This window comes from Kribbella sp. NPDC005582 (genome assembly GCF_040605415.1).
In the GTDB taxonomy this organism is placed as follows: Bacteria; Actinomycetota; Actinomycetes; order Propionibacteriales; family Kribbellaceae; genus Kribbella.
Genome location: NZ_JBEXCU010000001.1, coordinates 1509420 through 1620634, shown reverse-complemented (window position 1 = coordinate 1620634; position 111215 = coordinate 1509420). Strand labels below are relative to the sequence as shown.

The following is a 111215-nucleotide window of genomic DNA, read 5'->3' as shown; positions in this document are numbered from 1 at the left end:
CGCCGCGCGCGGCCATCTGCCCGCCGGACTCCTCACCGACGCCGATCACGAGCCGGTCCTTGACCTTGGCCAGTGCATCGAAGTCGGGCTGGTACGACGTCGTCCCGCGGATGTTCTGGCCGAGCAGCACATCGTCGCGGGTACCGTCGTCCTCCGCCGACATGCCGAACATCGCCGGATCCGGCGCGGGCCGGTCGGTGTAGTCGGCCGGGAACTCGCCCTCGAAGCCGACGAGCGCGATGAACTTCGCCATCCCGGCGCCGTGGCCGTCGCGCTGGTAGGTCTCGTAGACGTCGTCAGTCGCGGCCCGCGCGGCTTCGCTGTCCGGAAGGAGATCGACCAGCGGTGGCTCGTGCGCGACCAGGGTGTTGACGAGGTCGGGGCGGTTGGCCAGAAGAGCAAGCGCGTTCACCGCGCCACCGCTGCTCGCGAAGATGTCGACCGGGCCGACGTCCAGCGTCTCGATCAGTACGGCGAGGTCGCCGGCGTGGATCATCGGGTTCAGCTCGCCGGTGTCGGTGCGCACGCTGCGCTCGACGCCGCGGGGGTCGTAGGTGACCACGGTCCGCTCCGGGAAGTGCGACGCCAGCGTCGGGAAGCCGCTCGCACCCATCGGGCAGCCGATCACCAGCAACACCGGTTGGTCGCGCTCGGCGAGCTCACCGCGGACGTCGTACGTGAGGGTGACGTTGGGGATGTTGATCGTGCTCGTGACCGGATCCGTCATGGCTGGAGCCTACTCATCCTGGACCTGCACGGCACTACCCTCGAAGCCCATGCGGAGAAAACTTCTGGCGACGATCGCGGCCGTCGCGCTGACCATCACCGCCTCCGGTACGGCGCAGGCCGCCGTACCGAATTATGGCGAGTACTCGCTGATGTTCGAGAAGTCGGCCGGACAGTACTGGGCCGGTGGAACCGCGGCCGGCCAGTGGGCCTGGACCCCGTTGAGCGCCACCGAGTCCGACATCTCGTGGGGCGACCCCAAGACCTGGCCGCCGAAGTCCGCCGAACACTTCATCCGCTCCGGCGACTGGGTCCTCCTCGACGGCTACAACGACGGCGCCGGTCGCCCGCTCACCCAGATCCAGCGCGTCACCTCGGAGCAGCTCGGCGACGCCAACTGCAACAACCTGCAGCCCATCCCGTCCGCCGAAGGCCGCCAGCACTACGTCAAGTGGAGCATCCCCAGCACCGGCTACTGCCTCGACGCCACCGGCACCATCAAACCCCCGAACAACTCCACCACCGTCAACTTCCGCCACCTGCAGAAGTGGTCACCCCCGCACCCCTGCTCCAACCCCTACTTCACCGCCCAAACCTGCATCACCCAGTTCGAGCAATGGTGGGACGACAACAACCACTCCTACTCCCTCCAACTCTCCCGAACCCTCGAACTCGCCAAAGGCCAAGGCATGGCCTTCACCAACCACACCACGGTCCCCGTGTCGTGGAACGCCGACGCCCGCTACTACTGGCACTACTAACCAGTGAAGTACGCCCTGCTGCTCTTCGTCGCCACGGTCATCAGCGCCCAGCTACTGATGTTCTCCAGCCGCCGCAAACCACTCGCCACCCGCTTCCGTGACCTCAGCGAGGGCGGCGATGTGACGACGATCGGCGGGGCAGCATTCCTGATGTGCGGCTCAGTCGGTGCTGTGGGCGGTCACCTCCTGGGATCACCCGCTTCGGTGCCGCCGCCGGCATGGCCGTCGCCCTCGTCGGCACCGCGATCGCGGTGATCTGGGCCCACCGTCGTCCGCAACCACCACCGCGCCACCGCGACGACGACACCGTCGGCAAGGACACGTAGAAGTCAGCGAGTGAAGGCCGGCGCACGCTCACGCGAAGGCGCCCGGGGGCCGCGAGCGGCACTACTACGTGTCGCTCCCGACGCGACAACGGTCCTCCCGCCTCGGCCGCAGCCCGCCCCACGTCGGCCGGCGGCTCGGCACTACGTCCTGTCGCTCGGCGCGTTGTTCGGTGCGAAGAGCTCCAGCTGGATGTTGTCCTGGTCGCGGAAGACGAGCACCGAGGCGTACGGCTCGTCGGCGATCGGCGACTGGGTCAACGGCTTGTCGGCGGTGTCCGCGCGGACCACACCATGAGCCTCCAAGTGCTCCTGCCACTGCTCGAGATCGGAGCGGGTGCCGACGGTGAAACCGGCATGGTCGAGCCCGGTCGCCGTCTCGGCGCTGAGCCGTCCGTTGTTGGTGTCGTGCCGGTGCAGCGCGATCATCAACCGGTGGTCCGCGTCCGCGAGGATCCGCCCCACCCCTCCGCGGTGCGGAATGTCCATCACCGGATGAACGTCGAAGACCTCCCCGTACCACCGGACGCTGGCCTCCAGATCGGTCACGGTGAGGGCCAGATGGTGGAGCGTGGGCTGGGTGACTGTGGACATGTTTCCCCCTTCAGGTTCTTGCTTCCCCGGACGCGTAGCGCGCGAGGAACATCTCGGTCGCGTCCGCGACGAGCCGGGTCCACCGGTCGCCACCAGGCTCGTTGGAGACCTGCTGGTCGACCAGACCGGTCGTCAGGGCGGTCCAGATGTCGAGGTGCCGCTGATCGTGCACGCCGTTGCGTGCGAGGAGCTCGCGAGTGTTCTCCAGTGCACTGATCGCGAGCTCATAGGACTCCGGTGACGGCGTGAAGCCGGGCACGGACCGCTGGAAGAGCAACTGGTACCGCGGTACGTCGTCGACGCAGAACCTGACAAAGGCTTCTGCCTCGGTCAGTAGGTCCCGGGTCGGATCATCGGTTACCGGCAGGCCGGCCTTCAGGTCGACGAACGCCTGCGCGGCCTCGGCGAACATCGCGTCGAAGATGGCGTTCTTCGACTCGAAGTACGCGTAGACCGTCGGCGTAGTGATCCCGGCCCGGCGAGCGAGCTCCCGCAGCGACAAAGCCGCCAGCCCGTCCTCCCGCACCAACCCCCACGCAGCCCTCAGTACCGAAGCCCGGGCACTCTCCCGCCGGGCCTCGCGCCAGTCACCAGAACCCTTTAACACAGTCAGCATTATTTGCACGCTGTTAAAATCTTGTCAACGGTTCGGACGCCTTGAACATGACCCGGCCTCAGTGGCGCGGCGTCTCGCGGTTGCGATGCGGATCTCCACCCAAGCCGGGACGCGTTTTATTTGTGCCTGTCCCCCGAGATCAGTCGTGCGGCGATAAGGCCTATGCGGCTACCGATCACGATGGTGATCGGTACCGCCAGCAGGACGATGGTCATCAGGAAGAGGACGACCGAGAGGTTGTCGGTCAGCCCTTCTCCACGGATGAGCAGGATGACGAAGGCGATGATTCCGACGGCAGCGCAGACCACCGTGAAGACTGTTTCCCAGGGCTTGAGTTTCATCAGTTGTCGTCAATCCTCGTCAGTGCGTGAACGGCCCACTTTGTCGCCGATCTCGTACCCAACCCCGCCACGCACGAAAAACCCGACGACGGCACCGGGGATGCCACCGGCGTAGCCCACCCTGGCACCGGATGCCGTACCGGCCGTGCCGACGATGAGACCGCCGATGTTCCCGCCCACATGCGCGGCAGCGCTGGATGGAAGCGCGGTAGCGCGCAAACGGGGGCGGGCGTAGCTGGCGCGGGGGAATAGCAACAGCCGCCCGGGACGACCCCGGGCGGCTGTTGGTGGGTTACTTCTTGACTGCCTTGTTGTAGGCGTCGATCTGGGGCTTGACGGACTCGGCGGCGGCCTTCATGGCTGCGGCCGGGTCGGTGCCGAGGACTGCTTTTTCGAGGCCGTCTTCGGCGGCTTTGCGGGCCTGCGGCATGACGCCGAGGATGCAGCCGGAGGAGGCGTTGGTGGGCTTGGTGTTGTGGAGCTGGGTGATGGCGGTGGTGAACTGCGGGTACTGCGCCACCCAGGCCTTGTCGGCCGGGAGGTCGAGGGCCTTGGAGTTGATCGGGAAGTAGCCGGTGCCGGTGTGCCAGGCGGCCTGCTGCTCGGGGGAGGAGGCGAACTTCACGAACTCCCAGGAGGCGCGCTTCTCGGCGTCGGAGTGGCCGGGGCCGTCGATCCAGAGGGAGGCGCCGCCGATGATCGGGCCGCCGGTGTCGGAGGCGCTCAGGTGCGGGAAGGGGGCGGTCATCACGGTGAACTTGCCCTTGGCCGCGTCGATGTAGCCGCGCAGTGAGCCGGTGGACTCCAGGTGCATGGCCGACGTACCGGACTTGAAGACCGCCTGGGCGTCGTCGGTCTTCTTACCGGTGTTCGGCATCAGGCCCTGCTTGACCATCTCCTGGTACCAGGTGGCGATCTTGACGCCCTGCTCGCCGTCGAAGTCGACCTTCGAGGCGAGGTCCTTGCGGCCGTTGTCGTTGTCGCAGTACGTCGTTCCGGACTGCGCGATCAGCTGCTCGACGAACCACCCGTAGATGGCGGCGTTGAAGCCGTACTGAGTGGTCTTGCCACCCTGCTTGATGGTGAGCTTCTTGGCCGCGGCCATGATCTCGTCGAGGTTGGCCGGCGGCTTGGCCGGGTCGAGGCCGGCCTTCACGAAGGCTTCCTTGTTGATGTACAGCAAGGGCATCGACGTGTTGAACGGCATCGAGTTCAGCTTGCCGTCGATCGAGTAGTAGTTCGCGATGTTCGGCTCGATCGAGTCCAGCGTGTAGCCGTCCTTGTCGGCGAACTTCTGGATCGCGACGGTCTGCTTGGAGTCGATCATGAACCGCGACCCGATGTCGTAGATCTGGACCAGCGAGGGCGTGTTGCCCTGCTGCACCGAGGTCTTGTACTTCGTGATCGTGTCGTCGTAGTCACCCTGGTAGACCGCGGTGACCTCGATCTTGCCCTTGTTGGCCGCGTTGAAGGCCGCGACCAGCTTGTCGATCGCCGCGCCGTTGGCGCCCTTCATCCCGTGCCAGAAGGTGACCTTCGTGACGCCGGTCGCCTTGTCGAGCGCGCTCGCGTCGGGCGCGTCCACCGATCCGGCGGAATCGCCGCCGGAGTCGCTGCCGCCACAGCCGGCCACGACCAGCGCCAGCGCGGCCAGGACCGACAACGCGGACGTCGTACGTCGGATAGAACGCATCACAGTCACCTCTCTCAAGAACATCAACGGATCGCGCCCGCGGTCAGCCCGCGGACGATGAAGCGCTGGCCGAAGATCACGATGGCCAGGGTGGGCAGGATGGAGAGCGTGACGCCGGCCAGGATGAGTCCTGGGTCGGCCGCCTCCGCGTCGTTCAGCTGGCTGATCCCGATCTGCAACGTACGGCGGGATGCCGAGTCGCCGATCAGCAACGGCCAGAAGAACTGGTTCCAGGCGGACAGGAAGACGTACAGCCCGACCGCCATCAGCGCCGGCTTGTTCAGCGGCATCAGGATCCGGGTCAGGAACCGCCAGTGCCCGGCGCCGTCGATCGTCGCCGCGTCCCGCAGCTCCAGCGGGAACTGCAGGAACGACTGCCGGAGCAGGAACACCCCGAACGCGTTCGCCAGGAACGGCAGCACCAGCGCCAGCATCGTTCCGGCGTACGACGCGGTCAGCCGCTCGCCGCCGATCGACCAGCCGGTGATGGTCAGGTAGTTCGGCAGCACGATCGATTCCCACGGCACCATCAGCGTGGCCAGGAACAGCCCGAACAGCACGGTCCGGCCCCACATCTTCATGAAGACGAACGCGTACGCCGCGAGCACGCTGGTGATGAGTTGGGACAGCGTGATGACCGAGGTCTGCAGGATCGAGTTCACGTACTGCTGGCCGATCGGCGTACCGGAGTGCGTGGCGCCCTCGTAGTTGCCGGTGAAGATCCCGTGCGGGAACAGATCCGGCGGGTACGACGAGATCTGGCCGGGTGACATCACCGAGCCCGCGATCACGTAGTACACGGGGAAGATCACCAGCAGCGCGGCCCCGATCAGGACCAGATAGGTGATGACGCGTGCAGGCTTCACTTGTAGTGCACCCGCCTCTCGAGGACACCGAACTGGATCGCCGTACAGATCAGCAGGATGATCAGCAGCACGATCGCCTGCGCCGACGCGGCGCCGAAATCGCTGGCGTTGTTCGCGAAGGCGGTGTGGTAGATCGAGTAGACCAGCGTCTTGGTCGACTGCTCCGGCCCGCCCTCAGGGGTAAGGATCTTGATCTGGCCGAAGCCCTGCAGGGACTGGATCGTCGAGATGACGACCAGGAAGAACAGCTGCGGCCCGAGCATCGGGATGGTGATGAACCGGGCGGCCCGGAAACCGCCGGCGCCGTCCAGGGTGGCCGCCTCGTTGATCTCGTCGGGGATCGCGCCGATCCCGGCCGACAGCACCAGCACGTTGTAGCCGATGCTCATCCAGACCGTGGTGATCGCGACGCTGATCAGCGCCCAGGACGGATCGGTCAGCCAGCCGATCCGGTCCACGCCGAACTTGCCGAGCATGCCGTTGGCCAGCCCGATCGCCGGGTTGTAGATGGTGGCGAAGATGACCGACGCGCTGGCCACCGAGAAGGCGAACGGCAGCGCGAACGCGGTCCGGAAGATCCGGATGCCCTTGATGTGCTGCTCGAGCAGCAGTACGACGATCAGGGCGCCGAGGACCCCGGGGATCACGGTCAGCAGCACGAAGGCCAGCGTCACCCAGAGGATGTGCCGGAACTCGGCCGAGCCGAGCATGTCGCGGTAGTGCTGCAACCCGACGAACGCGTCGGGCCGGCCGAAGAGGTCGGAGCCGTGCAGTGACAACGAGACCGACTTGCCGAGCGGCCAGACGATGAACAGCGCGAACACGACCACGCAGGGGGCGAGCATCAGCCAGGACAGCAGCGAGGCCGGTGTCGGCCGCCGCCCGGATGCGGTTTGGGTAGTCAAGCGTTTACCTCCAGTCAGAGCGCAGTCTTACACCGCCCGGGGCCGGAACGACCAGGGCACGCTAAGCTGAGCGCCCGTGAAGGTCTTGGTGATCGGTTCGGGTGGCCGCGAGCACGCACTGGTCTGGGCGCTGGCCCAGGACCCGGAGGTCGAGCAGGTGGTGGCGGCCCCGGGCAACCCTGGCATCGCCGTGTTGCATCCGGCGTACGACGGGCAAACGATTGTTTGCTGTCCGGTCAACATCTCTGACCACGACGCCGTGGTCGCGCTGGCGACCGAGATGGGCGCCGATCTGGCCGTCGTCGGGCCGGAGGCGCCGCTGGTCGCCGGGCTGGCCGATCCGCTCCGCGCGGCCGGGATCGCGGTCTTCGGGCCGTCCAAGGACGCCGCTCAGCTCGAGGGGTCGAAGGCGTTCGCCAAGGACGTGATGGCCGCGGCGAGTGTGCCGACCGGCCGCGCCTACGTCTGTACGACGCCCGAGCAGGCCGCCGAGGCGATCGACGCGTTCGGGCCGCCGTACGTGGTGAAGGACGACGGGCTCGCCGCCGGCAAGGGCGTCGTGGTGACGTCGGACCGCGACGAGGCGCTCGCGCACGCGGCCGGCTGTGAGCAGGTGCTGATCGAGGAGTTCCTGGACGGTCCCGAGGTGTCGCTGTTCGCGATCACCGACGGCACGACCGTGCTGCCGATGCAGCCCGCACAGGACTTCAAGCGGCTCGGCGACAACGACGAAGGCCCGAACACCGGTGGCATGGGCGCCTACACTCCGTTGCCCTGGGCACCGGACGGATTGGTTGCCGAGATCACCGACAAGGTGCTGCAGCCGACCGTCGACGAGATGCGCCGCCGCGGTACGCCGTTCAGCGGCCTCCTGTACGCCGGTCTCGCGCTCACCTCGCGCGGTCTGCGCGTGATCGAGTTCAACTGCCGCTTCGGCGACCCGGAAACCCAAGCCCTGCTGCCGATGCTGAAGACCCCGCTCGGCGGCCTGCTGCACGCCGCGGCCACCGGCAAGCTCGGCGACTACGACAAGCTGAGCTGGAAGAACGGCTCCGCGGTCGCCGTCGTGGTCGCGGCCAAGAAGTACCCGGCCAGCCCGCGCAGCGGCGACACGATCTCCGGCGTCGACCAGGCCGAGGGCGACGACGTCCGCGTCTTCCACGCCGGTACGGCGCTCGACGGCGACGAGCTCGTCACGTCGGGCGGCCGCGTGCTCGCGGTCAGTGCCACCGGCAAGGATCTCGACGAGGCCCGCCAGCGCGCCTACGCCGCCGTCGGCCAGATCCGGATCAAGGGCTCCCAGCACCGCACCGACATCGCGCTGAAGGCCGCCCGCGGCGAGATCACCGTCTGACCTACGGCCCGTAGATGATGCCGGGCGTCGGCCCGATCGTCCCGTCGAAGGTGTTGTCGCGGATCGGGTGGACCTTCGCGTACTTCGGGGTGTCCGGCAACGGATGCTCGAAGATGTCGCGCAACCGCGCGTCCTCGATCCCCTCGACGCCGAGCACGGCCACCCGCCGTACGCCGGTCGCGGGCTGCTCGCGCAGTTCGCGATGCAACGGGCTGAACCGCGGCAGCACGCGCGGCCGGCTGACGCCCTGTGTGGACAGAGCGGCATCGAGCGTCTTGATCGCCGGTTTGGCGGCCAGCCGGGCGACGAACTCGTCGACCGGCAGACCCGACTCGGGCAGCAAGTCGAGCGCGGCGGTCTCGATCCGCAGCGCCGCCGAACCCTCGGCCGCGGTCAGCGGCGCTTCGCCTTCCTTCACCCGCTGCCGCTTGCAGGCGACCTCCAGCTGACCGGCAGTCACCATCGTGACGAACATGGTCAGCGCTACCCGCTCGGCGCCGCCGAGAACCCAGGCGGCCTCGTAGTCCGTGAGCCTCTTCATGACACCAGAGTGACTCTGAGTGAGGGTCATACTCTGATGGAACCGGTCAGGCCGCTCGGGGGTGTCAGCGGGTATGAGGACGGCAGAGCTCGACCAGCTGCGGGAGTTCTACGCCGCGCACCAGCCCCGGTTGGTCGGGGTGATCACGCTCCTGACCGGGTCGCGAGCCGAGGCCGAGGACATCGTCCAAGAGGCGTTCGTCCGGCTCGTGCCGCGCTGGCGAAAGGTCTCCCGGTACGACGCGCCAGAGGCGTGGGTGCGCCTGGTCGCGGTCCGGCTGGCCGCCAACCGGCATCGCGACGGAGGCCGGTTCACCCAGCTGTTCCACCGGCTGGCGCCCACGCCGGCCCCGGATCCGGCCGACCAGTACGGCGGCGATCTCGAACGAGCACTGGTCGCGTTGCCGATGCCGGCCCGGCAAGCCGTCGTCCTCCACTACGTCTGCGATCTGAGCGTCGCCCAGGTCGCCGAGGTGCTCGGCATCGCGGAAGGCACGGTCAAGTCGCGCCTGTCCCGAGCCCGGGAGACCTTGTCCGCATCCCTGTTGCTGAGGAGTGACGACCATGCCTGACCTGCAGGAACAACTCCGCGCGCTGGCCGACCGCCGGGCCGACGAAGCGGTCGGCGACTTCGAGAGTGTCGTGTCCACGGCCCGCAGCCGCACACATCGCCGTACGGCGGGTTGGTCGGCGGCGCTCGCGGTCGCGGTCGTGGCGGTGGTCGGCAGCCAGGTGGTGAGCCGGCCCGACGTCGTACCGGCCGCCCCGCCACCGGCTCAACAGTTGGTGCTCACCCCGGCGACCGTCGCTCCGAAGCAGCGGTTCACCGCGACCCTCCCCGACGGCATCAGCCGCGGCGTGATGTTCGGAATGCATCCGGTCATCAAGTCACCGCACGGGTTTGCGCTGCGCGGCCAGGCGCCGGGGGTCACCATCGGGCCGGCTTCCTGGAAGACGACGGAAGGCACGCTGAGCACCGGATTGGTCATTCCGGCCTATCAGGGGCCTGGACCCTTCGTCCTGGTGGTGCCCGACGAGGCCGGGCCGGGACAGTATCGGGTCTGCAGTGGTGAGCTCTGTGGTCTGCTGACCGTGCGGTAGTGGGGTTCTGGGAGAATGGGGGCGTGTCGAGCCCTGTGAAGCCCCGGATCCCGAACGTTCTCGCCTCGCGGTACGCCAGTCTGTCGATGGCCCGGTTGTGGTCGCCGGAGCACAAGATCGTGCTCGAGCGGCAGCTGTGGCTCGCCGTACTGAAAGCACAGAAGGAGCTCGGCGTCGACGTGCCGGACGGGGTGGTCGAGGACTACGAGCGGGTCGTGGACCAGGTCGACCTGGAGTCGATCGCGGCCCGGGAGCGGGTCACGCGGCACGACGTGAAGGCGCGGATCGAGGAGTTCAGCGCACTCGCCGGGCACGAGCACATCCACAAGGGCATGACGAGCCGGGACCTCACCGAGAACGTCGAGCAGCTGCAGATCCGGGCCGGGCTCGAGCTCGTCCGGGACCGCGCGGTCGCGACGGCGGTCCGGCTCGGGCAGCTGGCGGCCGATCACGCGGCGCTGGTGCTGACCGGGCGCTCGCACAACGTGGCCGCGCAGGCGACCACGCTCGGCAAGCGGTTCGCGTCCGCGGCCGACGAGCTGCTGGCGGCGATCGCCCGGCTCGAGGAGCTGATCGAGCGGTACCCGCTGCGCGGCATCAAAGGCCCGGTCGGCACGTCGCAGGACATGCTCGACCTGTTCGGCGGGGACCCGGCCAAGCTGGACAAGCTGGAGAGCGACATCGCCCAGCACCTCGGCTTCGGCAAGACGCTGACCAGCGTCGGTCAGGTCTACCCGCGGTCGCTGGACTACGACGTCGTCTCCGCGCTGGTGCAGCTCGCCGCCGGCCCGTCGAGCCTGGCCACCACGATCCGGCTGATGGCCGGGCACGAGCTGGTCACCGAGGGCTTCAAGGAGGGCCAGGTCGGCTCGTCGGCGATGCCGCACAAGATGAACACCCGGTCCTGTGAGCGGGTCAACGGCCTGGCCGTGATCCTGCGCGGCTACGCCTCGATGGCCGGTGAGCTGGCCGGCAACCAGTGGAACGAGGGCGATGTCTTCTGCTCCGTCGTACGGCGGGTTGCCCTGCCGGACGCGTTCTTCGCGCTGGACGGTCTGTTCGAGACGTTCCTGACCGTGCTCGACGAGTTCGGCGTCTACCCGGCGGTGGTGAGCCGTGAGCTCGAGCGGTACCTGCCGTTCCTGACGACGACCAAGGTCCTGATGGCCGCGGTGAAGAACGGTGTCGGCCGCGAGACCGCCCACGAGGTCATCAAGGAGCACGCGGTCGCGACGGCGCTGGATCTGCGCAAGGGCCTGGCGGCCAACGACCTGTTCCACCGCCTCGGCGCGGACGGCCGGCTCGGCCTCACCGAGGAGCAGATCGTCGGCATCGTCGGCGAGCCGCTCTCCTTCACCGGCGCGGCCGTCGCCCAGGTCGGCGCGGTCGTCGCCCAGATCGACGAGCTCGCCAAGCGCCACCCCGAGGCCGCCGCCTACACCCCGGGTGACATCCTCTAGTTCGTGTTCGCACCGCTTACCTGGGCCCTGGTCGGGCTGTCCCTCGCCGCGATGGCCTATGCCATCGTGCTGGCGGCCCGCGACAAGCGGATCAACTGGTCGCTGCTGACCGTGCTCGGGGTGGTCGAGGTCGGTCTGCTGGCGCAGCTCGTGGTCGGCATCGTGCAGCTGGTTGGCACGGACCGCGACGTCTCCGGTCCGTTCTTCGTCGGCTATCTGATCGGCTCGCTGCTGGTCCTGCCGGTCGGCGCCCTCTGGGCACTCGCCGAAAGCAGCCGCTGGGGTGCGGGAGCACTAGCCGTCGCCTGCTTTGTGGTGCCAGTGCTGGAGCTCCGCCTGCACGAGATCTGGGTCGCATGAGCACGCCCGGGTCGGGCGCGGCCCCCTCCCACTCGGATCCGGGTGCCACTCGGCGCGGGCCGGGGCGCGTCCTCGTCCTCGTCTACGGGATCTTCGCGCTGGCCGCGACTGCCCGCGCCGGCGTGCAGATCGCGATCCAGTTCTCGGATGCGCCGATCGCGTATCTGCTCTCGGCGCTGGCCGCGGTGATCTACTGCGCGGCGACCTTCGCGCTGGCCAAGGCGACCCGGCTCTCCCGGCGGGTGGCGACGATCGCGATCGCCATCGAGCTGATCGGCGTACTCGGGGTCGGCGCGTTCAGTTACGCCGTACCGGAGGATTTCCCGGATGCGACGGTGTGGTCGCACTTCGGGCAGGGGTACGGGTTCGTGCCGCTGGTGCTGCCGGTTCTCGGGCTGCTCTGGCTACGCCGTACTCGGTAGCAACGCGAACCGGAGTGCACGCAGGATGAAGCCCGGCCGGGCGAGCGCGGTCGGGTGGTCGAGCATCGTGGTGACGCGGTTGAACTGCACGTTCAGGTCGCTGTCCTTGGCGGTTGCGGCGAAGATCAAGCTGGAGAACCACTTCGTCAGCCGATAGCCGCGCGGGTACGGCCCGTCCACGTGGGGGAGTGCCAGGTCGGCCAGGGTCGAGAGCTGCCAGGCGACGTCGACGACCACGCTGACGTCGTCGAAGTACGCGCGGGCCGGCTGCGTCAGATCCGGGTTCGTGGACAGGTACGCCGACAGGCACGAGGCATGCAGTGTCGCCGACGTCATGCCTTGCCCGTAGAGCGGATTGAAGGACGCGACCGCGTCACCGGCCACGATCAGGCCGGCCGGGATGCGCTCCAGTTCGTGGTAGTCGCGGCGCCGGCTGTCGGCCTGGTGGTACGTCTGCACCTCGCCGATCAGTTCGCCGTACTCGGCGATCCGCGCGAACTCGGTCGGGTAGTCCGTGCGGCAGCGCTTCCGGAAGTCCTCGATGTCGCGGGTCGGCCGATCGTCGGCGTACCCGGCGACCAGCACCAGCCAGCGGTCGCCCTCCACGGTGAGGATGCCGCCCTGGCGCAGTGGCCGGCCGCTGCCGGGCTGGTTCTGCGAGAGCGAGACACCGATCTCGGAGATCTTCGGGTCGCGCCGGAACAGCGCGCTGGCGTAGTTGAGCTTGATCGGCATCCGGTACATCGGCGGCTGCGGCCAGCCGGCCTGGCCGAGCCAGTCGCTGAGCCGGCTGGAGCGGCCGGTCGCGTCGACGACCAGATCGGCGGGCACGGTGACGATGTCGGTGCCGTCAGGCTGATAGCGAGCGGCGGTGACTCGCCCGTCGACGATCTCGATCCCGTCGGCCCGGCCGTGCACGAGCCGCACGTTGCCGATCTCGAGCGTCCGGCGGCGGACCATCGCCTCCAGGAACGGCCGGGTGGTGATCAGAGGTTCGCCGAGCGCTCCCGGCGGCAGCGGCGGGCGGAGCTCGCCGTTGATGTAGGTCAGGCTCTGTTCCGGGGGTGGGGCGACAGCGCCGGCCGCCAGGGCCTCCGCGGAGAAACCGGGGAACCATCGATCGAGCTGTGCATGTCCGGCCGGCAGCAGTGCGTGCACCTGACTTCCCTGCGGTACGCCGGGCCGCGGCTCGGTGGAGTCGCCGGTCGTGTCCCGCTCGACGATCAGCACCTCGTCGGCGTGGTCGCTGAGCACCCGCGCGGCCATCAGGCCGGCCATGCTCGCGCCCAGGACCACCGCACGCTCCATCAGGATCTTCGGTTTCGCCGGTCGCTCCACACCCGTGATCCGGGCGAAGCGCTGTGCGGCGGAGTCGACCATGGTGCCCCCCAGGCAGAAATGGAAGTTGCTGCCACTTTAGGGTGCCGGTCGGCATCCTGCCCGGCCCCGCATGTCGCGACTCCCAGCCAACTCCCAGCCGTGCGCAGGGACCGGCACAGGTTGCCCGGACAGGCTCGAAGACATGCAGACACCAGGTCATCCCAGTGCTTCGCGACGGGTCGAGATCGTCGTCCCGGTCAAGAACGAGGAACACGACCTCGGCCCGAACATCCGGCGGTTGCGGGAGTTCCTCGACACCGCCTTCCCGTATCCGGCCGAGGTCTGCATCGCCGACAACGGCAGCACGGACGCGACGTACGAGATCGCTGCGCTGCTGGCGGTCGAGCTGCCCGGGGTCCGGGTCGTCCGGCTTCAACAGCCGGGTCGCGGTCGCGCGCTCAAGCAGGTCTGGTCGGAGTCGACGGCCGACGTGCTCGCCTATATGGACGTGGATCTGTCCACCAACCTGAACGCCTTGCTGCCGCTGGTCGCGCCGCTGATCGCCGGGCACAGTGATGTTGCCATCGGCACCCGGTTGTCGAACGGGTCGCGGGTGGTCCGGCGACCGAAGCGGGAGTTCATCAGCCGCTCGTACAACTTGTTGCTGAGAGCAACTCTCAGTACGCACTTCTCCGATGCGCAGTGCGGTTTCAAGGCGATCCGCGCGGAGGTGGCCCGCGAGCTACTGCCGTACGTCGAGGACACCAATTGGTTCTTCGACACCGAACTGCTGGTGCTGGCCGAACGGGCCGGGCTGCGGATCCACGAGGTCCCGGTCGACTGGATCGACGACCTGGACTCGCGGGTCGCGATCGCCAAGACGGTCGGCGAGGACCTGCGGGGGATCGCGCGACTCGCTCGGAGCCGGGTCGACCTCGAGCCGATCAGAGCGACGTACGGGCGGCCGCGGGTGCTCGATCCACGGACGGCGCTGGCTGCGCGCGTACTGCGGTTCTGCGCGATCGGCGTACTGAGCACGGCGGCGTACGCGCTGCTGTATCTCGTGCTCCGGCAAGGGATGCCGGCGCAGGTCGCCAACCTGCTCGCGCTGCTCGTCACCGCGATCGGCAACACCGCACTCAACCGCCGGATCACCTTCGGCGTCCGCGGAGTCGAGGGCCGATGGCGGCATCAGTTGCGCGGTCTCGTCACCTTCGGGATCGGCTGGAGCCTGACCGCCTGCGCCTTGTGGCTCTTGCACACAGCGGTTTCCGCGCCGCACCAAGTGGTCGAGGTGACGGTGCTGACCGTCGCCAACCTGGCCGCGACCATCGTCCGCTTCAGCCTCTTCCAGGCCTGGGTCTTCGACGACGACGCACCCACCCTGCCCTCCTTCGAACCTCAGGAGCAATTGACATGGCGACACTGACCGAATCCAGACCGCGAGTGATCACCAGGCCACTTACGCTGAGCCGCGACAAGGCCCTGTACGGCGGCCTGCTGATCCTCACCGCGATCGCGTACCTCTGGGGACTGTCGAAGAACGGCTACGCCAATGAGTACTACGCGGCCGCTGTTCAGGCTGGTTCGACGAGCTGGAAGGCCTGGTTCTTCGGGGCGTTCGACTCGGCGAGTTTCATCACCGTCGACAAGACGCCGGGCGCACTGTGGGTGATGGGACTCTCCGGGCGGATCTTCGGCTTCAGCAGTTGGAGCATGCTGGTTCCCGAGGCCTTGATGGGTGTCGCGAGCGTCGGCTTCGTCTACGTCTCGGTACGGCGCTGGTTCTCGGCCAATGCCGGATTGCTGGCCGGCGGGATTCTCGCGCTGACGCCGGTCGCCGTACTGATGTTCCGGTTCAACAACCCGGATGCGCTGCTGATCATGCTGCTGTGTGCCGGGGCGTGGGCGGTCACTCGGGCGATCGACTCCGAGAAGCACGCGGCGCGCTGGATGCTGCTGGCCGGTGCTCTGGTCGGCTTCGGGTTCCTGGCGAAGATGTTGCAGGCGTTCTTGATCCTGCCCGCCTTCGGGCTGGCGTATCTGGTGGCTGGCCGGTCCGCGCTCGGGAAGCGGATCGTGCACAGCGGACTCGCGCTGGTCGCGATGATCGTGAGCGCTGGTTGGTGGATCGCGATCGTGGAGCTGGTACCTGCGTCGGCGCGGCCGTACATCGGTGGGTCATCGACGAACAGCATTCTGGAGTTGACCCTTGGCTACAACGGTCTTGGGCGGCTGAACGGGAACGAGACTGGGTCGGTCGGTGGTGGAGCGGGCAATCCCGGGTGGGGTGGCGCGACCGGATTGCAGCGGCTGTTCGGTGGTGAGTTCGCTTCGCAGATCGCTTGGTTGCTACCAGCGGCGCTGCTGGCGATCGTCGTACTGGTTGTTGCTGCGGGTAAGGCGCCGCGGACGGATCGGACTCGGGCGTTCGCGATTCTGTGGGGCGGCTGGCTGGTAGTCACCGGGCTGGTTTTCAGCTATATGCAAGGGATTATCCACAGTTACTACATGATCGCGCTGGCGCCGGCGATCGGTGCTGTGATCGGTGCGGCGATGTCGGTGCTCTGGCGGCGCCGGGCGGAATGGTTGCCACGAGCAACGCTCGCTGGCGGGATCTTGCTGACCGCGGGATGGAGCTTCGCGCTGCTGAACGAGACGCCGGCGTGGAATCCGTGGTTGCGCTGGGTGGTGCTGGTGACCGGGGTGATCGCGGTGGGTGCGCTGCTGGTGGTGCCGGAGCTTGGGTTGGGCCGAGCGGTTGGCCGGCGGGTGGGGTTGTTCACGGCGACGTTGCTCGCGGTGACGGCGTTGGCCGGGCCGACGGCGTACTCGGTGAGCACGATCGCAACTGCTCACGCCGGTGCTCTGCCTTCAGCCGGGCCGGCGGGTGTCGGCGGTATGCGCGGGATGGGTGGCCGCGGCGGACCGGGTGGGCAGATGCCGCCAGGTGGCCAGATGCCGCCCGGCGGCACGACCGGCCAGAACGGACCCGGAGCGGCGGGAGGGGCGACGGGGGCCCGTGGCGGTGGCGGCGGCTTCCTGGGCGGTGCCGGCACCAGCAACGTGTCGAGCGAACTGGTGACACTGCTGCAGCAAGGCGCCAAGGGCTACACCTGGGCCGCCGCTGCAGTCACCGCGAACGGCGCTGCGCCCCTGCAGATCGCCTCCGAGGTACCGATCATGGCGATCGGTGGGTTCAACGGGACCGACCCCGCACCGAGCTTGGCGGAGTTCAAAGAGTTGGTTGCTCAGGGCAAGGTGCACTACTTCGTGGGCAGCAATGGTCGTGGCTTCGGCGGTGGTCGCAATGGGATCTCGTCCGAGATCTCCACCTGGGTATCCGAAAACTTCCAGGCTCAAACGGTCGGCACCTCCACTGTGTACGACCTCACCAGGAGTAATTGAAGGCAAGGGGTGGTGTGACCGGTGCGGAGTGGGGTAAGCATCGTGGGGTGGAATGGTCGAACGTCACCTGGTTCCTGACCGCGCTCGGTGCGGTCGTCGTGCTGTTGACGCGCGTCAGGCTCGGAGGTGCCGTTGTCGACGGCACCGGCCGGGCCAGTGGGGCAGTCGGATATTCGGCTGCCCTGCTCCGCATTCACACCGTCGCGGGCGTGCTCACGCTGCTGGTGTGGATCGTTGCCCTCGTCACCGGTCGCCGCGCGATCGCGCTGATCGGTCTGGCCGGCTGGTGGCTGCTGGCCGTGGTGGGATTGTTGCTCCTGGCCCGTTGGCTACCGAGCGGCGGCAAGCATTCGGAGGATGCCCATGGCGACGCCTGGGGATCGGGTGCCGGTCTCTCGCTCCTCGGCCACGTCGGCGTACTGCTCGGGTCCGGCTACTTCACCTGGGTGACGCTCACCGGCCGCCTCTGACCAACCCATCCAGCACCGCGGCGACAGCACGCCGTACGCCGTCCTCGAACTCCGCCTCGCTCAGCGTCGACCCGGCTCCCGCGACACGGTCGTACAGAAGACCGTCCAGCATCGCCGCCAGCGGCCACGCGGCGCGCTCCGGATCCGGTACGCCGAGCTGTCCGAGCAGCTGACCGAGCATCTCGCGCAACTGCCGTCCGCCCGCGTCGATCGCGGCTCGCAGCTCCGGCTGACGACTCGCCTCCAGCGAGAGCTCGTACCGCGCGATCAGATCGGCCGGCCGCTCCGCAGCCAGCCCGACGACCATCGCGACCACCAGTTCGGCCGGAGCGAGCTTGGTCTGCGCCGGTGCCACCGTGTCCACGTCGCGCGCCAGCATCCGGTTCACGCACGCGGCGAGCAGCGCGCTGCGGGTCCGCAGGTAGTACGACGTGGAGCCCGGCGGTAGCCCGGCTTCGCCGTCGACGGCCCGGTGGGTGAGTCCGCGGAGCCCGCGGGTGGCGACCAGCCGGATCGCGGCGTCGGCAATGGCATCCCGGCGGTCCGCCCCCAGAGGTGGCTGCTTCGTCACGCCGTCAGTCTCGCACTTCCCAGCCATCCTCTACAGATGTAGAGTCCTCCTCATGGGAACAGCGATCATGGTGGGGGCGGGGATCGGCGGGGTGACCGCGGCGGTCGCGTTGCAGCGGTGTGGCTGGGAGGTCACCGTGCTGGAGCGCGCCGACGCGCTGGGTGAGGTCGGCGCCGGAATCTCGGTCTGGCCGGGGGCGGCTGCCGTACTGGCGGAGTTCGGAGTCAAGGGCGTCGAGCAGGCAGCTGCTCTGTCCGGTCCGATGGGGCTGCGGAAGCCGAGCGGTCGCTGGCTGGTCGGCGCGGCTGATCTGGGGGTCGAGCTGCCGGTGATGATCCACCGGGCGCAGTTGCATGAGCTCATCACCGATCAGTTCGGTCCTGCGGTGACAGTCCGGACCGGGTATCCGGTGGAGACGGTGACGCAGGACGAGACCGGTGTGCTGGTCAACGGTGAGCTCCGGGCCGACCTGGTCGTGGCGGCCGACGGACTCCGCAGTGCCATCCGTGCGGCGCTCTACCCGCAGTACGCCGGACCGCAGTACTCCGGCTACACGGCGTACCGGGGTGTCTCGGAGGCACAGGTGGAGAGCGGCGGCGAGACGTGGGGACCAGCGCAGCGCTTCGGCGTCGCACGGCTCGTCGACGGGCGCACGTACTGGTACGCGACCGCCAATCAGCCGGCCGGCCAGAGTGGTGATCTGGCTGAGGTCATCCGCCGGTACGGCGACTGGCACGACCCGATCCCGACTGTCCTGGCCGCAACCGAGACAGCCCTGCACAACGACATCTACGACCTACCGCTGCCACTGGTCCCGTTCGCGGCCGGCCGGATCGCCCTGCTCGGCGACGCAGCCCATGCCATGACGCCGAACATGGGCCGCGGTGCCTGCACGGCTATCGAGGACGCTGGCGCTCTGGCTCGCCACCTCAGCTCCGCGCCCGACCCGGTCACCGCACTGACCCGGTACGACGCCGAGCGGCGTCCCGCCGCGACCAAGCTGGTCAAGCGGTCCCGGCAGATCGGTCGGGTCGGTCAGCTCGACAACCCGCTCGCGATCGGGGCACGCGACGTACTGGTGTGGGCTGGGTCCAGCGTGGCTCGGGGAGCGGCAGCACTCCGGCGGAAGGGCTAGTGGAACAATCGGGGCGTGACCACACCTCCGCAGGCTCCTGAGATCCCCGGTGCGAAGCACATCCACTCCGGCAAGGTCCGCGACCTGTACGAGCTGGAGTCCGGCGAGCTGCTGATGGTGGCCAGCGACCGGCAGAGTGCCTTCGACTGGATCCTGAGCACGCCGATCCCGGACAAGGGCAAGGTGCTCACAGCGATGAGCCTGTGGTGGTTCGAGCAGCTCGGGGTGCCGAACCACATCATCTCCACCGACGTACCGGCCGAGGTGGCCGGTCGTGCGGTGATCTGCGAGAAGCTGGAGATGTTCCCGGTCGAGTGCGTCGCGCGCGGCTACCTGACCGGCTCCGGACTGCTGGACTACCAGGCGACCGGCGGGGTCTGCGGGATCCCGCTGCCTGCCGGTTTGGTCGAGGCGTCGCGGCTGGACGAGGCGATCTTCACCCCGGCCACCAAGGCCGAGCTCGGCGAGCACGACGAGAACGTCTCGTACGACGCGGTCGTGGCGACCGTCGGCGCGGAGACGGCCGCAGTACTGCGGACGGCCACGCTGGACATCTACACGCGAGCCCGGGCGATGGCCGAGGAGCGCGGGATCATCCTGGCCGACACCAAGTTCGAGTTCGGCGCCCGCCCGGACGGCACGATCGTGCTGGCCGACGAGGTGCTCACCCCGGACTCCAGCCGGTTCTGGCCGGCCGACCAGTGGGAGCCGGGCCGGCTGCAGCCGTCGTACGACAAGCAGATCATCCGGGACTGGCTGCAGTACGAGTCCGGCTGGGACCGACACTCCGGTGAGGCGCCGCCGCCGCTGACCGACGAGGTTGTCGAGCGCACCCGCTCGGCGTACATCGGGGCCTACGAGCAGCTGACCGGCCGCACCTTCACGGCCTAGAACAGCCCGACACCGAGCGCCAGCAGGACGAAGCGGGCGCCGCGGCCGACCAGCACGGACAGGCCGAAGGTGACCACGCCCATCCGGGACGCGCCGCCGATCAGGGCGACGCCGTACAGGGGTGGGATGCCGACGGAGGCGCTCAGCAGGGTGACCGGGACGCCCCAGCGGCGGTCGCTCATCGCATCGAGCAGGCGCTTGCTGACATCGCGGTTCCACTGCACGAACCGGCCCCAGCGGGTGTCCAGGTCGACCGGCTTCGGCTCCTTGGACTTCCGCGCCGCGTAGCCCGGGCGGTAGCGGACGGCGAGGAACATCGCGACCTTGCCGATCGTCTGGCCGACCGACACCCCGATCGCCGCCACCACCGGATCGAGTGCCCCGGAGACTCCGGCGCCGAGGACATAGGCCTCGGCGTTCAGCACCGGGATGATGGCGGACCCGATTCCGAAGCCCACCGCCAGCAACAGTTGCCACGCCCACATGCCCCCGAGGTTATGCGCTGTTGCCTGAGCAATCACGAACATTTCAGGCCCGTGGAGCGGCGGGCGTCCGGCCCCGGAGGATCGCGACCAGCCGGTACGACGAGGCCACCTTGACCACGCAGGCGGCGATCGCGATCGAGTACGGCAGCCACTGCCAGCCGGTCTGGTGGGCGACGACCAGCGAGATCACCACCGCCGCGGTGTTGACCGCCTTGGCCGGCTTCGACCAGTTCCAGCGGTAGATCGGGGCGTCGACCTTGTAGAAGTAGTTCGGGCTGAGTGTTCCTCGCCACAGCAGGAACGCCAGCGACAGCATGGTGTCCAGTACGCCGAACTGGACCAGGAAGATCGCCAGCGGCCCGATGGTGCTCGGGAAGGACGCCATGAAGGCGGTCGCCAGCAGGAACGAGCAGGCCCGGTCGCAGACGATGTCGAACACCGCACCGCCCTCGGACTCCTCGTTGCGATACCGGGCGACCGCACCGTCGGCCATGTCGCCCAGCCAGTACGCCGCGTACCCGACGACCAGCCAGGTGAGGTCATGAGTGCGGAACGCGATCGCTGCGATCACCATGGCGATCACCGTGCGGACCAGTGTGATGCGGTTCGGTACGCCGAGCAGCAGTGCCGGCCGGACCGAGAGCGGAACAGGAATGGCGGCCATCATGCAGCCCTCAGATTCTCGGGATCGAGTGCATCCCGCAGTTGGTTACGCAACAGGAAGCCGGCCAGTACGCCGCCGGCCAGGCCGAACAGGCAGCTGCCGACGATCACGGCGAAGGTGGCCAGCACGGTGATCCGGTCGAAGGTCGCGAGCGGGACCCCGACCACGCGCTCCAGGCCGAGGAGCATGCCGACCGCGGCGCCACCGGCCAGGGCCGGGGTGCCGACGGTAGCGATCTGGCGAGTGATCATGCGCCGCAGGAACCGGGCATCGACACCCAGTGCGGTCAGCGACGCCAGTTGACGGCGTTGGTCGACGAGCTGATCGGCGACACCGACGATCAGTGCGCCCATCGCGACTCCGACCACCATGAGCAGGCCGACGATCGCCATGGCGTAGCCGGTCACGAAGAAGTCCATCTGCTCCTCCAGGCCCGGCGATACCGCGATGGCGACCAGACCGTGGATCAGGAGACCGATCAGAAAGCCGCAGCAGCCGAGCAGGGTGCTCATCCGGGCGGCGGATCGGGCGTCGGCGGTCAGCCAGGCGCTGGTCAGCAGGTTGACCGGATTGCCGGACTGGGCGAGGAGGCGGCCGGCGGTCCGGAACCAGAGCCGGTTGAGGTGGAGCATGGCGAACGCCAGCCCGACCACGAGCGCTGTCGTCGCGACATAGCCGATGAAAGGCGCCGTGAGCAGGGCGACCACGATCAGCACCGCCCCGATGGCGACGCCGCTCCGGCGCGGTGTGCCGTCCGGCTGCTCCGACCGTGGCTGGGGGTTGTCCTCGTGCAGCAGCTCACCGATCAGGGCGCCGGTCGCGGTCGTCACCACGACGACCGCCGGCCAGACGACGAGGTCGACGGGGTTCGCACCCGGCAGGACCTGCGCTATCCGCGGCAGGAGACCCAGGAGCAAGCTGAGCAGCAGATAGAGGGGCCCCGCGAGCAGACCGCCGGCCAACCCCGCCATACCCGCGTCTGTCACGGACAACCGACGTACCTGCTTGTTGGAGGCGCCGGCCAGCCGCAGTGCGGTCATCCGCCGTTCGCGGGCGGCAGTGCCGAGCCGGAGCGCCTGAACGGCAAGCCCTCCGGTCAGTGTGGCCAGGATGACGAGGATCGCGACCAGGCCGGAGCGCAGGCCGGCCTCGGCGATGTAGTTGCTGTAGACCGATTTGTCGAGGTCGCCCTGCCCGAATCCGAGCCGGGCGACCCGGAAAGCCCCGAGCAGCAGCGCCCCGCTGAGTCCCAGTGCTCCGACGCTCAGCCGGACCCGGCTGCGGTCCGCGGGTGTCCGCGACCGGGCCAGTAGCAACAGTGTCTCGACTCTCATCAGAGAGCCACTTCGTGCTGGACGAGACCGTCGCGCAGGCGGATCTCGCGGTTGGCGGCAGCAGCCACCAGGTTGTCGTGGGTGACCATGACCAGCGCGGCACCGCGGTACCGGGCGGTCTGGACCAGGACGTCGAGTAGTTCCTTGCCGGCCCGGCTGTCCAGACTGCCGGTGGGCTCGTCCGCCAGGACCACCGACGGTCCGGTGACCAGAGCGCGAGCGATCGCGGCGCGCTGCGTCTGACCACCCGACAGCTCAGCCGGTACGGCGTCCGCCTCGTCCTCGATGCCCACTTGCGTCAACCACTCGCGTGCGTTCCCATGGGCCTCGGAGCGGGAGTGACCGGCGAGCAGTAGCGGCAGCGCGACGTTGTCGATCAGCGGCAGGTCCGGAACCAGCTGGCCGAACTGCAGCACCACACCGATCTTGGTGCGCCGCAGCTCGGCCCGCTTGTCCGGTGACAGTGTCGCCAGGTCTTGGCCGTCCAGCCGGACCGAACCGGCTTCGGGGTGCAGGATTCCGGCCGCGCAATGCAGCAGAGTGGACTTGCCGCAGCCACTGGCACCGGTGATGGCCACGATCTCGCCGGCCTTGACCTGCAGCGAGACTCCGCGCAGTGCCGTGTTGCGTCGGTACGTGTACGCGACATCGGTCAGCTCTAGAGCGTTCATGAGGTCTCCTGCTCGGAGATGCGGTCGAGGGCACTGTCGAGCCAGCGCAGATCGGCATCGAGGTGGGCGACGATGTAGTCGCGGACGATGGTGGAGGTCGGATCCGGCCCGGTCGGGGTCTCCTGCAGTTCGCGGATGCGGCGCAGGTGACTGGCACGCTGCCGGGCCAGGAAGACCGCGGCGTCGCCGCCGGTGCGGACGGCCGCCACGAGCTTGCGCAGTACTTCGTCAGCGCTGCCCCAGGCCGGCGGGACCGGATCGACGAGCCAGTCGGCCAGGTGCTTGCGGCCCTTGTCGGTGAGCGCGTAGACAGTCCGGTCCGGACCGCCGCCGGAGGTCTTCTCGACCACCTCGACCAGCTCGTCCCGCTCCAGCCGGCCGAGCGTTGTGTACACCTGCCCGAACGCCAGCGGCCGCCCGTCCGGGAACCAGCTGTCGTGGCCGCGCTTCACGTCGTACCCGTGCGCGGGGCCTGCGGAGAGCAGGCCGAGGACGAGTTCAGCGGTTGCCATGACAGCGACTATACACCGCGTGTATGTACTGAGTGAATAGTCGCGAATGCGGGAATCCGGCGGCCGGTCGGTAGGATTCAGGCGTCACCCCGGAACGAGACCTGGAGTAGTCAGTGGCTCGCGTTGTCGTCGACGTCATGCTCAAGCCCGAGATCCTCGACCCGCAGGGCAAGGCGGTGCACGGCGCGTTCGGCCGGCTCGGCTTCGACGGCGTGGCCGATGTCCGGCAGGGAAAGCGGTTCGAGATCACCCTGGACGGTGAGGCGACCGAGGAACGGGTCGCCGAGATCCGCAAGGCCGCCGACACCCTGCTGGCGAACTCCGTGATCGAGGACTTCACCCTCCACGTCGAGGACGCCCAGTGAAGGTCGGGGTCGTCACCTTCCCCGGCTCGCTGGACGACGTCGACGCTCGCCGCGCGGCCGCGGTGGCCGGTGCCGAGGCGGTCGCGCTCTGGCACGGCGACGCCGACCTGCACGGGGTCGACGCGGTCGTCCTGCCCGGCGGCTTCTCGTACGGCGACTACCTGCGCGCCGGCGCCATCTCCCGGTTCGCACCGGTGATGGAGACCATCATCAAGAAGGCCGGCGAGGGCCTCCCGGTGCTCGGGATCTGCAACGGCTTCCAGGTGCTGTGCGAGTCGCACCTGCTGCCCGGCGCGCTGATCAAGAACCACCACCGCAAGTTCATCTGCAAGGACCAGACGCTGCGGATCGAGAACAACCGCACCGCCTGGACCAGCGACTACGACGCGAACCACGAGATCACCATCGTGCTGAAGAACCAGGACGGTTCGTTCGTCGCCGACGAGGCGACGCTGGACCGCCTCGAGGGCGAGGGCCGCGTGGTCGCCCGCTACCTCGGCAACCCGAACGGCTCGTACCGCGACATCGCCGGCATCACCAACGAGCGCGGCAACGTGGTCGGCCTGATGCCGCACCCCGAGCACGCCGTCGAGACACTCACCGGACCGACCACGGACGGCCTGGGCTTCTTCACCTCGGTGCTGAAGGCCGTCGTCGCCTCCTGATGGGACACTCCAGGCTGCGGCGCTTCCTGTGCCGCAGTCTCTTCGCCGCCACCGCCGTCGTACTCCTCGGCGCCGGTACGGCGAACGCCCAGCCCGCCGATCTGCCGGCCAAGGTCGTCGTGATCGGCGTACCGGGCCTGACCTGGTCCGACGTCCAGGCGTCTCCCGAGCTGACCGCCCTGGTGAACCAGTCGCACGTCGGCTCCATCACGGTGAAGACGGCCGGGCCGCACACGTGCCCGGTCGACGGCTGGCTGACCATCAGCGCCGGCACCCGCGCCTGGGGCAGCGTCCTCGATGCGTCGTGTGAAGCCCCCACCGTTGAGGGCGGCGCGGTGCGCGGGTGGCAGACGTACATCGACCGCCAGTCCGAGCACCACACCGGAGCGGTCCTGGGCCGGCTCGGCGACAACCAGCCGCAGCTCTGTGGGTTCGGACCGGGGGCAGCGATCGCAGTGGCTCGGGCGAACGGCACTGTCGGCGACCACTGGTTCCCGACCTTCGATCCGGCGAAGCTCGCGGGCACCACCTGTGACGACGCGATCGTCGATGCCGGTGCGCTGCCACCGCGGGAAGGCCGCGAGGAGGCCCGGCGGAAGGCGGCCGAGCTCGTCACCCAGGCCCGTGCGACCGGTAGCTCGGTGCTGCTCGTCGGCGTCAGCCAGGAGCTCGCCAATGCGCATCAGGAACCGCTGGTGGCGATGCAGTTCCGGCCGAGCGGCGAGCCGCGCTGGTTGACCAGCGACTCGACGCGACGGCCCGGGCTGATCCAGCTCACCGACATCACCGCGACCGTGCTCGAGGGTCAGCACCTGGTTGACCCGACACTCACGCCGTCTGTTAACGCTCCTCTTGACGGCAATGAGGTCCGCGTCACCGGGGACCGGCACACCGATGCTGCCGCGGTGATCGAAGACCGGCTGGACACCAATCAGCGGTTCGAGCAGCCGCGGCCGATGCTGGTCGCGGTGTCGATGACGATCCTGGCGGCCGAGTTGCTGGGGCTGGCATGGTTCTGGTTCAGGCGGACCCCGCGCTCGCGCCGTGCGTTCGCTTTCACGCTGCTCACCCAGGGTGGCTTCTTCATCGCGGTGTTCCTGTCCACGGCGACAGTGTGGTGGCGCTGGCCGTCACCTGGTTTCTCCTTGTACTGCGTGGTTCTGGGCATCAGTGCGCTCTTCGCAGCCGTCACTCAGCTCCTCCTGAAGCGCTATGCGTTCCTAGGCATCGCACTGGCGGCGTACGTGATCCTGCTCGTGGACGGCGTGCTCGGTACGCCGTTGCAGTTCGGCAGCATGTTCACCGACGGACCGGTGATCGGTGGCCGGTTCTACGGCTTCGGGAACTCGACGTTCGCCACACTGGCCGTCGCAGCACTCGTCGTTGCCGGTTGGGCCGCGCAGAAGCTGATCGACAAGAGCAGGGTGCAGGCAGCCCTTGCTGTGCTCGCGATTGGCGGCGCCGCGATCGTTGTGGACGGCAGGCCGGGCTGGGGAACCGATTTCGGCGGCATTATCGCGCTGACCCCGGCAGTGCTGCTGATGGCTTGGCTGACCTGGCGCGGCAGCATCACATTGCGCGCACTGATCGGTGTGGGCGTGGCCGGCGTACTGGCCGTGTCAGCCGTCGCCTTCCTCGACTTCCTGCGTCCCGCGGACCAGCGCAGTCACTTCGGTGCGTTCGTCGCGCGGTTGCTCGACGGTGACGTCAGTGACGTGCTGATCCGCAAGCTGCAGATGGCCGTCGCGTTCTTCAACGGTCCGGCCGGCTGGGCGATGCTCGTCGCGGTGGTGCTCGCCATGCTGGCGACTGTGCTCCCCGAGCGCGTCCCGTTCGCGGCGTACCGGTCCTTCTACACCAGTCTGCCGATGATCCGGCCGACTCTGCTGGCGCTGTCGACCTGTGGTCTGGTCGGCATGCTCCTGAACGACGCCGGGGTCGCACTGCCCGCGATCATGACCGGCTTCGCCGTACCACTGCTGGTGGCGCATCTGATCACCACCGGGCAGCCCAGTACCGTTCCACCTGAGTCCCACCTAGTGCAGGAGTCCAAAAGTGTCGACTGACACCGTCACCAACGCCGAGAGCACCCCGGACGTCGAGCAGCCGTGGGCGGAGCTCGGCCTGAAGCCGGACGAGTACGAGCGGATCCGCGACATCCTGGGCCGGCGCCCGACCAGCTGTGAGCTGGCGATGTACTCGGTGATGTGGAGCGAGCACTGCTCGTACAAGTCGTCCAAGGTGCAACTCAAGCGGTTCGGCGAGATTCCGCAGGAGACCCCGGCCGGCAAGATGCTGGCCGGTATCGGCGAGAACGCCGGCGTGATCGACATCGGCGAGGGCTACGCGGTCACGTTCAAGGTCGAGTCGCACAACCACCCGTCGTACGTCGAGCCCTACCAGGGCGCGGCCACCGGGGTCGGCGGCATCGTCCGCGACATCATCGCGATGGGCGCCCGCCCGGTCGCGGTGATGGACCCGCTGCGGTTCGGTCCGCTGGACGCCCCGGACACCAAGCGCGTGCTGCCGGGCGTCGTGTCCGGGATCGGCGGCTACGGCAACAGCCTCGGCCTGCCGAACATCGGCGGCGAGGTCGTGTTCGACCCGACCTACATCGGCAACCCGCTGGTGAACGCGCTGTGTGTCGGCGTGATGCGGCACGAGGACCTGCACCTGGCCAACGCGACCGGCGTCGGCAACCAGATGATCCTGTACGGCGCCAAGACCGGCGGCGACGGAATCGGCGGCGTCTCGATCCTGGCCAGCGAGACCTTCGCGGACGGCGGCCCGACCAAGCGGCCCGCGGTCCAGGTCGGCGACCCGTTCATGGAGAAGCTGCTGATCGAGTGCACGCTCGAGCTCTTCCAGGCGCACGTGGTCGAGGGCATCCAGGACCTCGGTGGTGCGGGGCTGTCCTGCGCCACCTCGGAGCTGGCCAGCGCCGGTGACGGTGGGATGCGGATCGAGCTGGACAAGGTGCCGCTGCGGGACGCGTCGCTGTCGCCGGAAGAGATCCTGATGAGCGAGTCGCAGGAGCGGATGATGGCGTGCGTCACGCCGGAGAACGTCGAGGCCTTCCTGAAGATCTGCGCCAAGTGGGACGTCCAGGCCGACGTGATCGGTGAGGTCACCGACACCAACCGCCTCGAGATCGACTGGCACGGTGAGCGCGTGGTCGACGTACCGCCGCGCAGCGTCGCGCACGACGGCCCGGTCTACAACCGGCCGTTCGCGCGGCCGGACTGGCAGGACGACCTGCAGGCCGACGGCGCCGAGAAGTTGCCGCGCGCAACGACTCCGGCCGAGCTGCGGGACACCCTGCTGAAGCTGGTCGCCTCGCCGAACCTGTGCGACAAGTCGTGGGTCACCGACCAGTACGACCGGTACGTGCTCGGCAATTCGGTGCTCGCACAGCCCGAGGACAGCGGCATGATCCGGGTCGACGAGACCAGCGGCCTGGGCGTCGCGGTCTCCACCGACTGCAACGGCCGGTTCGCCAAGCTGGACCCGTACACGGGCGCCAAGCTCGCGCTCGCCGAGTCCTTCCGCAACGTCGCCACCACCGGCGCCCGCCCGGTCGCGGTCACCGACTGCCTGAACTTCGGCTCGCCGGAGGACCCGGCCGTGATGTGGCAGTTCACCGAGGCGATCCGCGGCCTGGTCGAAGGCTGCAAGGAGCTCGGGATTCCGGTCACCGGCGGCAACGTGTCGTTCTACAACCAGACCGGTGACGTGGCGATCCTGCCGACGCCGGTGATCGGCGTACTGGGTGTCATCGACGACGTCACCCGGCGGACGCCGATCGGCTTCACCGGCGAGATGGAGGGCCACCAGCTCTACCTGCTCGGTGAGACCGCCGAGGAGCTGTCCGGCTCGGAGTGGGCGCACGTCGTCCACAGTCACCTCGGTGGCCGCCCGCCGGCCGTCGACCTGGCCGCCGAGCAGCAGCTCGCGGACATCCTGATCAACGCGTCCCGCGACGGCCTGATCGACGCGGCGCACGACGTCAGCGACGGCGGCGTCGCCCAGACCCTGGTCGAGTCCGCCCTCCGCGGTGGCGTCGGCGCACGGGTGTGGGCGCCGGACAACCTGGACCCGTTCCTGTTCCTGTTCGCGGAGTCGGCCGGTCGTGCGGTCGTCGCCGTACCGCGCACTGAAGAGGTCCGGTTCACCGACATGTGCACCGCGCGCCGCTTCCCGCACACCAAGATCGGCGTCATCACCGGCGACACCCTCGACGTGCAGGACCAGTTCGAGATCCCGCTCACCGAGCTCCGCGAAGCCTGGACCGCCACCCTCCCCGCAGCTCTCAGCTGAGGCGGCGCTCCCGCCATCTGGCACACTCGAAGGAAGCGAGGTGAGGCAGATGGCGGAGCGGCGTCCGGTGAATCCGGCCGACCTGATGGGCAAGGCTGCGGCGGCCGGTCAGGAGGCCCGCGTGGTCGCGGCCCGGCGCAAGCTGGCGAACATCCGGCTGACCGACGAGGAACGCCGGATCTGTACCGACGAGCTGGCCGAGCAGTTCGCTGTCGGCCGGCTCGACGAGCTGGAACTGCATCGTCGGGTGGACCTGCTGAACGACGCGGTGACGCATGCGGATCTGCAGCCGATCTTCAAGAATCTGCCGGCGCCGTCGATGTACCAGCCGCGGCCCAAGCAGGCCGGGCGCTGGCGCTGGGCGGTGTTCGCGGGTGCGGTCTGGACGGCGGTGCCGTTCGTCCTGGTCGGGCTGATCTTCCTGGTCTTCGGCCGGGAGATCGCCGCCGCGGTCTTCGGCGTACCGGCCTTGCTCTGGACGCTCGTCGCCTACCGCTGGGCGTCCCAGTCGCGGCGCGACAAGCCTCGACGCTAGGCGCCCAGGGTGGACTCTCGCGGCACGAGCTGCGCCGGGAGTTCCAGTACGCCGTGATGCGGCGTACCGGCGATCGCGTCCAGCAGCAGGTGAGCGGCTCGGCGGCCGAGCTCCTCGAGGCGGAGATCCACTGAGGTGAGTGGCGGCCGGCTGGCCAGCGCCATCACCGGCCAGTTGTCGTAGCCGGTCACAGCGATCTCACCCGGTACGGCGCGCCCCAGCTCGCGCAGGCGGTCGCAGACCCCGCGGGCGATCTGGTCGCTGCCGCAGGTGATGGCGTCGACGTCAGGATGCGCACGCAGGATGAGGTCTGTCGCCTGCCGCCCCCACTGCTCACTCCACTCGCCGAACAGCGGCTCGCCCACGAACGGCTCGCCCGCCGACGGCTCGCTCGTGCGCGTGGAGCTTGCGGGGCCGCGCTTCGGCTCGCCCTCAGGCGCGCTCATCACGTGTGCGCGTTCCACGGCGGACCGGTGATCCGCGGGACCGGTCACGTGGGCGATCCGGCTCCGCCCCAGCGCCCGCAGGTGGGTGATCACGGCGGCGGCACCAGCTGCGTCGTCCACGATCACCGAAGCGTCCTCCGGATCGGTGGACGCAGCTAACGCATAGACGACCGGCAGCGGTACGTCGATCGGCGGCCGCGGCTCGGTCCGACGGCCGGTCACCACGATGCCGTCGACGCCACGGGCGACCAGTGACCGCAGATAGCTCTGCTCACGTAGCGGATCGTCGCGGGTGTCGCACAGAACGGTCGCCAGCTCGCCGGCACTGAGCACGTCCTCGACGCCGCGCATGATCGGGATGCTGAACCGCCCGGAGCTGTCCGTAGTCAGCAGTGCGACCGTGAACGTGCGACCGGACGACAGTGCCCGCCCGCGCACGTCCGGCGTGAAGCCGAGCTGAGCCGCGGCACGCCGCACCCGCTCTCGGGTGTCCTGGCTGAGCTGGCCGGTGTTGTTGAGCGCCTTCGACGCCGTCCCGGCCGAGACTCCGGCGAGCGCCGCGACATCCGTGATCCGTACCGCCGGGCGCTTCATGGTGCTACTTTAGCAGCGACGGAAAACGTGTGCCGTTTTTCCGCCGCAGGTGTGATCGCCCGCCCTCGAATCACCCGAAAGCAGGACTGCCATGACCTTTCCGAGAGGACTTCCTCGCCGTGATTTCCTCGGTGTCACCCTGGCCGCGGCGGCAGCCGTGAGCGCCGTCGAACCGTCCACCGCCGAAGCCGCCCGCCCACTCGGCCCACCGGCCGGCCGTGGCGGCCACTACGTTCCCCAGCGAGCGCCGCTGCGCCCCGTGCCGTTCCAGAAACTGCCACCCGGCGCGATCGAGCCCCGCGGCTGGCTGGCCCAGCAACTGCAGCTCCAGGTCGACGGCCTCTGCGGCCGGTACGACGAGATCTCCGACTTCCTCGTGTACGACACGAACGGTTGGGTCGACCGCTCCAAGGACGCGTGGGAGGAATTGCCGTACTGGCTCCGCGGCTTCGGCGATCTCGGCTATGTCACCGGAGACACCGGCGTACTGACGAGAGCGCAGCGCTGGATCGACGGCATCATCCGAACGCAGGCAGCAGATGGCTGGTTCGGTCCGGACCGGTTGCGGACGTCCTTGGAGGGCGGACCGGACTTCTGGCCGGGCATGCCGTTGCTGGCGGCGATCCGGTCTTGGTACGAGTACTCCGGCGACGAGCGCGTCATTCCGTTCATGACGAAGTACCTGCGGTTCCAGAACACGCAGCCGCCCGAGGTGTTCAACCGGTCGTGGGGTGCGTTCCGCTGGGGCGACAACATCGACAGTGCCTATTGGCTCTACAACCGCACGGGTGAGTCATGGCTGCTCGACCTGGTGTCCAAGATGCACTCTGGCTCGGCGGACTACGTGAACGGCATTCCGACCTGGCACAACGTCAACCTGGCCCAGGGCTTCCGGGAGCCCTTGCAGTACTGGCTTTTGTCGGGTGACGAGCAGCACCGGGCGGCGACGTACCGGAACTATGCGACGGTGATGGGGCAGTACGGTCAGTTCCCGGGCGGTGGGTTCGCCGGGGACGAGAACTCTCGGCCGGGCTTCGGTGATCCGCGGCAGGGGTTCGAGACGTGCGGGATCGTCGAGCTGATGCACAGTTTCGAGATGCTGTCGCGCTTCACCGGTGAAACCGTGTGGGCGGACCGGTGCGAGGAGCTGGCGTTCAACTCACTCACTGCGTCGTACGACCCGAAGCAGCAGGTGATGCACTACATCACCTGTGCGAACAGTGTGGAGCTCGACGACACCATCAAGCACGGGCAGTTCCAGAACGGCTTTGCCATGCTGGCTTACAAGTACGGCATCCACCAGTACCGGTGTTGTCCGCACAACTACGGCATGGGCTGGCCGTACTACGCGCAGGAGCTGTGGCTCGCCACTACCGACAACGGACTGGCCGCGTCGCTCTACGCGGCCAGCAAGGTGACGGCGAAGGTGGGCGGCGGCGAGACCGTCAGCATCGTGCAGGACACCGACTACCCGTTCGGTGACACGATCAACCTCACTGTGCAGGGCAACTCGCGCTTCCCCTTGTACCTAAGGGTTCCTGGCTGGGCAGAAGGCTACTCCGTGTCGGTCAACGGTGAACGGGCCCGTGTGCGTGCTGAGGGCGGCTGGGTCAAGCTCGACCGAGCATGGCGGTCCGGCGACCGCGTGAAGCTCGTGCTGCCGATGTACGTGCGCACTCGGCGCTGGGCGGAAAACCATGACTCGGTCTCGGTCGACCGTGGCCCGCTGACCTACTCGCTGGCGATCAGCGAGCGCTACGAGCGCATCGGCGGTACGACGGAGTGGCCCGAGCTCGCAGTGCACCCGGACTCCCCGTGGAACTACGGTCTGGCGCCAGATGCCGGTTTCACCGTCGTACGGCGTACTCCCGCGCCCGGAGCGGACCCGTTCACGACAGCCGGTGTGCCGCTGGCGCTCACCACCAAGGCTCGCCGCATCCCGCAGTGGGAGACCGACAGCGAGAACGTGGTCGGCCTGCTCCAGCAGAGCCCCGCAAAGACCGCAGAGCGCCTGGAGACAGTCACCCTGATCCCCATGGGTGCGGCACGTCTCCGCATCACCGCCTTTCCGCAAGCCACCACCACTGGCACCGCGTGGAAGCGCCGTACGCGCATCACTGCCTCGCATGTCTTCGACGGCGACTCCCTAGAGGCCCCCGACGACGGCCGACTACCGTCCTCCTCCGCAGACACCTCCATCCCGCGCTTCACCTGGTGGGACCGCCGCGGCACAACGGAGTGGATCCAGTACGACCTGCGCGAGGTTCGCGAGCTGCGCCAGGTGTCGGCGTACTGGTTCGACGACACTGGCTTCGGCCAGTGCCGAGTCCCCGCCTCCTGGCAAGTCCTCTGGCTAGACGGCGCCACCTGGCGCCCAGTCGCCAACCCCACGCCGTACGACGTAGCCCCCAACCGCCTCAACACCACCACCTTCACCCCCGTACGCGCGCAGTGCGTCCGAGTCGAGGCGGTACTGCGCCCGACGTACTCGGGAGGGTTGCTGCATTTGGCATTCGAGTAGGGCAGCGCCAGGCCCTCGTCTTGCGAGAGGATGAGGGCCTGGGGCTACGAGGGGGTAGTAGGGGTGGGGAACTCTGCGCTGGAGTTTGCGGTGTTGTCGCATCTGGAGGGGGCGGAGCTCGTTCTGGCTGAGCTCGCCAGGCGGTCTGGGATGGCTGAGTCGGCTGTACAGGCGGTGCTCGATCCGCTGGTTGCGCGGGGGTTTGTGGCGCGCGAGCTGCAGGGGGCCGAGCCGCCGACCTTCCGGTTGACGATGACCGGGGTGAAGCGGCTGAGGAGTCATCGCGGGTACTCCGAGGCTCGGGCTGTGCAGGAGTGGCGTGGCGAGCCGCGGGAAGTGCCGCAGGTGCCGAAGAAGGAACCGCTGTTCACGTGGACCTGGGCCGGGGAGACGCCGCCGCCACGGCCCGGCAATCCGGCGCTGGAGCAGGCGCTGGTCGAGCAGTTGGAGCACACTGCGCTGACTCATGCGGAGCTGGTACGGCGAACCGGTGCGCCGGCGAACGACGTACAGGCGGCACTCGACAAGCTGATCGACGAAACCTTCGTGATTCGCGTGGAACAGGACGACCGGGCGATCGAGTACGACTTGACCGAAGGCGGGATGGGGCGCCTGAAGCTGGTCCGGGAGCTCGCCGAGTCGCCGATGACGGTGCTGGGCAAAGTCCTGGGCGCCGCGGCCACCCAGGCGGTGCGCGGACACAGCGACCTAGCCCCCGTGGTTCGTGCGTCGAGAGAGCAGGTGAGTGAGGGGAAGCCGACACCGGGGCGGCGGTCAGGGGCGGCAGGCTGCACGTCGATCGTGTCGGTGTTCTTCGGGCTGATCGGGTTGGCGCTGGTCACCGGCCACAAGGACGTGGACGATGTGGTGTTCGGCTTGGTGCTCATCGTCGGAGCGGTGGTGTGGAACTACCTGGTCTGGTCCTGGGCTCGGCGCAGGGTGAATTAGCCTGTGGGCGTGGAGCCTGTGTTGCGGTTGGCGGTGCCGGAGGACAGCGCTGCGGTGGCGGCGTTGGGACGTGCTTCGGTGCTGGAGCTGTTTCCGGCGTTCCATAGCGCTGCTGAGACGGCCAGTGCGGCGAAGCACATCACCACACTGGATCCGGTGCTGATCGACGACGGCACGTACTACGTGCACGAGGTCGACGGCGAGATCGTGGCGTGCGGTGGCTGGAGCCGGCGTAACAAGCTCTTCAACGCCAGTACGGCGGGAGCCGACGAGCGACTGCTGGACCCGGTGACCGAGCCGGCCCGCATCCGCGCAATGTTCGTGCGCAAAGACTGGACCCGCCGCGGACTGGCGCGAGCGATCCTGACCGCATGCACGGAGGCCGCCCGCGCAGAAGGCTTCACCCGGCTGGCGCTGATGGCGACCCTGCCCGGAGTGCCGCTGTACAAGGCTTTCGGCTTCGTCGAGGTGGCGCCGGCCGAGTTGCTGATGCCGGACGGCGTGACGCTCGCCGGCGTCGCCATGGAGAGACCGATCGAGGAGACAGACCTATGACTGCTGGCACCACCGTCACCGCCCCCGACGGCACCGAGGTCGTCCTCGGTGAGATCGGGACCCGCGTGCTGCTCAAGAACTCCCGCGTCCGCGTCTGGGAGGTAGCGCTGGCGCCCGGTGAGGCGCAGGCCTGGCACCTGCACCACAATCCGTACGTCGTGCTCTGCCTCTCCACGTCTCCGTGTCACATGGACTGGCTCGACGGCAGCGCCGCACGCGAGCTGAGCGAGACGGTGGGCGGTTCGGTCTACCGGCCGGTGTCTCCGGTCCACATGCTCACCAACGACGGTGACGCGCCGTACCTGAACCGGCTGATCGAGCTGCTCGACCTGGGCGAGGAAGCGTCCGGTGAGCCGTACGCCGACGCCGGTACCGCCGAGGCAGGCTTCGACCAGGTCGGTGAGGTCCCGGCGAAGGTGGTCGTCGACGAGGACGACGTACGGGTGCAACACGTGACGCCGGACGCGGGGGAGTCCTACACCTGGCACACCGGCGCCTACCCGGCGCTGGTGGTCGACCTGGACCTGGCGAACCCGGACCTGACGTACCTCGAGCCTGGCGAGAGCTACACGCTCCCCGCCAAGCCCGAGCGCACGTCCGGCTTCAACCTGGTCGAGCTCCGCTACTACAGCAACGCGCGCACCTGATCGCCATCGCGCGCGGCCAGTACTGCGGCGGTGTCGATCAGTCTGAGATCGGCCTCCCGCAGTCTGGCCTTCACCAGCGGCACCTGCGGAGCGATAGCACTCAACTCGTGCACCCCTAGGGCAGCAAGGATCACAGCGGCCTGCGGGTTGCTGGCCAGGTCACCACACACTCCCACCGGTACGCCGGCGTTGCGGACGACGTGGTCGACCAGCTGCAGCACAGCCGGGTCGAGCCCGTCCGCCAGTGCGGCCACGGCCGGGTTCGTCCGGTCGGTCGCGGTGACGTACTGCGTGAGGTCGTTCGTGCCGATGCTGACGAAGTCGAGGTCTGCGGTCAGTGTGGCCACCCGCAGGGCAGCCGCCGGCACCTCGATCATGATGCCGACCTTCAGCCCCTCCGGGCGCGGTCCGAGCTCGTCCAGTGCCCAGGCGACCTCGTCGGCGGTCGTCACCATCGGGAACATCACGTGTACGGGGATCTCGGCCGCGATCTGCCGGACCGCCTCGAGCTGGTCGCGCAGCAACTCCGGTCGCCGCCGGAACGCACGCAACCCACGCTCACCGAGGAAGGGGTTGTCCTCGTGGTCCAGCGGCAGGAACGGCAGCGGCTTGTCGCCACCGACGTCCCAGGTGCGGATCGTGATCGGCTTGCCCGGCAGCGCCGCAGCCACCGCGCGGAACGCCTCGACCTGCTCGGCAACGGTTGGCGCCGTACTGCGACCGCCGAACAGCAGCTCGGTCCGCACCAGCCCAGATCCATCCGCGCCCCGTACAGCGAGCGCATCCTGCACCGTTCCGACGTTCACCAGCACTGCGACCGTGCGGCCGTCGATGGTCACGGCCGGCAGCGCGGCCTCCGCGGCCGCTCGCTCCTGCTCGGCCACGCGCTCCGCGATCGTCGCGCGGACCTGCTCCACATCGGGCTCGATCTCGAACGAGCCCTTGCGGTTGTCGAAGGCAACGATCGCACCCGCCGGTACGTCCACGTCGCCGATTCCGGTGATCAAGGGGATGCCGCGCGACCGAGCCACGATCACGCCGTGCCCGGTTGCCCCAGCCGCTCGCACCGCAACGCCCGCGAACCGCTGTCCGTCCAGCATCGCCGCCGTCGCCGCATCCAACTCCGGTACGACGAGGATGGCGGGCTGATCGGCCTCGATCTCGATCGGGCTGTCCTCCGTGGTGCCGGTCAGGTGTCGCAACACCCGATCACGCACCGCCCGAACGTCCTGCGCGCGCTCCCGCTGGTACGCGTCGTGCAGCGCCTCAAACCGCTCCGCGAGCCGGTCGAACACCAACTGCCAGACGTTCACCGCCGACGCCCCGCGGTCTAGTACCTCGCGAATCTCCTTCAGCTGCTGGCGATCGGTCAGCAGCGCCAGCTGTGCCTCGAAGATCCCGGCCAGGTCCGGACTCGCGTCGCGCAGCCGCCGAAGCTCCTCGGCGACCGCCTCGACCGCTGCTTCCAGCCGGGACGACTCGTTGTCGCCAGCAACGTATCCGCTGACGTCGACGCGGCCGCTGGCCAGCACCGCAGGACCGAACGCGACGTCCAGTCCGGAACCACCGTGGTCTCCTTCCGCCGCGCCCAGGCGCGCCGGGAAACGGGCCGGTTCGTCGTCCCCGAAGTTCTCCGTGGCCAGATCCTGGATCGCGGCCAGGGCTGCATCCGCCTCCGGGCCTTCCGCAGTGAATCGCAGCAGGTGCCCACGGATGGCGTTCAGTGTCGCGACCATGCTGAGACTGCCGGCATCGACCGGCCCGTGACCGGTGTCCACATCGGTCACCGTCACCTGAGCGTCGTACTCGTGCACCAGCCCGACGAGGCGGGCCGCAGGCCGGGCATGCAACCCGTGCTGGTTGCTCACGACAACCTCGATGCTCGGCCCGGACCCGCTCGTGGTGACCGCCTCCGGCGCGGGGCCGTCGCCGAGGTGTTCCTGCTTCCCCACCAACCCGCGCTCAGCCTCGGTCGCAACCGCCTCGAGCGAAGCGCCGGTCGACGCAGTCACAACCGCCGCAACCAGGCCCTCGACCAGCGGTGCGCTCGTCAACCGCACTCGCTCGGCCAGCGAAGGATCGACGAACTCCAGCGCCAGCTCGGCGCTCAGCACGGCACTGCCCAGATCCACCAGCACCAGTACGCCGTCCGCCGACTCCGCCGCCGCGATCGCCTCGGAGACCGCCACCGCGTCCGTGCCGAACGTCGTCTCGTCCAGCCCGGCCGCCACCGCGATCACCGGCCGCTTGCCCTCAGCAACCATCTCCGAGGCCAAACCGACCGCTGCCGTCGCCAGCGCGTGACTGTGCGACACCACCACGATCCCGATCATGCGAGCGTCCGTGCGGCCGACTCGAGCAAGAGGGTGGTACTTGTCGCGCCTGGATCCTGGTGACCGACGCTCCGTTCGCCCAGGTAGCTCGCCCGGCCCTTGCGCGCCTCGAGCGGCACGGTGGCGTCGCGCCCCTTGGCCGCAGCCTCGGCAGCAGCACCGAGCGCGGCGGCGAGACCGCCCCCGACCGCGGCGTCGTACGCGTCCAGAGCAGGCGCCCAGGCGTCGTACATGGTCTTGTCCCCGAGCTCGGCCTTGCCGCGGGCGAGGATCCCGCCGACACCGGCCCGCAGCGCCTCGCCGATCTTCTCCGGCGTGACCTCGACGCCGGCGAGCGCCGTACCGAAGCGCAGGAAGAACGTTCCGTACAACGGCCCGCTCGCACCGCCGACCTTGCTGACCAACGTCATCCCCACCTTCTTCAGCAACTCGTCGACCGACTCGAACGAGGTCTCGTCCAGCACAGCCACCACCGCTGCGAATCCACGATCCATGTTCGCGCCGTGATCCGCATCCCCGATCGCCGAGTCGAGCTCTGTGAGGTAGGCCGCATTCTCGTGCAGTACCTTCGCCGAATCACGCAGCCAGTCGGTGAACTTGTCGATCATGCGCCCCACCGGAGGCCCGGCGTGTTGACGGGCGCGTCCCAGAGCCGCACCAGCTCGTCGTCGACCTTCAGCAGCGTCACCGAGCAGCCGGCCATCTCCAGCGAGGTGATGTAGTTGCCGACCAGCGAGCGGGCGACGGTGATCCCCGCGCGGTCGAGCAGCTGCGCCACCTCGTTGTACATCAGGTAGAGCTCGAGCAACGGCGTACCGCCCAGACCGTTGACGAAGGCAATGACCGAATCGCCTTGCCCATAAGGAAGGTCGGACAGCACCGGATCGACGAGCAGCGCGGCGACCTCGCGGGCCGGTGCCAACGGCAACCGTTGCCGACCGGGCTCGCCGTGGATGCCGATGCCGACCTCCATCTCGTTCTCGGCGAGGTCGAAGGTCGGCTTGCCCGCCGCCGGAACCGTGCACGAGGTCAGCGCCATCCCCATGCTGCGGCCGTTGTCATTGACCTTCCGGGCGAGGTCCGCGACCTCCTGCAGCGAGCGACCCTCTTCGGCAGCCGCGCCGACGATCTTCTCCAGCAACACCGTCACGCCGACACCGCGGCGACCGGCCGTGTACAGGCTGTCCTGGACGGCGACATCGTCGTTCGTCACCACCGACAGCACCTCGGTCCCGGCGTCGGCGGCCGCCAGCTCCGCGGCCATCTCGAAGTTCATCACGTCGCCGGTGTAGTTCTTCACGATGTGCAGTACGCCGGCGCCCGCGTCGACCGCCTTCGTCGCCGCCATCATCTGGTCCGGCACCGGCGAGGTGAACACCTCGCCCGCGCATGCCGCATCCAGCATCCCGAGCCCCACGAACCCACCGTGCAGCGGCTCGTGCCCCGACCCGCCTCCGGAGATCAGCCCGACCTTCCCCGGCCGCGGCGCCTCCTTGCGGTAGACGATCCGGTTCTCGTGGTCCACCCGCAGGCGGTCCGGATGCGCTGCGGCCATCCCGGCCAGCGCCTCACTCACAACATCGGCAGGGTCGTTGATGAGCTTCTTCATGTCCCCATCTGAGCACACCACCCCCAAGAACGGGAGCCCCCGAAATCAGGCTGCCTCGACTTCGGAGAGCAAGGGGATCGTGCGGATCGACCGGCTCATGGTCAGCAGGACGGATCCCACCGCGAGCAGACCGCCGAAGATCAGCAACGCCGTCCGCGCGCCGAGCGTCCCAAGCAGAACGCCACCGAGGAACGGCGCGAGCGGTGCGGCCGCGTTCGACAGGAACATGAACGCACTCTGGGCCCGCCCCTGCAGCGCATCCGGCGTGATCAGCATCTGGTACCCGAACAGCCCGGAATTGAGCGCCGGCAGCAGGAAGACCGCGAAGGCAGGCAGCAGGATCAGTACGACGGTCCGCGTGCTGGCCGCGGTCGCCGCGAAGGCGACTGTGATCACCCAGGAGCCGACGAGCGTGATCTTCCCGGTGCTGTAGCGGCCCAGCAGCCGGGGTGCCGCGAAGGCTCCCGCCAGCCCGCCCACCCCCATCGCGGTCTCCAGCAGCCCGATCACCGGAGCGTGGACGCCGCGCTGCTGCATGCTCAGGATCAGCACCAGAATGGTTCCGTTCGCGGCGAAGTTGAGCAGGGTCGCGACCACCGCGATCGTCCGCAGATCGCGCTGCCGCAGGAGCCAGGCCAGCCCGGTGCGGATCGCCTTCAGCATCGGCTCGTGGGTGCCGCCTTCGGGCTGGGTGGCCGGCAGCGGGTGCCGGATCCGCGTGAGCATGACCGCCATGACCAGGTACGAGACCGCGTCGACGGCGATCGGGATCACTCGGCCGATCGAGTAGAGCAGGCCGCCGAGTGGCGCCCCGGTCAGCGCCGCGACGTTCTGCCTGCCGTGCGCGGTGGCGAGCGCGGTGCTGATGTCCTCCGGTGCGACGATCTGCCGGAGGGCCGCGGTCTCGGCGGGCATGAACAGGCTGTAGCCGGCGCCGTTGAGCAGCCCGACGGCCATCAGGTGCGGCAAGGTGAGGTGATCCAGCCATCCGGCCACGGCCACCGAGCCGAACAGGACGGCGCCCAGGAAGCTGTAGCCGATCAGGATCTTGCGACGGCTCCACCGATCGGCGAGGGCTCCGCCGGGCAGAGCCGCGAGCAGGGAGCCGAGGGAGGCCGCCGTACCGACGAGGCCGGCCTGGATCGGTGAACCGGTGATGGCGAGGCCGAGCAGCGTGAAGACGAAGCCGCTCATCGACGATCCGAGTGAGCTGACCGTCTGACCGGTCAGCAGTTTCAGATAGTCCCTGTTGTGAAACAGCCCCCGCGTCGACATAGCCGTGAGGCTATGCCCGGCAGGGGCTAGGCAGCAGGCCGGACGACCTGCAGCTTCGTGCAATCAGTCCTTCGGGCGGAGCAGGGGGCGGACGACCTCACGGGCGTCGTGGATGCGGGACTTGATGGTGCCCAGCGGGGCTCCGACCTCGGCGGCGATCTCCTCGTAGGAGAGGCCGTAGACATCGCGGAGGACGAGCGGGGTGACCATCTGGGGACGGTCGCGCTCGAGGGTCTCCAGGGCCTCCAGGAGGTCCAGGCGGGTACCGGCGATCACGCTGGTGGTGCGCGGGTCCGGCTTCTCCATCGTCTCCGGGTTGTGCGCGGCCTGGGCGGTGCGCTTCAGCTTGCGGTAGGTCGAGCGGGCCGAGTTGGCCGCGACCGAGTGCACCCAGGTCGAGAAGCTGCTGCGGCCCGAGAACGAGTTGATCTTGGTCGCGATGTTGAGCAGAGCCTCCTGGGCCGCGTCCTCGGCGTCGGCCGAGTACGGCAGGACGCTGCGGCAGATCCGCAGCACGCGCGGGTGGACCAGCCGGAGCAGGTCGTCCATCGCGTTCTTGTCGCCCGCCTGGGCCTGCTCGGCCAACGTGGCGAGCTCGTCGGTCGGGCTGGTGCTCTCGCTCATCTGCGCCTTTACTGTCTCGGCCCCGGTCAGGGACTCTCCGTACTACATAATGCCTTGTATGGGGGTCCCGACCAGACTAGGCCGTTACATCGTGCGCCGACGCCTGGGCTCAGGCGGTTTCGCTACGGTATGGCTCGCTCACGATGAGCAACTGGACGCCGAGGTGGCGATCAAGGTCCTCGCGGACAACTGGGGGCACGACGACACCGTCCGCCGCCGGTTCCTCGAGGAGGGGCGCTTCCTGCGCCGGGTCGAGTCCGAGCATGTCGTCCAGGTCCACGATGTGGGCGAGCTCGAGGACGGCCGGCCGTTCCTTGTCCTCACGTACGCCGACCGTGGCACGCTCGCGGACCGCCTGAAGAAGGCCCCGCTGCAGCTGGCGGAGGCCGTCGACGTGGTCGTCCAGGTCGGCCGCGGCCTCCAGGCGCTGCACCGGCGCGGCCTGCTGCACCGCGACGTGAAGCCGGCCAACGTGCTGTTCCGCAGCACCGACGACGACGGTGAGCGCGCGGTCCTGTCCGACCTCGGCCTCGGCAAGTCCCTCGACGAAGTGTCGAGAATCACGCTCCCCGGCGGCACCCCGTCGTACGTCGCTCCCGAGCAGGCGATGGGTGAGCGCCTCGACCAGCGCGCCGACCAGTACTCGCTGGGAGCCGTCGCGTACGCCGCTCTCACCGGCCGCTCGCCACACCAGGTGGACGGTCTCGGCGCGGCCGGCCGGGTGACCACCCCGCCGCCCCCGAGCTCGCTCGGCTTCGAACTGCCGGAGCAGATCGACGCGGCGATCGTGCGCGCGCTCGATCCCGACCGCACCAAGCGCTGGCCCGACGTACCGACGTTCACCCGGGAGCTCGTCGGCGCACTGGACGAGACCACCCACGGCATCGTGGTCCAGACCCGCGAGGCCATCGAGCTCACCGAGCCCTCGGACGACGGCGAGACCACCGCCCTCAGCGACGAGAACCAGCCGACCATCATCAAGGCCGGTGCCGCCCCGGTCGCGCCGGAGGACGAGACCGCGGCGAATCCGACGACTGCACCTGAGGAGACGGCGACCGCCGCCGCCTCCGCAGACCGTGACGCGGAGGCTGTCGAGGTCGGAGCACTGGGGATCGCCTCCGGAGTCAGCGACGCGGCCACGGCGCCCGCGAAACCACGTAAGCGGCGGCGAGCCCGCTGGGTGATCGCCGCCGTACTGGCCCTGGTGATCGGCGGCGGCGCCGGTTTCGCCGGGCAGCGGTACCTGTCCGCCCGGCAGTTGGTGGCCGTGCAGTACGGCGGCTTCGCGGCCAGCGTGCCGCGAGGCTGGCTGCACTCTGTCGCCGAGGATCCGTGGCGACCGCCCGGTGCCAACCAGCAGTACCCGGCCCTCCAGATCAGCGAGAAGGCTTGGGGTTCAGGCTCCGGCCTCTTCGTCGGACGCACCGGCGTCGCGGCCGAGCAGGTCGGACTCTCCCCCTCCGGCACCTTCAACTGCAGCGCCCAGGAACTCCCGAACAAGCTCGGCGAGGGCGACGGCAAGACCATCGACCGGTTCTGGACAGGATGCGGTCCGGATGGCGGTATGCTCCTCCAACGCATCGTTGTGACGGGGACCAACGATTCGCTGCTCATTCAGGTTCTGATGCCGGGTGACGACCGCGACCGGGCGAGGGAAATCGCCAATTCGGTCCGGCCAGCCGCCGGCTGAGGCCACAGGGGGGATGAGCGTCCTGCCCGCATGTGCTCAACCCTGCCTGAGGAAACCCCTGTGCGTATCGCCACGGACCGGCTCCGGCCGTCCCCTGCTCTGATTCAGTCCACCCGCCGCCGCTTCTACCGGCTGCGCTCCAGCATCTTCCGCACCATCTGGCCGGTCGACTGCTGACCCCCTGGCCCGGTGGGTACCGGGCTTAAATGTTCGAAGGCTTCGACGAGTTCGACGTCCCCGTCCCCGGCGCGACCATCCACGGCCGCCGGGGCGGTGACGGTCCGCCTCTCCTGCTCCTGCACGGTTTCCCACAATCCCACGTGATGTGGCACCGGGTCGCGCCGGAGCTGGCCCGTGAGTTCACGGTGGTCGCCACCGATCTCGGCGGCTTCGGCGACAGCACCTGCTCGGGCGACCACTCGATGCGTGCCCTGGCACGGCACCAGGTCGAGCTGATGCGAACCTTCGGGTACGACGACTTCGCGGTCGTCGGCCATGATCGCGGAGCGCGGTGTGCGTATCGGATGGCGCTGGACGATCCGGCGGCTGTCACACGGCTCGCCGTACTGGACGTCGTACCGACTGGGGACGCGTTCGAGCGAGCTGACAAGGACTTCGCGCTCGGCTACTGGGTCTGGTCGTTCCTCGCCGCGCCGGCGCCGCTCCCCGAGACGCTGATCGGCCGCGCTCCGGACGTGTTCGTGAACCACTTGCTGGACAGTTGGTCAGTCGGCGACGCGTTCCCGCCAGAGGTGCGAGCGGAGTACATCCGGCACTTCGAGAATCCCGCGACCGTGCACGCGATCTGCGAGGAGTACCGCGCCGCCGCCACGACCGACGACGCCCTCGACCGCGCGGACCGCGGCGTACGACGGATCGGTTGCCCCGTGCTCGCTCTGTGGGACCCAGCAGGTGCTGTGGCCGACTGGTACGACGACCCAGTCGCCCTCTGGCGGCAATGGGCCGACGACGTCACCGGCGCCACGGTGGATGCCGGCCACTTCATAGCCGAAGAAGCCCCAGCGGAGACCCTGAGCCACCTACTACCGTTCCTCCGCGACACCTAGGAAGGCGCCAGCGTGCTGTCCTCGCGCACCACGCTGTCCGAGGCGCGGTCGATGATCTGGCGGAGCGCCTTTTCGTCCTGCGGTAGTCCGGTGACACTCATCTCGACCATCACCTTGCCGCTGTCGTCCGCGACCCAGCGAACGATGACGAGCTTCAGGATCGGGTTCGGCGACAGCGCAGCGTCGGGGACGTAGCGGTAGGTCAGCGTCGCGCTGTGACCCGTGTCGATCTGGGACAGGATCTGGACGTGCTGGTTCGGCTCGTCCTTCTGCAGCTTGAGCATCGCTTTCAGCTTCACCGCCATCGAGGTGCTCGGTGGCCGAGTCAGGGGGAACCCACCTTCGACCCGCAGCCAGCGCTTCCCGAGCGACTCGTTGAAGCGTGCGTTGTTCGGCGGGTCCTGCGCGACGTACTTCCAGTCGTCCGGGACGTCGAGCGTCAGCGTCGATCGGAGCGTGCGGCCCGTCACCGCGACTGTCGTCGACCGATAGCTCAGGTCGTCGACCTGCAGCGGACTACTGTCGTCCGGCACAGGATTGCGCGGGTCGGTCGGGGGCGCGGTCGGCATCGGAGTTGAAGTACCGGCCGCCGTGACCTGTCCGAGCGGCATGGCCTTGCCGGAGGCCGCCACCGAGCGATCGAGGGCTGTCAACCAACCCACGCCATAGCCGCCAGCGCCGCCGATAGCGATCATCGCCACCAGCGCGGACGCCAGCAGTGCTGTCCCCCGACTTGCCATGCGTGCCCCACCTCCCCAGAAAGCCCTCCACTGGAGAAGACCCCGGACTCCGGCTCAAGGTTGCGTCAGCCGGGTAACAATTCCGTGAAACTCCACCAATACGAACCGAGATTGTCTCAGTCCTGCGGGGTGACAGACTCGGCGGCCTCTCGCGCGATCCGCTTCATCGCTACCTTGTCCTGCGGCAGTACGGTGACTGAGATCTCGACGTTCGCTCCGTCGTGGCCAGGTGTCTTCACGTACTCCAGGAGCACCGGCCGCAGCCAGGTGTCGGGGATGTACGAGTAGGTCAGCGTCGACACCTGCCGCGGCTCGCCGTCCGTCCCGGTGATGGTGTCGTCGGACTGCCCGAGAAGCTTCAGATCGTTCTCCTGCGGCACCGACTTCTGGAGCGTCGGTACCTGTTGGTCCCGCCGCTGACGCGGGGATTGCAGGATCGGGTAGAGCGGTTTGATCCGGATCCAGCGCGCGTTCCGCGAGTCTTGGAACCTGATGTCGCCCTCCGTCAAGACCTTCTTCGTCCAGCCGATCGGCACCCGGATCTTCAGCCGGATCTGCGGCGCATCGTCCAAGTTGAAGGTAAGCGTCTGCCAACTGAAATCGACGTCGTTCAAAGCTTTAAGCCCATTGGGCTCCGGCGTCTTCAACGGCAACGGCGGCTCGGACGTCGGACCCGACACCCCACCCAACGGAGCTGGCACTCCGGACGCGACTGGGTACGGCGGCTTGGTCAGCACGCCGGCGTAGTAGCCTCCGGCGACGCCAAGCACGGCTGCGAGTACCAACCCGCCGACCAGTACCACCCGGTTCGCCCGCACTGAGCCATCCTCTCAGGGGAGGTGCCCGCCGAGCCAAACCGGATGGCCCTGGGTATCGCCCGACCGCTGCCGGTCCAGCTGGTGAGTTGACTAACGGCCCTCGACGCTGACCTGGACGGTCTTGCCCTGGGCGACGACCACCCAGGGGCCTTCGCCCAGGTTTTGGAAGTCCTCGTGTGCGAAGGCCTGAAAGGTGAAGATTCCATCATCTCGGGAGATGCGCCTGGTGTAGCAACTCGTTTGTCCCGTCGTGATGAAGCCGTTTCCACCGGGGGAGTTGCAGGTGATGCCCGGCTGCGGACCGAATTCGTTTTGCCAGACGAGGCCGGCAGTCGCTCGGGAATCCGTGTCGAGCGGTTCGTTGAGCTTCAGATATCCCCAGTAGCGGTAACAAGTGTCGCGCTTGAGGTGAATGGTGCCGATCCGCGTGCCACCGAATTTCAACGGTGCCGTCGCAACAGAGGCGGCGACGTCGGTGCAGGCGGTGGTGGCTGAGGTTGTGGCACCGGCGGGAGCTGGGACCAGGAGGAGGGTGGCTGCTAGTAGTGCGACTCTTCGAATCACGGGGTCTCCGCTCGTCCGGGATGTTTGGGCCGCGTCAGCGTACCGGGAACTCCGGACAACACCCGTGAGAGAACTCTCAGTAGACCTCGATGCGGTCGAGGCTGATGACGGTGTTGGACGAGGAGGGGTTCTTGTCGCCGGTGACGCGGATCTTGAGGGTGTGTTCGCCTGAAGGCAGGGTCGGGCTGACATAGGTGAGGTGTTCGCCCACGCGGATGGAGCTGTAGTAGTCGACGCGTTGTTCGGGGGCGCCGTCGATGGAGATGGCGGCGATGCCGTTGCCGGCGTCGATGACGCTGAGGAGGGCGACGCGGGTGCCGGTGAAGCGGATGGTGGCGGAAGCGGTGGGGTCGTTGCTCCAGTGGTCGTCGCTCCAGAAGCACTGGTTGCCGCAGCCGGATCCGGAGCTCCAGTTGCCGGCGTACTCGACCTGGTTGAGGCCGGTGCCGACCTGGGTGTCGTTGATCCAGTAGTTCGCGGAGCCGGGGTCGCCGGAGGGCAGGGTCTGGGTGGCGCCGGCGGCGAGCGGGCTGCCGAGGTTCGGCGTACCGTCGGCGTTCCAGCTGATCTTCTGCGCGCGGGAGGTGCGGAAGGAATAGGTGTAGGTACTGGTGTTCTTGCCGTGGTAGGCGATCCAGTCCTCCTTGCCGTCGGGCGACTTGAAGAACGAGTGGTGACCGGGACCCCAGACGCCGGTGGAGTCGTTGCGGGAGAAGATCGGGCCGGGGTGCTGGCGCCAGTTCGAGGCGACCATCGGGTCGGCGTTGTTGGCCAGGCTCTTCATCCACAGCTGGTAGTCGGGCTTGCCGGTGTCGCAGCTCGAGTAGGTGAGGAAGATGCGGTCCTTGCCGTAGAGCGGTGTCGGTCCTTCCCGGACCTCGCTGCAGCCGCCGTCGGCCGGGATCGCCACGCGGCCGCCGGTCGACGTCCACGGGTTGCTCATCCGCACGATGTACAGCTGCGCGGGGCCGCCCTGACCGCGGCCTGGTCCGGTCCAGACGAAGTACTGCTTGCCGTTGACGGTGATCGGCTCGCCGTCGATCGCGTACTCGCCGAAGTCGGCGATCTTCGCCTTGAACGAGTACGGGCCGAGCGGGTCGTCGCCGGCGGACTCGAGGACGTACATGCGGTGGTTGGCGTCCACGCCGTCGGAGGCCGTGTAGTAGATGTACCAACGGCTGCCGACATGGCGGAACGCCGGCGCCCACATCTGTGTGTTGCGGCTGGCGTCGCTGTCGCGCCAGACCACCTGCTCGGGCTGAACCAGCAGCGTGGCCAGGCTGTTCGACGACCAGATGCCGATCCGGTCGCCACGAGTGGTCGCGACGTAGTACTTGCCGTTGTAGAACATCAGCGACGGATCGGCCGACGGGTTCACCGGGTTCCGGAACGTCTGTGACAGCGCCTGTGACATCGCCACGTGCTCCTGTACTTCGGCTGCTGGTGCGGTGCTCGCGACGGTCCCGACCAGGACCGCGGCGAGCAACGTGCTGAGGATGGGGCGGACGAACCTCATGGCAGGACCTCTTCCGAGCCGCTGTGCCAACGTTGTAAACGTCAGTTGTACGACGCGCTGACCAACGTTGTAAACGGTTCACATCAGGATCGAACAGTGCGGGGCGTAGCCGGATCGATACCTGCGGAGATGTCTCGACCCCTGGCAGACGACCGTCACGCGCCGTCATCATGGGGCGATGTTGGGGGAATCGGAAGGTACCAAGGGCGAGGCAACGATCGAGCAGATCGGCCGCCGCCGGACGTTCACCAGGACACTGCAGCTCGCGCTGGTGCTGGTCGTCGTGCAGTGGCCGATGCGGAACGCCGTCCTGGCCGGCGTCGACTGCGAGATCCCGGGCCGGCTGTCGTTGCTGGTCGACGGGACGTTCATCGTCGCCTATGTCTATGCGGCCTACCGCGGCTACAAGTACGTCCGGTTCCTGAATCGCCAGTCCTGGCGCAAGTTCGCGGCGGTCGGCGCGTGGCTGGTCTTCCTCGCCGCGATCCTGGATGTTGCCGAGGACATCAGGTTGTGGTCGGACTTCGGCGGCGGTTCCTGCGCGGACCTGTCGACCGGCTGGCTCACCAACGTGATGCACGTGACGTTCGTCGTCGGCTGGCTGATCCTCGCGTTCTCGTACTTCGCGACCAGCCGGTTCGGTCAGCAGAAGCTGTACGGCGTCGTCATCGAGCCGCCGGCCAGGTTCAGCCCGAGTGTGGACAACACCGACTCCGGCAAGCTGGTGATCACCTGCTCCGGCGGTGGCATCCGGTCGGCGTCGTTCTGCCTCGGCGCGCTCCAACACCTGCGTGAACAAGGCTTCTACGACAAGGCGTCCACGGTGATCGGGGTGAGTGGCGGCGGTTATACGGCGGCCGCGTTCCATGTGCTGCGGCGCGCCGTACCGGATCCGTTCGCGCAAGGTTCACCCGAGCTCGCGCGCCTCCGCCGCCAGACGCGGTACCTGCTGCAAGGCGGCCGAGCGGTCTTCCTGGCCGGCCTCTCCGTCCTGTTCGGACTGATCGTCAACCTGCTGCTGATCGGCATCGTGTTGCGCTCGATCGCGTGGGTCCTGGGCTGGTTCCTCGGCAGCCAAGGGGTGATCGAAGACGCCGGCACCGAGATCCTCGTGAGCTGGCGACCCGGTGGCTCCTGGAACTTCCTCGCGCTCTCGATCGGCCTGCTCGCGGTCAGTGCCGCGATGTTCCTGATCGAGAAAGTGTGGGACCGCTGGGCTCGGATGCCCGACGTAGTCCGCAAGGTACTCAACTCGATCGGCAGCGTCTCCCTCCGGTACGGCGTCCCGGTCGCGGTACTGCTCCTCGGCGTACCAGGCGGGCTCTACCTGATCGGTCAACTCCCCGGGGACACCGGATTGCCGTCCGCCCTGCTGGCGTTGGTGGATCCGACCAAACAGGGTCTTGCGTCGTTCAGTGCTTTGGTCGTGGTGCTGATCGGTCTCGGCCGCTCGGTGTGGAACGGTCTCGCCAAGGAAGGCAAGGAGTCCGGCAAGCTGAAGGAGCGTTTCCTCGCCTTCGCGCAGACCAAGCTCGCCCCTTGGGCCGGTACGGCGATCATCGTGCTGGCCGCGACGATCGTGCTGCTGCGCTGGACCGGCGGCTACGCGACCGAACGCGGTTTCCGCAGCGACTGGGGAGTCGCGGTGATCCTCGGAGCGATTGCCCTAGGCATCAAAGTCTTCACCGACGCGAACCGCACGTCACTGCACTCGTTCTACCGCGAGCGCTTGTCCCGCGCCTTCCTCGTCGAACGCAAAGCCAACGGCTCCGCCGCCGCCATCGATTACTACAAGCGCCTCCGCTACTCCGAATGGGCCAAGCCGCAGCAGACCGGGCCACGGCTGGTGATTGCGGGCGTGGCGAACGTCGAGGACGCGGACTTCGTGCCGACGCAGCGGGACTGTGTGCCGTTCGTGTTCGATGCGGACTGCATCGGGATCATCGGGGACCGGTCGCTGCCGGACGGCGGACGACGTAATACCGCCGACTACGAGCGGGAGTCGGACGTCCTGGTGCGGGAGGTGACGGTGCCGGCGGCGATGGCGATCAGCGGTGCCGCGCTGAGCCCGCTGACCGGCCGGGTGAACGGGCGGACTCGGCCGGTTCGGCTGCTGCTCGCCGTACTGAACGCTCGGCTCGGCGTCTGGCTGCCCAACCCGTACTGGAACAACAACGTGGACGATACCTTCCCGCCGCCCACGAAGCTCTTCCCGAAGATCAGCCGGTACGTCGGCAGCATCATCGACAAGCCGGGTCCGTACCGGCTGCTCCGCGAGGCGGTCGGGTCGCCGTCGATGTACGACCGGCGGATCTACGTCACCGACGGCGGGCACTACGACAACCTCGGCCTGGTGGAGGCACTACGCCGCAAGCCGGCGCAGGTGATCGTGATCGACGCTTCGAACGATGCCGAAGACCGGTTCAGCGCATTGGCCGAGGCGATCGCGACCGCCCGGATGGACCACGGCATCCAGATCGACGTCGACCCGTCGCCGATGATCCGCGGCGCGAAGGCCCGCGCGGACCGCGCCTGGGTCTACGGCATCGCGACGCACCCCCAGACCGCGGAAGAGGTCGAGAGGAACGCCAAGCCCTACAAGACCGAGATCTTCTTCGTGAAGGCAGTCCTCGCGGGGCAGCTCGACTGGGACCTCGAGGTGTACGCCGCGCGGCACACCGACTTCCCGCGGCGGGCGACCAGCGACCAGTTCTACGACGAATGGGACTTCGAGGCCTACCGCTCGCTCGGCTACACCCTGGCCGAGACGCTCACCAGCCACCACCGGGTCCGCGACCGCCTCGCCGACCTCGGGAACGAAGCCCAGGGCAACGGACAGTGACCGCCCGTTGGCGCTGTGGATAAACCGGGAGGCCTGTGGATCAGGCGATATCCGCTTCTGCGGGTGCACGTGCAGTCCGCCCTGTGAGCGATCGCTTGCTGTGCCGTGGTCGCGGTGGTGAGATGTGTGGCTGTGCCGGAAAACTTTACGAAGATTTAGTCGTGACCTTCGGCGCGCCAGGTCGTTGACCAGTCAGACAGTTGGATCAACGGCACAGATGTCTGGGGAATCTGGGAAGGACCGCCCGTGTACCGATTCAATCCGCCCCCCGAGTGGCCCGAGCTGCCCGCCGACGGGTGGCGCCCGCCGCCCGGCTGGGAGCCGGACCCGGAGTGGCCGGATGCCCCGGACGACTGGGGTTTCTGGGTCGGTCGCACCGGCCGCCCGGTCAGTGGCCCGTTGGGCGTCTTCGGATCCGTCGACGCCGGCCGCCTCGAGCTGGCGGTCATCGACCCCTCGCTCGTCCTGATGCACGCCTGAGTCACGCCGTTCTGGTTTCTTATCGTTCTTCGGTGTTATCTTCTCACCTGACCTAACAGTGTGAGGGGAGCTCGCGTGGCCTGGATCGGCGTCGACCTCGGCACGCAGAGCGTGCGGGCCGTGCTCGTCGGTCCCGAGGGCGACGTCCTGGCCCGGGGGTCCCGGCCGCTGACCAGTGTCCGCGATGGCGTCCGGCATGAGCAGGATCCCCAGCAGTGGCTCGATGCCGTCGACGCCTGCCTGGCCGAGGTCACGCCGTCCGCGGACGGCGTGGAGGGCCTGGCGATCTGCTCGACCTCCGGCACCTTCCTGCTGACCGACCGCGCCGGCCGCCCGCTCACACCCGCACTCATGTACGACGACGCCCGCTCGGCCGCCCGTCGTGTCCACATCGTGGACGCCGACCCGGACCGCTGGGCGACCTCGATGCAACCCACGTGGGCCCTGCCGAAAATCCTCGATCTGGTTGCCGAGAGTGATCAGCGCGTCATGCACAGTGCTGACTTCGTCGCCGCGCACCTGGTCGGCCACCCAGTCGCGACCGATACGAGCCACGCCCTCAAGACCGGCTACGACCTGGTCGCAGGCAGCTGGCCGGCCGCGGCCTTCGACACGCTCGGTCTGCCGCTCGACATCTTTCCGGAGGTTGTCCGGCCGGGCACCGAGCTTGGGCGAACGGCTGCCGGAGTCCCCGTGTACGCCGGGATGACGGACGGCTGCGCGGCCCAGATCGCGGCCGGCGCGTTGGCTCGGGGCGCCTGGAACTCGGTGCTCGGCACGACGCTCGTGCTCAAGGGCGTCAGTGAGAAGCTCCTCGACGATCCGACCGGCGCGGTCTACAGCCACCTCCACCCCGACGGCGGCTGGCTTCCCGGCGGCGCGTCCAGCAGCGGCGCCGGCGTACTGACTGAGCTTTTGCCTGCTGCGGACCTCGATGCATTCGATCTCAAGGCCGGGCCGGTCGACGCGGTCATCTATCCGCTGACGAAGACCGGGGAGCGGTTCCCGTTCGTCGCACCGCAGGCTGAGCGCTTCACCGTGGGCACGATCGACAGTGATCTGGACACGTACGTCGCTGTGTTGCAGGGCGTCGCATTCGTCGAACGGCTCGCCTTTGAGCATCTGGTGGCCCTTGGTGCCGACTCCGTTCAAACCGTCTCGCTGACCGGCGGCGCGACACGCAGTCCGTACTGGAACCAGCTCCGCGCCGACGTCCTCGGCGTACCGGTCGAGCTGCCGGTGGCCGCGGATCCGGCGTACGGGATGGCGGTGCTGGCGGCATCCGGCGGAGGCAGCGTGACCGAAACCGCCCGGCGGATGGTGCGCGTCGACCGTGTCCTCGAGCCGCGCCCTCATCACCTCGACGACCTGCACGACGCCTTCGTGGCGGAGCTGGACGCGCGGGGGTACCGGGGATGAGGACCACGATCGTGCTGGCCCGGCACGGGCGGACCGCCTGGCATCACGGCAACCGCTACACCGGCTCGTCCGACTTGCCGATCGACGAGGTCGGTCAGCAGCAAGCGCTGCTCCTGCGCGAGTGGGCGACCGACTTCGCGCCGGATGCGCTGTGGTGCTCGCCGATGCTGCGTGCTCGGCAGACCATCGCGCCGACCGCCTCGGTGCTCGGCCTGGAGTCGACGACCGACGCCCGCCTGCGCGAGGTCGACTTCGGGTTGGCCGAGGGGAAGCGGCTGGCCGAGCTGCCGCCCGCGGTGGCCGCGGCGTTCGAGGCCGACCCGGTCCGTGACCATTTCCCCGGCGGCGAGGACCCGGTCGAGGCCGCCGATCGGGTGGCTGAGGTGTTCGCCGAGATCGCCCAGAAGCACGAGGGTGGCAAGATCCTGGTGGTTGCCCACAACACGCTGATCCGGCTGCTGGTGTGCCGGGTGCTCGGCCTTCGCTTGAACGACTACCGCAGACTTCTTCCTGCGCTCGGTCCCGCGGCGCTCGTGCGCTTCCGCAGCGAGCACGGCACAGTGGGACTCGAGGCCTACAACATCCCAGCAGGACGAATGGAGCACCCGTCATGACGACAGAACCCGACGGTGAGCTGAGCCGCCCCGCGCGGCGGCAGGCGGAGATCGCGGCGTACGTCGTCGAGCACGGCTCGGTGTCGGCGAACGACCTGGTCGAGGCGTTCGGCGTGAGCGTGATGACCGTGCATCGCGACCTGGACGAGCTCGAGCGGCAGGGTGTGGTCCGCAAGTATCGCGGTGGTGTGAGTGCGCAGCCCACGAGTGTGTTCGAGAGCAATGTCGCCTACCGGCTGAACACCGCGCAGACCGAGAAGGCCGCGCTGGCCCGGTACGCCCGGACCATGATCGAGCCCGGGATGTCGGTGATGCTGGACGACTCGACCAGTGCGCTCGCCCTGGTCGATCTGCTCGAGGACATCACGCCGTTGACCGTGGCAACGAACTTCCTGCCCGCGATCACCGCGCTGACCGGCCGCCGCGACATCACGCTGGTCGCACTCGGCGGGATCTACTCCGCGACTCACGACTCGTTCGGCGGGATGCCGTGTGCGGAGGCCGTCGAGGCACTGCACACCGACCTGCTGTTCTGTTCGGTGTCGGCCGTCTCGCCGACGCATGCGTTCCACCAGGAGGAGGAGATCGTCCTGGTGAAACGCGCGATGCTGCGGGCGGCGCGGACCAAGGTGCTGTTGGTCGACCACGCCAAACTGCAGCGCACGGCCCTGCACAGGCTCGCGCCACTGAGCGACTTCGACGTCGTGGTGGTCGACGAGAAGACTCCCGAAGAGCTGATTCGCCCACTGCGCGACCACGGTGTGACCGTGGAGGTCGCCACCTTCTAGAAGGGGATGCCTATGGACGTCGGAGTCGACGTCGGCACGACCGTGACCAAAGCGGTCGCGTTCGACGCGGAGGGCCGGCCGTTGGCCGAGGCGTCCCGGCCGACCAGGTTGGTACGGCCGTCGGTGGGCCGGTTCGAGCACGAGACCGCCGAGATTGTTGCCTCGGTCAACGAGGTGGTCGGTGAGCTGGCCGCGACGGTCGGGGACAGGCCCGGCGTACTGGCGATCACCGCGCAGGGTGACGGGCTCTGGCTGGTCGACGCCGAAGGTGCTGCGGTGCGGCCCGCCATCTCGTGGCTGGATGCGCGGAGCAGTGCGATTCTCGAGCGGTGGACCGCGGACGGCATTGCCGACCACGTGTTCCGGCGGTCCGGCAACCGCATGTTCCCGGGTGCATCCGGTCCGCTGCTCGCCGCCGTACTGGCTGAGGAGCCGACGGTGATCGACGCGGCCGGTACGGCGGCGTACTGCAAGGACGTGGTGATGCAGGCGTTGACGGGCGTCCGTGCGACGGATGTCTCGGATGCGTCGGCACCGTTCCTCGATCCGCGGACTGGCGCCTATGACGAAGAAGCTTTGTCAGCAACGGGCTTGAGCGATCTGCGCCATCTACTTGCACCTGTGGCGCCGGGCGGACCAGTGGGCGAGCTGCGGGACTCCTCCAGCGGGATGGCTGCGGGTACCAGGGTTTCAGCCGGTCCCTACGACCTCCCGGCGGCCGCTGCCGGAGCCGGCGTCGAGACGCCCGGCGATGCACTACTGACTGTCGGTACGACGCTTGCGTGCCAAGTGGTCACCCGCGAACTCCCCGTCGACGGCGAACCGGCCGGCCTGTTTCTGGGCACGTGGACACCCGGTCTCTGGCTGCGTGCGATGCCCGCCATGGTCGGTACGGCGGCGCTCGACCGCGTGCTCGCCCTGGTCGGCGCAACCACCGAGCAGCTGCCCGCCTTCCTGGACGAGAGCCCGCCAGGCGCTCAGGGCGTCACGGTGCTGCCGTATCTCTCCGAGGCCGGCGAGCGCGCGCCTTTCGTCGACACCCGGGCACGCGGCACGCTCGACGGCATCTCGCTGTCCACGACGACCGCCGACCTGATCCGGGCAACCTGTGAAGGCATCGCGTACGCCGCTCGCCACTGCCTGGAGGCGGCTGGCTGGACCGGGCGCGTGACGGTCTGCGGTGGTGGCGCTCGGAGTGCCGAATGGACGCAGATCCTGGCCGACGTACTGAATGCGCCACTGCACACGACGGCCGCCGAACAGGTCGCCGCGCGTGGTGCGGTGATCTGCGCCCGGCGGGCGGCCTCTGATGACGTCGGGCCGGAGTGGATCGCGTCGACCCGCCAGGTCGATCCGGATCCGGGGCGCGCCGCCTTCTACGCCGAGGGATACGTCCACTACCTGCGCCGGATCGAGAACGCCCGTGCCCGCTGGTCCGATCCCGCGCCGATCCAAGGAGCTTGATGAGAACCGTCACCACCCTGCTCGCCGGCGATCACTTCGTCCGGAACTCACTGCTCTCTTCAGCGCTGGAGTCGCTGGCGGGCGTGCGGTTCGACTTCCGCGAGCTCACGTTGCCGTGGCCGCTCACGCCGTACGGGGCGGTGGCCGAGGTGGATGAGGCCAGTGATGCCGAGGACGAGCTGATCGCGGCGCTGCCGGGGGTCGAGTTGGCGATCACGCAGATGGGTCCGTTCACCGAGCGGGTGCTGGATGCCGCGCCGGACCTGCGTTTCCTGGTGGTCTGCCGTGGCGGTCCGGTCAACGTGAACGTGCCCGCCGCCCTGAAGCGAGGCATCAAGGTCGCCTCTACTCCTGGACGCAACGCGGTCGCGGCCGCCGAGCACGCGGTTGCTCTGATGATGGGGGCCTTGCGCAACCTTCCGCGGCTGCATCGCACGCTGGAGCAAGGGGAGTGGCGCAGCGACCTCTACGCGTACGACGAATGCGGGTCCGAGCTGGACGGCGCGACCGTCGGCCTGGTCGGGTACGGCGCGATCGGGCAACGAGTCGCTCGGGTCATGCTCGCCTTCGGTGCACACGTGGTCGTCGCCGATCCGTACGTCGATCCCGCACACGTCCTGGCCGGCATCGAGGTGGTCGAGCTGGATGAGCTGCTGCGCCGGTCGGACGTGGTCAGCCTGCATGCCCGATTGACCGACCAGACCCGCGGCATGATCGGTGCGGCCGAAATCGCGCGGATGCCGCGCGGCGGCGTACTGGTGAACACGGCACGTGGCGGACTGCTCGACTACGAGGCGACCGTGGATGCGCTGGAATCAGGACAGTTGGGAGCAGCCGCCTTCGATGTCTTCCCGGTCGAGCCTCTCCCCGCTGGCTCACGGTTGCTGACCGCACCTAATGTCGTCATGACGCCACACCTGGCGGGTGCCACCCGGCAGACCGCTCTGCGGGCAGGATCTATCGCTGCCGAGGCTGTCGCTGCCTACCTCACCGGGAGGGATCCGGTAGGACTGGTCTCATGAAGCTCGCAACCTCCACGACCTGGACAGAGCTGCTTCTGCTCCTGATCGCCTTCGTGCTCTCGATGATCATCGGGATCGAGCGTCAGATGCGGCAGAAGAGCGCCGGGATGCGGACCCATACGCTGGTCGGCACCGGGGCGGCGATGTTCACGCTCGTCTCCGGATTCGGCTTCGACGCGGTCCTCGGGACCGACGTGAATCTCGACCCGTCCCGGATCGCGGCTCAGGTGGTTTCCGGTGTCGGCTTCCTCGGTGCCGGGGTGATCTTCATGCGCCGCGACGTCGTCCGCGGACTCACCACCGCGGCGACGATCTGGATGACCGCCGCGATCGGCATGGCCTGTGGGGCCGGGATGCCGGTCCTCGCGGTCGCTGCGACTGTCCTGCACCTGCTGGCGGTCGGGCCCTTGGTGCGGCTCGGCAGGTTGCTGCCGTCGCCGGATCGGCGGCGCATCGTCACCGTCCGGTACGACGACGGCGCCGGCGTACTGCGGGCGATTCTCGCCACCGCGACGGCGATGGGGTTCGAGGCCTCTGTGCTCGGCACGGAGGTGCACCGAGACGGTGGACGGCAGCAGGTGCGGGCCTCGATGCGGTTCAACGGGCGGGCGCCGCTGCAGACCTTGGTGCTGGCGCTCGACGAGCTCGACGGCGTCACCGGAGTGCGGCTGCGCAACGACGATGATGACTGAGACTGTGAAATAGGCGAGAAAATCACAAAGATTCTCTATACGTCACCATGATCTGGTGATAATTTCACGGCGTGCGGGAGAATCCGGTAGGTCTGCGGTCGCGACGGCGACGGGAGTACTGGTTGTTCGCGGCCCTGGTCGCGCCGAACCTGCTGGTGATCGCGGTCTTCGCGTACTGGCCGATCCTCTACAACGCGTTCCTGAGCCTCACCGACTGGAACATGATCGCGGCGCGACCGGCGTTCGTCGGGCTGGCGAACTACGGCCGGACGCTGACCGATCCAGCCTTCCACCGGACGCTCGGGATCACCGTCGTCTTCACCGGGCTGATCGTGGCCGGCAGCCTCGTGATCGGGCTGGCGCTGGCGTTCCTGTTCAACCTGCCGTTGAAGGGACGCGGTGCGGTTCGGACGATCGCGTTCGCGCCGCACGTGCTGTCCGGTGCGGCGGTCGCGACGATCTGGCTGTTCATCTTCGACCCTGGCTACGGTCTGATGCGGGCGCTGGCCTTCGGCGCCGAGCCGCCGGACTGGATGAACAACTCCGACTGGGCGTTGCCCGGGCTGGTCATCGTCTACCTGTGGAAGAACGCCGGCTTCGCCGCGCTGATCTACCTGGCCGGGTTGCAGGGCTTGCCGAAGGAGCTCGACGAGGCGGCGGTGATGGACGGCGCGAGCACCTGGCGGCGGTTCCACGCGATCAAGCTCCCGCTGCTGGCGCCGATCACGTTCTTCCTGCTGATCACCACGGTGATCGGGACCTTCCAGGCCTTCGACGTGATCGCGGTGATGACCGGCGGCGGTCCGGGTGACGCCACCACGACGTTGAGCTGGTCGATCTACAACGAAGGGTTCCAGGCCTTCAACGCAGGCCGGGCGGCGACGTTGTCGATCATCATGTTCGTCGTCCTCCTGGTCGTCACCACCGTGCAGGCGCGAGTGATGGAGAGGCGGGTGCACTACCGATGAAGGTGCGCGCCCTGCAGTACGTCGTACTGGTCGGAGTGGCGGCGGTGTTCCTCGGGCCGCTGTACTGGCTGGTGTCGACGGCGTTCAAGCAGCCGGCCGAGATCTATCAGTGGCCGCCGTCGTGGTGGCCGGATCATTTGACCTGGGAGAACTTCTCGCTGGCCTGGAAGGCGGCACCGTTCGACCGGTTCTTCCTCAACTCCACGATCATCACCGTGGTCGGTACGGCGTTGAAGGTGATCAACGCCGTACTGACGGCGTACGCGTTCGCGTACTTGCGGTTCCCGTTCAAGAAGGTGCTGTTCTTCCTGGTGCTCGGCGCGATGATGGTCCCGGGACATGTCACGCTGCTGCCGAACTACTTGACCGTGGCAACGTTGGGCTGGATCAACACCTATGCAGGGTTGATCATTCCGGGCGTCGGCTCGGCGTTCGCGACGTTCCTGATGCGGCAGCACTTCTTGACGCTGCCGTCGGAGGTGACGGACGCCGCCGCGGTCGACGGCGCTGGCCACCTCCGCACGCTGTGGCGGGTCGTGCTGCCGATGTCGCGGCCGATGCTCGTCACGGTCCTGGTGATCACGGCGGTCGAGGAGTGGAACAACTTCGTCTGGCCGCTGATCGTGACCAACACCGCCTCGATGCGAACGCTGCCGGTCGGGCTGCTGATCCTCAAGGACGAGGAAGGATTGGCCAACTGGGGGACGATCATGGCCGGGACGCTGTTGGTGCTCGCGCCGATGCTGCTGATCTTCCTGATCGCCCAGCGCTACATCGTCGGTGGAATCACCCAAGGCGCGTTGAAGGGATGAGCATGCGGCGCAGGGGATTCCTTGGACTGGCCGCGGGCTTGTCGCTGGCCGGGTGCGGCTATCGGTCGGTCGACGCGGTCTACTCGCAACCAGCCGGCGCCGTACCGTCGCAGTACGCCGGTCGCGTCCGGATCGTGTTCTGGTCGTCGTACGGCGGGGTGAACGGGAAGGCCGTCGACAAACTCGTTGCCAAGTTCAACGAGTCGCAGGACGATGTGTACGTCGAGGTGCAGTTCCAGGGTAGTTACGACGACGTCGCGCAGAAGGTCGCCGCGGCGTTGATCGCCAAGCAGGCGCCGGATCTCGCCGTACTGTCGGATGTGACGTGGGAGCGGTTCTTCCTCAACGAGGCGCTGGAACCGTTGAACGGGTACCTCGCTGATCCTTCGGTGTATCAGCCGAAACTGTTCGGTGAGTACGTCGTGAAGGGGCAGAGCTGGTGTGTGCCGTTCGCCCGGAGTACGCCGATCCTGTATTACAACCGGGATGCGTTCGCTGCCGCCGGACTGCCTGATCGCGCGCCGCGGACGTGGAGCGAGTTGCAGTCCTGGGGGCCGTCGCTGGCCAAGGTTCAGTCCGGTGGGCGGTCGTTGCGGACGTTGGCGTTCGCGAAGGTTGACGGTGACTGGCAGTTCCAGGGGAACGTGTGGCAGTTCGGTGGATCGTATTCGCGTGGGCTGGATGTGACGATCGCCGAGGCCGGCGCGGTGGCCGCGGGGGAGTGGCAGCGGTCGATGGTCCATTCTCTGAAGTTTGCGTATATGGCGAGCAGTCCGAGTACGGACTTCGCGAACGGGCTCGTGGCAATGATCCAGGAGTCGACCGGTGGGCTGAAAAGCATGACCAGCAAGGCGAAATTCCGTGTCGGCGCTGGGTTCGTACCGGCGGAGGTCGCATCGGGGATCGCTACTGGTGGCGGTGGGATCGGGATGCTGCGCAACATCTCGGCCGAGCGCAAGCAGGCGGCCGCGGTGTTCTTGAGCTTCCTGGCACGGCCGGAGAACTCCGCTTGGTGGACGATCCAGACCGGGTACCTGCCGGTGGTCTCGGCCGCGCGTGAAGTGCCGGAGCTGAAGAAGCTCGTTGCCGAACAACCCAACTACGGGGTTGCGATCGCGCAGCTCGCGAACGCCCGGCAGCAGGACGCGATCCGCCTCTACGGACGCAACGCGAACGTCGCCATCTACACCGGCCTGCAGCAGATCTACGCCGACAACGCTCAACCCGCCAAGGTGTTCAGCTCGGTCGCCCGCCGGCTCGACGCGATCGGCGACGAGGTCCGCCGCCTGTACGAGGAGAAAGTGCTGTGATCATCACCGGCCACCGAGGTTCCCTCGGCACCGAACCGGAGAACACCCTGCGGTCGTTCCGGCGCGCGATCGCCGACGGCTGCGACGAGATCGAACTCGACCTCCGCGTGAGTGCCGACGGTGAGCTGGTGATCCTGCACGACGCGACCGTCGACCGCACCACCAACGGCACCGGCGAAGTCGCAGCCCTCACCCTCGCTGAGCTACGAGCGCTGGACGCCGGCCAAGGCGAGGTGATCCCCACCTGGGCGGAGGTAGTCGCCGCACTTCCAACTGTCCGCTTTCAGGCTGAGGTGAAAGACCCCGCCGCGGTTCCGCTCCTTGCCGACTCACTTCGCGCCGACCCCGATCTCGCCGCTCGGACGCTCGTCACGTCGTTCCACCCCGAGATCCTGCTCGCCGTCCGGCGCACGTTCCCCGGCGCCACGACCGGGCGGATCTTCGGTCGCACGACTCCCGACGTACTGGCTCTGACGCGGGCGGCCGAGGCGAGCTGGGCGTTGTGCGGCATCACCGGCCTGACCTCGGAACTTGTCGCCGAACTGCACGCCGCCGGACTCTCCGTGACCGCCTGGCCGGTCCCCGACGGCGCCACGCTCGAGCAGGCCGTCGCGCTCGGTGTCGACGGCGTCACCACCGACAACCCACACAGCCTCACACGTTCCAACGTCTGAATTTGTTCTTCCGTGGAACATAAATGTGTGATTGCCTAGTCGTATGGGAATCAGCATCGGTGTCGTCGGAGCCGGCCAGTTCGCCCCTTCGTTCCTGCGGCTGTGGTCCGCGCACCCGGACGTGTCCGAGGTGCGGCTGACCGATGTCGTACCGGAGCGGACGGCCGACCTGGCGGCCAAACAAGGGGTCTCGGTCACCTACCAGTCGTTCGAGGAGATGCTCGAGTCCGACGTGGACGCGGTCGCGATCTTCACCCAGCGATGGCTGCACGGCGAGATGGCGATCCGCGCGCTCGAGGCCGGCAAGCACGTCTACTCGACGGTGCCGATGGCGATCGAGGCCGAGCAGATCGCGCGCATCATCGAGCTGGTCGAACAGACCGGCCTGACCTACATGATGGGTGAGACCAGCTTCTACTACCCGTCGTCGGTCTACTGCCGGCAGCGGCTGGCCGCGGGTGACTTCGGCCGGGTGTTCTACGCCGAGGGCGACTACGTCCACGACATGGATCTCGGGTTCTACGCGGCGTACCAGTACAGCGGCGGCGAGGACTGGAAGAAGACCGCCTCCTTCCCGCCCATGCTCTACCCGACGCATGCCGTCGGCAACGTCTTGTCGGTGACCGGCCAGCACGCCACCCATGTCTCGTGCATCGGCGTCAAGGACGACCGCGGCGACGGCGTCTTCGACAAGGAGATCAGCCAGTTCGACAACGACTTCTCGAACGCCACTGCCCTCTTCAAGCTCGCCGACGGCGGCATCATGCGCACCAACGAGATGCGCCGCGTCGGCTACCCGTCGCACATCCGGGAGTCGCGGCTGCGCGTCTTCGGCACCGAAGGCAGCTTCGAGCAGCTCGCCACCACCACGCTCTGGCAGACCAAGCAGGGCGTCGAGGACGTCACCCACCTGATGGCGACGTCGGCCGGCTCGCACGACGACGAGGACCTGGCGAACGTCGACCCGGCCCTACGCGACGCGTTCCGCTCCGGCCTCTCTCCTGTCCACGACCGCAGCCGCCTGCCGTCCGAGTTCGACGGCCTGCACAACGGCCACGAAGGCTCCCACCACTTCCTCGCCGACGACTTCGTCCGGGCCGTCGCCGACAAGACCCTGCCCCCGATCAACGCGTGGGTCTCCGCCCGCTACACCCTCCCCGGCATCTACGCCCACCAGTCCGCCCTCCAAGGCGGCGTACAACTGGAGATCCCCGACCACGGCGACGCCCCCGCCTGAAGCTAACGACACGTAGAGGTCCTCCCGCCAGGCGCCGGCCACGCTCAGCCGCGCGCTCCGGAGCCGCGGGAGGCCCACTACTACGTGTTCTTCGCTACCGTGCAGCGATGGACTTGTTCGCAGGAATCTCCGTCAGCGACTACACCACCGCCGTCGCCTGGTACGAACAACTGCTGGGCTCGTCACCGGCCTTCCTCCCCAACGACATCGAAGCCGTCTGGGAGCTGGCAGAACACCGCTACCTCTACATCGAGGTGGTCCCCGAACACGCCGGCCACGCCCAGCACACCCTCTTCGTCGAAGACTTCGACGCCACCCTCGCCGCCATCGCCTCCCGAGGCCTCGCCCCCGCCACCCGCGAGACCTACGAAAACGGCGTCCGCCACGCCACCTTCTTCGACCCAGACGGCAACGAAGTCTCCTACGGCGGCGCCCCGCTCCCCTAACCGCTCACTCGTAGATCTTGCGGAGGCGCGACTGCATCGAGTTCTCGATGTGGCGGGTCATGGCGGCTTCGGCGGCCGACGGATCGCCGGAGGTGATTGCGGCTACCAACGCGCGGTGTTCGGTGAGGACTTCGGGGCCGATGTCGCGTTCGTAGTGCAGGCGGAAGATGTGCAGGTGGCAGTGGGTGCGCTGGAACGCCAAGCGGACCTGGTCGCTGCCGGAGAGGGTGGCGATGAGGGTATGGAAGCGGTTGTCGTGGACCGTGAGGGACTTGTAGCCGGCGTAGTCGACGGAGGTGGGTTCGACGGCGGTGGCCAGTTCGGCGTGCAGGCGGTCGCGGCCTTCTTCGGTGATGAGTTCGGCGGCGCGACGGGCGGCCCAGGGCTCCAGCAGTAGGCGGAAGCGGTAGAGGTCGTCGAACTCGGCCAGCGTGAGCAGCTCTGTCGCGCGGTAGCCCTTCAGCGGCTCCTTGACGGCGAGCCCCTCGGACTCGAGCCGGGCGAGCGCCTCCCGGACCGGGGTCGACGAGACCTGGAACTCGCGCGCGAGACCGTCGATCGAGATCCGCGCCCCGGGCCGGACGACGTGATCCATCAGCATCGTCTTGATCGCCTCGTAGACGTCGTCGGCGAGCATCTGCCGCCGCAGCACCCGCCGGTCGGTGATCTCCACCCGTCCACCTCCGGATCCTGAGCACGGTCTTGACCCGGCCGGTCCGTTTCGGCAGGGTGGATCATGCATCATGCACGATCTGGCCCACGGTAGCGCCGGATGTACCAGCTACGGAAGGCAGACACGGTGAAGTTCCAGGAGATCGGCGTCCTCCCCGAGCCGGAAGACAACGCGGCCATCTGTTCCCGCCGCCTGGACGCGGGCACCCAGGTCGAGCTCGACGGCGCCCTCGTCACCCTCCCGCACACCGTCCTCGAGGGCCACCGCTTCGCCGTACGCCGGATCGCCCAAGGCGAGGCGATCACGTCCTGGAACACCCCCTTCGCCCGCGCGACGCGCGACCTCCGCCCCGGCGACTACATCTGTACGCCGACCAGCCTCCAAGCGGTCACCGCGCGAGGCGTCGAGGGTCTCCCCGCGGAACCGTCGGCCACCAACGAACCGCTCGACCCCTTCGAACTCGACGAGAACGCGCTGAATCTCGGCCAGCAGGTGACCAGCGTCGAGCAGCCCGGCACGTTCCTCGGCTACCCCCGCGAGCACGGCCCGGCCGGCACCCGCAACCACGTGGTCCTGATGGCGACCAGCTCCCGCAGTTCCGGCTTCGTCACCGAACTCGCCCGGCGCTTCGACGGCGCGGCCGCGGGCGACGGCGTCGTACCGGTGGCGCACACCGAGGGCGGTGAGGACGGCGTCCCCAACAACCTGCATTTCCTGCTCGCCACGCTGGCCGGCTTCACTCTGAATCCGAACGTCGGCGCCGTGCTGATCGTCGACACCCCCGACGACGTGGTGTCGGGCCGGGCGATCCAGGACTTCATGGCCGAGCACCACTACCCAGAGATCAAGGTCCCGCACGCGTTCTTCACCCGCGAAGCCGGCTTCGAACACGACCTCGCCACAGCCGGCGCTCTGGTCGAGCCCTGGCTCCCGATCGTCGACGCGCAACAGCGCACCGAAGTCCCGCTCGCCGACCTCAAGATTGCCCTGCAGTGCGGCGGTTCGGACGCCTTCTCCGGCATCTCCGCCAATCCGCTCGCCGGTCTGGTCGGCGCCGAGGTGATCAAGCACGGCGGCGCCGCCGTACTGGCTGAGACCGACGAGCTGATCGGCGCGGAACCCTACGTCCTGAAGAACGTCCGCGACCTCGCCACCGCACGCCGCTTCCTCACCACGATCCGCTCGTTCAAGGAACGCGTCGGCTGGCACGGGCACACCGCGGAGGGCAACCCTTCCGGCGGCAACGTGTACCGCGGCCTCTACAACATTGTGCTGAAGTCCATCGGCGCCGCCCGCAAGCTGCCGCGTGAGGTCCGCCTGGACCACGTCATCGACTACGGCGAACCGTTGCCCGGCAACGGCTACATCTTCATGGACAGCCCCGGCAACGACCTCGAGTCGGTCGCCGGCCAGATCGGCAGCGGCTGCAACCTGATCTTCTTCACCACCGGCAACGGCTCGATCACCAACTTCCCCTTCGTCCCGACGCTGAAGTTCGTCACCACCAGTGAGCGGTACGAGCGGTTGCAGGCCGAGATGGACGTCGATGCAGGCCGCTACCTGACCGGTACGCCGATGGCCCAGCTGACCGCGGAGACCTTCGACCTGACCGTCCGGGTCGCGTCCGGTGAACCCAGCGCGGGTGAGCGCGCCGGCCACAGCCAGGTTTCGATCTGGCGGAACTGGCGGCAGAGCGGACCGCGCGAGGGCATCTCGATCAGCACCGACGGTCGCCAGAGTCGTGCGCTGGCCGACCTCCCGGCCGAAGACCGCGACGCCCCCCTCGACGCCCTCCCACTGACCGGGACCACGAGCAGCACGCGCACTCCAGCACGTCTGCTGCGAGTTGACGATCGCGATCTTCCCGAAGCGGTCGGGCTCATCCTGCCGACCAGCCTGTGCTCCGGCCAGATCGCGCTTCGCCTTGCTGCGCAGGCCGAACTCGAGAAATGGGCCGGTGACGCGGTCACCCGGATGGTCGCCCTCCCGCACACCGAGGGCTGCGGGAGCAGCGGCGGCGCGTCGGAGGAGACCTTCGCCCGGATCATGCTCGGCTACCTTCTCCACCCGAACACGCGGATGGCCTTGCTCCTGGAACACGGCTGCGAGAAGACCCACAACGACTACTTCCGCTCCCGTCTCGTCGGGGCCGGCAAGGATCCGGCGCGGTTCGGCTGGGCCAGCATCCAGGCGGACGGCGGTCTCGATGCCGTCGGCAACAAGGTGAAGGACTGGTTCAGCAGCTTCGACCTGCCGGCTCCCGTCGAGCACGAGGGCACGCTGGGCGCTCTGACGATCGGCCTGGAGGCGCGCGGTCAGCTGACCGGCGATACTGCCGAGGCGCTCGGTCTGATCGGCGCCGAGATCGTCGGTTCCGGTGGCTCGGTCGTGCTGTCCTCCCGTGGCGCGCTGCTGGCTGACCCCGACTTCCGTCGTACGGCGTTCGGCTCGTCCGCCGAGGTGGGGCCGACGATCGCGCACGGGCAGCAGATCGCCGCACCGGGATGGCACGTGATGCGGATGCCCGGCACGGACTGGATGGAAACGGCGACTGGATTCGGAGCGTCCGGCGTACAGCAGATCCTGGCGCATGTTGCCGGTGGCACGTTGTCGGCGCAGCGTTTCGTTCCGGTCGTCGAGTTCAGCAAGGACCCTGAGACGGTCGCGCGGTACGGCGACGACCTCGACGCGGTCGCGACCGGCGACGCGGCCGACCAGGCACGAATCGGGCTGGAGACGATCGCCCTCGTCGCGAGTCGCCAACTCGTTCCCAAGGCTGTTGCCTCTGGCAACGTCGGCTTCCAGATCACGCGGGGCTTGCTCGGTACCTCTATGTGAAGGGTGAACTCATGCACTTGGTCCGTTACCAGTCGTCCTCCGGACGGCCGGTCGTCGGCGTTCGCACCGGTGACTCAGTGGCACCCATCGAGGGTGTTGCCAGCATGGCCGAGCTGTTCCGGCTGTCCCTGGCCGACCTGCAGACAGCCGTCACCAAGACCGGTACGGCGGTCCCTGCCGACGGACTGAAGTGGTTGCCGCCAATCGACGGTCGTGGCGAGGTCTGGTGCGCGGGCGTCACGTACGAGCGCTCGCGGGGCGCGCGGATGGAGGAGAGCGCCGAGCAGTCCGTCTACGACAAGGTCTACACCGCGGAGCGGCCGGAGCTGTTCCAGAAGGCACCTGCCTGGCGCGTTGTGACCGACGGCGAGCCGGTCGGGATTCGCGTCGACTCGGGGCACGACGTACCGGAGCCGGAGCTCGCGGTCGTCGCCAACAGCCACGGCGAGATCATCGGCTACACCGTCTGCAACGACATGAGCTCGCGCTCGATCGAAGGCGTGAACCCGCTGTATGTGCCGCAGGCGAAGCTGTTCGCCGGCGGCTGTGCGCTGGCGTCAGGCATCCGGCCGGCCTGGGAGGTCGCGGACGCGAAGGATCTGACCATCGACGTCGTCATCACCCGCGCTGGCGACGAGGTGTTCACCGGTACGACGTCGACCGCCAAGCTGATCCGCGATCTGCAGGAACTGATCGATGTGCTCTTCCTGCCGAACGACTTTCCGGACGGTGTGATCCTGGCGACCGGTACCGGCATCGTGCCCGAACTTGACTTCCGGTTGGAGGAGGGTGATGTGATCACGATCAGCATCGACCAGCTCGGAACCTTGACGAATACCGTGGCACTCGGTCGGGAACCGTTCGCGTTCCTGGCCGCACAGAACCTTGAGGAGAAGCGATGACCCCCGACACCACGCCCGCCGAGCTCGAGCAGGCCCTGGCCGACGCGGCCGGTGCCGCGGCCGCGCTCGGGACCGCGGAGCCCGCCGTCCGGGCCGGGTGGATCCGGGCCGCGGCGGATGCGCTCGACGCGGCCGCCGACGAGCTGGTGCCGATCGCGATGCGGGAGACGTCGTTGCCGGAGCCGCGGCTGCGCGGCGAGGTCGCCCGCAGCACCGGTCAGCTGCGGATGTTCGCCGACGCGCTGGTCGAGGGTTCGCTGCTCGAGGTGATCATCGACACCGCCGACGCGCAGGCCAAGCCGGTGCCGCGGCCGGATCTGCGCCGGGTGCTGGTGCCACTCGGACCGGTCCTGGTGTTTGCCGCCAGCAACTTCCCGTTCGCGTTCAGCGTTTGTGGCGGCGACACCGCCTCCGCGCTGGCGGCGGGCTGCCCGGTGATCGTGAAGGCGCACCCGGGACATCCGGAGCTCTCGGTCCGGACGGCTTCGGTGATGATGGACGCGCTGCGGGAGGCCGGAGCACCGGATGGTTCGCTGGGGCTGATTCAAGGCTTCGACGTCGGTGTCGTCGCGCTGAAGGATCCGCGAATCACGGCAGCCGGCTTCACCGGTTCGGTCCCGGCGGGCAAGGCGCTGCACGAGATCGCGGTCACCCGGCCCGAGCCGATCCCCTTCTACGGTGAGCTCGGCAGTCTCAACCCCGTCTTCGTCACTCAGGCCGCGATCGATGCCCGCGGCAAGGACATCGCCGCCGGGTACGTCGGTTCCTTCACCCTGGGTGTCGGTCAGTTCTGCACCAAGCCGGGCCTGCTGTTCGTTCCGGCCGGTCACGGTCTGCAGGACCAACTGGTCGAGGCCGCCGGCGGGGTCGCCCAGGCGACAATGCTGAACGACCGGATCAAGGAAGGCTTCGACTCCGGCCTTGATCGGCTGAACAAGGTCGAAGGTGTTCGAGTCTGGTCGTCCGGTGCGGCCACGTTGCTGCAGACGACTGTCGCCGAGCTGCTCGCTCGCCGCGACGAGATCCTCGAGGAGTGCTTCGGCCCGGTCTCCATCGTCGTCGAGTACGACGATCTGGACGAGCTGCGCGCCGCGATCGACGCGTTCGACGGCAACCTCACGGCAACGCTGCACGCCGAGGAGTCCGACAACGAGCTGGCGACAGAGCTGCTGCCGTTGCTGACGGCAAGGGCCGGGCGGGTGCTGTTCAACGGCTGGCCCACCGGCGTCGCGGTCTCCTGGGCCCAGCACCACGGTGGCCCGTTCCCGTCGACGGTCGGTTCGATTCACACGAGTGTCGGCGTGACCGCGGCCCGCCGGTTCCAGCGACCGGTGGCCTATCAAGACGCTCCCGATGCGGTGCTCCCCGCCGTACTGCGGGATGCGAATCCGCTCGGCATCACCCGCCGGGTGAACGGAACGGTGACCACGGACGAGGTGCAACGATGACCGATCTGCCGCCGACCGACGATCCGCGGGACGCCGACCTGCCGCCCGCGACCGGCGTACCGACTCCTGAGAAGGCCGGCGTACCGGACGGGCCGGAGGCTCCGAACGGGTTGCGTAGTTACGACCACTGGTTCGGGGAGCAAGGCCGCAACGGGTTCATCCACCGGTCGTGGATGCGCGCGCAGGGCTTCTCCGAGGAGGTGTTCGACGGGCGGCCGGTGATCGGGATCTGCAACACCTGGTCCGAGCTGACGCCATGCAACGCGCACCTCCGCCGGCTCGCGGAGTCGGTGAAGCGCGGCGTCTGGCAGGCGGGTGGGTTCCCGCTGGAGTTCCCGGTGATGTCGCTCGGCGAGACGATGCTGCGGCCGACCGCGATGCTGTTCCGCAACCTGCTCAGCATGGATGTCGAGGAGTCGCTGCGCGGCAACCCGATTGACGGCACGGTTCTGCTGACCGGCTGCGACAAGACCACGCCGGGCTCGATCATGGGCGCCGCGAGCGTTGACCTTCCCACCTTGGTGGTGACCGGCGGCCCGATGCTGAACGGCAAGTTCCGCGGCTGCGACATCGGCTCCGGTACGGCGGTCTGGCGGTTCACGCAGGAGCGGAACGCGGGCCGGATGACCGAGGAGGACTACGCGGCCGCCGAATCCGGGATGTCCCGGAGCAACGGCCACTGCATGACGATGGGGACGGCGTCGACGATGGCCTGTATGGCCGAGGCGCTCGGGCTCCAACTGACCGGCTCCGCCGCGATCCCGGCCGTGGACTCGCGGCGGTACTCGATCGCCCAGCAGGCCGGGCGGCGGATCGTGGAGATGGTGCACGAGGACCTGAAGCCGTCCGACATTCTGACTCGCGACGCGTTCGCCAACGCGGTCCGCGCGAACGCCGCGATCGGCGGCTCGACGAACGCGGTCATCCACCTGCTCGCGATCGCCGGCCGGGTCGGCGTCGAGCTTTCGCTGGACGACATGGACGAGTGGGCCCGCGGTGTGCCGTGGCTCGCGGATCTGCAGCCGTCCGGGCAGTATCTGATGGAGGACTTCTACTACGCCGGCGGGCTTCCGGCTGTCCTTCGCGAAATCCTGCCGTTGCTGAAGGCGGACGCGATCACGGTGACCGGCAAGACGATGGGGGAGAACGTCGCCAACGCCGAGCGCATCGACTGGTCCGGTCAGGAAGGCAAGCCGGGCCAGGCCGTCATCCGGCCGGTCGGCAACCCGCTCGGGAGCGGCGCCGGAACCGCCGTACTGAAGGGGAATCTGGCTCCGGACGGTGCTGTGGTGAAGCAGTCCGCTGCGTCCGAGCGACTGCTGCAGCATCGGGGCAAGGCGCTGGTCTTCAGCAGCATCGAGGAGTACGACCTGGCCGTCGACGATCCGGACCTGGATGTCGACGAGGACACCGTGCTGGTGCTGCAGAATGCGGGGCCGCGGGGTTATCCGGGCATGCCGGAGGTCGGCAACATGACGATCCCGCGCAAGCTGGCCGAGATCGGCGTCGACGACATGGTGCGGATCTCCGATGCGCGCATGAGCGGTACGGCGTATGGAACCGTCGTACTGCACGTGACGCCGGAGGCGGCGGTCGGCGGGCCGCTGGCACTGGTGCGGACCGGCGACTGGATCGAACTCGACGTACCGGCTCGACGGCTGCACCTGGATGTGTCCGACGAGGAGCTGGAGAAGCGGCGTGCCGACTGGCAGCCGCCGGCGCCACCGACGGATCGCGGCTGGGCGAGGTTGTACGTCGACCACGTCACGCAGGCGAGCAAGGGCTGCGACCTGGACTTCCTGGTGGGCCGGACCGGCTCGGCCGTGGCGAGACAGAGCCACTGATGTCAACGCCGTCGCAAGGCTCGGCAGGGCCCGGGTGGGGCCCGTTCGAGGCGATCCGTGGGCTCCGTCCGGACGGGGTGATTCCGCAGGTCACGCCGATCCGTCGGCTGCTACCCGACCTGCCATCAGTGGAGGATCCGGCGGCGGCTACCCATGCGGCACTTGAACCGCTCCGCGCGCAGATCGCACCCGGCGCCCGCATCGCGGTCACGGCCGGCAGCCGCGGAATCCACGATCTCGTCGCGGTCGTTCGGGCGGCCGTGGCCTGGCTGTCGGCGGCGGGAGCGGATCCATTCGTCGTACCGGCGATGGGTTCGCATGGTGGCGCGACCGCGGACGGGCAGCGCGAGATGCTGGCCGGGCTCGGGATCACTCCGGAGAGCGTCGGGTGTCCGGTCGAGGCGACGATGGAGACTGTGGTCATCGGCAAGCTCGACGACGGTACGCCGGTGCATCACGACGCGATCGCCGCGGCCGCTGACGGTGTGCTGGTGATCAATCGGGTCAAGCCGCACACCGACTTCCACGGTCCGATCGAGAGCGGCCTGGCGAAGATCCTCGCGATCGGTCTCGGGAACCACGCGGGTGCAGCGTCGCTGCATGCCGGTGGGATTCCTTCGCTCGGCGGTGCGATCGAGGCGGCCGCCCGGGTGGTTGTTGCGCAAGGCAAGATTCTCGGTGGACTCGGCATTCTGGAGAATGCGCTGGAGCGGACGGCGGCGGTCGAGTTCGTGCCCGCCGACGGGATCGCGGGCGCGGCCGAGCAGGCGTTGCTGCAACGGGCCGGCAGCCTGTTGGGGCGGTTGCCGTTCGACGAGCTGGACGTGCTCGTCGTGGACGAGCTGGGCAAGGACAAGTCTGGTGCCGGCATGGACACGAATGTGATCGGTCGGTGCTGGGTGCACGGCATCCCGGAGTTCGAATCGCCGACCATCGCAGCGATCACCGTGCACTCTCTGTCAGAGGCCTCGCACGGCAATGCCTCCGGCCTGGGGTTGGCCGATGTGATGCCGGCCCGGCTACTTGAACAGATCGATCTGCAGGCCAGCTATGTGAACGCGTTGACCTCGGGCGCTGGTGGAGCTCGCCGGTCCCGGCTGCCGATGGTGATGGAGGACGACGAGGCGGCCGTGCTCGCCGCGATCACGATGTGCGGGCGGCGGGACTGGTCCGAGCTGCGGCTGGCGCGGATCAAGGACACGTTGTCTCCGCACGAGCTGCTAGTGACGCCTGCACTGCTGGACGAGGCGGCGGATCGGTTCGACCTCGAGATCACCGGCGCCGCCAGTGACCTGACCGTTGCGGGGGAGCTTGCACCATGGTGACCCTTCGCCAAGCCCATGCGCTGCTGGCTGACCGCGGCTTCCGCTCGGGCGGCGCGTCCACGGCGACGTTCGCGGACGGAGCGCCGTACCGGGTGGAGATCCCTTCGTGTGAGGGACCGCGGGTGATGGCGGCCGTCCTCGAGGAGGCCGCGACGCGCGGGGTGCGCATCGACCGGGTCTCGCAGGGCAGCGGCGTGATGATGCTGACCGATGCCGAGATCGAGGAGATGCTGTCGCTCGGCGCCTCGGCCGGTGTTGAGGTCTGCTTGTTCCTTGGGCCGCGGGGCGCGTGGGACATCGGTGGGCAAGCCAAGGTCTCGGCCGCGGTCGGAGGCGTTGCGCGCGGCAACGAGATGGTTGCTGCGTCGCCGTGTGACGCCTTCCGGGCGGTCGAGCTGGGCGTGCGAAGTCTGCTGGTCGGGGACATCGGTGTGCTGGAGCTGCTGGGACAGCTGAAGGTCGACGGATCGCTGCCCGCTGACCTGGTGCTGAAGACATCGGTGTTGATGCCGTTGCCGAACGCACCGACTGCTCGGCTGTACGAGCGGTTGGGTGCCACGAGTCTCAACGTTTCCACGGATCTTCCGGTGCCGGTCCTGGCGGAGATCCGGTCGGTGACGTCGGTGCCGATCGATATGTATATCGAGGTGCCCGACGACCAAGGCGGTCACGTGCGGTTCTACGACGTACCCGAGATCGTGAAGGTGGCGGCGCCCGTCTACCTCAAGATGGGCCTGCGGAACTCGCCGAACATCTACCCGGTCGGAGCGCATCTGACCGCGACTGCGGAGGCGCTGGGCCGCGAGCGGGTCCGCCGGGCCGAGCTGATTCTGCGCCTGCTGGCCGAACAGGATGAGGATCTATGAGTGACACGTTCGTCGCCCGCCTCCGGTCGGAGCTCGGCGACAACGCGGTGGTCGACGACGCCGACGTACTGGAGTCGCATCGCAACGACCACGCCACCTTCTGTACGGCGGGTCTGCCGCGGGTGCTCGTGCGGCCCTCGACTACAGCCGAAGTGTCGCTTGTGTTGAAGGCCGCGTCGGAATTCGGCGTGCCGGTCGTGACGCAAGGCGCGCGGACCGGGCTGTCCGGTGCAGCGAACGCGATCGACGGGTGTTTGCTGCTGTCGACGGCGCGGATGAACCGGATCCTGGAGATCTCCGTCGAGGACCAGGTCGCGGTCGTCCAGCCAGGCGTGGTGAACGCCGAGCTGTCGCGCGCCGTCCTTGAGCAGGGGCTGTTCTATCCGCCGGATCCGTCGTCGTGGGAAATGTCCACGCTGGGTGGCAACATCGCGACCAACGCCGGCGGGCTGTGCTGCGTGAAGTACGGCGTGACGTCGGACTTCGTGCGTGGTCTGGAGGTGGTGCTGGCGTCGGGGGAGATCGTCCGGACCGGCCGCCGTGCGGCGAAGGGTGTGGCTGGGTACGACCTGACTCGGCTGATCGTGGGTTCCGAGGGGACGCTGGGCGTGGTCACCGAGGCCACGCTCACGCTCCGGCCTGCTCCCGAAACAGCGCTGACCGCGGCAGCCACGTTCCTGTCCATCGAGGACGGGATCGCGGCGGCTGCCGCGGTGATGGCGTCCGGTCTGAGGCCGTCGCTGCTGGAGTTCCTCGACGGTCCGACTGCGCGCGCGATCCAGGACTATCGGGACATGGGCCTGCCGGCGGATGTCGGCTCGCTGCTGATCGCGCAGTCGGACCGCGGCCCGCGGGCGGCTGAGGACGTGGCGCAGATTGCCGCGATCTGTACGGCACATGGTGCGGTCGAGGTCGCCGAGGCTTCGGACGCTGAGGAGTCGCGGATGCTGCTCGAGGCTCGTCGCCTGGTGAACCCCGCGTTGGAGCCGTTGGGCGTCACGCTGGTGGACGACGTCTCGGTGCCACGGTCGAAGCTGGTCGCGCTGCTGCGCGGGATCGCCGAGATCGGCGCGAAGTACGACGTACTGATTTGTTGCCCTGGGCATGTTGGTGACGGCAACATGCATCCCACCGTCATCTTCGAGCGGGACAATCCTGCTGCGCAGGCGCGAGCGCTGGAAGCCTTTGGGGCGGTGATGGAGCTCGGGCTGGCGCTCGGCGGCACGATCACGGGTGAGCACGGCATCGGGACGCTGAAGGCGCGCTGGCTCGAGGACGAGCTCGGCCCGGTTGGCCTGGAGCTGCACCGGCGGGTCAAGCAGGCCTTCGACCCGGCCGGTCTGCTGAACCCAGGGAAGGTGCTGCGGTGATCGATCCGTCGGCGGTACGACCATCGGATCGGCAGCTCGCCTGGCAACGGCAGGAACTGACGGCGTTCGTGCACTTCGGCGTGAACACGTTCACGGACCTGGAGTGGGGGACCGGGCTGGATGATCCGGCGGTGTTCGACCCGCAGGAGCTGTCGTGCGATCAGTGGGTGCGTGTGCTGGTCGACGCCGGGTTCAAGAGCGTGATCCTCACGGCGAAGCACCACGACGGGTTCTGCTTGTGGCCTAGCCAGCATTTGCCGCATACCGTTGCCGCGAGCCCGTTCAAGCGTGACGTGATGGCGGAGTTGTCCGCGGCATGCGCCGAGCACGGGCTGGGCTTGGGCTTCTATCTGTCACCGGCTGACCTGTATCAGGAGAAGACGCCGGGCGGCTACTACGGGAACGGCAGCCCGGCGGTGCCGTCCGTCGTGGGCGAGTTCGTGTACGAGGTGGACGACTACAACCGGTTCTATCTCAACCAGCTCTACGAGTTGCTGACGCAGTACGGGCCGATCTCCGAGGTGTGGCTGGACGGTGCGAACCCGACGAGTACGGCGCAGGAGTACGCCTTCGACGCGTGGTTCGACCTGATTCGCCGATTGGCGCCGGAGGCGACGATTGCGGTCGGTGGGCCGGATGTGCGGTGGGTCGGCAACGAGGACGGGTTCGCGCGCGAGACCGAGTGGAGCGTCGTACCGTTCGTTGACGGTCGAATGGTGGCTTCGCAGTCTGCGGCTTCGGTGGCCGGGCCTGCGGAGATGGCCGCCGCTGACGAGCTCCGGTGGTATCCCGCTGAGGTCGACGTGTCGATTCGGCCGGGGTGGTTCTACCACTCGGCTGAGGACGCTGACGTGAAGTCGCTGCCGGTGCTCTTGGACATCTATCGCAAGTCGGTCGGGCGGAACGCCGTACTGCTGCTGAACATTCCGCCGGATCGGCGTGGGTTGTTCGCGGAGCCCGACGTACGGGCTTTGGCTGCGTTTGGTGAGGCGATCCGCGCGTACTACGACACCGCGGTCGAGCTGCCGGGATCTTTCAATGTGGTGAGCCTGCGTGAGGACATCGCTGCTGGGCAACAGGTCTCGTCGTTCGCCGTCGATGCGCTGATCGACGGCTCCTGGAGCGAGGTTGCCGTCGGCACCACGATCGGGCACCGGCGTCTGATTCCGCTCGAGCGTTCGGTGACGGCGGACGCCGTACGGTTTCGTCTTCTCGACGCTCGGGCCTCCGACCCAGCGGTCATGCTCACCGTCCACCACGACCCGACGCTGTCGGCGCCGCCATCCACCTCAATGGCGGCGCCGTTCGCTTACTCCTCCACCGAGACGACCCGCATCCAGTCCGAGCAGTCGCCCTCACACCAGACGTGATCGCCACGATGCGCCAGTCGGTCCCGCTGCACGTGCCCACACGCCAGCAAGACCCGCCGCAACGCATGCCCCTGACTGACCGGAGAACCGGTCCGCCCCCCAGGCACTCGCTTCCTGTTCCTGAGTCCCGCCATAGCCGGTCCTCCTCTCATCTCGTAACTAGTTGCTCCGGGCACCTTTGCGCCGGAGTGGTGCAGGAGGCAGGATTCGAACCTGCTCAGCCCGAAGGCACCGGCTTTACAGGCCGGCCCACCTCTCCCACGGTGGCGCTCCTGCTCGGCGGTGAGAGTGAGATTCGAACTCACGGATCGACATGTCAGCCGATCGACGGTTTAGCAAACCGCTGCCCCTACCGACAGGCGGATCTCACCTTTGGTGGCCTGCCGTGTCCCCTGAGCACGGCAGGCCCCTGTCAGCCCTTGACGCAGATGACCTGCTTGAGGTGGGCGACGACCTCGACCAGGTCGGACTGAGCCGCGATCACCGACTCGATGTCCTTGTAGGCCGCCGGCAGCTCGTCGAGCACACCCGCGTCCTTCCGCGACTCGACTCCGGCGGTCTGAGCGATCAGGTCGTCGACCGTGAACCGGCGCTTCGCCTCGTTACGGCTCATTCGCCGGCCTGCCCCGTGCGAGGCCGAGTAGAACGACCGCTCCGAACCGAGCCCGCGGACGACGTACGAGCCCGTGCCCATCGACCCCGGGATCAGCCCGAGGTCACCCGCGCCGGCCCGGATCGCACCCTTGCGGGTGACGAGCAGGTCCAGCTCGTCAATGGTCTCCTCGGCCACGTAGTTGTGGTGGCACGAGATCGGCTCGTCGAACCGGACCTCCTGCGCGAACGAATCCCGCACCGCCTGCATCACGAGCGCCAGCATCGTCGCGCGGTTCCGCGACGCGTACTGCTGCGCCCACGTGAGATCCCGGCGGTACGCCGCCATCTGCGGCGTACCGGACAGGAACACGGCCAGGTCGCGGTCCGGGAGATCCGCGTTGTGCGGCAGCTCCCGGGCGATCGACATGTGCCGCTCCGCCAGCTCCTTGCCGATGTTGCGGCTCCCGGAGTGCAGCATCAGCCAGACGCGGTCCTCGTCGTCGAGGCAGACCTCGATGAAGTGGTTGCCCCCACCGAGCGTTCCCATCTGCTTCTGCGCCTTGCTCTCGCGCTGCTGCACGCCCTTGTGCAGCTCGCCGAACGACTTCCACAGCCGGTCCCAACCCCGCGGGTCCAGCCCGAGCCGCCGTACGCTGACCGGCTCGTCATGCGCCCGGAACCCCACCGGTACGGCGGCCTCGATCCGGGACCGGATGGCGGACAGATCGTCGGGCAGGTCGGCCGCCGTCAGCGACGTCAGCACGCCCTCCATCCCGCACCCGATATCGACGCCGACCGCCGCCGGCGACACGGCCTGGTACATCGCGATCACGGACCCCACCGTGGCGCCCTTCCCCAGATGCACGTCCGGCATTACCCGGACCCCATGCACCCACGGCAGTGCCGCGATGTTCCGCAGCTGCTGCAGCGCCTGCGCGCCTACCTCGTACTCGTGAGCCCACATGAGCGTAGAGCTCTTCGCTCCGCTCAGCTCAACCGGAAACTCCACGTTCATCTCCCACCCCTCGTTGTCGGCCTACCAGTCCCAAGCACGCGTGTCGCCGCGGACCATCTCCTCACCCTGTTCATGTCAGTGCCGGTGCCGGACGCACCAGACGCTGCCAGGGCAGGACTCGAACCTGCGGGACCTCGGGTCAGAACCGAGGGTGGGACACCGTCGCCCACCTGGCATCGCGCTCCAACGCGACACCAGGTGATGTCACATCAGAGCGATAACTCCGCACGCGAAGGAATCCACGGCTGCCACAACAGCGGCATACCGGCCTCCTCGGGCGTGCGTGAGCCCTTCTTCTCGTTGCACGAGGCATGCGCGGCCACAGCGTTCAGCCACTCGCCACGCCCACCACGAGACCGCGGTACGACGTGGTCCATCGTGGTCGCGCCCTTCAGGCCGCAGTACGCGCAAGTGTGCTTGTCACGCCGCAGTACGCCGGCCCGCGTGTACTGGAGCCGCCCGGACGCATAGCGCCACTTCGTCACGACGTACCGCACCAGCCGCAGCACCCGCGGAAGGGGGAACGGCCCGATGCTGGCGCCGTCATGAGCTTCCTCGACGACAGCGACTTCACGCACCAGCATCCTGATGGCGTGCTGAATCGACACGACATGCAGCTGCTCGTACGACGCGTTGAGAACGATCACACCGCTCATGTGCTCCCTCCTCCCTTCCAGTGTGCCCGACCACGCCACGCAAGGTCGGGTGAAATTGGTGTCGGTGCGGCCCCAGGGAGTCGAACCCTGAACCTCCTGGTCCTAAGCCAGGTGCCTCTGCCAGTTGGGCCAGAGCCGCAGGTACTACGTTCTGTGCGAGCTAACGCACAGAGGGTGTCCGGCGGGGCTCGAACCCGCTTCCCCCGGGGCCACATCCCGGTGCCTCGCCCACTTCGGCCTCGGACACAGCACGCTCGGCAGGACTCGAACCTGCAACCTCCTGCTTCGTAGGCAGGCGCTCTCTCCACTTGAGCCACGAGCGTGAGTGGCGCCCACTCGGCCGGTAGCAAGCTTCCTGCGGGCGCCTGACAATGGAATTATCAATTGTGCGAACAGGTATCCGTAAATACCCGAAGAATGCATCGGTGGAGGGAATCGAACCCTCAAGACGCGGGTTTGGAATCCGGTCCGCAACCATTGCGCACCGACGATGGTCCGTGTGTGGACAAAACAAAAGAGCCGCCTACGGCCGGTTGCCCGGCCCAGACGGCTCCTGAGGTGTCTCCCTCGCGGGATCACCCAGGCGGACCGCCCGAACGCAGGCTCTGCTCACTGCCGAGCTCGTGATAGAAGGCATCGATACGCACAGCTCGCAGGCACGCCGACAAAGCCATGGGGCGATGCCGCCATGCTTTCCGCGCGTTCTGCGTCCTGGTCACGATCGTCTCCTAGTCAGTAGTCCTTGCGGTGAATAGTCTCACCCACCCCGCTATCCCAAGTCAACGCATTTCCCGCACAATTCCTTCCCGCCCTTTTATCCGCCCCGCCGCCCCCACGTGCCGCACCCCACACCCCCACCCCCGGATCCGATTCGATCTCACCCCCCACCTCCCGCTACACTCGTCCCTCGGCACCACCCGCCGCCTTAGCTCAGTCGGCAGAGCGTCTCACTCGTAATGAGAAGGTCGTCGGTTCGATTCCGACAGGCGGCTCCACTAGGAGCACGAAGAAACCCCAGGTCAGAGGCACTTGACCTGGGGTTCTGCATGTCCGGGAGCTCTCGCGGTGGGGCTCGGAGGGCCGGTTTGCTAACAGCTTTGCTAACAGGGCACCCCGGCGGCCTCCTCCGTGCCGTCTTCGTCGTCGCTGTCCTCGTCCTCCGCGTCCGGGGTGTTAGCAGGCTCCGACTGAGCAGCCGCTGCGGCGAAGATCCCGGCGACACCCGCCGCATGGGTCCGCATGACGTGCGCGTAGATCCGGAGGGTGATGGCCGGGTCGGAGTGGCCCAGCCGTTCAGCGACGACGTGGACCGGCACCCCGGCGAGCAGTAGCAACGTGGCGTGCACATGCCGGAGGTCGTGCAACCGCGCGTGGGGGAGCGGGGTAGCCGGCCTTTTCGTGGAGTCCTTTGGGTCGGGGGTGTTGTACGCCCGGATGACCTTGCCCATGAGCTGGGTGACCGTGTCCGGGTAGATCGGCTCGCCCAGACCCGTCCTGATGCGGAGCCGGATCCTATGAGCGCGCCGGCCGTCGAGCAGCCACTACGCCGAGTCTGCGTCTGGTTCGGCGAACACCTGATCATCGACCACGTCTCCGAACCCGAGAAAGCGGCGTGGTTCGAGCACGCCATACAGCGCCGCTATCCCGGCCTGCGCGTCACCAACGAGCCCACCGGAGCCGAGCAGTGACCGACCAGCCCGCCGCCGTCGCCTACGTCAACGCAAGCCTCCTCATCACCGCATCCGAGCTCGAACGCGTCCGCAACGACGCCGCCGGCTTCGCCAGCGAGTGGGGCTACGCCCTGGCCTACGTCCACGTCGAAGAGCCCGCGACCAGCTCCGACGCCTTCACCGGCCTCGTCCAACAGGTCACCGCCCTCGACATCACCACGGTGATCGTCCCGAGCCTCCACCACTTCGCCGCCATCGGCAGCCCAGTCGAGGTCAAGAACCGCCTAGAACACCTCATCGGAGGCCGGGTCATCCCCGCCACCACCCCCTAACCGGCGCGGCCGGCGTGCCGATCCCTGCATCCGCGCCGGTCACGCCCACCACCCCGCGCCCTTGCCCTGGCCTCGTCCACACACCTCTGGGCAAGGACGCGGCCATGTCCCGACCCCGAAGGTGGATCACGCATGCCCGAATCTCCCCAGCCCTGCCCCACCTGCGGCGGCAAGGGATGGACCGTCGTGCAGAAGACCCGCATCAAAGATGGCAAGGTCGTCACCGAGCCCGAGCATGAACCTTGTCCATCCTGCGCCGGTACCGGCAAGGCTCGCTAACGCTCCGGGCAGAACGACAGCGCGCGGGATACGCCGTCGCCCATCTGCATCCGCTCCGCGAGCGCGAGCATGTCCACGCGTTCCTCCGCCGTCACCGGGTGGTCGTACTCGGACAAGCCATGTGCCAATTGGTCGAGCGCCAAGCCCAACTCGTTGGCGTCAATGAACTCAGCGGGTCCAGCCCTTGTCCTGCTCTGACAACCGATCGTCCAGCCGAATGAGGAGCCCGCGGAGTCTCCCCGCAATTTCCTCGTAGTAGCTCGCCTCCATGAGGACAATGTTGACATCCCGGAACTATGCGACACATTGTTACCAACAGCCCAGTTGCCCGAACTCGTGAAGGCCTTCGTCCCCGAGGGAGTCCAGAGGATCGAGTACGTGTCGACTGCCGGACCGAGCGGAGTTCGCGTTGTTCCCGAAAGGCACAGGGATCGTCGGGGCGGAGTGTGCCTCCAACGGACTGTGTGACCGATTAGAGGTAGTAAGGAGCGGGCGTTGGCAGACGAGATCGAAGAACTACTTCATCGCCGAACAGATCTGAGCACGTTCCTCGTCCACCTGACGCGTGACACGCCGAAGTACGATGCGCGACAGAACCTCCTGAGCCTCCTGGAGGACCGCACCATCCGCGCTCGAACGGCTCTAGGGATGGCGGCGGACCTGGACGACTATCTGAAGGACACGAGTGCAACCCAGCGCGTCGTGTGCTTCTCGGAGACTCCGCTGGAGCACTCCTGGATGATGGTCCGTGACATTAGGGGACGTCAGCAGAAGTTCAAGCCGTACGGCATTGTCTTCAGCAAGTCCTCGTCGCGCCGCGCGGGCTGCAACCCAGTCTGGTACCTCGACATCACCTCCGGCCACGACTGGCTCACTGTTCCGGTGAATGAGCTGGTCTCCGCCGCGAAGGAAGCGAGCCGTGGCCGCTTCGGACGGCTGAAAGGTGATCTCCTTGCGAAGCAAGCCATCTTCCGTCTTACGCCATTCATCGAGCAGATGGGCAACCCTTCCGGCACTCGGAAAGAGTTCTGGTGGGAACGCGAGTGGCGACATGCCGGCGACTTCGTCTTCAGGCCTCGTAAAGTCGTTGCCGTGCTGGCGCCTGAGTCCGATCACGAGGACCTAGCGGATGAGATCGCCGACATCGACAAAGACTGGGGGAAGCGGGGGGTGCCGCTGCTCGACCCCTCGTGGGGGTTAGAGCGTATGATCTCCGCCCTAGCGCGGATCGATCCCGACGACGCAGGCCCGTGGCCCGAGTAGCCCACGATGTTCATCGGACATTCTTTCGACTACGGCCGCACCCGAGCAACCGCTCGGTCGGCAACAGCTGTAAGGCCCGCCGCGAACCCCTCTGCCGTGGTTGCAGATCACCTGGCGGACGGGTATTGCACATCAATCGGCGGAGGACAACTCCGTTGCGCCGTCTGCCGGATTGACCTCTTAAGAATCAAGGCGCGCCGCAAGCGGCGCGCAGCGCGGCCCGGGCTTACGACCTCCGGCCGACGCCCTCCGCCGCGCGCACCTTCTGCTCCCACCGATCCGACACAGGCACCCGCCCGCCAGGCGCAAGCAGCTCGACGAAGGCCGGCGGTTGGCCCCGTCCCCCTGGCCGCTCGATCATACGGCCATCACGACACGCATCAAGAGCGCCGATGGCGTCCCTACGGGATCGGCAAGCCGACTCTTGACCCGCGCCGCGCTGACCGTGGTTGTCAGCTATCGGGGGATGGGGCAGGTGTAGAGTCGCGTATTAGTCAAGCGGTAGGTCATCAGCCGCCGGAGCATCGCCGAGTTGGATGAACTCGAATCGTTCTTTCGCCTCTCTGCCCACCCGGTCTATATCAAGGCTGCGCTCCGCGACAACGGTGATGGTCTCGCCAAGCTTCAGGTCGAGCGTCCGCAGACGCTCGGTGCTCACGTGGACCTTCTTCTGGGCACCTTTGATGGAAGGCTTGATCACAAAATGACCGGCTAGGCTCATTTCGACAACCTGTCCGTGAAGGGTTGCGCGCTCCGTCTGCCTGGACTGGTCGAAGAAGCTCAGTGCTCGACTCTGCGCATGGTGGTCGAGCTGTGACCTAACCGGTCGCCCGTGAGAGGGGTGCCAGGTCATCGCGAGCTCCGCTTGCCAATCGGTCAGCATGTAAATCAGCTTGGCTGCGGCGTCTAGCAAGGGGCGTTGAAAGCCGGAGGAGATTGCAGCTGGTGTGACGGTCGCAATCCCGAACTGACGATGCAGATCCATGACCTTACGCACCGCCGGATCGACCTCGGCCTCATTGGCCACTTCGAGTTGTTCGCCGCTCTCTTGGGCTGATTGGCTCGTCGGTTTCAAGACCAGGATCACGGATCCTACGGCCACGCCGGCCAGCGCCAATCGCGACCGCTCGGGTGTGGTCGAGGCTGCTTCCACCTCGCGGCTCAGAACCGGGAAGAGGCTAGCTGCTTGGTCAACATCAATCTCCCCGTTCTCGAACCGATCCCCCGAGAGACGAACCTCCAGGAACGCCTCCAGTGATGCCATCGGATCGATCCTGCGCGCTGCCGTGATCCAGGCATCGTGAAGCACATCGTCAAAGTCGCCCGCGATGTCCGGCCAGGCGTCTAGGTCGGGCCGGGATCGCTCTTCACCGGCTCCGCGTCGCAGTCGCAAGTAGTCAACGGTGGACTTCTTCACACGGCCACCTCCAGCATCCCTCGTTCAGCATGACACACCGGGGGGAGTGGAGCAGCGGGTACATCCGGTCCGATCCGTTGCCAAAAGTCGTCGTAGGTGCCCCGGCGAGCGAGATAGTGACGCTCGGCCACGGTCTGCACGCTCGTGTTGAGCGGGTGAACTACAGGCAGCCAAGGGAGAGGGAAGACATCGAGCCTGTATGCCTCCATCAGCTTGGCCTGGTGACCGATGAGCTTTTTCAGCCGTTTCATGCCGATTTGCCCTCGTGCCCCGTCAACGACGCCCTGGGAGATGACGGGCGTGATGTCAAGGTCTGAGGGGTGCAGTTTGCTTGAGACGAAGCTGCCAGCGAGCCAGACGGAATGAAGCACATCGATTCCGAGTGCCTCTTGGGCCGCTTGCCACTCCTCCAAGTAGTCCAGAAACCCGGCCCAGATCACGCGACGATCGCGAGAGTCGGAGAATTGACTGTGCGTGACGAAGCGCTGCTCGATCTCTGGAAGGGAGGTTGCATAGCGACCCGGTGGAAGGTGCCCGTTGTCCAGCAACTCCGGCAACATCTGACCCCCCACGGATCGGTGCCGCGAGTCGGTTTCGCCGCGGCGCTCACGTTCATCTAATCGAATTACAGCCTTGACCGTTACGAAGGCTGCAGCATCGTTATACCGCGCCATGCGCGGATGGCCGTGGTTGACAACCGAGACTGACGCGACGCCGAGAGCTGTTAGGAGTGCAGTTCCGAGTCTGGTTGTTGCTAACAGACCTGCTAACACGACAGTCGACCACGATGGATGGCGATGGACTCCCAGCGGCGGTTCGCCGCGCGTGTTGCGTCGTCACAGACCGTGGTAGACGAGCGTCGCGGCACTCGTAATGAGGAGGTCGTCGGTTCGATTCCGACAGGCGGCTCCACCAGAGTCCCCAGGTCAGAGGCTACTTTCTGACTCTGGGGACTTTGTCGTTTCGGCCTGGGAGCCGTTCGAGGCCCCCGAGAGGCCCCCGGTGTGATCGGTGACCTTCTGCGCCGCGTCCCAGAGGCTGTCGTCTAGCAGGTGGCCATAGAGGTCCATCGTCATCGCCGCCGAGGCGGGCCCCAGGATGCGCTGAACGACCTTCGGGTCAGCACCAGATCCGAGCCAGACGGACGCGGGTGATCGTGCGCGCCAGGGACCGTGGAGACAGACCATCTGATCGGGCACGCTGCGGGCGATGCCTCGAAGTCGCCTCAGTTGGTGGGATGGGCGTCGTCCTGACTCGTTGAGGAGCCCAGAATACGGCGGGCTTCGCCGCGGACTCCTGGGTCCTTGTCGCACGCCAACGTAGACAGCTGGTCGATGATCTGTGCAGTTCCACCGTCGTCAGCGGTCCAGCGCGGGTCACAGGCAACCTCGGCGGCCAGTTGGTCCGCAGTCCCCGTGTCTTGTGCCTGAGAGAGCGCACTCAGCACGGCCCGCAGCCCAGGAAGGTCCCGACGCTCCAATAGGGCTTCGGCCGTCTCCTGCGTTACTCCGGTGTCGTGCTCATCAAGCAGCAGCCGATGGAGGGCTGGGATCACCTCCGCGTGTTCGGGCCAAGTCGAGAGACGACGACCTGCCGCAGCTCTCGCTGCCCAGGAGAGAGACTGCGCTTCCCGAAGCGCCGCCGCTAGGTCGTCTTCGTGGTCACCGTGACGCATGGAGCAATTGTGCCGCCTACAGCCAGGCGTGCCGTCCAAGACTTCACCCCGTGCTGGCGGACAGGTATGACGCAGAGCACGCATTCGAGGTGCACGGCCGACCGTGATTATCCACATTGGCTGACCTGGTCTGGCAGCAACTTCGCGTCGTCGACCGCATGTCCCCTCTGAACAGCCGTCAACGACCCACCGGAACTCGCCTACGGATCAGAAGGCGGTTCCCCCGAGGTGCCCCCGAAGGACCCTGAACAGCCCGTTAACCCCCCGACGACTGAGCACGATCACTGCTCAAGATCGGGGCTGGTGGCGTGGTTGGTGCTCAGGGCAACGGACTCGTACTGAGAAGGTCGTCGGTTCGAATCTGACAGGCGGCTCCACTAGGAGCAGCAAGAAACCCCAGGTCAGGAGCACTTGACCTGGGGTTCTGCATGTCAGGGGGCTCGTCAGAGGCCCCTGGTCGTGTGTCAGTTGGGTTGGGTGCCTGTCACTGTGACCTCGGCCAGGCTGATTACGCCGGCGGTGGTGGCTGGTGACTGGACCTTGACGTAGCGGGCGATGGTATTGGTCGGGAGGCTGGTGACTGCGCCTGGTGTCGGGCCGAGGTTGAGCTTGGTGACCGTGGGGTCGGCGATCAGTTGGGCGTAGGTCCGGGCCGACATGCTGGTGGTGGAGAGGAAGACCACCGCGTTGTTCAGCTTGTCGGTTGAGGCGTCGGTCCGGTTGTGCACCGTGATGTTGGTGACCCGGGAACTGGTCAGCAGGTCGACCTGCCACCACGGCTGTGAGCTGGACAGCGTCCGGCTCACCGAGCCGGCCGAGAAGACGCCGTTCGTATTGCCATCCACGGCCCGGGCGGCGGTGCCGACGTCGGTCGACGACTGGGTGGCCGGGCGGTTGGTGGACAGGTTCACGGCGCCGGTGGTGCCGGCGACCTGAAGTTCGGCCAGGTTCAGGGTGGCGATGATGCTCGACAGTTGCACCCGGACGTAGCGGCCGGTGGCGTTGCCTGCGTTGAGGGTCAGGCTGTTGGTGGTGGACGAGAACGCCGAGAACGGCATCTCCTTCACTGAGGCGTCGGCCTGCAGCGAGGACATCGACCGGCCGGTCATGTCGGTCGAGGAGATGAACACCGTGCCGGCGCTCATCCGGTTCGAGTCCGTCCGGCTCCACACCGTGACCGTGGAGACTGCAGCCGCGGAACCGAGGTCGACCTGCCACCACGGCTGGGTGGAGAGGTTGGTCTGGGTCACCGAGCCGTTCGCGAACACGCCGTTGGTATTGCCGTCGACTGCCCGGGCCGCCACCGCGGTACCGCTGGTGCTCGACTGGGTGGCGGTCTTGCCTCGGGCCAGGTTCGGGGCGATGACGGTCACCGTGGTGGTTGCCGCCGCGCTGTTGGCTTTGCCGTCTCGTACGACGAGGCTGAAGGTCAATGTGGTCGGTGTGGCGGGGGCGGTGAAGGTGGGCTTGGCCGTCGTCGTACTGGACAGTGTCACCGCCGGTCCACCGGTCTGGGTCCAGGTGTAGGTGAGCGGGTCGTTGTCTGCGTCGGTGCCGGACCCGTTCAGGGTCACTGTGGTGCCCGTGTCGACCGTCTGCGCCGTACCGGCGTTGGCGACCGGTACCTGGTTGGGCGGGGTGGTGGTCACCGTGGTGGTTGCCGCCGGGCTGTTGGCCTTGCCGTCTCGTACGACGAGGCTGAAGGTCAGCGTGGATGCCGTGGCCGGGGCGGTGAAGGTCGGCTTCGCCGCGGTTGTACTGGACAGCGTCACCGCCGGTCCACCGGTCTGGGTCCAGGTGTAGGTGAGCGGGTCGTTGTCTGCGTCAGTGCCGGACCCGTCCAGGGTCACCGTCGTACCAACCGCGACCGACTGCGGCGCACCGGCGTTCGCCACCGGGATGTGGTTGGTCGGCTCCGAGAGCGGCCGCGGGGTGCAGTTGCTCAGCGAGACCGTGAAGGGCTCGAGGTTGTTGTTCGTCTCGATCATGGCGCCGTTCTCGCGGCCGCTGAGCGAGATGGTGTGCGCTTCGCCGGCGTCGACGATGGTCTCTCGCCACACGTCCGTACCGCGCTCCCACTCGATGATCAGGACCCGGCCGGTGACCACGTGAACGATGCACCCGTCGGCCCAGGCACCCATGTACGGATAGAGCGGATCGCCCGACTCCGAGTACACGATGCGCGCGTTGTAGCCGGAACGGCCGTTGCCCTGGTACGCCGTGCCGGCCGGCCAGGTGACCACGCCGCCGTACCAGTCGGCGTCCTCGCCGGTTCCGGCGTAGCGCCAGCGGGCACTGACCCAGGAGACCGGGTCGCAGGTGGTGGGGTCGGTACAGACCGGCGCCGGCGCGACCGGGGAGCCGGGAGTGATCGTGTACTGGAACGGCGAATCGCTTTGCACGCTGACGATGCTGCTGTTGTTCAGCGTGCTGGGCACGGTGTAGCTGGTGCCGGCTGACAGTGCGCTCAGCGATGCGTGGGAGGCGTCGGGCAGGCCTGCGTAGACCGTGGCGCTGCCGGAGGTGACGGTGATCTTCCAGCCGGCCACCTTGGGGGCCGGGGCGTAAACGTCGTGGGTGACGGTGTAGCCGTACCGGCCCCGGACGGGTTCGGCCATGGCCGGCCAGATGGCCGCGTTGCTGGTGTCCGAAGGCCCCCACGGGCATGGGCTGCTGGTGCAGTTCCAGGTGGCCAGTACCGAGCTGTCGCCGGAGGCCGGCGGCGGGCTGGTCGGGGTGCCCGGGGTGAGCGTGTACTGGAACGATCCGCCGTCCTGGACGCTCACGAGGTCGGACGGGTTCAGCGTGCTGGCCACGGTGTAGCTCTCGCCGGCTGACAGGGCCGCCAGCGATGAGTGCGAGTTGTCGGCTGGGCCTGCATAAACCGTGGCGCTGCCGAACGTGATGGTGATCTTCCAGCCGGCCACCTTGGACGCTGGGGCGTACACGTCGTGCGTGACGGTGTAGCCGTACCGGCCCCGGACCGGTTCGGCCGCGGCCGGCCAGACCGCTGCGTTGGTGCTGTCCGCCGAGCCCCACGGGCATGGGCTGCTGGTGCAGTTCCAGGTGGCCAGTACCGAGCTGTCGCCGGAGGCCGGCGGCGGCGTGGTCGGGGTGCCGGGAGTGATCGTGTACGCGAAGGACGAACCGTCCTGCACGCTGACGAGGTTGCTGGGGCTCAGAGTGCTGGGCACGGTGTAGCTGTTGCCGGCCGACAGCGCGGCCAGCGCCGAGTGGGAGGCGTCGGCCGGGCCTGCGTAAACCGTGGCGCTGCCGGATGTGATGGTGATCTTCCAGCCTGCCACCTTGGACGCTGTGGCGTACACGTCGTGAGAGAGGGTGTAGCCGTAGCGGGCCCGGACCGGCTCGGCTTCGGCCGGCCAGACGGCCGTGTTGGCGGTGTCCGAAGGGCCCCACGGGCACGGGCTACCGGTGCAGGTCCACGTCGCCTCAACGGAGGACGAAGGATCACCCTCGGCTGCGCGTGCGGGCAAGGCGGTCAGGCCCAGCACCATCACGACCGTAGTAGTGAGAACGAAAAATGCGGTCGCGAAACGTTTCAGCATGCCGGCCCCCCGGATTGTGACTCCCCTTGCGGCACACCGTAGCCCCAAGCTGCCCTCTGTCAACCGAAAGAGAAGCGGAAAGATGCAACCATGAACCATTCGTTATGAACTCCATCACGCTACGGAAAACTTCCCTTACTCGTTGATGGAACCCCATTGCTCATTGATGGGAATTGGGGGGGAGACCGCAGACCCGGTGCCCAGGTGATCGAGTTCGTGGCCGTCTCATCAACCACACCGCAGATCACCACCACGACCTGCCCGGTCGGCCGACTCGGTCCCGGATACTGCGGTGGTTGCTGTTGGCCACGTTCCCCACTCGGCATCGGCTACCTCGCTGCCTCCAGCGTCCTCCGATCCCTTGCAGGGTTGGCTTATGACACGAATTGGTCTCGGTGGAAATTGGTCCCAACCAACCCGGTGGAGGTCGCGTCTCAGTTCGCGTTAGGCCATCAGGGGCCGGCATTGAGGGAGGGTCAAAGTAATGAAGAAGAACGTTGTCGTGCGGATGCTGGCCAGTGCTGCGATGGTGGGGGTGGCGGCTGTTGTGGCTGGGGCGATGCCGAGCAGCGCGGCGGCGCCGAGCTATGGCTACAAGTGCTGGGGTACGTCGAAGGACCACTGTGACGTGTCGGTGCAGGCTCCTAAGGGGTGGAAGTTCACGAAGATCGACCGGTTCGAGGCGAAGTTCAGCCACGGGTCGAACGAGATGCTGCGGGTGGACGCGATCTACGCGAAGGTGAGCCCGAAGGCTCAGGTCGCGCGCAAGACCGCGGCGCTGAAGAAGGTCCCGGGCCTGAAGATTCTGTCGCAGTCGAACGGTGTCGCGCCGTCGACGATCCCGGGCAACCCGCCGCGGGTCGTGTTCTACGACGTGAAGTACACCTACCGTGACGGCGCTCGGGGGCAGCGTGTCGTCACGACCCGGTACGCCGACACGTTGTTCAGCGGCAACCGGGCGCTCGTGGAGTTGACCGTGGGTGGGCGGCCGCAGGACCAGGGCACGCTCGACCAGGTCCTGAGCAAGGCGACGCAGACCGTCAACCTGATCGGCTGAGAGCGCTAGCTTCAGAACCCCCCAGGCGTCAGCCTGGGGGTTCTGTCGTTGCAGAGAAGCTTTCGGGTGGCCGGTGACGGACCGGAAAGAAACCGTAAGGGTGCTCGGGCAGGGTCTGAGGCAGAAGGAAGCGCTGTCGGACCGGACTGAGAGGGAAGAACCATGAGCGAGTTGTCTGCGGAGCGGGCTCGGCGGGGGATCGTCGAGTACACGGGGCGGTTGGCGGGGGCGGCTGTGGCGGCTGGGCCCGGCGTGATCGTGCCGACTGCGCCGGAGTGGACCGTTGGCGACCTGGTTGCGCATGTTGGGCAGACGCAGCATTGGGTCGCGGAGATCGTCGAGCGTCGGATCACCGACCCCACTCAGTTGCCCACGGAGTTGGCCGCGCCGCCTGCGGGGCCTGGCGAGTGGGAGGTGTGGCTGGGGGACTCGGCTCGGCGGGTTGCGGAAGCGTGCTCGAATGAGGCGTTGGAGGCGGCTGTTTTCAACGCTGCGGGCGACGGGCGGACCGGTACGGCGTTCTGGATGACCAGCATGCTCAACGAGGCGGTCGTACATGGCTTCGACGCAGCCAACGCGGCAGGCGCAGCGAACGCTAAGGTCGACGGTGACATCGCGGCAGCGCTCATCAGCAACCACCTGGCAATGCTTACGTCGCCGACCTGGAAGCTGCAGCGGCCCGCGTCGGCGCAGGCGATTCGCGGTACCGGCCAGACCCTGCAGTGGCAGGCCACGGACATCGCAGAGGCGTGGTACGTCGAACGGCGGCCGGACGGGGCGATCTGGCGGCCTGGGAGTGGCCAGGCCGATGTGACGGTGACTGGCTCGGCGGGGTCGTTGCTGCTGGCCATGACGCGGAGGCTTCCGCTGACCGAAGCCGGCAGCATCGACGGCGACACCGGCCTCGCCCAGCACTGGCTCGACAACACGGCGCACGTCACCAATTAACTCGGAGTCGCCATTGTTGCCGTCGGCATCTAAGACCTACAAGGCCACCTATGACTCCTGCTGGGGGCTCTGGACGAGGACGTAGCGGCCTCGTTCGGTGGAGGCTGTGCGGATGAGTTCGAAGCCGGCTGCGGTGGCCTCGGTGACCAGCTCTTCGGCGGTACGGCGGATAGGCATGCCGCGGCCGTAAGCGATGAGTTGGCGGAGCGTTGCTGATGCTTCCGAGGAGGGGGCGATCTCCTGCATCAGCAGTACGCCGCCTGGACGTAGCGAACGGCGAATCGCGGCGAGGGCGCCGGCGCGGGTGTGTTCAGGGAAGAAGGGTTGGGCCCAGAAGGCGACGCCGTAGGCGGCAGGCTCGTCCAGGTCCTGGGCGTCCAAGCATCTGATCTCAAGGCGGTCGGAGACACCGAGTTCGGCCGCGCGCTGGGCGGCTTCGGCGGCGACGGCGGGGACGAGTTCGATGCCGGTGCCGTGGAGTTCGGGGAACATGGCGGCGAAGGTCACGGAGGCGCCGGCGATGCCGCAGCCGACGTCGAGCCAGCGTTCGGTGCGGATCAGTTCGGGGAGTTCGGGTAGGTGGGACAGGAAGTAGCGGTCGTAGACGGCCTGGGTGATCGCGGTCGATCGTCCGCCGCCGAAGCGGGCGAAGGCAAGCAGTTCTTCCTCGGTCAGCTGCAGGGGCTCGGGTTCGACCGCGACCGCTCGGGCATGGCCGACGGACAACATGGAGTAGTCGAGCATGTCGTTCAAGAACAGCGGGGCTTCGCCCGAGGCCAGCGCTTCGAAGGCCGGCGTCAGCCGGATCCGATCCGCCTCGGACTCAACGACCTCGTACGCCGTCGCGACGGTCACGATGTCGGCGACCCGAGCCGGCGGAAGCCCCGAGAACTCGGACAGCTCGTCGACGCTGCGTGGTTCCGCAAGGAACCCGAACCAGCCGTTCTCGTGCAGCGTCTTGGTCAGACTGAGCATCCGGGCGCCAGTCGCCCAGGACTCGATGCTCTGCTGAGCCTGGGCGGCAAGCTGGAAGCGCTCGAGCAGCCGTGCTTGTTCGGATTCACTTGTCACGTCGGCGAACGTAACGGCGTACCGGGGTCATCGTCAGGCGAAGGCGGCTGCGTTGCGACGGGCCCAGTCTGCGAAGGTTCGCGCGGGCCGGCCAAGGACCTGCGAGATGTCGGGGCTGACGGCTTGCTCGTCGGCGGTCGGGCTGCCGATGGCTCCGAGAGTGGCTTCGACGACAGGCTCGGGCATGTAGCCGAGCATCCGGTTCAGGGCCTCCTCACGCGTCAGCTCCACAAACTCCACCGGTACGCCGATCGTCTCCCCGATCGCGGCCGCCATGCCCCGCGGCCCAATCGGCTCCGGCCCGGTGAGTGTGTAGATCTGCCCGCCGTGGTCAGCACCACGCAGAGCCGCGGCAGCCACCTCCGCGATGTCAGCCGGGTCAACAGCCGGCAGCAGAACATCGCCGTACGGCGCCTCCACCACACGCCGCGTTCGCACCGACTCGGCCCACTGGAACGCGTTGGAGGCGAAGTTGCCGGGCCGCAGGATCGTCCACTCCAGGCCCGACGCCGTCACGGCATCCTCCAGATACGACGGGTGGCGCTGCGTCCCTACGCCTTGCGAGGACAGCAGTACGACGCGCTGGACCCCAGCTCCTCGTACGACGTCCAGGACGGCACCGAGATCGCCGTTCGCCAGGAAGTCGGGCGGAGTCATCAGGAAGACCGCGTCGGCGCCGTCGAGTGCCGGCTTCAAAGTCTCCGGCTGGGACAGATCCCCGGGGTGGTCAGCGGCTCGCCGCGAGACAGCGGTCACCTGCTCGCCTGCTGCTTTCAGGGCCTCAACCAGCGGTCGTCCGACGTTCCCGGTCGCACCAGTCACCACAATCATTTTCGCTCCTCGTTCGATTGACTGGGCACGACGCTACTGGCGGTGGGATAGTAGGTACCTAGAGGAAAGTACTGGGGAAACGAGGGCAATGTGATCGAGGGCACAGCGGATCCCGTGCAGGCGTGTCCGATCGCGCCGGTCGTCGACGTCGTGTTCAGCCGCTGGACCACGCCGATCCTGTGGACGCTCAACGAGTTCGGCAAGCATCGCTTCGTCGAGCTGGAGCGGCGGATCGGGGTGATCACCGCGAAGGTGCTGACGCAGCGGCTGCGGCAGCTGGAGCGGGACGGGCTGATCGTCCGGACGTACTACCCGGAGGTGCCGCCGCGCGTCGAGTACGAGATCAGTGACCTCGGCCGCAGCCTCGCGCCACTGTTCCAGTCACTGGCGGAGTGGTCGCAGAACCTCGAGAAGGTCGAAGCAGCGCGCCAGCACTACGACACACACGAGCCGGCGCACCGTCGGCCCTGACACAGCACGGGTGCGTCCGGGGTCCGGCTTCGCGATAGAAGATCCGGACCCCGTTCACGTCAACGGTTCGGTACAGCGAACCTCAGACCTGGCCGGCCTTTTCGAGCGCTGCGCAGCAGGTGTTCACCAGCAGACGGGTGACCGTGTAAGGGTCGATGTTGGCGTTCGGGCGGCGGTCCTCGATGTAGCCCTTCTTGTCCACCTCGACCTGCCACGGGATGCGGACCGACGCGCCGCGGTCGGAGACGCCGTAGCTGTAGACGTCGTGCGGGGCGGTCTCGTGGGCGCCCGTCAGGCGCTCCTCGATGCCGTGGCCGTAGCCGGCGATGTGCTCGTCGACCTTGCCCGGTGCGCCGAGGGACTCGCAGGCGGTGATGATCGCGTCGTAGCCCTCGCGCATCGCCTTGGTGGAGAAGTTGGTGTGCGCACCGGCGCCGTTCCAGTCACCCTTGGCCGGCTTGGCGTCCAGGGTCGCGGCGACGTCGAACTCCTCGGCGATGCGGTAGAGCAGCCAGCGCGCCACCCACAGGTGATCGGCGACCTCGACCGGGCCGGCCGGGCCGATCTGGAACTCCCACTGGCCGGGCATGACCTCGGCGTTGATACCGGAGATCGCCAGGCCGGCCTCGATGCAGGCGTCCAGGTGCTTCTCGACGATCTCGCGGCCGAACACCTCGTCGGCGCCGACACCGCAGTAGTACGGGCCCTGCGGGGCGGGGAATCCGACGGCCGGGAAGCCGAGCGGGCGACCCTCCTGGAAGAACGTGTACTCCTGCTCGATACCGAACCAGGAGTCCTGGTCGGCGTACTGAGCGGCGATCGGGAGCAGCGCGGCGCGGTTGTTGCTCGGGTGCGGCGTGCCGTCGACGAGGTAGACCTCGCACAGCACCAGCTTGTGGTCGCCGCCGCGGATCGGGTCAGGGCACGAGAACACCGGCTTGAGCACGCAGTCCGAGTTGTCACCCGGCGCCTGGTTGGTGCTCGAACCGTCGAATCCCCAGTCCGGCAGCTCAGCGCCGTTGGCGAGGATCTTCGTCTTCGAGCGCAGCCGCGCGCTCGGCTCGGTACCGTCGATCCAGATGTACTCGGCCTTGTAACTCAACCCACTGTCCCTTCGTCGCGGCCGTCCCCTCAGGTGTTCCTGAACCGGCCACCCTCGACAGTGTCAACGAGCTATTACAGAGCCGTTGCTCATATGTGAACGGCGTGTAACCGACGGCCTGGCGTGGTGCTGGGTGTGAGCGACCGCGGACTCACCGTGAGAGATGTCCGGCGGTTCGGTAGGTGAGGAGGCCTTCGACGCCGTTGAGGAAGGTGTCGCTGACCTGCTCGGGATCGGTGAGGCAGCCGGCAGCCATGGCGCCGTCGCGCATCATCACGTAGTGGCGCGCCGGAGGTTCGGGATGCGCGTCGCCGAACTGTGCGAAGAGCGTGGTGATGGTGTCGGCGAACCACTCGCGATGGGCCAGAACCGCTTTGTGGACTGGGTGTTCGGGGTCGGGATACTCCGCGGCGGCGTTCAGGAAGGCACAGCCGCGGAAGTGACCGGAGGTGATACCCGCGGTGATCGACTTCGCGATCGATCGCAGTACGTCGGCCGCCGGCTGACCGCTGTCGATGGTCGCCTCGGTCTGGGCGCGCTCGGCCTCGTGAACGGCGTTGAGGTAGGCGACGACGAGCTCTTCCTTGCTGGGGAAGTGCCGGTAGAGGGTCGCCCGCGTGATCTTGGCCTCGGCGACGATCCGGTCGATGCCGACGGCGTGGATGCCCTCGGTGTAGAAGATGCGCGTCGCCGTCTCGAGGAGCCGGGAGCGCGCCTCGGAAACCCGGCCTGCGGTTGCTTGCACCATCTGCCCGAGCGTAGCAGGCGTAGGTAGAACGTTCTGTCTTGACAGGGCGAGCGGTTGTCCGCCACTGTGGAGAGATAGAACGTTCGGTCTACTTCACTGGAAGGCTCACCTCGTGACCACCCTCGACACCACCACCAGCAGCCTCGCCACCACGCTGCGCCGCCTGTACTTCGTCCGATTCGCTTTCGCGATCGTCTGGGCGGTCCTGATGTTCGCCAGCCACTCACGCCTCGGCGCGGTCGGCATCGCACTGGTCGTCCTCTACCCGCTGTTCGACGTCGGCGCGGCCGTCGTCGACGCCCGCTCCTCACGAACCACTCGCGGCCTGTACGTCAACATCGCCATCAGCAGCGTGGCCGCGATCGCACTCGCCTTCGCGGGAGCGTCCGGCGTACCGGCTGTGTTGCGGGTCTGGGGCGCGTGGGCCGTGGTCTCCGGCCTCATCCAGCTCGTCGTCGGCCTCGGTCGCCGCAAGCTCGGCGGTCAGTGGTCGATGATCCTCAGCGGCGGCCTCTCCGTACTGGCCGGCGCCTCCTTCGTAGCCACCGCCTCCGCCGCCAACCCGTCGCTGACCAACATCGCCGGCTACGCCGTACTGGGCGGAATCTTCTTCCTGGTCTCAGCAATCCGCCTCAAGCGCTGAGCGGTTCGGTGGTCCAGGTCCACGTCGTATTGCTGCAGGTGAAGGTCCAGGCGAGAGGTGTGCCGGTTTGCAGGTAGGCGACTGCTGGGACGGAGAGAGGTGGGTAGGGGAGGCGGGTGAGGAGGGCGGCTGCTTCGGTGGGTGGGAACCAGCGGGCCTCGAGGATGGCTCCGTCGGGGTCGTCGACGGCGAGGGTGTCGTTGTCGACCGTGGTGGCGTAGTTCCAGGCATGGGAGGTCAGTTCGCCGTTGAGGACGACGGTGGCTCGCCAGACGAGGGTGAGGGAGCTCTCGGGCGCTTTGAGGCCGGTCTCCTCGGCCAGCTCGCGGACTGAGCCGGCTTCCGGCGTTTCGCCGAGCTCGATGCTGCCGCTGGGCGGACTCCAGTACGGCGCGTCCCACGTCTCGTACTGCTCGCGCACCAGCGCGACCCGGCCGTCGTAAGTGGCCATCACTCCGCCATAGCGTCGCACCGTCATGGCTACACCCTGTCGTGGCGATCGAAGATCCGAAAGCCACGTTGCACGTAGTTGCAAAGCGCATGTGGGTGGTCGTTGGACGAGGTCTGCAGCCAGACACGAGTGGTGGGTGCGTTGAGCGTCCAAGCGGTCCGCGTGACAGCTGTGAGGAAGGCAGCGCCGTAGCCCTTCGACTGGAACTCCGGCACCAGCCCGAAGACGACGATGCCGACAGAGCCGTGCGCTTCGACGGAGAGCTCGGCGAAGCCGGCAGGAGTATCGCGGATGGTGGCTTGATAGGTGTGGATGCCGGGTTGGGAGAGCTCGGCGGTCCATTGTGCTTCCGTCCAGTCGGACCGGCCGCTCGGCCCGAGTGGCGCCCAGATGCGGTTGTACAAGTCCCGTACGGCGGCCGCCGGCGGGCCGTGGTCGAGCGTGACCGGCGAGGGTGGTGGCGCGCCCGGTTGCAGGTCGGCCGGGGAGGTCATCTCCAGGCTGGTGACGGTCATCTGGGCAAGCGTAGGTGATTCCGGAAGGGGAGTGTCCGGAACCAGGTTTACGGTCGTGGCATGAGCGAAACGTGGTGGGAACCGCCGTTGGCCGGTAGTGAGGTGGAGCATCTGCTGGGGGCGTTGGACCGGTTGCGGACGACGTTTCGGTGGAAGGTGGACGGGCTGGATGCCGCCGGGCTGCAGGTGCGGATCGGGGCGTCGAGTGTGACGTTGGGCGGGCTGCTGAAGCATCTGGCCGCCAACGAGGACTACCTGTTCAACGTCAAGCTGCGCGGCCTGCCGATCGGGGAGCCGTGGACTGACAACGGGTGGCGGGACGACAACGACTGGGAGTTCAACTCGGCGGTCGATGACTCGCCTGAGGAGCTCTATGCGTTGTGGGACGGCGCTGTGGAGCGCTCGCGCGAGCGGGTGGCTGCTGCGCTGGCGGAGGGCGGGCTGGACCTGCCTGCGCACATCAGCTGGCCGGATGGGCGGCACCCGAGTTTGCGGCGGCTGCTGTTCGACCTCGTCGAGGAGTACGGGCGTCACGCCGGCCACGCGGATCTGATCCGGGAGGCGGTCGACGGGCGCACAGGTGAGGACCCGCCTGCCGGCTGGCGTCCCGTGGGTGCTGCGCCTACGTACGCGTGAGCGTGCCGTCTGGTGCGATAGCAACGGTCACTCGCGCCGCACCGACCTGCAGGTGGACGAGTGTGTGACCAGCTTGCTGGCTTGTCGTGTAGCTGACTGCCGCAGCGGCACGCGCGGGCACGATGACCGACAGAATCGACGCACTGCGCCCAGACCGCGCGAAGCCGACGACCGGTGACGCGCTGCGCTTGTCGATGGTGCGGTAGTGCCAGGTCGACTCCACGCGTGCTGGCGTCGTTGGTTCGCCGTACGGGATCTGCAGGAGCACAGTCTTCACCGAGTCACCAGGCCGCTGCGCCACCACGGAACCAGCGCCGTACGGCGTGACCTTCTGCCCGGCAGGCAAGTGCCACAGCGTCTCGTACGAACGCCGTACCGCAGATGTCCCGCGGTCGAGCACCACCATCAGGTCGGGATCCTTGAGCACCAGTACGCCGCGCGTCCGCCCCACATCACGCAGTTCGTAGTACTCGGACGTCTCCCGCACGTCCGACCGCGTCAACCGGGTCGCCGACGCCCCTATCCCGGACACAGTCATCACGTTGTGTGCGGACTGCCCGCGGGCCCAGCGCTGCCATTCGTCACCCTTGTAGCCGGAGTGCCCGCCGTCGATCAGCACCTCGCGCCCCAGCGACGTGTACGTGAGCGACATGTGGTCGTCATGCCCGTGCAGCCGACGTACAGGCCCGAAGCGGATGCTGTACGTCGACTCCTGCGCGAACGGTCGCTCCGAACCCCACCCAGTCCGGCCAAACACGTACCCAGCCGCGAAGATCCCGACCCGCTGCGCAGGCGCCGTCCCACGCTTCCCCGACGTCCCGGCGTACTCAAGCGGCGTACCAGCGACCGGTACTGTCCGCACAACCTCAGAGTCCCCGAGCTGGTGCAGTTCCCCGAGGGAGTTGGTCGCCAGCGCCAGCCAGTTCGCCAGCTGCTGTCGCCGCGCTTTGATCGTCGGACTCGCCTCGACACCACACTTCCCGAGTACGTCGATCGCCCGTCCCCACAGCGAGTAGTTGTACTGCGCATAAGCCGTCGACTGCTCGTTCGTCGACCCCTGCGCGTCGATCGCGGTCTTGATCCCCTGCGCGAGCCGATCGGCCGCAGTCGCCTTCAGATCCGCGCGTCCCAAAGTGCACCCGACTCCGAACAGCGCAAGGCTCTCCTCGGTGCCATGGTTCCAATCGCCACTCCAGTTGAGCCGCAGGAACTGCGCATGCTGCAGCAGCGCGCTGTCGATCCACCTGTACGCCGGTGGCAGCCGCGTGACGCGCAGTCCGGACAGCACGGCCTGGCGCAGGCAGATGAGCACATTGGTCCGGTGCATGGTCGACTCCGTCGCACCAGCGTCGCTCTGCCACGGGTACGGGTTGTCGAGCACCCAGTCGTGTGCGATCGCGTCAACGCGTTGCAGCGCACGCTTGTCGCCCTCACCAGCCGCCCGGATGCCCTGCCCGAGCCAACGCAGCGAGTGCAGCCACATGTACCAGCTGGGGTTGTCAGCCGGGTTGAGCCGCCAGTTCACGTCACCGCGCCCGTCACCCACCCGGTACGGCGGTGTGGTGCCCCACGCGAACGTGTCGCGGTAGAGGTTCCGCACCGGGTTGGGACGCTCAATCCCGGAGTACGTCGCACAGCTGTAGGTGTTGCGCTGAACAGGAGCTACCGGAGCCGCCGCCTGCTGAATCTCCGGCTGCACAGTCTTGCCCGGCCCCTCGGAGACCCGGTCCGGAACCGCCACGGACCCGATCACCACAGCCGCAGCCACCACGACAGCCGCAGGGCGCGAGCGCAGCGCGCCACTCCGGCCGGCGGACACTACTCGGCGCTTCCCAGCGCTTGCGCGATCAGTGCGTTCCGGGCCTGCTGCCCAGCCGGCTGCGTGGTGTGGATCCCGTCGCGCAGGTACTTCGTGACCTGCCCAGGGCGAGCGTTCAGGAACTCCGACCACCGCACCACATGCAGGTTCGGATGCCGCGCGGCCGCCCGATCCAAGGCTTTGTTGATCAACGCACTGTTGGCCCGGTCAGCCGACTGCACCGCCGCCGAGAGCCCGAACCGGTTGGCGTGCACATTCACCCAGTACACCGTCCGCTTCGGCCCGGCGATCTTCATCGCCTGCTCGACCTCGGTCGCGAACGCCGCCGGCGCGAAGATGTCGTTGGTTCCGACCGCCATCACGATCCGGTCCGGCAGCCCGTACTTCCGCGACCACTCCGCCAGCGCGTCCACCGCGGCCGACGCCGGCTGCCCCGACCAGTCGTGCACGGCAACCGGCGTACCGGTCTGCGCGGCCACCAACTGCTCCAGCGCCGGCCCATCCTGTACGGCGATGCTGTCGCCGAACATGAACACCCCGTCGCCGCGAACGGCGGCGCGGATCTTCGCCACACTGGAGATCCGCCGGCTCAGGTTCTCCCACGGCCCCAGCTGCCCGGACCCGGACCGCCCAGGCTTCGTCGGCCGAATGACCGGCGGCGCAACCGTCGCCTTGGGCGGAGCGGTCGGCTTCGGCTTCACCGGCGGAGGCGTCGGCGTCCGGTCGTCCGCACCCGAGGCTCCAGTGGCAGCCACAGTGACCAGCGGCTGCTCCACCTCCGACGAGGCCTGCACCACGGCCACCGCCGTACCGCCGACGAGCGCCACCGCCGTACCGCCGACGAGCGCCACCGCCGTCAAGGCTCCGCTGAGCGCCATCCAGCGGCCGGTAATGAGCCTCCACGGACCGACGAACAGCTCCCGGCCCGCATCCCGACGACTCAACCCGCCCTCCACAGCTCAAGCTTCCGACCGCCCTAACTTACCCCGCCAGGACGGCCAGAAGCCCACGAGCGTCAGGACATCCGGACCAGGGAGCCGCCGCCGGTGATGCCGAAGGTGGCCTTGACACCGTCGACGGTGAGGTCGACGACGTAGGTGGTGCCGGACATGCGGGTCTTGTAGGTGACCTTGCCGTTGGCGCGGACTGGGATGATCAGCGACAGGATCGTCGCGGACTTGCCGGCGCGGGCGAAGATGACCGTGGAGGCTGCCTTGCGGGTGGTGATGTGCGGGAAGTGCCAGCCCTGGATGGGGTTGGTCTGACCGGTCTTGACCAGGGTCGAGCCGGCCGGGAGGGCGCCCTTGTAGGGGAGCTGGATGAGGACGGTGCGGGTGTTCTCGCCGGCCTTGGTGGCGACCGCGGCGGTGCGGCCGGAAACGGTGGCGCGCTGATCGGACGGCAGGTGCCAGAGAGTCTGGAACTGCTGTGAAGTCTTCGCGGTGGCGCGGTCGAGGGTGACGACGACGTCCGGCTTGCGCAGGATGAGGACGGCGCGGGTGCGGCTCACGCCGGCCGCGGGGGCGTCGGTCAGCTCGTAGAAGTCCGCGGTGGACCGGACCGAGGAACGGGTCAGCTTGGTGGCCGGGTTCGTGTCGGCCAGCTTCGGGGTCGTCATCTCGTTGTGCGCCATCGGGCCGACGATCCAGGCGCGCCAGGCAGCGTTGGAGTAGCCGGCGTAGCCGGTGTCGCCGAGGATGTCGCGGCCGCGGGCCTGGTAGGTGATCGAGGTGTGGTCACTGTGGCCGTGCAGCGCGCGCTTCGGGCCGAACCGGATGCTGTACGCCGACTCGCTCGCGAACGGCGTGGTCGCGGAACCCCAGCCGGAGCGGCCGAACACGTAACCGGCCGAGTAGATCTTGACGCGGTCCGCCGGAGCCTTGCCCGACTTGCCCTGGGTGGCGGCGTACTCGATCGGCGTACCGGGGACGTTGCCGGTCTTCACGTACTCGGTGTCGCCGATCTGCTGCATCATGCCGGACGGCGTGGTGGCGTGGGCGATGAAGGTGGCCAGCAGGGCGCGGCGGGTGCTGATCGTCGCGCTGGGTGTGACGCCGCAGTCCTGCATCGCCTTCGCGGCGCGGCCCCAGAGGGAGTAGTTGAACTGCGCGTAGCCGGTGGCCTGCTCGTTCGTCGCGCCCTGGGCGTCGATCGCGGTGGTGATTGCCGTACCCAAGCGGTTCTGCGCGGTCTTCAGGTAGTCGCTGCGGTTCAGCGTGCACCCGACGCCGAACAGGGCGATGCTCTCGTCCGTGCCGTGGTTGCCCGGGCCGCCCCAGTAGGCGGTCATGAACCTGGCGTGGTTCACCAGCGCCGTGTCCAGCCAGGCGTACTGGGTGGGGAGCTTGGTGACCTTGAGGTTCGTCAGGATGGCCTGGCGCAGGCAGAGCAGCACGTTCGTGCGGTGCATCGTCGCCTCGTGGGCGCCGGCGTTCGCCTTCCAGGAGTACGGGTTGTCCTTCACCCAGTCCCGGGCGATCGCGGTCACATGGGTGAGCGCGGCCTTGTCGCCGTTGCTCGCCGCCGTGATGCCTTGGCCGATCCAGCGCAGCGAGTGCAACCACATGTACCAGCTGGGGTTCTTGTACGGGTTGGCCTTCCAGTTGATGTTGCCCTTCCCGTCACCGACCTTGGTCGGCTTGAACTTGCTCCAGATGAAGGTGTCGTTCATGACGGCGCTCAGCGGTACGGCGTCGTCGATGGTGCTGTAGCCGGGGCACGCGTAGTGCCCGTTCGCAGCGGCTGCCGTGCTTGCGGCGTTGGCGGTGGCGGCGGGGACGGACACGATGAGTCCGCCCACGCCGACCGTCACGAGGGCAAGCGAAAGTACACGTCTGACCACAGAATCCCCTAGCTACTGGCTGCTTCCCCAGCAGCTCCCCAAAGTTCTTGACACCTGAGAGATGCGCGGTGTGTCGAAGAAGTTGTGAGTTGCTCAAGGCAACTGGAGAACAGCCGCAGGGTTCCGGAGTCAGGCTCTTGGATCAGGCGCTGCGCTCGGCCTCACTGCGCTCGACGCAGAACTCGTTCTGCTCGGGATCGAGCATGGTGACCCAGCCGGGACCCTCGGGTGTGCGGTGGTCCTCGTGGATGGTCGCGCCGAGCTCGAGCAACCGATCGACCTCCTCGTCGCGGGTGCGTTCGGTGGGCACCCAGTCGATGTGCACCCGGTTCTTCCCCGACTTCGGCTCCGGCACCCGGATGAACAGCATCCCCGGCACCGGCGCCGGCGCCGCGACCAGGACCTCGTCGTCGCCGGGCTCGTCGCCGTCACCCAGCGGCCAGCCGGTGACGGTGCTCCAGAACTTCCCGATTTCGTAGGGGTTTTCGGCATCGATGGTGATGTGTCGCAAGATCATGCGCCGACCCTAACCGGGAGCACAGGGCACCCGGTCGGTGACGCAACGGGATTGATAGGTCCGGAGTCTCGCGGACCGTCGACGGGCGGGTCTACTGTGCGGCCAAGGGTGGTTCACCGGAAGCTTTGCAGGGGGAAGGACGATCTGATGGCGTCTCGATTGAATCCGTACATCCAGTTCGACAGCAGCGCGCGGGAAGCGATGGAGTTCTACCAGGGGGTGCTCGGCGGCGAGCTGACGATGAGCACGTTCGCCGAGTTCGGAGCCGGCGGGCCGGACGCGGACAAGTTGATGCACAGCCAGCTGGAAACGCCCGGCGGCTTCACGCTGATGGCCGGCGACACCCCGCAGGGGATGTCGTTCAGCCCCGGCGGAAACATCTCCGTCAGCCTCAGCGGTGACGACGCCGACGACCTGCGCCGGTACTTCACGGAGCTCTCCGAGGGCGGCAAGGTGACCGTCCCCCTGGAGAAGCAGATGTGGGGTGACGAGTTCGGACAGTTCACCGACCGGTTCGGGATCAGCTGGCTGGTCAATATCAGCGGTACCTGACCGCACGCACGACAGGACTCGGCCCCTCGGCGACTCAGCCCTCGAGGGGCCGTTCCGTTGGCAGGATTTCCGCAACGTAGGGAGTGGGTTTGCCGGTCGACGACGTACGGCTGCAGGACGGCCGACTGATCCAGCTCTGGGACGGTGGCGCCGCCACCGGAACCTCCGTGATCTTCCTGGCCGGCTGCCCGGACACCCGGCAGGCGGCGTACCTGGGCGACGAAGCGGCTGGACGGCTCGACGTGCGGTTGGTGGCCATCAACCGGCCCGGCTACGGCCGCTCGACGAGTCACGCCTCGACCCATCTCTCGGTGGCCGACGACGTCGTCGCCGTCGCGGACGCCTTGGGTATCGATCGGTTCGCCGTGCTGGGCATGTCGATCGGAGGCCAGTACGCCGTCGCCTGCGCGGCACGCCATCCCGACCGCGTCACCGCCTTGGGTGTGCTGGCGAGCCCGGCGAGCGTCCCCGAGCTGAATCCGCCGTACCACCGCGACGACCTCGGCCCCGATCAGCAATCGTTCTTCGGTCAACTCGCACACTCCTCTCTCGACGACGCCGTCGAATTGATCCGCCCTGACTTCCTGACCTACCTCTCCCAGCTCAACCCCGCTGACCCCGACGACAAGTCCCTGGTACGGCGCTTCCTGGCCGAACTGGACCCGCACGACGCCGACGTACTGCGCGCGGCAACCGGTGAGGTCGACGGCTACCCCCTCGGGTCGGACCGCGCGATCGCTGCCGCCGTACGGGAATCGTTGGTGAATCCGGACGGCTACCTCCGCGACGCCGCCCTCGCCTTCCGGGCCTGGGACTTCCGCCCCGAAGACATTCGTTGCCCAACGCACCTTTGGTACGGCGAACTCGACCAGAACGCCTCAGTTCGCAACGGCCACTGGCTGGCCGAGCGAATCCCCGGTGCAACCCTCGTCGTCCACCCGCGCGCCACGCACCTCGCCGTACTGCACGAGCACTGGCCGACCGTGCTGGCTGTCCTAAGCCGTGGCGCGGAGGGCGGTCGCTGAACGGACGAGCGCCGCGACCTCCTGCGAACGACTACTCGGGCGCCAGGCGATCACCGTGGTGACGTCAGGTGCATCGACGACGGGGACTGCGACGTGTTCGGGCCACTGCCATGCGCGGCTGGAGGCCGGTATGACGAGCAACGTCCTGCCGAGCGCGACCAGTTGAGCCAGCTGTGATTGCGTGTGGACCTCTGGACCGGGCCCGTCGGGGTAGGTTCCGTCGAGCTGCGGCCACCGGGCGATCGGGAGATCTGGCACGTTGCTGACCTCGGCGAGAGTGAGTTGGTCGCGCGCCGCGAGCGGATGCTTCGCGGGGAGGATCGCGACCTGCCCTTCGACGGAGAGCTCCTCCGTGTCGAAGCCCGCCAGGTCGTCGTACGGATGGTGCATGAGTGCCACGTCCGCGCTGCCGTCGCGCAACAGCCCGGCCTGCTCGGCCACCTCGCAGAGCAGAATCTCGATCGGCGCCGCCTGGGCGTCCTCGGCCAGCAGATCGAGAAGGCGTTGGAGCAACTCGTGCGAGGCGCCGGCCTTCGTCGCCAGGACCAATGGTCGCCGCGGATCCGCGGCACGCCGGGTCCGTCGAGCCGCGGCGGTGACGGCGTCTAGAGCCGTCCGGGCCTCGTCGAGCAGCACTCGGCCGGCGTCGGTCAGGGCCACGCCCCGGCGATCCCGGGCCAGCAGCTGAACGCCGAGCCGGTGCTCCACCTTGCGGATGGCCCGGGACAGCGGTGGCTGGGCGATCCCGAGCCGATCGGCGGCGCGGCCGAAATGCAGCTCCTCGGCGACAGCGACGAAGTAGCGCAGCTCGCGGGTCTCGAGATCGTCCACGCCACCAGCCTACGTGCTGTGATACCGGTGAGGTATCACAGCGGAGCCGATCGGTCTTGGACGCGGAGCGTGCGGGGAGCCAAGCATGGGCGCTGTGAATGACATGAAGACCGCGTTGGTCACCGGCGCGAACAAAGGAATCGGTCTCGCCATCGCTCAGGGCCTCGGGGCGATCGGCTTCAGGGTCGTGATCGGAGCCCGCGACGACGCCCGACGGAAGGAGGCCGTCGACCAGCTGCGTGCTGCCGGGATCGATGCAATCGGCGTGGCGCTCGATGTCACGTCCGACGAGAGCGTCGCCGCGGCTGCCAAGGAAGTGGCGGAGACGGTGGGCGGGCTCGATGTGCTGGTCAACAACGCCGGCATCGCCGGCCGCATCGATGGTGGTGCCCAGGACCCGACAACGCTCGACCTCGGGGTGCTCCGTGAGGTACTCGAGACCAATGTCTTCGGCGTGGTCCGGGTGACCAACGCCATGCTGCCGCTGCTCCGCCAGGCGGCGGCGCCACGGATCGTCAACCTGTCGAGCACGATGGGGTCGCTGACCCTGCAGACCGGCCCGATCCTGGCCGCCTACACGCCGTCGAAGTCGATGCTCAACAGCATCACGGCCGTCTACGCTCGCCAGTTGGCCGAGACGAACATCATCGTGAACGCTGCCTGTCCCGGGTATGTCGCGACCGATTTCAACGGACACCAAGGGCTGCGGACACCCGAGGACGGCGCCGCGATCGCGATCAGGCTGGCAACCTTGCCGGACGACGGTCCGCGCGGCGGCTTCTTCGACGACGCCGGAACTGTCCCCTGGTAGGCGAAAAATGAGGTTCGGTGAGGCGGGGTGGCGGGCTAGCTTGAGGGGATGGGCGAGAACGACGTACTGCGGGATCCGATCCGGCACAACAACTGGGCGACCAGGAGTCTGATCCGGTTCTGCCGGGATCAGGGACTGACGGCTGAGCAGTTGGAGGTCACCGGTGTCGGGACGTTCGGTGGGATCGTGGCGACGCTGGATCACATCGTGCGGTGCGACGGGAGTTATCTGCGGCGGATCGCGGACCGGCCGCTCGACTTCGTGGACAGTGCGGAGAAGGCCGGCTTCGACCTGCTGGAGCGGTGGAACGACGAAGCCGGCGCACTGTGGGAGCAGTTCCTCGCGGAGCCGATCGACGTGGAGCGGGTGCTGATCGTCGACAACAACACGCGGGGAACGCGGCTCGGGATCTTCATCGCGCAGGCGCTCAATCATGCGAACCACCATCGCGAGCAGGTCTGCGCCATCCTGACGGGTCTGGGCATTGAGCCTCCTGATATCCAGGCCTGGGAGTACGCCTGGGAGACCGAACGAATCTGGGATCTCCCCGCCACCTGACCTCAGAGCCCTTGAGACTCCGGGACCGGAGTGAGGGCGGTGCCGTAGGCGAACCAGTTGAGCAAGTTCTCGACGACCAGGTTGCCCATGGCCGTGCGGGTCGGGATGGTGGCCGAGCCGACGTGGGGCAACAGCACCGCATTCGGCAGGGTGAGCAGGTCGGGGTGAACCTTCGGCTCGTGCTCGAAGACGTCGAGCCCGGCCGCGGCGATCGTGCCGGAGCGCAATGCGTCGACCAGCGCCTGCTCGTCGACGACCGAACCCCGGGCGACGTTGATCAGGATGCCGTCCGGCCCCAGCGCCTCCAGGATCTCGGCGTTCACCAGATGGCGAGTGGAGTCGCCACCGGGGATCACCACCATCAAGGTGTCGACGTCGCGGGCCAGCTCGAGCAGAGTCGGGTAGTACGGATAGTCGACGTCCTTCTGGCTACGGTTGTGGTAGGCAACCGACAGCCCGAACGGCGTCACCCGGTCCGCGATCGCCTGCCCGATCCGGCCCAGGCCGAGGATACCCAGGCGACGTCCCTGCATCGTTGCCTTGGTCAACGGATACGCGCCGTCCTGCTGCCACTTGCCGGCCCGCAGGTAACGCTCGGCCTGCGGTAGCTCGCGAACCGTCATGAGCAGCAGCCCGAGCGCGGTGTCCGCGACCTCGTCGTCCAGGACGCCAGGGGTGTTGGTGACGACGACTCCCCGCCGAGCGGCCGCGGCCGCGTCGATGTGGTCGTAGCCGACACCGAAGCTCGCGACGATCCGTGCTGCGGGTATCCGGTCCAGGAACGCGTCATCGATCGTCGTCCCACCGGTGGCGACGGCAACGATCTCGTCGCGGCGGGCGGCGAGGACCGCGTCAGGGTCGCTCTCCTCCCACAACCGGATCAGCTCGCAGTGACCGCTCAGCCCCTCGGCGACGGCGGCATGCATCGGTTTCGGCATCAGCACCACTGGTTGTCCCATGCGTCCCATCCTCATCGACCGATCCGGCCCGGACCAGGTACCCAGCTGCCCTTTCCCAGGAACTGGACAGGAACTCACCCGGAACTCGGCCAAGTAGCGGACGGCAAGTGTCCGCAACACCCGTGATGCTGAGCGGCATGAACGAGCACAACGCCAGCACAGCAACCCTTCATGCCTACCTGAGCTACCGCGACGCGGCCGGCGCACTCCGCTGGCTCGAGCGCGCCTTCGGCTTCGAGACCATTGCGGAGTTTCCGGATGATCAGGGCGGCATCGCCCACGCAGAGATGCGATATGGCGGCGTCGCCTTCACCCTCTTCACCGACAGAGCGGGCTACGACCGCCCGGCGCGAAAACAAGAGACCGTCGGGCACGGCCTATACGTCGCTCTCGGCAGCCAGGATCAGGTGGACGCGACGTACAGGTCCGCGATCGCGGCGGACGCGGAGTCGATCTGGGAGCCCGCCGCGAGCGAATGGAACTACCGCTGCCGGGTGGCAGATCCCGAAGGCTACGAGTGGACCTTCGGAACCTACCGGCCTGGCGCCTACTGACCGAGGCCGAGGTTGAGGTCGGCGACGACCACCGGTTGGCCTGTGCTGAGGGACTGGTTGGCGGCGATGCCTACCGCGACGGCGCGGATGCCGTCGTTGATGTCGGCGGCACGAGCCAGGGGGTCGTCGCCGGGGCCCTGGAAGAGGTCGGCGTAGAGGAGGCGGTCGCCGCCGCCGTGGCCGCCGGCGGCGCGTGGGATTTCCACCTCTACCGCTTCGTGCCAGTGCTTCTGGAGCACCAGATGCTCGCCGTCCGAGCGGATGTCCCCGGTGATCAGATTCCCGACGGGATAGCTCGGGTCGATGTGCGCGTCGACTACTGCCGCGCGTTCGACGACGGTGAGCTCGGCGCGGCCTTCGGTGCCGTTGACGGCGACCTTGTAGCCCTCCCAGGGCGAGTGGGCGTTCAGGGAGTAGCTCAGCCGGGCGCCGTTCGTGTACTCGGCGATGACGGCCAGGTTGTCTTCGATGGTGATGCCCGGCCCGAAGACGTCCTGGTCACGGAGGTAGCCGTCGTACTTCTCGCTCTCCAAGTAGAGGCGACGGTTGGCGTCGTCGACGCGGAGGTCCAGGAGCCAGGGGTCGTCCCCGGCGTTGTCGACCGTGCCGCGGGGTGGACGCGGACCGAGGCCGCGGGCTGCCGCGTTCTGGTCGCCGTAGAAGGACAGTGCGCCGGAGGCGAAGACCCGGGCTGGTTCGGAGGCGATCCACCAGTTGACCAGGTCGAAGTGGTGAGAGGCCTTGTGGACAAGCAGTCCGCCGGAGTTCCGCTTCTCGCGGTGCCAGCGGCGGAAGTAGTCCGCCCCGTGTCGGGTGTCGAGTACCCACTGGAACTCGACGCTGGTGACCGTGCCGATGGAGCCGTCCGCGATCAGTTGCCGTAGTGCGCTGTTCCGGGGCGAATAGCGGTAGTTGAACGTCACGACGACGGACTTGCCAGACTCGGCCATGGCTGCGGCGATCTGACGCGTGCCTTCGGCGTCGATCGTCAGCGGCTTCTCGACGATCACATCGACGCCGGCCCGCAGCAGCCGCGAGACCACGGCCGCGTGCGTGTAATCGGGGCTGGTGACGATCACGCGGTCGACGGACTGCTCCTTGACCATCCGCTCCAGGTCATCGGCGCCGTACTGCGGAAGCGGCCCGCCACCGAACTCCTCGACGTACTGCTGGTAGAAGGCGAGCCGGCCCGGGTTGGGGTCGAGCAGGGCGACCAGTTCGGCCTCGGCGGGGTGGTCCTGGAAGATCGCGCGGACGTACTCGCGAGCGCGGGATCCGGTTCCGGCGACGGCATAGCGGCGGGCCATGGCGGCGGCCTCTCTACTCAAGGAGAAGATCTACTCGTGTAGATTCGAGGCTAACAAGGCTCTTGCCGGAGGGTCAACGGCCGTACCATCTGCTCATGCCGTCCCCAGTCACCCGTAACGACGTCGCCCGGTACGCCGGTGTCAGCACCGCAGTCGTGAGTTACGTCGTGAACGACGGGCCGCGGGCGGTGTCGCCCCAGGCGCGGGAGCGGGTGCTCGAAGCGATCCGGGTGCTCGGCTACCGGCCGAACGCGACAGCGCGCGCACTGCGGACCGGGAGCACGCAGACCTTCGGTCTGATCACGCCGGACGGCGGGAACCCGCTGTTCGCCGAGTTGGCGAAGGCGATCGACAAGGCAGCAGCTGAGCGCGGGTACGTCGTACTGCAGACCAGCGCTGACGGCGACCCGGAGACCGAGCGGACGAAGGTGGCGCAGTTGCTGGCTCGGCAGGTGAGCGGACTGGTCCTCGTGACACCCGCTGAAGCACCTGACCTGGGCGGTGCAGATGTGCCGGTAGTCGTCGTGAACCGCTTGCTGCCCGGTGTGAGCTCAGTGCGTCCCCGCTACCGCGAAGGCGCACGTCGAGCCGTCGAGCACCTCCTGTGGCACGGTCACACGCGGATTGCGCTGGTGATCGGTGGGAGAGGCGAGCGGGAGCGTGGCTGGCGGGACGCGCTGCGTGCTGCGGGACTGGAAGACGGACCGGTGGTCCGGGTCGCGTTCAGCCGAGAGGGTGGTTATGCCGCGGGCCAGGAGCTGATAGCTCAGCGACCCACTGCGGTGTTCGCGAGCTCGGATCTGCAGGCGATCGGAGTCCTGCGAGCGGTGCGCGAGGCCGGCTTGCGCGTGCCGGAGGACGTGGCAGTGGTTGCGTTCGACGGTACGGCGGAGGCGGAGTACTGCTGGCCGCCGCTGACCGTGGTGCGGCAGCCGGTGGAGCGCATGGCGGCCGAGGTGGTTCGGCAACTGGTCGAGGGGACGGTCGGCCGCCCGACGGCGTACCCGACCGAGCTGATCATCCGGAAGTCCTGCGGCTGCTAAAGCGTGCCCAAGTCCTCAAAGATGAGGGCTGTACGGGTGCCCAGCACCTCTGGGATCGCCTGGAGCTTCTCGAGGACCACGCGGCGCAGCCCCTCGTTGTCGGCTGCCCGGACGAGCAGGATGGCGTCGAAGTCGCCGCCGACCAGAGCCATGTGCTTGATCTCCGGGATGGCCTGGAGTTGTTCGCGCAGGGAGCGCCAGGAGCTCTGCCGGAGACTGAGCGTGACGTACGCGGAGGTGGCGAGCCCCAGTTTCAGCGGGTCCACAGTGACTGTGAAACCGGTGATGGTGCCGGTGCTGGTGAGCCGCTCGACGCGAGCGTAGGCGTTCGCGCGGGAGATGTGAACCTGCTCGGCCAGGGCGCGGATCGAGAGCCGTCCGTCCCGCCCCAGGGCCTCCACGATCTGACGGTCGATCTCGTCGAGCGCCGGAGCGATGACCATCCGTCCAGGACCGGCCTGGTGCGGGATCTCGTCCTGGGACATTTGCACTCCAAATTGCGATCGAAAACGCCAGTTGTCTCGGCATTTTCCCAGGTCTGGATCCGAATGGCCAGAAGGACGACGATGTGGCCACCGTCCGTCTCCTGCGCCTGGAGGGCTCATGACTACCGTCGAGGAGCAACTGCTCCCCTCCGCCGAACCAGTCCGGTTGATCGACCAGGACGGGGTTCTGCACGACCACTCGTCGTACGAGCTGCCCACCGAGCAGACTCTGATCGACGGCTACGTTGAGTTGATCAAGGGGCGCCGCATCAACGATCAGGCCAGCGCCCTGGTCCGGCAGGGCCGGCTGGCGGTCTACCCGTCGTCACACGGGCAGGAGGCCTGCCAGATCGCCGCCTCGATGGTGCTGGCGGACGGGGACTGGCTGTTCCCGACCTACCGCGACACCGTCTCGATCGTGAGCCGTGGCGTCGACCCGATCGAGACGCTGACGCTGCTGCGCGGCGACTGGCACTCGGGCTACGACCCGTACGCGCGGAACGTCGCACCGCAGTCCACGCCGCTGGCGACGCAGCTGACGCATGCGGTCGGCGTAGCGCACGCGGCGCGGCTCAAGGGTGAGGACACCGTCGTCATGGCGCTCTGCGGTGACGGTGCGACCAGCGAAGGCGACTTCCACGAGGCGCTCAACTTCGCTGCGGTCTTCAAGGCGCCGGTCGTCTTCTTCGTGCAGAACAACGAGTACGCGATCTCCGTGCCGCTCGCCAAGCAGACCGTCGCGCCTTCCATTGCCCACAAGGGAATCGGGTACGGCGTCCCCGGCGAACGGACCGATGGCAACGACCTGGCCGGGCTGCTCGCCGTACTGGGGCAGGCAGTTGCCAAGGCGCGAGCCGGCGAAGGGCCGCAACTGGTCGAGGCGCACACGTACCGCGTGCAGGCGCACACGAACGCCGACGACGCGACGCGGTACCGGCAGGACGACGAGGTGACGCCATGGCTCGAGCGCGACCCGATCAAGCGGCTCGAGGCGTACCTGACGCAAGCCGGGCTGCTGGACGACGCCGTACGGCAGCGGGCTGAGCAGACGGCCGCACAGGTGGCGCAGCAGTTGCGTGACGGGTTGATGCCGGAACCGAGTGTGGATCCGGAGGACCTGTTCACCCACCTGTACGCCGTACCGACGCCGCAGCTGGCCGAGCAGGCCGCGTTCCTGCGGGACGAGCTGGCACGAGAAGAGGCCTGAGACCATGACGCACCAGAAGATTTCGATGGCACAGGCACTGAACCAGGCGCTGCGGGACGCGATGGCCGCTGACGACTCCGTGCTGATGTTCGGTGAGGACGTCGGGGCGCTCGGCGGCGTCTTCCGGATCACCGACGGGCTGACGGCGGAGTTCGGTGAGGATCGTTGCTTCGACACCCCGTTGGCCGAGTCCGGGATCGTCGGGATGGCGGTCGGGCTGGCGATGAACGGTATGCGGCCGGTGGTCGAGATGCAGTTCGACGCGTTCGGGTACCCGGCGTTCGAGCAGATCGTGTCGCACGTGGCGAAGATGCGGAACCGGACGCGTGGGCGGGTCGCGCTGCCGATGGTGATCCGGATGCCGTACGCCGGTGGCATCGGCGGGGTGGAGCACCACTGCGACTCGTCGGAGTCGTACTACGCGCACACTCCCGGGTTGACGGTTGTTGCCCCGAGCACCGTTGCGGATGCGTACACATTGTTGCGTCGGGCAATTGAATGGCCTGACCCGGTGGTGTTCATGGAGCCGAAGAAGCTCTACTGGGCCAAGGAAGAGGTCGATCTGACCGAGCCGGTGCCGGGGATCGGGACTGCCGTCGTACGGCGGGAGGGGGCGGACGCGACGCTGATCGCGTACGGGCCTTCGGTGCCGGTGGCGATGGAGGCCGCCGAGGCCGCCGCGGCCGAAGGGCGGGAGCTGACGGTCGTGGATCTGCGGTCGGTGGTGCCGTTCGACGACGAGACGGTGTGTGCGGCGGTACGGCGTACTGGGCGGGCTGTGGTTGTTGCCGAGGCCAGTGGGTTTGCGAGTGTCTCGTCGGAGATCGTTGCTCGCGTCACGGAGCGGTGCTTCCACTCGTTGGCGGCGCCGGTGCGGCGGGTGACCGGGTTCGACATTCCGTATCCGCCGCCGAAGCTGGAGAAGTATCAGCTGCCGGGCGTGGACCGGATCCTCGACGCTGTTGACGATCTGCAGTGGGAGGACTCGTGAACACGTTCCTGCTTCCGG

At 67.9% G+C, this 111215-nt stretch carries 109 protein-coding genes, 8 tRNA genes and 1 pseudogene (2 of these 118 cut by a window edge); 64 read left to right on the top strand and 54 right to left on the bottom strand.

Going from position 1 to position 111215, the window contains the following annotated elements:
• Positions 1-727, bottom strand: the 5' portion of a protein-coding gene (locus tag ABZS29_RS08130; protein ID WP_355459669.1) for an alpha/beta hydrolase. 143 nt of this gene lie to the left of the window's left edge; the window shows 727 of its 870 coding nt (coding positions 1-727); it begins with the start codon at positions 725-727; its stop codon lies off the left edge, out of view.
• Positions 728-776: 49 nt separating this feature from the next.
• Here ABZS29_RS08130 and ABZS29_RS08125 point away from each other — a divergent pair, with 49 nt between their 5' ends.
• Together ABZS29_RS08125 and ABZS29_RS08120 are read left to right on the top strand one after the other, a co-directional pair.
• Positions 777-1487: a hypothetical protein gene (locus ABZS29_RS08125; RefSeq protein WP_355459668.1), complete on the top strand. Its 711-nt coding sequence runs from the start codon at positions 777-779 to the stop codon at positions 1485-1487.
• A 152-nt stretch (positions 1488-1639) separates the two neighbouring features.
• Positions 1640-1813, top strand: coding sequence for a hypothetical protein (locus ABZS29_RS08120; RefSeq protein WP_355459666.1), 174 nt, complete (start codon positions 1640-1642; stop codon positions 1811-1813).
• A 141-nt stretch (positions 1814-1954) separates the two neighbouring features.
• On the opposite strand, the gene ABZS29_RS08115 is transcribed toward ABZS29_RS08120, so the two are convergent.
• The 6 genes from ABZS29_RS08115 to ABZS29_RS08090 all read right to left on the bottom strand — a co-directional run bounded on the left by ABZS29_RS08115 (position 1955) and on the right by ABZS29_RS08090 (position 6825).
• Positions 1955-2404 (bottom strand): VOC family protein, encoded by a 450-nt coding sequence (locus ABZS29_RS08115; protein WP_355459664.1) that lies wholly within the window; start codon positions 2402-2404, stop codon positions 1955-1957.
• 10 nt (positions 2405-2414) lie between these two features.
• Positions 2415-3020 carry a TetR/AcrR family transcriptional regulator gene (locus ABZS29_RS08110; RefSeq protein ID WP_355459662.1) on the bottom strand — a complete coding sequence of 202 codons (606 nt, stop codon included), beginning with the start codon at positions 3018-3020 and terminating at the stop codon, positions 2415-2417.
• Positions 3021-3136: 116 nt separating this feature from the next.
• Positions 3137-3361: a hypothetical protein gene (locus ABZS29_RS08105; RefSeq protein WP_355459660.1), complete on the bottom strand. Its 225-nt coding sequence runs from the start codon at positions 3359-3361 to the stop codon at positions 3137-3139.
• Between the two features lie 292 nt (positions 3362-3653).
• Complete coding sequence (locus ABZS29_RS08100; RefSeq protein WP_355459658.1) at positions 3654-5054, bottom strand: ABC transporter substrate-binding protein; 1401 nt, start codon at positions 5052-5054, stop codon at positions 3654-3656.
• 23 nt (positions 5055-5077) lie between these two features.
• Positions 5078-5920, bottom strand: coding sequence for a carbohydrate ABC transporter permease (locus ABZS29_RS08095; RefSeq protein WP_355459656.1), 843 nt, complete (start codon positions 5918-5920; stop codon positions 5078-5080).
• Complete coding sequence (locus tag ABZS29_RS08090; protein ID WP_355459654.1) at positions 5917-6825, bottom strand: sugar ABC transporter permease; 909 nt, start codon at positions 6823-6825, stop codon at positions 5917-5919. The genes ABZS29_RS08095 and ABZS29_RS08090 overlap by 4 nt, the downstream gene beginning before the upstream one ends.
• Positions 6826-6901: 76 nt before the next feature.
• Between ABZS29_RS08090 and purD the strand changes: the two genes are divergently transcribed.
• Positions 6902-8179, top strand: a complete 1278-nt coding sequence (gene purD / locus ABZS29_RS08085) for a phosphoribosylamine--glycine ligase (RefSeq protein ID WP_355459652.1) — start codon at positions 6902-6904, stop codon at positions 8177-8179.
• Position 8180: 1 nt separating this feature from the next.
• Here purD and ABZS29_RS08080 read toward each other — a convergent pair whose 3' ends face one another.
• Positions 8181-8720: a hypothetical protein gene (locus ABZS29_RS08080; RefSeq protein WP_355459650.1), complete on the bottom strand. Its 540-nt coding sequence runs from the start codon at positions 8718-8720 to the stop codon at positions 8181-8183.
• A gap of 73 nt (positions 8721-8793) precedes the next feature.
• On the opposite strand from ABZS29_RS08080, the gene ABZS29_RS08075 reads away from it, so the two are divergent.
• From ABZS29_RS08075 to ABZS29_RS08055, 5 genes are read left to right on the top strand one after another with little or no spacing between them, the layout of a single operon-like run.
• Positions 8794-9291: a SigE family RNA polymerase sigma factor gene (locus ABZS29_RS08075; protein ID WP_355459648.1), complete on the top strand. Its 498-nt coding sequence runs from the start codon at positions 8794-8796 to the stop codon at positions 9289-9291.
• Positions 9284-9820, top strand: a complete 537-nt coding sequence (locus ABZS29_RS08070) for a hypothetical protein (RefSeq protein WP_355459646.1) — start codon at positions 9284-9286, stop codon at positions 9818-9820. Before ABZS29_RS08075 ends, ABZS29_RS08070 begins: the two co-directional genes overlap by 8 nt.
• Positions 9821-9843: 23 nt before the next feature.
• Positions 9844-11280 (top strand): adenylosuccinate lyase, encoded by a 1437-nt coding sequence (gene purB, locus ABZS29_RS08065; protein ID WP_355459644.1) that lies wholly within the window; start codon positions 9844-9846, stop codon positions 11278-11280.
• Positions 11281-11283: 3 nt separating this feature from the next.
• A complete protein-coding gene (locus ABZS29_RS08060; RefSeq protein WP_355459643.1) occupies positions 11284-11640 on the top strand; it encodes a hypothetical protein in 357 nt (118 codons plus the stop codon).
• A complete protein-coding gene (locus ABZS29_RS08055) occupies positions 11637-12062 on the top strand; it encodes a hypothetical protein (protein WP_355459641.1) in 426 nt (141 codons plus the stop codon). The genes ABZS29_RS08060 and ABZS29_RS08055 overlap by 4 nt, the downstream gene beginning before the upstream one ends.
• Here ABZS29_RS08055 and ABZS29_RS08050 read toward each other — a convergent pair.
• Positions 12045-13442: a hypothetical protein gene (locus ABZS29_RS08050; RefSeq protein ID WP_355459639.1), complete on the bottom strand. Its 1398-nt coding sequence runs from the start codon at positions 13440-13442 to the stop codon at positions 12045-12047. The two genes, ABZS29_RS08055 and ABZS29_RS08050, sit on opposite strands and share 18 nt — an antisense overlap.
• Positions 13443-13584: 142 nt before the next feature.
• Between ABZS29_RS08050 and ABZS29_RS08045 the strand changes: the two genes are divergently transcribed.
• From ABZS29_RS08045 to ABZS29_RS08035, 3 genes are read left to right on the top strand one after another with little or no spacing between them, the layout of a single operon-like run.
• Positions 13585-14811, top strand: coding sequence for a bifunctional glycosyltransferase family 2/GtrA family protein (locus tag ABZS29_RS08045; protein ID WP_355459637.1), 1227 nt, complete (start codon positions 13585-13587; stop codon positions 14809-14811).
• Complete coding sequence (locus ABZS29_RS08040; protein ID WP_355459636.1) at positions 14799-16790, top strand: glycosyltransferase family 39 protein; 1992 nt, start codon at positions 14799-14801, stop codon at positions 16788-16790. Before ABZS29_RS08045 ends, ABZS29_RS08040 begins: the two co-directional genes overlap by 13 nt.
• Before the next feature lie 47 nt (positions 16791-16837).
• Positions 16838-17260: a hypothetical protein gene (locus ABZS29_RS08035; protein WP_355459635.1), complete on the top strand. Its 423-nt coding sequence runs from the start codon at positions 16838-16840 to the stop codon at positions 17258-17260.
• Here the strand turns inward: ABZS29_RS08035 and ABZS29_RS08030 are convergent.
• On the bottom strand, positions 17244-17831 hold the full coding sequence (locus tag ABZS29_RS08030; protein WP_355459633.1) for a TetR family transcriptional regulator C-terminal domain-containing protein: 588 nt from the start codon (positions 17829-17831) through the stop codon (positions 17244-17246). The two genes, ABZS29_RS08035 and ABZS29_RS08030, sit on opposite strands and share 17 nt — an antisense overlap.
• 52 nt (positions 17832-17883) lie before the next feature.
• Here ABZS29_RS08030 and ABZS29_RS08025 point away from each other — a divergent pair, with 52 nt between their 5' ends.
• Entirely contained in the window at positions 17884-18966 is a 1083-nt protein-coding gene (locus tag ABZS29_RS08025; protein ID WP_355459631.1) for an FAD-dependent monooxygenase, read from the top strand.
• A gap of 15 nt (positions 18967-18981) precedes the next feature.
• Positions 18982-19857 (top strand): phosphoribosylaminoimidazolesuccinocarboxamide synthase, encoded by an 876-nt coding sequence (locus ABZS29_RS08020; RefSeq protein WP_355459629.1) that lies wholly within the window; start codon positions 18982-18984, stop codon positions 19855-19857.
• Here the strand turns inward: ABZS29_RS08020 and ABZS29_RS08015 are convergent.
• The 5 genes from ABZS29_RS08015 to ABZS29_RS07995 are packed head-to-tail and all read right to left on the bottom strand — an operon-like array spanning position 19854 to position 23523.
• Positions 19854-20342: a hypothetical protein gene (locus tag ABZS29_RS08015; protein WP_355459627.1), complete on the bottom strand. Its 489-nt coding sequence runs from the start codon at positions 20340-20342 to the stop codon at positions 19854-19856. The two genes, ABZS29_RS08020 and ABZS29_RS08015, sit on opposite strands and share 4 nt — an antisense overlap.
• Before the next feature lie 43 nt (positions 20343-20385).
• On the bottom strand, positions 20386-21006 hold the full coding sequence (locus ABZS29_RS08010) for a CDP-alcohol phosphatidyltransferase family protein (RefSeq protein ID WP_355459625.1): 621 nt from the start codon (positions 21004-21006) through the stop codon (positions 20386-20388).
• Positions 21006-22340 carry a hypothetical protein gene (locus ABZS29_RS08005; RefSeq protein WP_355459623.1) on the bottom strand — a complete coding sequence of 445 codons (1335 nt, stop codon included), beginning with the start codon at positions 22338-22340 and terminating at the stop codon, positions 21006-21008. Before ABZS29_RS08005 ends, ABZS29_RS08010 begins: the two co-directional genes overlap by 1 nt.
• Entirely contained in the window at positions 22340-23011 is a 672-nt protein-coding gene (locus ABZS29_RS08000) for an ABC transporter ATP-binding protein (protein ID WP_355459621.1), read from the bottom strand. Before ABZS29_RS08000 ends, ABZS29_RS08005 begins: the two co-directional genes overlap by 1 nt.
• The gene (locus tag ABZS29_RS07995; RefSeq protein WP_355459619.1) at positions 23008-23523 is read right to left on the bottom strand and encodes a PadR family transcriptional regulator; all 516 of its coding nucleotides are present in this window, start codon (positions 23521-23523) and stop codon (positions 23008-23010) included. Before ABZS29_RS07995 ends, ABZS29_RS08000 begins: the two co-directional genes overlap by 4 nt.
• Positions 23524-23636: 113 nt before the next feature.
• Between ABZS29_RS07995 and purS the strand changes: the two genes are divergently transcribed.
• The 5 genes from purS to ABZS29_RS07970 are packed head-to-tail and all read left to right on the top strand — an operon-like array spanning position 23637 to position 29405.
• Positions 23637-23888 carry a phosphoribosylformylglycinamidine synthase subunit PurS gene (gene purS, locus ABZS29_RS07990; protein ID WP_355459617.1) on the top strand — a complete coding sequence of 84 codons (252 nt, stop codon included), beginning with the start codon at positions 23637-23639 and terminating at the stop codon, positions 23886-23888.
• Positions 23885-24553 (top strand): phosphoribosylformylglycinamidine synthase subunit PurQ, encoded by a 669-nt coding sequence (purQ, locus tag ABZS29_RS07985; RefSeq protein ID WP_355459616.1) that lies wholly within the window; start codon positions 23885-23887, stop codon positions 24551-24553. The genes purS and purQ overlap by 4 nt, the downstream gene beginning before the upstream one ends.
• Positions 24553-26619, top strand: a complete 2067-nt coding sequence (locus ABZS29_RS07980) for a hypothetical protein (RefSeq protein ID WP_355459614.1) — start codon at positions 24553-24555, stop codon at positions 26617-26619. Before purQ ends, ABZS29_RS07980 begins: the two co-directional genes overlap by 1 nt.
• Positions 26609-28870: a phosphoribosylformylglycinamidine synthase subunit PurL gene (gene purL, locus ABZS29_RS07975; protein WP_355459612.1), complete on the top strand. Its 2262-nt coding sequence runs from the start codon at positions 26609-26611 to the stop codon at positions 28868-28870. Before ABZS29_RS07980 ends, purL begins: the two co-directional genes overlap by 11 nt.
• 49 nt (positions 28871-28919) lie before the next feature.
• The gene (locus ABZS29_RS07970; RefSeq protein WP_355459610.1) at positions 28920-29405 is read left to right on the top strand and encodes a DUF1707 domain-containing protein; all 486 of its coding nucleotides are present in this window, start codon (positions 28920-28922) and stop codon (positions 29403-29405) included.
• Here ABZS29_RS07970 and ABZS29_RS07965 read toward each other — a convergent pair.
• Positions 29402-30445: a LacI family DNA-binding transcriptional regulator gene (locus ABZS29_RS07965; protein ID WP_355459608.1), complete on the bottom strand. Its 1044-nt coding sequence runs from the start codon at positions 30443-30445 to the stop codon at positions 29402-29404. The genes ABZS29_RS07970 and ABZS29_RS07965 overlap by 4 nt on opposite strands.
• A 91-nt stretch (positions 30446-30536) precedes the next feature.
• On the opposite strand from ABZS29_RS07965, the gene ABZS29_RS07960 reads away from it, so the two are divergent.
• From ABZS29_RS07960 to ABZS29_RS07945, 4 genes are read left to right on the top strand one after another with little or no spacing between them, the layout of a single operon-like run.
• The gene (locus ABZS29_RS07960) at positions 30537-32966 is read left to right on the top strand and encodes a beta-L-arabinofuranosidase domain-containing protein (protein ID WP_355459606.1); all 2430 of its coding nucleotides are present in this window, start codon (positions 30537-30539) and stop codon (positions 32964-32966) included.
• 30 nt (positions 32967-32996) lie between these two features.
• Entirely contained in the window at positions 32997-33914 is a 918-nt protein-coding gene (locus ABZS29_RS07955; RefSeq protein WP_355459604.1) for a MarR family transcriptional regulator, read from the top strand.
• Between the two features lie 9 nt (positions 33915-33923).
• Positions 33924-34469 (top strand): GNAT family N-acetyltransferase, encoded by a 546-nt coding sequence (locus tag ABZS29_RS07950; protein WP_355459602.1) that lies wholly within the window; start codon positions 33924-33926, stop codon positions 34467-34469.
• Positions 34466-35116: a hypothetical protein gene (locus ABZS29_RS07945; RefSeq protein ID WP_355459600.1), complete on the top strand. Its 651-nt coding sequence runs from the start codon at positions 34466-34468 to the stop codon at positions 35114-35116. Before ABZS29_RS07950 ends, ABZS29_RS07945 begins: the two co-directional genes overlap by 4 nt.
• Here the strand turns inward: ABZS29_RS07945 and ABZS29_RS07940 are convergent.
• From ABZS29_RS07940 to ABZS29_RS07915, 6 genes and pseudogenes are all read right to left on the bottom strand, one after another.
• Entirely contained in the window at positions 35095-36984 is a 1890-nt protein-coding gene (locus tag ABZS29_RS07940; RefSeq protein WP_355460841.1) for an HPr family phosphocarrier protein, read from the bottom strand. The genes ABZS29_RS07945 and ABZS29_RS07940 overlap by 22 nt on opposite strands.
• 84 nt (positions 36985-37068) lie before the next feature.
• Positions 37069-37449, bottom strand: a pseudogene (gene dhaM, locus ABZS29_RS07935) (dihydroxyacetone kinase phosphoryl donor subunit DhaM); the annotation flags it as partial.
• Positions 37446-38057, bottom strand: coding sequence for a dihydroxyacetone kinase subunit DhaL (gene dhaL, locus ABZS29_RS07930; RefSeq protein WP_355459598.1), 612 nt, complete (start codon positions 38055-38057; stop codon positions 37446-37448). The gene dhaL and the pseudogene dhaM, both read right to left, overlap by 4 nt.
• On the bottom strand, positions 38054-39058 hold the full coding sequence (dhaK, locus tag ABZS29_RS07925) for a dihydroxyacetone kinase subunit DhaK (RefSeq protein ID WP_355459597.1): 1005 nt from the start codon (positions 39056-39058) through the stop codon (positions 38054-38056). Before dhaK ends, dhaL begins: the two co-directional genes overlap by 4 nt.
• 45 nt (positions 39059-39103) lie before the next feature.
• Complete coding sequence (locus tag ABZS29_RS07920; protein WP_355459595.1) at positions 39104-40333, bottom strand: MFS transporter; 1230 nt, start codon at positions 40331-40333, stop codon at positions 39104-39106.
• 63 nt (positions 40334-40396) lie between these two features.
• Complete coding sequence (locus ABZS29_RS07915) at positions 40397-40957, bottom strand: sigma-70 family RNA polymerase sigma factor (protein ID WP_355459593.1); 561 nt, start codon at positions 40955-40957, stop codon at positions 40397-40399.
• 49 nt (positions 40958-41006) lie between these two features.
• Here ABZS29_RS07915 and ABZS29_RS07910 point away from each other — a divergent pair, with 49 nt between their 5' ends.
• Together ABZS29_RS07910 and ABZS29_RS07905 are read left to right on the top strand one after the other, a co-directional pair.
• The gene (locus ABZS29_RS07910) at positions 41007-42647 is read left to right on the top strand and encodes a serine/threonine-protein kinase (protein WP_355459591.1); all 1641 of its coding nucleotides are present in this window, start codon (positions 41007-41009) and stop codon (positions 42645-42647) included.
• Between the two features lie 206 nt (positions 42648-42853).
• Positions 42854-43714 carry an alpha/beta hydrolase gene (locus tag ABZS29_RS07905; RefSeq protein ID WP_355459589.1) on the top strand — a complete coding sequence of 287 codons (861 nt, stop codon included), beginning with the start codon at positions 42854-42856 and terminating at the stop codon, positions 43712-43714.
• Here the strand turns inward: ABZS29_RS07905 and ABZS29_RS07900 are convergent.
• The 4 genes from ABZS29_RS07900 to ABZS29_RS07885 all read right to left on the bottom strand — a co-directional run bounded on the left by ABZS29_RS07900 (position 43711) and on the right by ABZS29_RS07885 (position 47352).
• Positions 43711-44454 (bottom strand): hypothetical protein, encoded by a 744-nt coding sequence (locus ABZS29_RS07900; protein WP_355459587.1) that lies wholly within the window; start codon positions 44452-44454, stop codon positions 43711-43713. The two genes, ABZS29_RS07905 and ABZS29_RS07900, sit on opposite strands and share 4 nt — an antisense overlap.
• Before the next feature lie 116 nt (positions 44455-44570).
• Positions 44571-45272 (bottom strand): hypothetical protein, encoded by a 702-nt coding sequence (locus ABZS29_RS07895; protein ID WP_355459586.1) that lies wholly within the window; start codon positions 45270-45272, stop codon positions 44571-44573.
• Between the two features lie 90 nt (positions 45273-45362).
• Entirely contained in the window at positions 45363-45716 is a 354-nt protein-coding gene (locus tag ABZS29_RS07890; RefSeq protein WP_355459584.1) for a hypothetical protein, read from the bottom strand.
• A gap of 196 nt (positions 45717-45912) precedes the next feature.
• Positions 45913-47352: a family 43 glycosylhydrolase gene (locus tag ABZS29_RS07885; protein ID WP_355459583.1), complete on the bottom strand. Its 1440-nt coding sequence runs from the start codon at positions 47350-47352 to the stop codon at positions 45913-45915.
• 178 nt (positions 47353-47530) lie between these two features.
• On the opposite strand from ABZS29_RS07885, the gene ABZS29_RS07880 reads away from it, so the two are divergent.
• The 14 genes from ABZS29_RS07880 to ABZS29_RS07815 all read left to right on the top strand — a co-directional run bounded on the left by ABZS29_RS07880 (position 47531) and on the right by ABZS29_RS07815 (position 62120).
• The gene (locus ABZS29_RS07880; protein WP_355459581.1) at positions 47531-50194 is read left to right on the top strand and encodes a hypothetical protein; all 2664 of its coding nucleotides are present in this window, start codon (positions 47531-47533) and stop codon (positions 50192-50194) included.
• Between the two features lie 246 nt (positions 50195-50440).
• Positions 50441-50674 carry a hypothetical protein gene (locus tag ABZS29_RS07875; RefSeq protein WP_355459579.1) on the top strand — a complete coding sequence of 78 codons (234 nt, stop codon included), beginning with the start codon at positions 50441-50443 and terminating at the stop codon, positions 50672-50674.
• Between the two features lie 75 nt (positions 50675-50749).
• Entirely contained in the window at positions 50750-52093 is a 1344-nt protein-coding gene (locus ABZS29_RS07870) for an FGGY family carbohydrate kinase (RefSeq protein WP_355459577.1), read from the top strand.
• Positions 52090-52707 (top strand): histidine phosphatase family protein, encoded by a 618-nt coding sequence (locus ABZS29_RS07865; RefSeq protein WP_355459575.1) that lies wholly within the window; start codon positions 52090-52092, stop codon positions 52705-52707. The genes ABZS29_RS07870 and ABZS29_RS07865 overlap by 4 nt, the downstream gene beginning before the upstream one ends.
• The gene (locus ABZS29_RS07860; protein WP_355459573.1) at positions 52704-53495 is read left to right on the top strand and encodes a DeoR/GlpR family DNA-binding transcription regulator; all 792 of its coding nucleotides are present in this window, start codon (positions 52704-52706) and stop codon (positions 53493-53495) included. The genes ABZS29_RS07865 and ABZS29_RS07860 overlap by 4 nt, the downstream gene beginning before the upstream one ends.
• 12 nt (positions 53496-53507) lie before the next feature.
• Positions 53508-54959 carry an FGGY family carbohydrate kinase gene (locus tag ABZS29_RS07855; protein WP_355459571.1) on the top strand — a complete coding sequence of 484 codons (1452 nt, stop codon included), beginning with the start codon at positions 53508-53510 and terminating at the stop codon, positions 54957-54959.
• Positions 54959-55981, top strand: a complete 1023-nt coding sequence (locus ABZS29_RS07850) for a 2-hydroxyacid dehydrogenase (protein WP_355459569.1) — start codon at positions 54959-54961, stop codon at positions 55979-55981. Before ABZS29_RS07855 ends, ABZS29_RS07850 begins: the two co-directional genes overlap by 1 nt.
• Positions 55978-56673, top strand: a complete 696-nt coding sequence (locus tag ABZS29_RS07845) for an MgtC/SapB family protein (protein WP_355459567.1) — start codon at positions 55978-55980, stop codon at positions 56671-56673. The genes ABZS29_RS07850 and ABZS29_RS07845 overlap by 4 nt, the downstream gene beginning before the upstream one ends.
• Positions 56674-56744: 71 nt before the next feature.
• Positions 56745-57641, top strand: a complete 897-nt coding sequence (locus ABZS29_RS07840; RefSeq protein ID WP_355459565.1) for a sugar ABC transporter permease — start codon at positions 56745-56747, stop codon at positions 57639-57641.
• Positions 57638-58453, top strand: coding sequence for a carbohydrate ABC transporter permease (locus ABZS29_RS07835; RefSeq protein ID WP_355459564.1), 816 nt, complete (start codon positions 57638-57640; stop codon positions 58451-58453). The genes ABZS29_RS07840 and ABZS29_RS07835 overlap by 4 nt, the downstream gene beginning before the upstream one ends.
• 2 nt (positions 58454-58455) lie before the next feature.
• Positions 58456-59763 carry an ABC transporter substrate-binding protein gene (locus tag ABZS29_RS07830; RefSeq protein ID WP_355459563.1) on the top strand — a complete coding sequence of 436 codons (1308 nt, stop codon included), beginning with the start codon at positions 58456-58458 and terminating at the stop codon, positions 59761-59763.
• Positions 59760-60437, top strand: a complete 678-nt coding sequence (locus ABZS29_RS07825; RefSeq protein WP_355459562.1) for a glycerophosphodiester phosphodiesterase family protein — start codon at positions 59760-59762, stop codon at positions 60435-60437. The genes ABZS29_RS07830 and ABZS29_RS07825 overlap by 4 nt, the downstream gene beginning before the upstream one ends.
• Positions 60438-60480: 43 nt before the next feature.
• Positions 60481-61674 carry a Gfo/Idh/MocA family oxidoreductase gene (locus ABZS29_RS07820; protein WP_355459560.1) on the top strand — a complete coding sequence of 398 codons (1194 nt, stop codon included), beginning with the start codon at positions 60481-60483 and terminating at the stop codon, positions 61672-61674.
• 107 nt (positions 61675-61781) lie between these two features.
• Positions 61782-62120, top strand: a complete 339-nt coding sequence (locus ABZS29_RS07815; RefSeq protein ID WP_355459558.1) for a VOC family protein — start codon at positions 61782-61784, stop codon at positions 62118-62120.
• Positions 62121-62124: 4 nt separating this feature from the next.
• On the opposite strand, the gene ABZS29_RS07810 is transcribed toward ABZS29_RS07815, so the two are convergent.
• Positions 62125-62793 (bottom strand): GntR family transcriptional regulator, encoded by a 669-nt coding sequence (locus ABZS29_RS07810; RefSeq protein ID WP_355459556.1) that lies wholly within the window; start codon positions 62791-62793, stop codon positions 62125-62127.
• A 99-nt stretch (positions 62794-62892) separates the two neighbouring features.
• Here ABZS29_RS07810 and ABZS29_RS07805 point away from each other — a divergent pair, with 99 nt between their 5' ends.
• The 8 genes from ABZS29_RS07805 to ABZS29_RS07770 are packed head-to-tail and all read left to right on the top strand — an operon-like array spanning position 62893 to position 74756.
• Positions 62893-65631 (top strand): UxaA family hydrolase, encoded by a 2739-nt coding sequence (locus ABZS29_RS07805; protein ID WP_355459554.1) that lies wholly within the window; start codon positions 62893-62895, stop codon positions 65629-65631.
• A gap of 11 nt (positions 65632-65642) precedes the next feature.
• Positions 65643-66533: a fumarylacetoacetate hydrolase family protein gene (locus ABZS29_RS07800; protein ID WP_355459552.1), complete on the top strand. Its 891-nt coding sequence runs from the start codon at positions 65643-65645 to the stop codon at positions 66531-66533.
• A complete protein-coding gene (locus ABZS29_RS07795; RefSeq protein ID WP_355459550.1) occupies positions 66530-67981 on the top strand; it encodes an aldehyde dehydrogenase (NADP(+)) in 1452 nt (483 codons plus the stop codon). The genes ABZS29_RS07800 and ABZS29_RS07795 overlap by 4 nt, the downstream gene beginning before the upstream one ends.
• Positions 67978-69825: an IlvD/Edd family dehydratase gene (locus ABZS29_RS07790; protein ID WP_355459548.1), complete on the top strand. Its 1848-nt coding sequence runs from the start codon at positions 67978-67980 to the stop codon at positions 69823-69825. Before ABZS29_RS07795 ends, ABZS29_RS07790 begins: the two co-directional genes overlap by 4 nt.
• A complete protein-coding gene (locus ABZS29_RS07785) occupies positions 69825-71150 on the top strand; it encodes a DUF2088 domain-containing protein (protein WP_355459546.1) in 1326 nt (441 codons plus the stop codon). The genes ABZS29_RS07790 and ABZS29_RS07785 overlap by 1 nt, the downstream gene beginning before the upstream one ends.
• Positions 71144-72016, top strand: coding sequence for a U32 family peptidase (locus ABZS29_RS07780; RefSeq protein ID WP_355459544.1), 873 nt, complete (start codon positions 71144-71146; stop codon positions 72014-72016). Before ABZS29_RS07785 ends, ABZS29_RS07780 begins: the two co-directional genes overlap by 7 nt.
• Entirely contained in the window at positions 72013-73386 is a 1374-nt protein-coding gene (locus tag ABZS29_RS07775; protein ID WP_355459542.1) for an FAD-linked oxidase C-terminal domain-containing protein, read from the top strand. Before ABZS29_RS07780 ends, ABZS29_RS07775 begins: the two co-directional genes overlap by 4 nt.
• On the top strand, positions 73383-74756 hold the full coding sequence (locus ABZS29_RS07770) for an alpha-L-fucosidase (RefSeq protein ID WP_355459540.1): 1374 nt from the start codon (positions 73383-73385) through the stop codon (positions 74754-74756). Before ABZS29_RS07775 ends, ABZS29_RS07770 begins: the two co-directional genes overlap by 4 nt.
• Positions 74757-74945: 189 nt before the next feature.
• Here the strand turns inward: ABZS29_RS07770 and ABZS29_RS07765 are convergent.
• The 9 genes from ABZS29_RS07765 to ABZS29_RS07725 form a co-directional block, all read right to left on the bottom strand.
• Positions 74946-75032: transfer RNA gene (locus ABZS29_RS07765), tRNA-Tyr, on the bottom strand.
• A gap of 4 nt (positions 75033-75036) precedes the next feature.
• Positions 75037-75127, bottom strand: a tRNA-Ser gene (locus tag ABZS29_RS07760).
• A gap of 41 nt (positions 75128-75168) precedes the next feature.
• Positions 75169-76314, bottom strand: coding sequence for an RtcB family protein (locus ABZS29_RS07755; RefSeq protein WP_355459538.1), 1146 nt, complete (start codon positions 76312-76314; stop codon positions 75169-75171).
• A gap of 154 nt (positions 76315-76468) precedes the next feature.
• Positions 76469-76541: transfer RNA gene (locus ABZS29_RS07750), tRNA-Gln, on the bottom strand.
• A gap of 33 nt (positions 76542-76574) precedes the next feature.
• Entirely contained in the window at positions 76575-77021 is a 447-nt protein-coding gene (locus ABZS29_RS07745) for an HNH endonuclease (protein WP_355459536.1), read from the bottom strand.
• A 65-nt stretch (positions 77022-77086) separates the two neighbouring features.
• Positions 77087-77160, bottom strand: a tRNA-Leu gene (locus ABZS29_RS07740).
• 34 nt (positions 77161-77194) lie between these two features.
• A tRNA-His gene (locus tag ABZS29_RS07735) sits at positions 77195-77268 on the bottom strand.
• A gap of 2 nt (positions 77269-77270) precedes the next feature.
• Positions 77271-77344, bottom strand: a tRNA-Arg gene (locus ABZS29_RS07730).
• Positions 77345-77439: 95 nt separating this feature from the next.
• Positions 77440-77511, bottom strand: a tRNA-Trp gene (locus tag ABZS29_RS07725).
• 429 nt (positions 77512-77940) lie between these two features.
• Here ABZS29_RS07725 and ABZS29_RS07720 point away from each other — a divergent pair.
• Positions 77941-78016: transfer RNA gene (locus ABZS29_RS07720), tRNA-Thr, on the top strand.
• Between the two features lie 105 nt (positions 78017-78121).
• Here the strand turns inward: ABZS29_RS07720 and ABZS29_RS07715 are convergent.
• Entirely contained in the window at positions 78122-78469 is a 348-nt protein-coding gene (locus tag ABZS29_RS07715) for a tyrosine-type recombinase/integrase (protein ID WP_355459534.1), read from the bottom strand.
• Positions 78470-78535: 66 nt separating this feature from the next.
• Between ABZS29_RS07715 and ABZS29_RS07710 the strand changes: the two genes are divergently transcribed.
• The 3 genes from ABZS29_RS07710 (at position 78536) to ABZS29_RS07700 (ending at position 80565) form a co-directional block, all read left to right on the top strand.
• Positions 78536-78709: a hypothetical protein gene (locus ABZS29_RS07710; protein ID WP_355459533.1), complete on the top strand. Its 174-nt coding sequence runs from the start codon at positions 78536-78538 to the stop codon at positions 78707-78709.
• On the top strand, positions 78706-79023 hold the full coding sequence (locus ABZS29_RS07705; protein ID WP_355459532.1) for a hypothetical protein: 318 nt from the start codon (positions 78706-78708) through the stop codon (positions 79021-79023). Before ABZS29_RS07710 ends, ABZS29_RS07705 begins: the two co-directional genes overlap by 4 nt.
• A gap of 774 nt (positions 79024-79797) precedes the next feature.
• The gene (locus tag ABZS29_RS07700; RefSeq protein WP_355459530.1) at positions 79798-80565 is read left to right on the top strand and encodes an abortive infection system antitoxin AbiGi family protein; all 768 of its coding nucleotides are present in this window, start codon (positions 79798-79800) and stop codon (positions 80563-80565) included.
• 490 nt (positions 80566-81055) lie between these two features.
• Here the strand turns inward: ABZS29_RS07700 and ABZS29_RS07695 are convergent, their stop codons facing one another.
• The 3 genes from ABZS29_RS07695 to ABZS29_RS07685 all read right to left on the bottom strand — a co-directional run bounded on the left by ABZS29_RS07695 (position 81056) and on the right by ABZS29_RS07685 (position 87223).
• Positions 81056-81982 (bottom strand): hypothetical protein, encoded by a 927-nt coding sequence (locus tag ABZS29_RS07695; RefSeq protein ID WP_355459528.1) that lies wholly within the window; start codon positions 81980-81982, stop codon positions 81056-81058.
• Positions 81979-82656, bottom strand: coding sequence for a hypothetical protein (locus tag ABZS29_RS07690; protein WP_355459526.1), 678 nt, complete (start codon positions 82654-82656; stop codon positions 81979-81981). The genes ABZS29_RS07695 and ABZS29_RS07690 overlap by 4 nt, the downstream gene beginning before the upstream one ends.
• Positions 82657-84121: 1465 nt before the next feature.
• Entirely contained in the window at positions 84122-87223 is a 3102-nt protein-coding gene (locus ABZS29_RS07685) for a discoidin domain-containing protein (protein ID WP_355459524.1), read from the bottom strand.
• 484 nt (positions 87224-87707) lie between these two features.
• Here ABZS29_RS07685 and ABZS29_RS07680 point away from each other — a divergent pair, with 484 nt between their 5' ends.
• Positions 87708-88280: a hypothetical protein gene (locus tag ABZS29_RS07680; RefSeq protein ID WP_355459522.1), complete on the top strand. Its 573-nt coding sequence runs from the start codon at positions 87708-87710 to the stop codon at positions 88278-88280.
• Between the two features lie 162 nt (positions 88281-88442).
• Positions 88443-89228 carry a maleylpyruvate isomerase family mycothiol-dependent enzyme gene (locus ABZS29_RS07675; RefSeq protein WP_355459520.1) on the top strand — a complete coding sequence of 262 codons (786 nt, stop codon included), beginning with the start codon at positions 88443-88445 and terminating at the stop codon, positions 89226-89228.
• Positions 89229-89276: 48 nt separating this feature from the next.
• Here ABZS29_RS07675 and ABZS29_RS07670 read toward each other — a convergent pair whose 3' ends face one another.
• Positions 89277-90299: a class I SAM-dependent methyltransferase gene (locus ABZS29_RS07670; RefSeq protein WP_355459518.1), complete on the bottom strand. Its 1023-nt coding sequence runs from the start codon at positions 90297-90299 to the stop codon at positions 89277-89279.
• A gap of 33 nt (positions 90300-90332) precedes the next feature.
• A complete protein-coding gene (locus ABZS29_RS07665; protein WP_355459516.1) occupies positions 90333-91130 on the bottom strand; it encodes an NAD(P)H-binding protein in 798 nt (265 codons plus the stop codon).
• A 90-nt stretch (positions 91131-91220) separates the two neighbouring features.
• On the opposite strand from ABZS29_RS07665, the gene ABZS29_RS07660 reads away from it, so the two are divergent.
• Positions 91221-91601 carry a helix-turn-helix domain-containing protein gene (locus ABZS29_RS07660; RefSeq protein WP_355459514.1) on the top strand — a complete coding sequence of 127 codons (381 nt, stop codon included), beginning with the start codon at positions 91221-91223 and terminating at the stop codon, positions 91599-91601.
• An 82-nt stretch (positions 91602-91683) separates the two neighbouring features.
• On the opposite strand, the gene glnII is transcribed toward ABZS29_RS07660, so the two are convergent.
• Positions 91684-92703 carry a glutamine synthetase gene (glnII, locus tag ABZS29_RS07655; protein WP_355459512.1) on the bottom strand — a complete coding sequence of 340 codons (1020 nt, stop codon included), beginning with the start codon at positions 92701-92703 and terminating at the stop codon, positions 91684-91686.
• 151 nt (positions 92704-92854) lie between these two features.
• A complete protein-coding gene (locus ABZS29_RS07650; protein ID WP_355459510.1) occupies positions 92855-93451 on the bottom strand; it encodes a TetR/AcrR family transcriptional regulator in 597 nt (198 codons plus the stop codon).
• A 112-nt stretch (positions 93452-93563) separates the two neighbouring features.
• On the opposite strand from ABZS29_RS07650, the gene ABZS29_RS07645 reads away from it, so the two are divergent.
• A complete protein-coding gene (locus tag ABZS29_RS07645) occupies positions 93564-94094 on the top strand; it encodes a hypothetical protein (RefSeq protein WP_355459508.1) in 531 nt (176 codons plus the stop codon).
• On the opposite strand, the gene ABZS29_RS07640 is transcribed toward ABZS29_RS07645, so the two are convergent.
• Complete coding sequence (locus ABZS29_RS07640) at positions 94084-94572, bottom strand: NUDIX hydrolase (RefSeq protein WP_355459506.1); 489 nt, start codon at positions 94570-94572, stop codon at positions 94084-94086. The two genes, ABZS29_RS07645 and ABZS29_RS07640, sit on opposite strands and share 11 nt — an antisense overlap.
• 2 nt (positions 94573-94574) lie before the next feature.
• On the bottom strand, positions 94575-95060 hold the full coding sequence (locus ABZS29_RS07635; RefSeq protein WP_355459505.1) for a GNAT family N-acetyltransferase: 486 nt from the start codon (positions 95058-95060) through the stop codon (positions 94575-94577).
• Between the two features lie 60 nt (positions 95061-95120).
• On the opposite strand from ABZS29_RS07635, the gene ABZS29_RS07630 reads away from it, so the two are divergent.
• Positions 95121-95696, top strand: a complete 576-nt coding sequence (locus tag ABZS29_RS07630; RefSeq protein WP_355459503.1) for a DUF664 domain-containing protein — start codon at positions 95121-95123, stop codon at positions 95694-95696.
• On the opposite strand, the gene ABZS29_RS07625 is transcribed toward ABZS29_RS07630, so the two are convergent.
• The 4 genes from ABZS29_RS07625 to ABZS29_RS07610 all read right to left on the bottom strand — a co-directional run bounded on the left by ABZS29_RS07625 (position 95683) and on the right by ABZS29_RS07610 (position 100874).
• Positions 95683-97464, bottom strand: coding sequence for a heparinase II/III family protein (locus ABZS29_RS07625; protein WP_355459502.1), 1782 nt, complete (start codon positions 97462-97464; stop codon positions 95683-95685). The genes ABZS29_RS07630 and ABZS29_RS07625 overlap by 14 nt on opposite strands.
• Before the next feature lie 50 nt (positions 97465-97514).
• Positions 97515-98459, bottom strand: coding sequence for a GDSL-type esterase/lipase family protein (locus tag ABZS29_RS07620; protein WP_355459500.1), 945 nt, complete (start codon positions 98457-98459; stop codon positions 97515-97517).
• 71 nt (positions 98460-98530) lie between these two features.
• Positions 98531-100327, bottom strand: a complete 1797-nt coding sequence (locus tag ABZS29_RS07615; protein WP_355459498.1) for a heparinase II/III family protein — start codon at positions 100325-100327, stop codon at positions 98531-98533.
• Positions 100328-100499: 172 nt separating this feature from the next.
• Positions 100500-100874, bottom strand: a complete 375-nt coding sequence (locus ABZS29_RS07610; protein WP_355459496.1) for a VOC family protein — start codon at positions 100872-100874, stop codon at positions 100500-100502.
• 147 nt (positions 100875-101021) lie between these two features.
• Between ABZS29_RS07610 and ABZS29_RS07605 the strand changes: the two genes are divergently transcribed.
• Both ABZS29_RS07605 and ABZS29_RS07600 read left to right on the top strand, forming a co-directional pair.
• The gene (locus ABZS29_RS07605; protein WP_355459494.1) at positions 101022-101426 is read left to right on the top strand and encodes a VOC family protein; all 405 of its coding nucleotides are present in this window, start codon (positions 101022-101024) and stop codon (positions 101424-101426) included.
• 89 nt (positions 101427-101515) lie between these two features.
• Entirely contained in the window at positions 101516-102451 is a 936-nt protein-coding gene (locus ABZS29_RS07600; RefSeq protein WP_355459493.1) for an alpha/beta hydrolase, read from the top strand.
• On the opposite strand, the gene ABZS29_RS07595 is transcribed toward ABZS29_RS07600, so the two are convergent.
• Positions 102422-103282 (bottom strand): LysR family transcriptional regulator, encoded by an 861-nt coding sequence (locus tag ABZS29_RS07595; RefSeq protein WP_355459491.1) that lies wholly within the window; start codon positions 103280-103282, stop codon positions 102422-102424. The two genes, ABZS29_RS07600 and ABZS29_RS07595, sit on opposite strands and share 30 nt — an antisense overlap.
• An 85-nt stretch (positions 103283-103367) precedes the next feature.
• Between ABZS29_RS07595 and ABZS29_RS07590 the strand changes: the two genes are divergently transcribed.
• Both ABZS29_RS07590 and ABZS29_RS07585 read left to right on the top strand, forming a co-directional pair.
• Positions 103368-104093 carry an SDR family oxidoreductase gene (locus ABZS29_RS07590; RefSeq protein WP_355459489.1) on the top strand — a complete coding sequence of 242 codons (726 nt, stop codon included), beginning with the start codon at positions 103368-103370 and terminating at the stop codon, positions 104091-104093.
• A 48-nt stretch (positions 104094-104141) separates the two neighbouring features.
• Positions 104142-104651, top strand: a complete 510-nt coding sequence (locus ABZS29_RS07585) for a DinB family protein (protein WP_355459487.1) — start codon at positions 104142-104144, stop codon at positions 104649-104651.
• Between the two features lie 2 nt (positions 104652-104653).
• Here the strand turns inward: ABZS29_RS07585 and ABZS29_RS07580 are convergent, their stop codons facing one another.
• Positions 104654-105610 carry a 2-hydroxyacid dehydrogenase gene (locus tag ABZS29_RS07580; protein WP_355459485.1) on the bottom strand — a complete coding sequence of 319 codons (957 nt, stop codon included), beginning with the start codon at positions 105608-105610 and terminating at the stop codon, positions 104654-104656.
• A gap of 107 nt (positions 105611-105717) precedes the next feature.
• Between ABZS29_RS07580 and ABZS29_RS07575 the strand changes: the two genes are divergently transcribed.
• A complete protein-coding gene (locus tag ABZS29_RS07575; protein WP_355459483.1) occupies positions 105718-106164 on the top strand; it encodes a VOC family protein in 447 nt (148 codons plus the stop codon).
• Here ABZS29_RS07575 and ABZS29_RS07570 read toward each other — a convergent pair.
• A complete protein-coding gene (locus ABZS29_RS07570) occupies positions 106158-107492 on the bottom strand; it encodes a Gfo/Idh/MocA family oxidoreductase (protein ID WP_355459481.1) in 1335 nt (444 codons plus the stop codon). The two genes, ABZS29_RS07575 and ABZS29_RS07570, sit on opposite strands and share 7 nt — an antisense overlap.
• Positions 107493-107566: 74 nt before the next feature.
• Here ABZS29_RS07570 and ABZS29_RS07565 point away from each other — a divergent pair, with 74 nt between their 5' ends.
• The gene (locus ABZS29_RS07565) at positions 107567-108514 is read left to right on the top strand and encodes a LacI family DNA-binding transcriptional regulator (RefSeq protein ID WP_355459479.1); all 948 of its coding nucleotides are present in this window, start codon (positions 107567-107569) and stop codon (positions 108512-108514) included.
• Here ABZS29_RS07565 and ABZS29_RS07560 read toward each other — a convergent pair.
• Positions 108511-108999 carry an Lrp/AsnC family transcriptional regulator gene (locus tag ABZS29_RS07560; RefSeq protein WP_355459477.1) on the bottom strand — a complete coding sequence of 163 codons (489 nt, stop codon included), beginning with the start codon at positions 108997-108999 and terminating at the stop codon, positions 108511-108513. The two genes, ABZS29_RS07565 and ABZS29_RS07560, sit on opposite strands and share 4 nt — an antisense overlap.
• 118 nt (positions 109000-109117) lie before the next feature.
• Here ABZS29_RS07560 and ABZS29_RS07555 point away from each other — a divergent pair, with 118 nt between their 5' ends.
• The 3 genes in view from ABZS29_RS07555 to ABZS29_RS07545 are tightly spaced (at most 4 nt apart) and all read left to right on the top strand, a layout consistent with a single transcriptional unit that may run on beyond the window.
• Positions 109118-110206 (top strand): thiamine pyrophosphate-dependent dehydrogenase E1 component subunit alpha, encoded by a 1089-nt coding sequence (locus ABZS29_RS07555; RefSeq protein WP_355459476.1) that lies wholly within the window; start codon positions 109118-109120, stop codon positions 110204-110206.
• Between the two features lie 4 nt (positions 110207-110210).
• Positions 110211-111197 carry an alpha-ketoacid dehydrogenase subunit beta gene (locus ABZS29_RS07550; protein ID WP_355459474.1) on the top strand — a complete coding sequence of 329 codons (987 nt, stop codon included), beginning with the start codon at positions 110211-110213 and terminating at the stop codon, positions 111195-111197.
• Positions 111194-111215, top strand: partial view of a dihydrolipoamide acetyltransferase family protein gene (locus ABZS29_RS07545; protein WP_355459473.1) — the 5' end (the start) only. The gene runs 1391 nt beyond the window's last position; only the first 22 of its 1413 coding nucleotides appear in the window; its start codon is at positions 111194-111196; its stop codon lies beyond the right edge, outside the window. The genes ABZS29_RS07550 and ABZS29_RS07545 overlap by 4 nt, the downstream gene beginning before the upstream one ends.

What these genes read in the sequence shown, in the direction of transcription:
- ABZS29_RS08125 (WP_355459668.1), top strand. Translation starts at nt 777, where the DNA reads ATGCGGAGAAAACTTCTGGCGACGATCGCGGCCGTCGCGCTGACCATC.
- ABZS29_RS08115 (WP_355459664.1), bottom strand. Translation starts at nt 2,404, where the DNA reads ATGTCCACAGTCACCCAGCCCACGCTCCACCATCTGGCCCTCACCGTG.
- ABZS29_RS08110 (WP_355459662.1), bottom strand. Translation starts at nt 3,020, where the DNA reads ATGCTGACTGTGTTAAAGGGTTCTGGTGACTGGCGCGAGGCCCGGCGG.
- ABZS29_RS08105 (WP_355459660.1), bottom strand. Translation starts at nt 3,361, where the DNA reads ATGAAACTCAAGCCCTGGGAAACAGTCTTCACGGTGGTCTGCGCTGCC.
- ABZS29_RS08100 (WP_355459658.1), bottom strand. Translation starts at nt 5,054, where the DNA reads ATGCGTTCTATCCGACGTACGACGTCCGCGTTGTCGGTCCTGGCCGCG.
- ABZS29_RS08080 (WP_355459650.1), bottom strand. Translation starts at nt 8,720, where the DNA reads ATGAAGAGGCTCACGGACTACGAGGCCGCCTGGGTTCTCGGCGGCGCC.
- ABZS29_RS08075 (WP_355459648.1), top strand. Translation starts at nt 8,794, where the DNA reads ATGAGGACGGCAGAGCTCGACCAGCTGCGGGAGTTCTACGCCGCGCAC.
- ABZS29_RS08070 (WP_355459646.1), top strand. Translation starts at nt 9,284, where the DNA reads ATGCCTGACCTGCAGGAACAACTCCGCGCGCTGGCCGACCGCCGGGCC.
- ABZS29_RS08055 (WP_355459641.1), top strand. Translation starts at nt 11,637, where the DNA reads ATGAGCACGCCCGGGTCGGGCGCGGCCCCCTCCCACTCGGATCCGGGT.
- ABZS29_RS08050 (WP_355459639.1), bottom strand. Translation starts at nt 13,442, where the DNA reads ATGGTCGACTCCGCCGCACAGCGCTTCGCCCGGATCACGGGTGTGGAG.
- ABZS29_RS08045 (WP_355459637.1), top strand. Translation starts at nt 13,585, where the DNA reads ATGCAGACACCAGGTCATCCCAGTGCTTCGCGACGGGTCGAGATCGTC.
- ABZS29_RS08040 (WP_355459636.1), top strand. Translation starts at nt 14,799, where the DNA reads ATGGCGACACTGACCGAATCCAGACCGCGAGTGATCACCAGGCCACTT.
- ABZS29_RS08025 (WP_355459631.1), top strand. Translation starts at nt 17,884, where the DNA reads ATGGGAACAGCGATCATGGTGGGGGCGGGGATCGGCGGGGTGACCGCG.
- ABZS29_RS08015 (WP_355459627.1), bottom strand. Translation starts at nt 20,342, where the DNA reads ATGTGGGCGTGGCAACTGTTGCTGGCGGTGGGCTTCGGAATCGGGTCC.
- ABZS29_RS08010 (WP_355459625.1), bottom strand. Translation starts at nt 21,006, where the DNA reads ATGGCCGCCATTCCTGTTCCGCTCTCGGTCCGGCCGGCACTGCTGCTC.
- ABZS29_RS08005 (WP_355459623.1), bottom strand. Translation starts at nt 22,340, where the DNA reads ATGAGAGTCGAGACACTGTTGCTACTGGCCCGGTCGCGGACACCCGCG.
- ABZS29_RS08000 (WP_355459621.1), bottom strand. Translation starts at nt 23,011, where the DNA reads ATGAACGCTCTAGAGCTGACCGATGTCGCGTACACGTACCGACGCAAC.
- ABZS29_RS07995 (WP_355459619.1), bottom strand. Translation starts at nt 23,523, where the DNA reads ATGGCAACCGCTGAACTCGTCCTCGGCCTGCTCTCCGCAGGCCCCGCG.
- ABZS29_RS07980 (WP_355459614.1), top strand. Translation starts at nt 24,553, where the DNA reads ATGGGACACTCCAGGCTGCGGCGCTTCCTGTGCCGCAGTCTCTTCGCC.
- ABZS29_RS07970 (WP_355459610.1), top strand. Translation starts at nt 28,920, where the DNA reads ATGGCGGAGCGGCGTCCGGTGAATCCGGCCGACCTGATGGGCAAGGCT.
- ABZS29_RS07965 (WP_355459608.1), bottom strand. Translation starts at nt 30,445, where the DNA reads ATGAAGCGCCCGGCGGTACGGATCACGGATGTCGCGGCGCTCGCCGGA.
- ABZS29_RS07960 (WP_355459606.1), top strand. Translation starts at nt 30,537, where the DNA reads ATGACCTTTCCGAGAGGACTTCCTCGCCGTGATTTCCTCGGTGTCACC.
- ABZS29_RS07955 (WP_355459604.1), top strand. Translation starts at nt 32,997, where the DNA reads ATGAGGGCCTGGGGCTACGAGGGGGTAGTAGGGGTGGGGAACTCTGCG.
- ABZS29_RS07945 (WP_355459600.1), top strand. Translation starts at nt 34,466, where the DNA reads ATGACTGCTGGCACCACCGTCACCGCCCCCGACGGCACCGAGGTCGTC.
- dhaL (WP_355459598.1), bottom strand. Translation starts at nt 38,057, where the DNA reads ATGATCGACAAGTTCACCGACTGGCTGCGTGATTCGGCGAAGGTACTG.
- dhaK (WP_355459597.1), bottom strand. Translation starts at nt 39,058, where the DNA reads ATGAAGAAGCTCATCAACGACCCTGCCGATGTTGTGAGTGAGGCGCTG.
- ABZS29_RS07920 (WP_355459595.1), bottom strand. Translation starts at nt 40,333, where the DNA reads ATGTCGACGCGGGGGCTGTTTCACAACAGGGACTATCTGAAACTGCTG.
- ABZS29_RS07915 (WP_355459593.1), bottom strand. Translation starts at nt 40,957, where the DNA reads ATGAGCGAGAGCACCAGCCCGACCGACGAGCTCGCCACGTTGGCCGAG.
- ABZS29_RS07910 (WP_355459591.1), top strand. Translation starts at nt 41,007, where the DNA reads ATGCCTTGTATGGGGGTCCCGACCAGACTAGGCCGTTACATCGTGCGC.
- ABZS29_RS07905 (WP_355459589.1), top strand. Translation starts at nt 42,854, where the DNA reads ATGTTCGAAGGCTTCGACGAGTTCGACGTCCCCGTCCCCGGCGCGACC.
- ABZS29_RS07900 (WP_355459587.1), bottom strand. Translation starts at nt 44,454, where the DNA reads ATGGCAAGTCGGGGGACAGCACTGCTGGCGTCCGCGCTGGTGGCGATG.
- ABZS29_RS07885 (WP_355459583.1), bottom strand. Translation starts at nt 47,352, where the DNA reads ATGAGGTTCGTCCGCCCCATCCTCAGCACGTTGCTCGCCGCGGTCCTG.
- ABZS29_RS07880 (WP_355459581.1), top strand. Translation starts at nt 47,531, where the DNA reads ATGTTGGGGGAATCGGAAGGTACCAAGGGCGAGGCAACGATCGAGCAG.
- ABZS29_RS07865 (WP_355459575.1), top strand. Translation starts at nt 52,090, where the DNA reads ATGAGGACCACGATCGTGCTGGCCCGGCACGGGCGGACCGCCTGGCAT.
- ABZS29_RS07860 (WP_355459573.1), top strand. Translation starts at nt 52,704, where the DNA reads ATGACGACAGAACCCGACGGTGAGCTGAGCCGCCCCGCGCGGCGGCAG.
- ABZS29_RS07855 (WP_355459571.1), top strand. Translation starts at nt 53,508, where the DNA reads ATGGACGTCGGAGTCGACGTCGGCACGACCGTGACCAAAGCGGTCGCG.
- ABZS29_RS07850 (WP_355459569.1), top strand. Translation starts at nt 54,959, where the DNA reads ATGAGAACCGTCACCACCCTGCTCGCCGGCGATCACTTCGTCCGGAAC.
- ABZS29_RS07845 (WP_355459567.1), top strand. Translation starts at nt 55,978, where the DNA reads ATGAAGCTCGCAACCTCCACGACCTGGACAGAGCTGCTTCTGCTCCTG.
- ABZS29_RS07835 (WP_355459564.1), top strand. Translation starts at nt 57,638, where the DNA reads ATGAAGGTGCGCGCCCTGCAGTACGTCGTACTGGTCGGAGTGGCGGCG.
- ABZS29_RS07830 (WP_355459563.1), top strand. Translation starts at nt 58,456, where the DNA reads ATGCGGCGCAGGGGATTCCTTGGACTGGCCGCGGGCTTGTCGCTGGCC.
- ABZS29_RS07820 (WP_355459560.1), top strand. Translation starts at nt 60,481, where the DNA reads ATGGGAATCAGCATCGGTGTCGTCGGAGCCGGCCAGTTCGCCCCTTCG.
- ABZS29_RS07815 (WP_355459558.1), top strand. Translation starts at nt 61,782, where the DNA reads ATGGACTTGTTCGCAGGAATCTCCGTCAGCGACTACACCACCGCCGTC.
- ABZS29_RS07805 (WP_355459554.1), top strand. Translation starts at nt 62,893, where the DNA reads ATGTACCAGCTACGGAAGGCAGACACGGTGAAGTTCCAGGAGATCGGC.
- ABZS29_RS07800 (WP_355459552.1), top strand. Translation starts at nt 65,643, where the DNA reads ATGCACTTGGTCCGTTACCAGTCGTCCTCCGGACGGCCGGTCGTCGGC.
- ABZS29_RS07795 (WP_355459550.1), top strand. Translation starts at nt 66,530, where the DNA reads ATGACCCCCGACACCACGCCCGCCGAGCTCGAGCAGGCCCTGGCCGAC.
- ABZS29_RS07790 (WP_355459548.1), top strand. Translation starts at nt 67,978, where the DNA reads ATGACCGATCTGCCGCCGACCGACGATCCGCGGGACGCCGACCTGCCG.
- ABZS29_RS07785 (WP_355459546.1), top strand. Translation starts at nt 69,825, where the DNA reads ATGTCAACGCCGTCGCAAGGCTCGGCAGGGCCCGGGTGGGGCCCGTTC.
- ABZS29_RS07780 (WP_355459544.1), top strand. Translation starts at nt 71,144, where the DNA reads ATGGTGACCCTTCGCCAAGCCCATGCGCTGCTGGCTGACCGCGGCTTC.
- ABZS29_RS07775 (WP_355459542.1), top strand. Translation starts at nt 72,013, where the DNA reads ATGAGTGACACGTTCGTCGCCCGCCTCCGGTCGGAGCTCGGCGACAAC.
- ABZS29_RS07755 (WP_355459538.1), bottom strand. Translation starts at nt 76,314, where the DNA reads ATGTGGGCTCACGAGTACGAGGTAGGCGCGCAGGCGCTGCAGCAGCTG.
- ABZS29_RS07745 (WP_355459536.1), bottom strand. Translation starts at nt 77,021, where the DNA reads ATGAGCGGTGTGATCGTTCTCAACGCGTCGTACGAGCAGCTGCATGTC.
- ABZS29_RS07715 (WP_355459534.1), bottom strand. Translation starts at nt 78,469, where the DNA reads ATGGGCAAGGTCATCCGGGCGTACAACACCCCCGACCCAAAGGACTCC.
- ABZS29_RS07710 (WP_355459533.1), top strand. Translation starts at nt 78,536, where the DNA reads ATGAGCGCGCCGGCCGTCGAGCAGCCACTACGCCGAGTCTGCGTCTGG.
- ABZS29_RS07690 (WP_355459526.1), bottom strand. Translation starts at nt 82,656, where the DNA reads ATGGCGCGGTATAACGATGCTGCAGCCTTCGTAACGGTCAAGGCTGTA.
- ABZS29_RS07685 (WP_355459524.1), bottom strand. Translation starts at nt 87,223, where the DNA reads ATGCTGAAACGTTTCGCGACCGCATTTTTCGTTCTCACTACTACGGTC.
- ABZS29_RS07680 (WP_355459522.1), top strand. Translation starts at nt 87,708, where the DNA reads ATGAAGAAGAACGTTGTCGTGCGGATGCTGGCCAGTGCTGCGATGGTG.
- ABZS29_RS07675 (WP_355459520.1), top strand. Translation starts at nt 88,443, where the DNA reads ATGAGCGAGTTGTCTGCGGAGCGGGCTCGGCGGGGGATCGTCGAGTAC.
- ABZS29_RS07665 (WP_355459516.1), bottom strand. Translation starts at nt 91,130, where the DNA reads ATGATTGTGGTGACTGGTGCGACCGGGAACGTCGGACGACCGCTGGTT.
- ABZS29_RS07650 (WP_355459510.1), bottom strand. Translation starts at nt 93,451, where the DNA reads ATGGTGCAAGCAACCGCAGGCCGGGTTTCCGAGGCGCGCTCCCGGCTC.
- ABZS29_RS07640 (WP_355459506.1), bottom strand. Translation starts at nt 94,572, where the DNA reads ATGACGGTGCGACGCTATGGCGGAGTGATGGCCACTTACGACGGCCGG.
- ABZS29_RS07635 (WP_355459505.1), bottom strand. Translation starts at nt 95,060, where the DNA reads ATGACCGTCACCAGCCTGGAGATGACCTCCCCGGCCGACCTGCAACCG.
- ABZS29_RS07630 (WP_355459503.1), top strand. Translation starts at nt 95,121, where the DNA reads ATGAGCGAAACGTGGTGGGAACCGCCGTTGGCCGGTAGTGAGGTGGAG.
- ABZS29_RS07610 (WP_355459496.1), bottom strand. Translation starts at nt 100,874, where the DNA reads ATGATCTTGCGACACATCACCATCGATGCCGAAAACCCCTACGAAATC.
- ABZS29_RS07605 (WP_355459494.1), top strand. Translation starts at nt 101,022, where the DNA reads ATGGCGTCTCGATTGAATCCGTACATCCAGTTCGACAGCAGCGCGCGG.
- ABZS29_RS07590 (WP_355459489.1), top strand. Translation starts at nt 103,368, where the DNA reads ATGGGCGCTGTGAATGACATGAAGACCGCGTTGGTCACCGGCGCGAAC.
- ABZS29_RS07585 (WP_355459487.1), top strand. Translation starts at nt 104,142, where the DNA reads ATGGGCGAGAACGACGTACTGCGGGATCCGATCCGGCACAACAACTGG.
- ABZS29_RS07580 (WP_355459485.1), bottom strand. Translation starts at nt 105,610, where the DNA reads ATGGGACAACCAGTGGTGCTGATGCCGAAACCGATGCATGCCGCCGTC.
- ABZS29_RS07565 (WP_355459479.1), top strand. Translation starts at nt 107,567, where the DNA reads ATGCCGTCCCCAGTCACCCGTAACGACGTCGCCCGGTACGCCGGTGTC.
- ABZS29_RS07560 (WP_355459477.1), bottom strand. Translation starts at nt 108,999, where the DNA reads ATGTCCCAGGACGAGATCCCGCACCAGGCCGGTCCTGGACGGATGGTC.
- ABZS29_RS07555 (WP_355459476.1), top strand. Translation starts at nt 109,118, where the DNA reads ATGACTACCGTCGAGGAGCAACTGCTCCCCTCCGCCGAACCAGTCCGG.
- ABZS29_RS07550 (WP_355459474.1), top strand. Translation starts at nt 110,211, where the DNA reads ATGACGCACCAGAAGATTTCGATGGCACAGGCACTGAACCAGGCGCTG.